A 111161-nucleotide genomic window follows, 5' to 3' on the forward strand; every position below is an offset into this window, starting at 1 on the left:
CGCCGTACCCCGCTCCCGGAGATCCACATCAACGCCCCGCTCGCCGAAACGCTGTCCGTCGTCCTGCTCGCCGCCGCCCTGGGATGGGCCGTGCTGCGCCCCGCAGGGCGGTCCGAGGCACTGGTCGCCGTCCCCGCCGCCGCACTGGTGATCGCCCTGGGGGCGGTCTCGCCGGAGCACGCGCTGGCGGAGGCCGAGCGGCTGGGGCCGGTCGTCGGCTTCCTCGCGGCGGTGCTGGTGCTGGCGCACCTGTGCGACGTCGAGGGCCTCTTCACGGCGTGCGGGGCGTGGATGGCCCGGAAGTCGGCGGGCAGCCCCCGACGCCTGCTGGTCGCGGTGTTCGTGCTGGCCTCGGTGATCACCGCCGTGCTCAGTCTGGACGCGACCGTGGTGCTGCTGACACCGGTGGTGTTCGCCACCGCCGCCCGGATGGGGGTGCGCGCCAGGCCGCACGTCTACGCCTGCGCGCACCTGTCGAACACCGCTTCGCTGCTGCTGCCGGTCTCCAACCTCACCAACCTGCTGGCGTTCGAGGTGAGCGGCCTGAGCTTCACCCGGTTCGCCGCCCTGATGGCCTTGCCCTGGGTGGTCGCGATCGGCGCCGAGTACCTGGTCTTCCGGCGTTTCTTCGCCGACGACCTGCCGGCCGCCGAGCCCGCCGCCGACGACGGCCCGGCGCCCGAGCTGCCGCTGTTCGCGCTGGTCACGGTCGCCTGCACGCTCGTCGGGTTCGTGGTGGCGTCCGCCGTCGGGGTCGAGCCGGCCTGGGCCGCGTTCGCCGGCGCCCTGGTCATGGCCGGACGTGCGCTGGTCCGGCGGCGGGTGACACCGGTCGCCGTGGTGCGGGCCGCCGCGCCGGGGTTCCTGGCGTTCGTGCTGGCGCTCGGCATCGTGGTGCGCGCGGTCGTCGACAACGGACTCGACGACGCGCTGCGGCATGTCCTGCCGGACGGCTCGGGGCTGCTCGCCCTGCTCGCCGTCGCCGCGCTGGCCGCCGTCCTGGCCAACCTGATCAACAACCTGCCCGCGGTGCTGGTCCTGGTGCCGCTCGCCGCCCCGGCCGGGACCGGGGCGGTGCTCGCCGTGCTGCTCGGGGTGAACATCGGCCCGAACCTCACCTACGCCGGATCGCTGGCCACGCTGCTGTGGCGGCGCGTGGTGCAGGCGCGTGAGGAGCGAGTCGGGCTCGGGGAGTTCACCCGGCTGGGACTGCTCACGGTGCCGGCCGCGCTGGTCCCCGCCGTCGTGGCCCTCTGGGCCTCGCTCCAGGTGGTCGGCGTCTGACCGCCCGGGTCAGTTGCGCCCGCCGCCGAACCCGGAGCCCGAGCCGTATCCCCCGTATCCGCCGCCGTACCCGGAGCCGCCGTAGCCGTACCCCGAGCCGCCGGACGAGCCCGGCTGGCCGCCCCACGAGCAGTAGTAATAGGTGTAGTACGAGCAGGACGTGGTGGCGGAGTTCGAGGAGGAACTCGTCGGGCTCGTGGTGGTCGGGGCGGCGGACGGCGTCGGCGTGGACGCCGGGGGCTTCGCGGCCTTGGGCGTCGGGGTCGCCGCCGGGGCGTCCGAGGAGGTGCTGTCGGCGCCCCAGTTGACGAACTGCATCTGCGGGTCGGGCTGCGAGGTGTCGATCACCCAGCGCTGGGCGGCGCTGTCCACCCGGTTCTTCAGGACGAGGGCGCCCGATCCGTCGGTGGCGGCGGGCGCCAGCGCGAGGTTCTGACCCGAGCGCGGGACCAGCGTGCCCTGCAGCGTGAAGTCGTACCGGACGTTCTTGGGGTCGGGCTGGGAGGCTCCCGCGCACGGGGCCAGCCGCACCGAGAAGCCCAGGTGGGAGTCGAGACACAGATCGGCGTTGGCGGCGCTGCGCACCAGCCCGTCCGGTTCGTACGACCACTGCTGGCCGGCCACGGAGGAGCAGGCGGCGAGTTCGGTCTCGGCGCCGCTGACGGCCTTGGTGCCGACGATGCCGATGCACAGCCCGGAGGCCACGTTGTGCAGCCGGCCGCGCAGGGTGCCCTGGCCGTCCTCACCGACGTCGACCCAGGACGGGTCGGAGGTGGCCGTGTCCGTCCCGGGAACCGGGGTCTTCGCCGACTCGCTGCCGGCACCGGGCGCGGTTCCGTCCCCGGAACCGATGGCGGCCCACACGCCGAGCGGCAGCACGACAAGTCCGCTCACGGTCAGCACGGCGGCGGCGAGATTGCGGCGGCGGGCGCGGCGGGCCGCCTTCTGGGCCGAACGGCTCCCTCCGGGACGGGAGTCGGCGCCGGGCACGGCTCCGGCGCGCGCGGCGGCACCCACCCGCGATCCGAGGCGGGCGATCGCCCCCGCACGCAGCCCGGCGCGGGGGTTCGGACCGGTGTCGGCTCCGGCTCCGGTGCCGGACGTCGCGGGGGTGGGGGTCCCGTCGGTGAAGGCCTCGCCCGAGTAGCTCCGGGGCTGCTCCGCGGGGGTCTCGCCGGATTCGCCGTCGCCGGCCATCCTGACCTCCACGTAGGCCGCGGCGGCCCAGCCCAGGATGCCCTCGGCCAGGGCGGCGCCGAGCAGACCCTCGAACTGCCGCAGCTGGTCGGCGGTGTGCAGACAGTGCCGGCACCGCTCCAGGTGGCCGCGCAGATCGGGGTCCAGGTCGGCACCGCCGCGGCGGCAGGTGACGTCAAGGAGCCGGTCGTAGCGGTGGCACTCGTCGTCGGTGGCGAGTTCGCGGTGCACCTGCAGGCACTCCTCGCGCAGCCGCTCGCGGGCCCGGCGCAGTTCGACCCGGGCGCCCTCCTCCTCGAGGCCCAGCAGTCCGGCCGGGACCGCCAGGGGCTCGGCCTCGACCTCGACGTGCCAGAGCAGGCAGCGGGCGGACTGCGGCAGCCGCTGGAACGCCCGGGACAGGATGCGCCGGTTGAGCGGCGGCAGCAGCCGGGCGACGGCGCGGTCGCCGTCCTCGCCCTCGGAGCGCAGCGCCGGGTGCAGCAGGTCACGGCGGCCGTCGGCGTCCCATTCACCGGCGATGCGGCGCACGGTCACCAGCAGATGGGGGCGCCACGCGGCGGTCGGCCCGTTCTGCCGCAGGCTCTCACCGAAGAGCCGGGTGAAGGCGGCCGTGGTGAGCATGCCCGCCGCGCGCTCGCCGTCGGTGCACAGCCGTGCGTAGGCGAAGGCGGCCGCCCAGTGGCGGTCCAGCAGCTCACCGACGGGATGCAGTGCGGGTGACGCCCCCGTCCACTTCTTCAGCTCGGAGCTCAGCTGTTCGTCCGTCGCGTCGAAGCGGCGCGCCGAAGGGGAATTCGACAGGCCTGCGTCATTCACGGTCTGCATTCCTTCCGGGGGCATGCGTCATAAAGTCCATACCATCGGGTATGCGATCCCGCCCACGAAGCGGGATCGACTCGCACAGGGTTCGGCACCTCGAACGTCCGCGGGGGGGTACCGCTCTTTTGAAGCGTGGGGGGTGTGAACGGGAGGTGTCTCGCGCGCACCGGGGAAATCGTTGTCCGAGCGCCGACAGGGCTCACCTTTGCACAGCCGGACCAGGCGGAACAAGAGATCTCGCGGTTTCGTGCATTGCATGCGGGCCGAATTATCTTGACGAAACGTCAACGGCGGAACCCCTGTGGGGTGGTCACTGTATCGGTGTCCCTTTTGGTGCCCCTTTTCCACGTGCCTTTCGGGACGGTAATTGCCGGGCGCATTCCGTCTCGGTACGCGCCCGGCGGTGTGCCGTGGCGGGCCCGGAAGACGCGGCTGAAGTGGAACGCGCTCGCGAAGCCCGAGGCCGACGCCACGCGTTCCACGGACAGGTCGGTGCCCTCCAGCAACCGGGCGGCGTGACTCAGTCGCGTCTCGAGCAGGTCCCGCATCGGGGAGCGGCCGACCTGCTCCGTGAAGAGATGGGCGAAGCGCGACGGCGACAACGCGACCTCCGCGGCGAGCGAGCGGACGGTGTGCGGGGCGCCGGGGTCCGCCGCCATCCGCGCCTGTGCCCGGCGCACGCGGTCGTCGAGGCCGGGCGGGGACGCGGGAGGCCGGGCCGAGGCGGCCGCCAGCAGGACGGCCTCCTCCAGCCCGCACAGGGCGAGTTCCCGGGCGGCGGAGCCACGGGCGACCACGATCCCCAGGTCACCGGCCGGCGGTTCGGCGCCGGTCCACCGGGCGTCGGCGTGCAGCCGCCGCCAGGCTCCCGCCATCCGGTCGTGCAGCGTGGCCGGCACGGGGCCGACGGCGTACAGACTGTCCGGGCCATCGCCGATGGCGTAGGGGCGGAGCCAGGGTGTCCAGGAGGGCCGGGCCTGGCAGTGCGCCCACCAGAACCGCCAGTGGCGGGCGCCGGGTTCGACGGCGTAGGCGTGCGGGACGCCCGGCGCGAGCACCACCAGGTCGCCGGCGCCGGCCCGTACCTCGCTCCCGCCCTGGCGCAGCCGGCCGCGCCCGCCCGTCGTCCAGGTGAACAGCCAACTGTCCGACCCCTGGGGCCGGTCGACGCCGTACCCGGCGTCCTCGTCGAAGTGACCGACCACCACCAGGCCGGGCGGCGGGGAGGGATCCACGGGACCGGCAGTCCTGGGCAGGTCGTCAGCACGCATGGGCATCCTCCCGGGGAGTGCGTCGGCCTAGCGTGGCGGTCGAGACCAGTGGACCGAGGAGGGCAAGTATGACCGTCACGGACACCGGCGCCGCCGGGGCACCCGTGCTGACCCCGGCGGGGCTGCGGCAGTACCGGGAGGACGGCTTCACCGTCGTACGCGGGCTGTTCGGGAACGACGAGGTCGACCGGTTGTGTGCCGAGTTCACGCGGTTGCACACGGCCGGGCGGCCGGTGCCCGGCCATTTCGAACCACGCCCCGGCGCCGCCGACCCGCTGCACGCGTACCCGAGGGTGATGCACCCGCACGAGATCAGCTCCCTCGCCCGGCAGGTGCTGCTGGACGCGCGGCTGCGGAACGTGTTGGAGCAGCTGCTCGGCGAGGAGGTGCTGGCGGCGCAGAGCATGTTCTATTTCAAGCCGCCGGGCGCCCGGGGTCAGGCGCTGCACCAGGACAACTTCTATCTGCGGGTCGAGCCGGGCACGTGTGTGGCGGCCTGGCTGGCCTGTGACGTGATCGACCGCGAGAACGGCGGGCTGGAGGTCGTGCCCGGCACCCACCGGATGGGGCTGTTCTGCCCCGAGGAGGCGGACGTGGAGGTGTCGTTCGCGCGCGAGTTCGTACCGCCGCCGCCCGGGCTCGCCGCGGTGCCGGTCGACATGGAGCCGGGTGACGTCCTGTTCTTCAACGGCAGCCTGGTGCACGGCTCGGGGCCCAACCGCAGCGGGGAACGGTTCCGGCGGTCGTTCATCGGGCACTACACCGGGCAGTCGGCGCGGCGGATCGGCCGGTACTACCGGACGGTCTCCATGAACGGTGAGCGGGTGCCGCTGGCGGTCAGCGAGGGGGCGGGGCCCTGCGGTACCGAGTTCGCGCCGCGGGGACCGCATTAGCGCTCCGCCCGCCGGGTCGCTCTTCGGCTGCCGGCGCGCGGAGGCTGGTCGCGCGGTTCCCCGCGTCCTGACGGGGCGTTCTCAGTGGCCGGCGATCGGATGGGGCCTGTAGGGCTCCTCCAGTTCGGCCAACTCCTTTTCGGTCAGGGTCAGTTCGGTGGCGGCCACCGCGTCCTCGAGGTGGTGGGGCTTCGCGGCGCCGATGATCGGGGCGGTCACCGTGGGCTGGTGGAGGAGCCAGGCGAGGGCGACCCGGGCACGGGGGACGCCCCGGTCGGCCGCGATGCGGGTGACCGCCTCGACGGTGCTGCGGTCGCCCTCCGGGTAGAGGGAGCCGCCGAAGCCGTCCGTGGAGCTGCGGCCGGTCTCGGTGCCCCAGTCACGGGTGAGGCGGCCGCGGGCCAGCGGGCTCCACGGCAGTACGCCGACGCCCTGGTCCGCGCAGAGCGGCAGCATCTCGCGCTCCTCCTCGCGGTAGAGGAGGTTGTAGTGGTTCTGCATCGACACGAACCTGGTCCAGCCGTGCCGCTCGGCCGTGTACTGCATCTTGGAGAACTGCCAGGCGTACATCGAACTCGCCCCGATGTACCGCACTTTGCCTGCCTTCACCAGGTCGTGCAGCGCCTCCATCGTCTCCTCGACCGGCGTATGCGGGTCGAAGCGGTGGATCTGGTACAGGTCGACGTGGTCGGTGCCGAGACGACGCAGACTGTGGTCGATCTCGGACAGGATCGCCTTGCGGGACATCCCGGCGCCGTTGGGTCCGGGCCGCATCCGGCCGTGCACCTTCGTCGCGAGCACGATCTCGTCGCGGCGGGCGAAGTCGCGCAGGGCCCTGCCGACGATCTCCTCGCTGGTGCCGTCGGAGTAGACGTTCGCGGTGTCGAAGAAGGTGACGCCCGCGTCCAGGGCCTGCCTGATGAGCGGGCGCGACGCCGCCTCGTCGAGGGTCCACTCGTGCGCGCCGCGGTCGGGGACTCCGTAGGTCATGCAGCCCAGACAGATCCTGGACACGTCCAGACCCGTCGCACCGAGCTTCACGTACTGCATCGCGGCCGCTCCTGACATCGGTGTGGGTTCAGAAGTGGAGCGTACGACGGTCCGGCCGGACGGGCGGGGCCGAGCGGCCCGCCCGACTCATTCGATCAGGTCCAGCGCCCGCTCCCAGTCGAACTCCTCGCCCTGGTCGCGGTCGTAGGGGTGCCCGAAGCGGACACCCATGCCGCGCAGCCGTATCAGAGCGTCCTGGTAGGCGGGGTGGCCCGCGAGGGTCTCGTTCACGCAGGGCAGGACCCCGATGGGGACGCCCAGCCCGGAGACCTCGCACAGGGTGCCCAGGGCGAGGGTGTCGGCGATGCCCGCCGCCCATTTGTTGATGGTGTTGAAGGTGGCCGGGGCGACGACGACCGCATCGGGCTCGGGGAACGGCCGCGGGTCGCCGGGGCGCCGCCAGGCGGAGCGGATCGGGCGCCCGGTCCGTGCCTCGACGGCGGCGGTGTCGAAGAAGCCGTTCATGGCGTGGGGCGTCGCGATGACGCCCACGTGCCACTCCCGTTCCTGGGCGGCGGCGATCAGCCTGCCGACGTCCGCGGCGATGCCGGCGGCGCAGACGACGACATAGAGAAAGGGCGGCTGTTCGTCCTGTTCGGTCACCCGCGCACCCTACTGAAGCGGGAAGGACCGCCCTCGTTCGGCCTCGGGGCGCGGCCCGTGGATCCGGCGGTCCGCCTCCTCGATCGGCACGTCGTTGATGCTCGCCTCCCGGCGGGTCATCAGTCCGCGCTCGTCGAACTCCCACAGTTCGTTGCCGTAGCTGCGCCGCCACTGTCCGGTGGCGTCGCGCGACTCGTACTGGAAGCGGACGGCGATGCGGTGGCCGTCGTGGGCCCAGAGGTCCTTGCGGAGCGCGTACTCGTGCTCGCGGGCCCACTTGGCGGTGAGGAACTCGACGATCGCGGCACGGCCGGTGAGGAAGGTGTCGCGGTTGCGCCAGACCGAGCCCTCGGAGTAGGCGAGGGCGACCTTGTGCGGGTCGCGGGTGTTCCAGGCGTCCTCGGCGGCCTGGACCTTCCGGGCCGCGGTCTCCCGGGTGAAGGGCGGCAGGGGTGGACGGGCGTCCGACATGGCGTCTCCTGAGCTCCGGAGCTGTGGAGAACGAACGTTCTCCGGCTTGGCTGCTAACGTAGAGAACGCACGTTCTCCCGTCAAGGAACCAGCAACCCGAGGAGCGGTGGTCGCCCGTGGACAGCGCAACGGCCCGTGAGCAGGCGCTCGACGCCGCGGAAAAACTGTTCTACGGGCGCGGCGTGCAGTCCGTCGGGATGGACGACCTCCGGGGCGCCTCGGGGGTGTCGCTCAAGCGCCTGTACCAGCTGTTCCCGGCCAAGGAGCAGTTGGTGGAGGCCTACCTGGAGCGGCGCGACGTGCGCTGGCGCGGGCTGCTCGCGGAGTCCGTCGCACGGCGGGAGGACCCCCGGGAGCGGATCCTGGCCGTGTTCGACTGGCTGGCGCAGTGGTTCGGCGAGCCGGACTTCCGCGGCTGCGCCTGGATCAACGCGTACGGCGAACTGGGCGCGACCTCGGACCGGGTGGCACGTCAAGTACGGGCCCACAAGCGGGCGTTCCGCGAATACCTCGGCGCGCTCGTGGCCGACGCGGGGCTGCCCGACGCGCTCACCGGGCCGCTGTTCCTGCTGGCGGAGGGCGCGATGGTGACCGCCGGGATCAGCGGCGGCGGCGCGGCCCCGGCGACGGAGGCACGCGAGGCGGCGCGGCTGCTGCTGGACCGAACCGGGGCCTCGGGTCCGGCCGGGGGCAGCTGACCACCAGCCTGGCCGGGCCCGACAGCCGACGGAGGAAGCGTCGGGGCAGCGGGCGCCGAAGGTCGTCTCCATGAGCGCCGCGCACCGGAGCCGCGCTCGGGCCCGGGTTCGAGATGATGCCCTTGCGCACGTGGCGGAAGGCGTCGAGCACAGCGAGGACACGTGGCCGGGGCACGAGCGTCAACGAACCGTCGGCCTCGAAGCGGGCGTCCGCCAAGGTCGCCCCGATGTCGAAGAAGAGCACGGTCATGGTGGGCCTGGGCCTCCGCGAGGTGAGCCGACCCCCGATCGACAACCCCCCGCCCCCACCCGCCCCCACCCCTTCCATCGTCCGTCTCGGGTTGCGTTCCCGCATCCCAGGAGGTACACGAATGCCGTTCAACACAGGACAGTTGAAGGGGATACGGGATACGGGATACGGGATACGGGGTGCGGGCTACAGGGCGAGGGATACGGGGTGCGGACGCGGTCGGCCGCGCGGTCGCCGCGCTCCGTGCCCCCGGGCCTCATCCGGCCGAATCGGACACCTTGATCGCGCCGACCGGGCAGGCCCGCGCGGCCTCCCGGACCATGGGGTCACCGCCGCCGTCCTCCCGGCCGGGCAGCAGGGCGCTGAAGCCGTCGTCGTCCTGGGTGAAGACGCCCGGGGCGGCCAGCGCGCACTGACCGGCGCCGATACAGACGTCCGTGGCGATGTGAATGTCCGTCACGGGGCCCCTCCCCAGGTCACGGGGAGTTCCAGCATCCCCTGGATGGTGTCGCCGGGCTTCCAGCGGACCTCGTCGGCGGGCACGGCCAACCGCAGGCCGGGAAGCCGCTCCAAGAGGGTGCCCAGGGCGATCTCCAGCTCCGCGCGGGCCAGGTTCTGGCCGAGGCACTGGTGGATGCCGAACCCGAACGCCACATGGTGGCGGGCGGAGCGGTGCCAGTCGAGGGTGTCGGGTGCCGGGTAGGCGCCCTCGTCCCGGTTGATCACGGACGTCGCGAAGACCACGCCCTCCCCCGCGCGGATCGTCGTCCCGGCCACCTCGATGTCCTCGGTGGCCTGCCGCAGCAGCCCGTCCGCGATGGACAGCAGCCGCATCAGCTCCTCGACGGCCGCCGGCAGCCGCGACGGCTCGGCGCGCAGTTCGGCCAGCCGCTCGGGGTGCCGGAGCAGGGTGTAGGTGCCCAGCGAGATCATGTTGGCGGTCGTCTCGTGGCCCGCGACCAGCAGGATCGTGGCCAGCGCGATCGCCTCCTCCCGGTCCACGGTGCCCGCGCGCACCTGCTCGTGGACCAGGGCGTCGAGGACGCCGTCGCCGGACGGCTCCGCCAGCTTCCGGTCGATCAGCGCGCCGAGGTAGGCGTCGAGCCGGTCGCGCGCCACGCGCACCTCCTCCGGCACCCGGCTGCGCAGCAGCCGTCGCGACTGCTCCTCGAAGAACTCGTGGTCGGCGTACGGTACGCCGAGCAGTTCGCAGATCACCGTGGACGGCACGGGCAGCGCGAAGGCGGTCACGAGTTCCGCGGGCGGCCCCTGCGCGAGCATCGCGTCGATGCGCTCGTCGACGATCCGCTGGATGGCCGGGCGCAGGGCGGTGGCGCGTTTGAGGGTGAAGTTCGCGACCAGCAGGCGGCGCTGGACGTGGTGCTCGGGGTCGTCGACGTTGAGCAGCGCCGTCCGGCGGTCGCGCAGCGCCTTGAAGCGCGGCGAGGTCGCCGGGTAGCCGGGGCGGGTGCGGTCGGTCGACAGGCGGGGGTCGGCGAGCAGGTCGCGGGCCGCCTCGTGCCCGGTGACCAGCCAGGCGACCCGGCCGTCGTAGAGGGTGACGCGGGCCAGCGGACGGGAGTCCCGCAGGGGGTCGTAGGCGGCGGGCGGCTGATAGGGGCAGGTGCGGTCCTGGGGGAAGGCGACAGGAGCCGGCCCGCGCCTCACATCCGTCAGGCCCGTCGCGTCCGTCACGTCCGCCGCATCCGTCAGGCCCGTCGCGTCCGTCGCGTTCTTCATGCCCGTGGTGCCTGTCGCGTTCCTCAGGCCCCTGGTGTCCGTCGTGTCCGTCATGGGTGACCTCGCAGACGAAGAGTGCGTCCTGCCGATCTTCATTAGATGCCCCGGGCACCTATAGGGCGACGCAGAGTTCAGCCAGATCGACCAATGGGACGATTCGGCCGGAACCCTTCGCTCCGAAAGCGCCACTCTTGGGGCGGCGGCGGGAAAACCGATTGCCGTCGCCCCGCCTTCACCCGCAGGATCCGGCCATGTCCACTTTCGACGCCCTCCTGCCGCTGACGTCCGCCACCGCCCTTCCGGCGCGCGGCCGACAGCAGCCCGGCCGTCCCCGGAGGCGCGATACCGCGCGACCGTGACGGCGGCGCTCGTCGCGGGCCTGGTCGCGGGCTACGGCATCGCCGTACCCGTGGGCGCGGTCGCGACCTACCTCGTCTCCCTCACCGCCCGCACCTCCCTGCGCACCGGTGTGTGCGCCGCGCTCGGCGTCGCCCTCGCGGACGGCCTCTACGCCCTGGTCGCCACGGTCGGGGGCGCCGCCGTCGCCGCCGTACTGCGGCCGGTGCTGACGCCGCTGCGCTGGGCTTCGGCGCTGGTCCTGCTGGGGCTGGCGGCACGCGGCGCGGTGACGGCCGTACGCCGGTGCCGGGCCCGGCGGCTCAGCACCCGGTCCGCGCCCCCACCGCCGAGCCCGGCCCGGGCCTGTCTGAGCCTGTTCGGCATCACCCTCCTCAACCCGACGACCGTGATCTACTTCGCCGCCCTGGTCCTCGGAACCGGCACCACCGCGTCCGTACGGCCCCTGGAACAGGGCGTGTTCGTACTGGCGGCCTTTCTCGCGTCGGCGAGCTGGCAGGTGTCGCTCGCCGGCGGCGGCGCGCTGCTGGGCCGCGTGCTGACCGGGCACCGGGGACGGCTGGTGACGGCGCTCGTGTCTAGCGGGGTGATGACGGTGCTGGCCGTGCGGATGGTGATCTAGGAGGCCCCGGGACGGATGAATCTCGCGGTCACCGGTGTTGAATCGGGTTGCGAGTCGGACGGACGTGACGCGAGCGACGCGGCGCGATGACGAAGGGGACGGATGCCATGCCTCTCGAAGGCGAGTACGAAGCCAGCCCGACGCAGTGGGTGCGCGAACAGGTGGAGCAGTACGAGCGCTCCGGCGGCACCGAGGGGACGACGCTGCGGGACACGGGACTGCCCGTCATCCTGCTGACGACCCGCGGCGCGAAGAGCGGGAAGCTCCGCAAGACGCCGCTGATGCGGGTCGAGCACGACGGCCGGTACGCCCTGGTCGCCTCACAGGGCGGGGCGCCCAAGCACCCGGTCTGGTACCACAACCTCAAGGCCGACACCCAGGTGGAGCTCCAGGACGGCCCCCTGAAGCAGGACATGACGGCCCGTGAGGTCACCGGCACGGAGAAGGCCGAATGGTGGGAACGCGCCGTCGCCGCGTATCCGCCGTACGCGGACTACCAGAAGAAGACCGACCGGGAGATCCCGGTGTTCGTCGTGGAGCCCGCCGCCGGCAGCTGAGGCGGCCTCCGCCCGGGCGCGGAAGGTGTCTCCCGGACGCCGTTCCAGCGATCCTCGAGGGCTCCTCGACGACGGCGTAGAAAAATCTGTCACGGATACGCATGACGGTGCTCCCACCGGGCACCCGACTGTCAGGCCCCGCCGCGCTCCCCCGTCGCGGCGGGGCTTTCCGCTGCCTCGCGCGCCGCGCGGTCGGTCACATCGAGGAAGATCTGGTCCGCCTCGGGCACCGTCGCCGCGATCGAGCGCTTGATGCGTACGGCGATCTCCTCGACCCGCTCGCTGTCCAGGCCCGGCATCAGGTCGACGCGGGCCGCCACCAGCGCCGCGTCGAGGCCCATCTTCATCGTGAACAGCGCTTCCACGCTGTCGATCTCGGGCTGGGCGTCGAGCAGCGCGCGGATCCGCGCCCCGGTCTCCGGGTCGGCGGCCTCGCCGATGAGCTGGTCGCGGGCCTCGCGCCCCAGTCGGTAGGCGACGTAGACGAGCAGCGCCCCGATCGCCAGCGAGGCGGAGGCCTCCCACACGACCTGCCCGGTCACCATGTGCAGGACCATGCCGATCGCGGCCAGGGTGACGCCGAGCACGGCGGTGCCGTCCTCGGCGACGACCGTGCGCAGAGCCGGGTCGCGCATACCCGCGACCCCGCCGCCCTGCTTGTGCACCTGGTGCAGGGCCCGCAGCAGTGAGACGCCCTCGGCGAGGAACGCGACGCCGAGCACGACCAGGCCCACCACATAGCCGCTGAGCTCTTCGTCGACGCCGGACCGCAGGGCCTCGATGCCCTGGAAGAAGGAGAAGCAGCCGCCCATGACGAAGATCCCCACGGCGGCCAGCAGCGACCAGAAGAAGCGTTCCTTGCCGTAGCCGAAGGGGTGCCGGGCGTCGGCCGGGCGTCGGCTGCGGCGCAGTGCGGCGAGGAGGAAGACCTCGTTCAGACTGTCGGCCACGGAGTGCGCCGCTTCCGACAGCAGCGCGGGCGAGCCCGCGAACAGACCGCCCACCGCCTTGGCGACGGCGATCACCAGGTTGGCGGCGAGGGCCACCAGGACGGTGACGCGGGTCTTGCGGTCGGCGGCCGACTCGCCGGTGCCGTCTCCCCTCCCCCGCGCCTTCTCCTCGGCCGCCCGTCCGGCGTTCGTTTCGGTGTTCCGTTCGTCGGTGCGTTCGGCGGTCTGTTCGGCGGTCTGTGCGGTCTGGCGCTCTGAAGATGTCCCTGTCACCTTCGCCGAATGCCCGGGCAGGTCGGGCTCATACCGTGCCGTCGGCGGAAATCGGGGAACGCGTTCAGCAGGACATGCACGCACAGGACAGGCACGAGAGCACGTGACGCCAGCGGGAGGAACCATGAGCGGCGGGGGCGACGGCAACAGCGCGTACGGCCACAAGGCGTTCCAGCGGTCGAAAAGTCACTTCACCGACCGGATCACCGCGGACGGCCGGGACGGCTGGCCCGTGACGGCGGGCCGTTACCGCCTGGTGGTCAGCCGTGCCTGCCCGTGGGCGAGCCGGGCGGTGATCTCCCGGCGTCTCCTCGGCCTGGAGGACGCGCTGCCGATGGCGATCGCCGACCCCATCCAGGACGACCGCAGCTGGCGTTTCACCCTCGATCCGGACGGCCGCGACCCGGTCCTCGGCATCCGCTTTCTCAGCGAGGCGTACGACCGCCGGGAGCGCGACCACGGGGACGGCGTCAGCGTGCCGGCGATCGTGGACGTGCCCAGCGGCGAGCTGGTGACGAACGACTACCAGCAGCTCACCCTGGACCTCGCCACCGAGTGGACGGCGCTGCACCGTCCGGGTGCCCCCGACCTCTACCCCGACGAGCTGCGCGACGAGATCGACACGGTCATGGCCGACGTCTACGAGGACGTCAACAACGGGGTGTACCGGGCGGGTTTCGCCAGTGAGCAGGGCGAGTACGACCAGGCGTGCGCGGGGGTGTTCCGGCGGCTGGAGCTGCTGGCGTCCCGACTGGCCCGGCAGCGCTACCTGGTGGGGGACACGATCACCGAGGCGGACATCCGGCTGTTCACCACACTGGTGCGTTTCGACGCCGTCTATCACGGCCACTTCAAGTGCAACCGCTGGAAGCTGACGGAGAATCCGGTCCTGTGGGCGTACGTCCGGGATCTGTTCCAGACGCCCGGCTTCGGCGACACGGTCGACTTCGATCACATCAAGCGGCACTACTACCGGGTGCACACCGGCATCAACCCGACCCGGATCGTCCCCCTCGGCCCGGATCTGGCCGACTGGCATGCGTCCCACCACCGCGAGGAACTCGGCGGCCGTCCGTTCGGCACCGGGACACCGCCCGGTCCGGTCCGCGTCGACGAAGAGGTTCCGGCGCGGGGACGACCCTGAGACCCCCATCCACGCAGCACCGAAAGAAGGAGTGAGACACCCGTGGTCAAGAAGAAGAAGCTCCCCCTTGCGTACAAGCCCGTCGGATTCGTGCTCGGCTGGGCGAGCGGCGCCCTGGCGGGAGCCGCGTTCCGCAAGGCGTGGAAGGCGATACGACACGAGGACAACGCTCCGGACGCCCTGGACCGGGACCGCGGCTGGGGCGAGATCCTGCTGGCCGCGGCGGTCCAGGGCGCGATCTTCGCGGCGGTCCGCAGCGCCGCGGACCGCACCGGCGCCAAGGCGATCGAACGGTCCACGGGCGTGTGGCCGGCCCAGGACAAGGGCGGCCGGGACTGAGCGGTCCGCCCGGGAGCGGCTGCGGTCGGCAGTGGATCCACGGCGTCCTTCCGGGCTCCGCGGGAACATCGCCGGCCCGACCGCGGCCCGGCCCTCTCCGGCGTCGTCCGGGTGAGGGCCGGGCCGCTCCCGTGTCCGGCTTCAGCCCTGCTTCGGTGCCGTGGAAGGCTCGAGGCGGATGGTGAAGGAATGGCCGGACGGGTCGGAATAGCCGCGCTCCTCGTGCGGGCCGGGGGCACCCTTGGTCTCCAGGGGGCGGCCTCCCAGGCCCACGACCCTGCGTTCCACCTCGTCGAGATCGTCGACGAGGAAGTCCAGGTGGGCCTGAAAGGAGTTCTCGGGGCGGGGCCAGCTCGGCGGGGTCGCGTTCACGTCGCGCCGGAAGGCCAGTCGGGTTCCGTCGGTGCCCCTGATCTCGATGCGGTTGGCGGACGCGACGATCTCCTCGGCGTCCAGCAGCTCCTTGTAGAACTCGGCGAGCTTCTCGGGCTCGGCACAGTCGAGCACCATGACGCCCGCTTTCACCAATGTCATGTCGTCGTCTCCTCCGCGAGATCCGGACCGGGGCGGGCGAGTCCCGCCCCCCGGACCTTGCGGATACCCCGGTTTCAGTCGGCCACCAGCCACGCGCCGTCCCGCATCAGCTCCCGCCCCTGGATCTCATCGGCCGTCCGCCAGGCCTGGATCCGGTCGGGGAGGACGCGGAAGTACAGGTAGGGCGCGGCCAGTTCGCGCGGGTCGAAGCCGGTCTTGCCCGCGAAGATCTCGGCGTCCTCCTCCGGCAGTTCTACCGGCGGCACGGCCGCGGCGGTGCCCTCGATCATCACGACGTCCTGGGTCGGGCCGACGGCGATCCGCGCGACGCCGGTGGCCAGCAGGTTGCGGCCGGTGGGGCTGGTGGCGGGCGTGGCGAAGAGCAGGGTCGCGCCGTCCCAGACGAAGGAGAGGGGGACCAGATAGGGGGCCGAGCCGCCCTCGGCGGCCGTGGCGACCCACGCGTCGACGTCGTGTTCCAGCCGGTGGAGGGTGTCGAGCTTGCGCTGCTTCGCGGGGCGTGCGGGTGCTGGCGTCATGGTTCCAGTCTGACCGCCGCCCGTTTCGCACCGAGTGCCCCACGCCGGGGAGCACGCTTCCCGCCGGCGACTGGACTTCCTGGACAGGTGTCCCGTTATAGTGGACACCTGTCCAAGAAACTGAGGGAGACCATGGAGATCCTGGCGAACGTGCTGGTCGTTCTGGTGGCCGCGCTGCATGTCTACATCCTGGTGATGGAGATGTTCCTGTGGCAGAAGAAGCCGGGGATGTCGTTCCACGGCCTCGATGCGGAGATGGCGCAGCGGACCGCCGCCCTGGCCGCCAACCAGGGGCTCTACAACGGTTTCCTCGCGGCGGGCCTGGTGTGGGGGCTGATCGCGGCCGACCCGACCGGCTTCCGGGCGCAGGTGTTCTTCCTGTCCTGTGTGATCGTGGCCGGCGTGTACGGCGCGGCCACGGCGAACCGCCGGATCCTGGTCGCGCAGGCCCTGCCCGGTGCGCTCGCCCTGGCCGCCGTCCTGATCGCGCAGTGACCCGCGGCGAGCCCGAGGACCCGCGCGCGGCCCGCACCCGGGCGCGGCTGCGTTCGGCCCTGCTGGAGGAATGCGCCGAGCGGCCGCTCGAGGAGGTCGGCGTCGCCGCGCTGGTACGACGGGCGGGGGTCGGCCGGGCCACCTTCTACGTGCACTATCCCGACCTGGAGGCGCTCGCGGTCGACGCCTGCGCGGACGTCGTCCGCGAGGCCGTGGAGGCGCTGCACTCCTGGCAGGGGCGGCCCGATCCGGTACGGGCGCCGGCCGCGCTGCCGGAGTTCTTCGGTTCCCTGACGCCGCACGCCGCGCTGTACCGCACCCTGCTCGCGCCGGGCGGCGGCGGGCCGCTCGGCCGCGTGCTGCACCGGGACCTGCGGGCCTACAGCCTGCGGGAACGGGAGCGGGCGGGTGCGGCCGACGCACCCCTGGTCGCCTCGGCCGTCGCCGCGACCTTCGCGGGGGTGCTGGCGGACTGGCTGCACGGCGACCTCGAGGGCACGCCCGGCGAGATCGCCGACCAGGTGTGGCAGTTGCTGGTCGCGCTGCACGCGAGTCGCTGACCGGCGGTCACGCGCACGCCACCATCTCCTTCGCCAGGGGCCAGGCCTCGACACCGTCGGAGGTGCGGACGTACGCCGTCGAGGCGTCGTCCGTCAGCCACAACCGCCAGTCGCCGTAGCGGTACCCGGTGTCGTGGGCGTCGGCCGGCATGGCGGCGTCGCCGTCGTACGGCGAGGTCAGCAGGTCCTCGTCGATCACGCCGTCGGGGTCGCGGACGTACTGCCGGTGGTTCTCGCCCCGGCCCGTCCCCAGGAAGTGCGCCGTCTGCCAGTCGCAGTGTTCGGCACCCGGGTAGCTGCTCAGGGTCGTGGTCGCGACCCGCTCGCCGTGCCGGTCGGTCCAGATCTCCTCGTCGCCGGAGTCGGTGACGCTCGCGGGCAGTTCGGCCGGATCACAGGACGCGTGGGTCTCGGGACCCCATCCCGGCCGGTCCTTCTGGTCCCGTGCGACGATGACGGCGATCTTCGTCCGGCCGTCCACGTCGTACGAGTACAGCACCCGGTCCGCCTCCTCGCGCTCCACCCGGAAGCCGGAGCGCGGCCCGGTCGGCTCGAACAGGTCGAACCAGAGCCGCAGCCCCGCCTCCGGCGTGTCTGCGCCGTCGCTCTCGTTCCAGCCGTCCGGCCCGCCGCCCCAGGAGATCTCCCCTTCGCACTCCAGCGCCCGGCCCGCGGCGCCGGACGCGCTGCGCAGGGCCTCCGGGGTGCTCTCGTCCAGCTCCTTCGTGGCGATGTGCAGCGGACCGGCGTACGGCGTCGCCGGTGGCGTTCCCTCGACGACCACGTCCGTCTCGACCCCGGTACCGCATCCCACGGCCGCCAGTACCACCAGCAGCCCCGACGCCACGAACCGTGCGCGCATACCCGCCCCCCGTTTCCGTTCCCCGGCCGCCCGTTCGCGCCCGCTCCTGTGACGCGGCAGCGATCCGGAACGTTCAGCGGGCCGTCTGGAACGTCCTGCGGTACGCCTGGGGGGAGACGCCGATGGCCGCGTGCAGGTGCTGGCGCAGTGAGGCGCCGGTGGCGAAGCCGACCCGGCCGGCGATCTGGTCGACGGAGAGGTCGCTGGCCTCCAGCAGGTGCCGGGCGTGCACCACGCGCTGCTGGATCAGCCAGCGGCCCGGGCTGATGCCCACCTCGTCGTGGAAACGGCGGGCGAAGGTGCGCGGGCTCATCCGGGCGTGCGCGGCGAGGTCGGCGAGGGCGAGGGGCTCGTCCAGGCGTCCCATGGCCCAGGCGCGGGTGGCCGCCGTGCTCGCCGGGCCGGTCTGCGGGACGGGCTGTTCGATGTACTGCGCCTGGCCGCCGTCGCGGAACGGCGGGACCACGCAACGGCGGGCCACCTTGTTGGCGAGTTCGCTGCCGTGGTCCTTGCGGACGAGGTGCAGACAGATGTCGACCCCGGAGGCGGCGCCCGCCGAGGTCAGCACCCGGCCGTCGTCCACGAAGAGGACGTCCGGGTCGAGGTCGACCTGCGGGTACATCCGGCCGAACGCCTCGGCGACCTGCCAGTGGGTGGTGGCCCGGCGGCCGTCCAGGAGACCGGCGGCGGCGAGGACGAACGCGGCGGTGCAGATGGAGACGATGCGCGCTTCGGGGCGGATCCGGGTGAGCGCCTCGGCGACCCCGTCCGGCAGTTCGGCGGTGATCCAGTCGGACGCCACCGGGGCGACGACGACCGTGTCGGCCGTGGCCAGCGCTTCCGGGCCGTGCTGCACACCGACCGTGAAGTCGGCGTTGGTCTGGACGGGGCGGCCGTCGACCGAGCAGGTCAGGATCTCGTAGTGGCCGTCGGCCGCACCGAGGATCCGGCTGGGGATGCCGAGTTCGAAGGGGTAGACGCCGTCGAGGGCGAGGACGACCACCCGGTGCTTGCGTTGCTGTGCCTGCATGGCACGATCCTATCGAAGCTTGGCAATCTTGCCATTTCCCGGTCGGGCGCGGCCCGGCAGGCTGGTTCACCATGAGCACTGTGAACACCATGCGCGTCATCGGCCAGAACGTCCTCGGCGGTCCCGAGGTCCTGAGGGAAACGGAAGTGGAGCGGCCCGCGCCGCGTCCGAACGAGGTACTGGTCCGGGTGCGCGCCGCCGGCGTCAACCCGACCGACTGGAAGCACCGCGAGACCGGCGGGTTCCTGGGCGAGCCGCCCTTCGTCCTCGGCTGGGACCTCTCCGGGACCGTCGAGGCGGTCGGCATCGGCGTGGCGACCTTCGCCCCCGGCGACGAGGTCTTCGGCATGCTGCCGTACCCCTACGGCCACGGCTCGCACGCCGAGTACGCCATCGCCCCGGTCCGCGCCCTGTGGCACAAGCCGGCCGGGATCGACCACGTCCAGGCGGCCGCGCTGCCGCTGGTCTCGCTGACCGCCTGGCAGGCCCTGGTCGAGAACGCCGGTCTGGAGGCCGGGCAGCGGGTGCTGATCCACGCGGCCGCGGGCGGCGTGGGCCATGTCGCCGTGCAGATCGCCAAGGCGCGCGGCGCGTATGTGATCGGCACGGCCAGCGCGGGCAAGCACGACTTCCTGCGGGAGCTCGGCGTCGACGAGGTGATCGACTACCGGGAGAACGACGTCACCGAGGCCGTCAAGGACGTCGACGTGGTCCTGGACACGCTGGGCGGGGACACCTCCGTGCGGTCCCTGCGCGTGCTGCGGCCGGGCGGGACCATCGTGTCGATCCTGCCGGTGGGGTCGAACGAGTTCTACGAGGAGGCGGAGCGGCTCGGCGTGCGGGCGGTGCGGATGCTCGTGGACGCCGACCGGGCCGGGATGCGGACGATCGCCGAACTGGTCGAGACGGGGAAGCTGCGCGCCACCATCGCGGGAACGTTCGCGCTGGCCGATGCCGCCGAGGCACACACGCTCGGCGACACCGGCCGGACCACCGGCAAGCTGGTCCTGACGGTCGACTGAGCCGTCAGAACAGCAGCACGGGCTTGATGGTCCTGCCCGCGGTCATGTCCCGCACCGCCTGGTCGATGTCCGCGAACGGATAGGTGCCGATCAGGCGGTCCAGCGGGAGCCGCCCCTCCTTGACCAGCTCGACCAGGGCCGGGATGAAGGACTGCGTCTCGCTGTCGCCGAGGGTGAGCCCGACGACCCGCTTGCCGCCGAGCAGCCCGTTGACGTCCAGGGCGACCTCGCTGCCGAAGGGCGGCGCGCCCACGACGACGAGGGTGCCGCGGGCGGCGAGCGCGTCGACGCCCTGGCGCAGCACGGCCGTGTTGCCCGTGGTCTCCACGATGCCGTCGGCGCCCTGCCCGCCGGTGATCTCGGCGACCGCCTCGACCGGCGTGACCGCGCTCGCGTCGACGGTGTGCGTGGCGCCCAGCTCCTTGGCCAGCTGGAGGCGTTCGGCGACCCGGTCGACCGCGATGATCGTGGTGGCCGGGGTGAGGGCGGCCGCCATGACCGCAGACAGGCCGACGGCGCCCGCGCCGAGGACGACGATCGTGCTGCCGGTCGCCGGCTTCAGCACGTTCCAGACGGCGCCGACGCCGGTCTGGACCCCGCAGCCCAGCGGGGCGATCGACGCCAGGGGTACCCCGGGGTCGACCTTGACGAGGCTGCGCTCGTCGACCAGGGCCCGCTCGGCGAAGGAGGACTGGCCGAAGAAGTGGCCGCCGAGGGGCTCGCCGTCCCGGCTGATGGTGCTGGTGCCATCGGCGCGGCGGCCGCCGATGAGGTTCAGCGGCAGCCAGGTGGCGCAGTAGGCGGGGTGGCCGCCGTGGCAGTTGCGGCAGTCGCCGCAGGAGGTGAAGGACAGCACGACATGGTCGCCGGGCGCCACCCCCGTGACGGCCGAGCCGACCGACTCCACGACGCCCGCGCCCTCGTGGCCGAGGACTCCGGGCAGCGGGAAGGGCAGTCCGCCGCTCGCCACGCCGAGGTCGGTGTGACAGAGTCCGGCCGCCACCAGACGGACGACCGCCTCGTGCGGAGCGGGGTCGTCGAGGACGACGTCGGACAGGGTGAAGGGGGCTCCGCCGGACTCGACGACGGCGGCGCGTGTGGTGATGGACATCGGTTGGACTCCCTCTGTTTCGCGGCGCGTTCAGTCGAGCGAGACGACGACGGACTTGACCTTGGTGTACGCGTTCAGCGCCTCGGGGCCGTACTCACGGCCGAAGCCGGAGTCCTTGACGCCGCCGAAGGGGACGGCCGGGTCGAGCATCGCCCAGTCGTTCACCCAGACGATGCCTGCCTGGAGGCGGTCGGCGACGCGGTGCGCGCGGGCCAGGTTGCCGGTCTGGATGCCCGAAGCCAGGCCGTACGGCGTGGAGTTGGCCAGTGCGACGGCCTCGTCCTCGTCGTCGAAGGGCTGGACGGTGAGGACCGGTCCGAAGATCTCCTCCTGGACGACTCGGGAGTCGTTCGCGAGGTCGGCGATCACGGTGGGCTTGTAGTAGTAGCCGCCGTCGAGGTCGAGCCGCTCGCCGCCGCAGACGATGCGGGCGCCCTCCTTGCGGGCCAGCTCGACGTACTCCTCGACCTTGCGCAGGTGCTTCTCCCCGGCCATCGGGCCGACGACGGTCTCCGCCTTCCGCGGGTCGCCGACCGGCACCCCGGGCACCGCCTCGGCGAGGATGTTCAGCAGGGTGCGGTAGACCGGGCGGGCCACCAGCAGCCGCGGGCCGCCCATGCAGAACTGGCCGGTGTTGAAGACGAAACCCTTGATGACCGCGCCGACGGCCTTCTCCAGGTCGGCGTCCTCGAAGACGAGGTGTGCGGCGTTGCCGCCGAGTTCCATGGTGACCGGCTTGAGGTGCTCGCCGGCGACGCTCGCGGCGTGCCGGCCGATCGCGGTGGATCCGGTGAACGCGATCTTGTCCACGCCGGGGTGCCGCAGCAGCGCCTCGCCGGTGACCGGGCCGGCCCCGGTGACGACGTTGACCACCCCGTCGGGGACGCCGGCCCGCTGGAACAGTCCCGCCATGTACAGGGCGCTGAGCGGGGTCTCGTCGGCGGGCTTGTGGACGACCGTGTTGCCGGCGGCGAGCGCCGGGGCGATCTTCGAACCGGCCAGGATCAGCGGGAAGTTGAACGGGGTGATCGCGGCGACCACACCGAGCGGGCCGCGCTTGGTGTAGGCGAGGGCGTTCATCGGGGTGTCGCGGGTCGCGCCGTCCAGCGAGAAGGCGAGGGAGGCGAAGTACTCGTAGTCGTTCGCCGCGTTCGTGACGTCGACCGCGCGCGCCAGGGTGATCGGCTTGCCGACGTCCAGGCTCTCCAGCCGGGCGATCTCGTCGGCCTCCGCGCGGATCAGCTCCGCCACCCGGAGCAGGACCCGGCCGCGCTCCCGGCCGCTCAGTCCGGACCACGTACCGGCGTCGAAGGCCGCGCGCGCGGCCCATACGGCGGCGTCGACGTCGGCGGCGCCCGCCTCCGCGACGGTGGTGACGACCGCGCCCCGGGACGGGTCGACCACCTCGGTCCGCGCTCCGTCCACGGCCTCTAGCCACTGTCCCCCGATGAACAGTCGACCGGGGTCGATCTCGAAGGTGGTCATCACCACTCCTCAGCATCGTCGCCAAGATTTCAACAAACAGGATTCCTGTTGGTCCGCAGTCTCATTACAGACAGGTTTCCTGTCAATGGTCTACGCTCGGTCCCATGGCCGGCACCCAGACAACCAAGGCAGCGTCCGCACCTCAGCCCCACCGGACACCCCCGTCCCTGCTCTACATGGTGAAGCAGGTGGAGCTGGTCGTGCGATCCCACCTGGACGAGCTGGTCAAGCCGTCGGGGATCACGGCCCTGCAGTACACGGCGCTCACCGTGCTGGAACGGCACGACGGCCTGTCCGCCGCCCAGCTGGCCCGGGACTCCTTCGTGACCGCCCAGTCCATCGCCGACCTGGTGCGCTCCCTGGAGACGCGCGGCCTCATCCGCCGCGAACGCAATCCACGCAACCGGCGCGAGCTGCTGATCCTGCTCACCGCGGAGGGGCGCGAGCTGCTCGACCGGCACGCCGGGCCGGTGCGGGAGCTGGAGGAGCGCATGGTGCGGGAGCTCACCGCCCACCAGGCGGAGCAGTTGCGCACCGCGCTCTCCAAGGCCTGGCACGCCCTGTCGTAGCACTCTGCGCGCCCCTTCACGGCACGGCGTGCGCCCCTTCGCTCACGGCGCGAAAAAACTCCGACAGAGTCGGTTGCATTTCGAAGACATATGTCAATCGAACATGCTGGAATTCACTCGATCGGGGGTAACTTGCTGGGGCGGGGAACTGCTGTCTGCTCCCCGGCCGTTGGAGGCTCCCGACCGGTGGAGCGGGTTGGAGGCGATGTCGTCGTGCTGGAGAAACCCGCAGCGGACACCCCGCATCTGCGCGTCCGCGAGGACCGGGGGTACACCGTGCTGGAGTTCCGCGGCGAGATCGACATCGTCGCGGCCACCGAGATCACCCCGCACCTCGACGACGCGACCGGTGGCCCGGCGCCCCGGATCGTGATCGACCTGAGCCGGATCGAGTTCTTCGACTGCTCCGGGCTGCGCCTGCTGTACCGGGCCCGCCGCCGCGTCCTCGACCACGGCGGGCATCTGCACCTGGTCTGCACCCACCGGCTCACCCTGCGGATCCTGCGGGCCACGGGGCTGTACCGGCTGCTGCCGCCCGCCACGACGCTGGACGCGGCGCTGGAACAGCCCGAGGCCACCTCCGGCACGTTATGACGGCGCTCGAAGCGCTCCTCCCGACCTTCCTCCCGGTCCCGCGATCCCCCGGCCGCCCGAATCCCCGTCCCCGATTCCGGTCCCGGCGCCTGTCCCGGTCCGGGTTTCTGCGTCTGTCCCGGCCCCCGTGTCGGCCCCTGTCCCGGTCCCGGGCTATTGGCCGCGTGCCGCGTCGAACAGGGCGCTGACGGACTCACCGTTGTGAATACGGCGCACGGCCTCCGCGAGGGCGGGGGCGATGGACAGGATCCGCAGCTTGTCGGTGTGCTCCTCGGCGGGCACCGGCACGGTGTTGGTGCACACGATCTCCAGCACGTCGGGCTGCTCGCTGAGCCGCTTGAGGGCACCGGCCGCGAACAGGCCGTGCGTGCACGCCACCCGTATCGACCTCGGTTCCGACTCCCTTAGCCGGTCGAGCAGTTCCAGGACCGTGCTGCCCTTGGCGATCTCGTCGTCGAGGACGATCACGTCCCGCCCGGCCACCTCGCCGATCACCGCGCTGATACTGACCCGGTCGTCGGCGTACCGCTGTTTGGCGCCGGCCGCCACCTGGGCGCCGATCATCCGGGCGAAGGCGGCTGCCTCCTTGGCGTTGCCGAGGTCGGGCGAGACCACGGTGGTGCGGGTGAGGTCGTAGCGGCGGAAGTGGGCGGCCAGCTCCCGATGGGCGTGCAGGTGGTCCACGGGCATCGAGAAGAAGCCGTGCACCTGGGGCGAGTGCAGGGTCATGGCGAGGACCCGGTGGACACCGGCCGCCGCCATCAGGTCCGCGACCAGGCGTCCGCCCAGGGAGATGCGGGGCGCGTCCTTCTTGTCGGAGCGGGCGTAGGAGTAGTGCGGCATGACGACGGTGATCCGGCCCGCCGACGCCCCGCGGGCCGCGTCGCACATCAGCAGCAGCTCGACGAGGTGCTCCTGCACGGGCCGGACCAGGGGCTGGACCAGGAAGACGTCCCGTTCCCGGCAGTTCGCCTGGAGCTGGACCTCCAGGCAGTCGTTGGCGAACCTGCTGAGTCGGGTGGGGCTCAGGGGCACGCCGAGGTGGGCACAGACCTCGGCGGCCAGCTCGGGATGGGCACTGCCGCTGAACACGGAGATGTCTCGCACGATCGGCTCCTCGCTGATCATGTCCGGCTGGGGCGGGGAGCTCTCATGCTACGGACCGGGTCCGTTTTGCCCACCCTCAGGAGTGCGCGGGAGTCCCGCCCGGTCACTCCAAGCCACTCGGAGTCCCTCCGGCCCCGAGGAAACCCGTCGTCGCCTGCCGCGGGGCCCCGGACCGCCGCACGCGGCCAACCGGGTGGAACCGCCGGAACCGCGTGCCGGTCGCGGCAGCACAGGTCGTCGGCCCGGTGGCCGGCCGGCAGGCCACCGGGCCGACGACGCCGGCCCCTCCCCCGGCATCCCGTCGGTGACCTCGCGGCACGCACCGGCACGCTCACCTGAGCGGCAGGCCGTCCGCGCCCTCACTGTCACAGGTTGCCAACAGCGCGGTCTGACAGGGGATTTGACGGGCATCCGGACAGGAGGAAGGAGGGCCGTCGCATGACGACTGACACCAAGCCCGAGAAGCCCACCACACGCCTCCCCCGTCCCCGGCGCATGCCCGGCTGGGCCAAGGTGCTCACCGCCGTCGTGGTCGTACTCGTCGTGATGTTCGCCGGGATCCGGCTGAGCCTGCTGCCGGGACTGCGCGACTTCTTCGGCACCGAGACCCACGACCACTCGGGCCCCGCCCTGCTGGAATCCATCCAGGACATGAGCCGCTACGACGCCGCCTCCGGGAACTTCCAGGTCGTCGTCGACCTGGAGAAGGACGCCAAGTACCTCCCCGACGCGATCCGCGGCACCCGCACCCTGTATGTCGGGGCGGGTACCGTGGACGCCTACGTCGACCTCGGCAAGGTCGGCGACAAGGACGTGACGGTCGATGACGACCGCACCTCGGCCACGCTCCGGCTGCCGCACGCGCTGCTCGGCACACCGGCGCTCGACCCCGACCGCTCCTACGCGGTCTCCAAGCAGCGCGGGCTGTTCGACCGCCTCGGTGACCTCTTCTCGGACAACCCGAGCGGTGAGCAGGCCGTGCAGAAGCTGGCGGTCAAGCACATCGGCGAGGCGGCGAAGGAGAGCGAGCTGACCGCGCGCGCCGAGACCAACACCACCGACATGCTCCAGGGGCTGCTGCGCTCCCTCGGCTTCACGGAGGTCAAGGTGACGTACCACGCCTGACCGGCCACCCGGGGTGCCCGTCCCGCCGTGTCGGCCGCCGACCAAGCCCGGTAGCGCCGGCGTGCCCAGCACGGCCGACGGCAGCCGGACCGGTCTCGTCGGCGTGCGCGTCGACATGGCGCGGGCGGGGCCGGGCGGCATGCGAGAGAGCCGGCCACCCCGAAGGTCGGCGCGGACCGCGGCGAGGCGGACCGCATCCCTCGGCCGTTCGGGGGTAATCGCGCTACCACGCAGGGAAGTTGAAGACTGGAGGACCGAATGGCCCGTGCAGCTCTACGTCCGCTTGCCGTGTTCCGCCCACGCGCCACCAGGACGGAGGAGCCCGCCCCGCCGAAGAACGGGGCCGGGACGTCGGGCCGAAAGCGCGGATTCCCCTTCAGGACGCGCTCGAAATCCGACCCGAAGCCGGCCCCGGGGCCCAGCTCGAAGCCCGGCGCGAAGTCGGGCTCGTCGAAGAAGGCGGCACGCGCCGAACGTCGGCCGTTGCCGCTCCCGCTCCGGCTGCTGGCGATGCTGTTCGCCTTCGCGTTCATGGTGGCGTTCGCCGTCGTGCTCGCCCGGCTCACCCTGGAGCCGTCACCCGCCTCCGCGGCACTGGTGCACTCCAACCTGCGTCCGGGCGACTCCCTGCGCGCCTACCTCGACCAGCCCGAACTCCGCGACGCGGTGAAGCAGATCGGCGGGAACATACTGCTCGGCGTGCCCTTCGGCGTTCTGGTGCCGGTGGTCGCGCCCCGGGCGCGCGGGCTGCTGCGGGTGCTGCTGCTGACCGCCACCGTCATGCTGATGGTCGAGTTCGCCCAGGGCGCGGTGGTGACCGGACGCGCCTTCGACATCGACGACGTCATCCTCAACACCACGGGCGCCCTGATCGGTTACCTGCTCGTGGGCCGCCGGATGAGCCGTGCGGTGCACGCGCGGGAACGGCACCTGCGTCGGGGCGCCCGAGAGAGCGCCTGACCGCCGTCAGCGCGGGGTCCAGGTGTACCGGTCCCCGCCCACCCATCGCACGACGTCCGGGTCGTCGAGGTCGTGAACCGTGATTCCGTACGCGGCGGCGATCTCGAGGACGTCGGTCACGTCCCTCGCCTCGCCGACCACCTCGGAGTCGATTTCCACGATGCGGAACGGCGACAGGCCCGGCTGGACCCCGAGCACCATGATCCGCGGGTGGGAGATACGGAGGCTCGCGATTTCGGTCATGCCATAGAGGATAAAACGGAACCATCCCATGCGAATCATCCGATTTCCTGGTGCGGTCGGCGCGCGGGTGAGGAACTCTGGAGCCAGGAGGTGGCGATGGATCCCGTCGAAGCCCTGGACCGGATCGCCTTCCTGCTGGAGCGGTCCCTGGCGCCGACCTATCGCGTGAAGGCCTTCCGCACGGCGGCCCGGGTCCTGTCGCGGCTACCCGCGCAGGAGGTCCGCGAGCGGGCCGGAGCCGGGACCCTGGAGACGCTGAAGGGCGTGGGCCCGAAGACCGCCCAGGTGGCACGCGAGGCGCTCGCCGGGGAGACGCCCTCCTATCTGCGCACACTGGAGGCCGAGGCGGGCAAGCCGCTCACGGACGGCGCCGGCGAACGGCTGCGGGAGCTGCTGCGCGGGGACTGCCATCTGCACTCCGACTGGTCGGACGGCGGCAGCCCGATCGACGAGATGGGCCGGGCCGCGGCCGCGCTCGGCCACGAGTGGGCCGTGCTGACCGACCACTCGCCCCGGCTGACGGTGGCCCGCGGGCTCTCGCCCGAGCGGCTGCGCAGGCAGCTGGAGGTGGTCGAGGAGCTCAACGCCACCTGGGCGCCCTTCCGGCTGCTGACCGGTATCGAATGCGACATCCTCGACGACGGGTCGCTGGACCAGGAGCCGGAGCTGCTGGAGCGGCTCGACGTGGTGGTCGTGTCCGTGCACTCCAAGCTGCGCATGGAGTCGCGCGCGATGACCCGCCGCATGGTGAACGCCGTGCGCGACCCGCACGCCGACATCCTCGGCCACTGCACCGGGCGGCTGGTGACCGGGCGGGGGCGGCCGGAGTCGGAGTTCGACGCGGACGCGGTGTTCGCCGCGTGCGCCGAGTCCGGTACGGCCGTCGAGATCAACAGCCGGCCCGAGCGGCTCGACCCGCCACGGCGGCTGCTGCGCCGGGCCGTGGAGGCGGGCGTGCTGTTCTCGGTCGACACCGACGCGCACGCGCCCGGCCAGCTGGACTGGCAGATCCTGGGCTGTGCGCGGGCCGAGGAGTGCGAGGTGCCGGAAGAACGGATCGTCACCGCCTGGCCGCTGGCGGACCTGCTGGCCTGGACTCGGGAAGGGCGGGTACCGGCGAGCGTGGCGGGTGCCTGAGGTGGTACTCGGCAAGCTCGAGAGAAAGGACCCCTGATGACGCGCGCTGCCGTGTTCGACGTCGACGGCACCCTGGTCGACACCAACCACCTGCACGTCACCACCTGGTGGGAGGCCTTCCGGCAGGCGGGCCACCGGGTCCCCATGCACGCGGTGCACCGGGCGGTCGGGCTGGGCTCCGACGATCTCGTCGCCCACCTGCTCGGCGACGACCGGGACAAGGACGAGGACGGCCGGATCAGCGCCGCCCACAAGGCTCTCTACGGGCAGTACTTCGACCGGCTGCCGGCGCTGCGGGACGCCGGTGGGCTGCTGCGCAGGCTGCACGACGACGGCTGGACGGTCGTGCTCGCCACCTCCGCGAGCGGGGCCGAGCTGTCCGCCCTGCGGCGCGCCATCGACGCCGACGACGTCATCGCCGCGACCGCGAGCGCGGACGACGTCGAGGAGGGCAAGCCCGCTCCGGAACCCGTGGAACACGCGCTGGAGCTGGTAGGGGCGCCCGCCGAAAGCGCGGTGTTCGTCGGGGACACCGTGTGGGACATGCGGGCCGGCCGCCGGGCCGGGGTGCGCTGCGTGGGCGTCCTGTGCGGCGGCATCCCCCGCGCCGACCTGCTGGAGGCGGGCGCGGAAGCGGTGTACGCCGATCCCGCCGAGCTCCTGGCGTCCCTGAAGGCCAGCCCGCTGGCCTGAGGGGACGGCGATCCACGCGGGCCCTTCGGGGCCTTCGGGGTCTTCGGAGCCTTCGGAGCCTTCGGGGGCGGTGACACACATCACCGCGCGTGGCCACGGGCCCGGGAACACGCCTAGGAGGTTCTCCGTTGAATCATTCGTGGGGTGTGGAGGGGACAGTGTCCCCGGGCCTCACCTTGTGCCCACGGGGACGATCGTTCGGCTGAAGCCCTGTGAAGCCTTTCGCCGAGAGGCGACCGCCGTCCGCGCCCACACTCAGACCGCCCCGGCCGTGATTCCCCCGTCCGGTCGGGGCTTTCCCCTGTCCGCACGGCTCGGACCCCCGCGGCTGCGCCGCTCGCACCGGAGCGCTTGACTTCGAGTGCACTTCAATCCGTAGCGTTCCGGACATGAGCGACACCGCACAGCACAAGATCGGCTCGGGCTTCGGCGCCACGAGCACCGCCGACGACGTCCTGCGGGGCATCGACCTCACCGGGAAGCTGGCCGTCGTCACCGGCGGATACTCCGGCCTGGGACTGGAGACCACGCGCGCGCTGGCCAAGGCCGGCGCCCGGGTCGTCGTGCCCGCGCGCCGCCCGGACACCGCCCGCGAGAACCTCGCCGGCCTCACCGGCGTCGAGACGGACACCCTGGACCTCGGCGAACTGGAGAGCGTGCGCGCCTTCGCCGACCGGTTCCTCGCGTCCGGCCGGAGCGTCGACCTCCTCATCGACAGCGCCGGGATCATGGCCTGCCCGGAGACCCGGGTCGGCCCCGGCTGGGAGGCCCAGTTCGCCACGAACCACCTCGGCCACTTCGCCCTCGTCAACCGGCTCTGGCCCGCGATCGAGCCCGGCGGCGCCCGGATCGTCTCGGTGTCCTCGCGCGGCCACCACTTCTCGGGGATGCGCTGGGACGACGTCCACTGGCGCGACGGCTACGACAAGTGGGAGGCGTACGGGCAGGCCAAGACCGCGAACGTGCTGTTCGCAGGCCACCTCGACCGGCTGGCCCGGGACCGGGGCGTGCGCGCGTTCTCCCTCCACCCCGGTGGCATTCTCACGCCCCTCCAGCGGCATCTGCCGAAGCAGGAGATGGTGGACCGCGGCTGGATCGACGAGGACGGCAACGTGCTCGACGTCGAGGGCTTCAAGACCCCGGAGCAGGGCGCGGCCACCCAGGTGTGGGCGGCGACCTCACCGCAGCTGGCCGGTATGGGCGGCGTCTACCTCGAGGACTGCGACATCGCCGAGCCTGCCCCGGCGGACGGCGAGCGGGTCGGCGTCAAGGACTGGGCGACGGACCCGGAGCAGGCGGCCCGGCTGTGGGAGCTGTCGGCGCGGCTGACCGGCGTGAACGCGTTCGCGTAACGGGTCACCGCGTCAGCCCCCGGCCGCGAACTTCCGCAGATCCGCGGTGAGGCGGTCCGCGTGGGTGGCGAAGAGGCCGTGACCGGCATTCTCGTACACCTCGAGGGTGGCGTGCTGGGCGAGGCGCGCGGCACGGCGGCCGGTCAGCTCGATGGGCCCGGAGGTGTCGTGGGTGCCGTGGACGACGAGCACGGGCAGGTCGAGCGCGGCCAGCTCGGGGGCCACGTCGAGTTCGGCGATCAGCTCGCCGAGGGCGACGCCGGCCCGCGCGGTGGAGCCGTGGCAGCGCCGGATCATGGACTCGACATACGCCTCGGACAGGTCGTTGCCCGGCCGGTCCAGCGCGAAGAAGGCGCGCGCGCCGTCGGCGAAGAAGGCGGAGCGGTCGCGCCGGAAGGCCTCGGTGCCCGCCCGTACGAGCTCCGGATCGATTCCCTCGGGGTGGTTCGCCGAGCGGGCCGGACCGGGCGCCATGCCGGCGACCAGCGCCACCCGGGCCACACGGTCGACGCCGTGCCGGGTCAGGCAGCGAACGATCTCCGCGGTTCCGAGGGAGTGGCCCACGAGGGTGACCCCGCTCAGGTCGAGACGGTCGAGCAGGCCCTGCACGTCGTCGGCGAGGCTGTCCAGGTCGAAGCCGCCCCACACGTCGTCGGAGCGTCCGTGGCCGCGCCGGTCGAAGCCCACGCAGCGGTGGCCCTCCTGGGCCAGCGGCAGCATCTGGTACTCCCACATCTCGGTACCGAAGTACAGGCTGTTCACGAAGACGATCACGGGCCCGTCGGCGGGCCCGTGATCGACGTAGTGCAGCCGCGCGCCGTCGACGGGGCTCGTGAAGTACGGCATGGGTCGTTCTCCTGACGTGCGGGGACGCGGTGGCCGGGTACGTCCTCCATGCTTCCGGCCGGGACCCCGGGCGTCGATTACCTCCGGGGTCATGCCCGCGTGCGCCCGACCGGGCCCGGCGATGGTCCGGTCGACGTGCCGAGCGCTCGGCGGACGGGCACCGGCGGGCGGGCCCGGTCGGTCAGTCGGTCCCGGCGGCCCGCTCGTCGCGTCGTCGTCGTTGTGGCACCACCGTGTCCTTCGGGTCGCGGGCCGAGGCGATTCCGGCGGCGAACACCCCGAAGCGGGTACAGGCGGAACCGGCGAGGAGGGCCAGACCGCAGGCGACGGCGACGCCGCGCCGGTGACCCGGAAGCGCCGCCCCCGCCCCGCCCACCGCCGTCAGTGCGCGGGCGGACCGCAGCAGCGTGCCCCCGCGCCCCTCCTGCCAGGTCTCGGCGACGAGACCGAGCCGGCGTTCCGCGGCCCGCGACACCGCCACGTCGGCGAGAGCGGCGCGCGGGGGTGTTCTCGTGGACCGGGGGCACCGCCAGGGCCCACGCCGAGGCCGGTCAGCAGCTTCTTGATGAGGTAGTTCTCCTCGTTGTCGAGGGTCGCGCCGCCGAGGCTGGCGATGCCCATGGTGCGGGCGGTGCGCTTGCCGTCCCGCTCCCACTCCCAGGTCTCCCGGCGGGTGCGGATCACCCGGTCGGCGACCATGTCCAGCGCGGTGTCGAGGTCGAGCGGCTCCCAGCCCGTGGCGTGCGCAGGCCGGTGCAGGACCTGGTGGCGGCGGTCCGAACCGGTGGTGAGCTCGAGGGTGGCCGAGCCCTCGGGACACAGCCGTCCACGGCTCACGGGGGAGGCGGGTCGCCCTCGATCTGCACGACCCGGTCGTCCTGTACGCAGATCCGCTGGCCGCAGCCGACGGCGCAGTACGGGCAGACGGACGGGACGACTCGGTCGGCGGTCTCGGTGCGGGGACGCAGCCGCTCGGTGTACGCGGACTTGGCAGCGCTTCCCCGGCCGGTGCGGTCGCTGCCGGTGAGCTGACGGTGGACGGGCCATGAGCGGATCCGGTCGGCCATACCCTTGATCGGCTCCTCAGTCGGCCGGCTCTTCGGGCACGGGCCGGTCGGACTGACCGCTGCCCGCGTGGGGCGCGCCCTGCCGGCCGGTTCCCGCCTCGTCGGTGTCGGGAACGTCCGGAGCGTTCTCCACGTCCCCTCCGGACTCACCCGACTCACCGGGCTCACCCGGCTCATCGGTTCCGCCGGATGCGGCGGTGTGCTCGGGATCGCCGACGTCCCAGCGGTCCTCTCCCCCGTCGGCCTGCTGGTCCGGCAGGTCGCGCGGGATGGGCGTGCCGTTCTCACCAGGGCTTTCGGGGCGCTGCACGGCCACGACGTTCTCCCTTCACCGTCGCGCCGCGCCGGGCGCGGACGACTTCCCCGGGCGCCGATCGCCCGGCGAGGAGGCGAGTACCTCCACGGTGATCAGCGAAACGTGGCGTGGCGGTCGGTTGTGCGTGGCGTCAGCGCGGGGCGCGTTCCTCCAGGACCGTGCGCCAGGCGGGGGCCGGGCCGGCCGGGGTGGGTTCGGGGCGTCGGCCGCCTCGGGCGAAGAAGTCGGCGAGCGGGAGGATCGCCGCGCCGACGGTGACCGCGTCGGGGCCGAGCCGCCCGAGCTCGACGGTGACCTTCTGCGCGGGGTGACGCAGCGCGTACGCGGTCGCGTGGCGGCGTACGGCGGGCAGGAAGCGGGCGCCGAGCTGGAGGCCGGCCCAGCCGCCGATGAGGATGCGCTCGGGCTGGAAGAGGTTGATCAGGTCGGAGAGGCCGGCGCCGAGGTACTCGGCCGTCTCCTCCAGCACCTCGAGCGCCACGGGATCGGGTGCCTCCGCGCTCCCGAGGGGGTAGGCGGCGCTGAGCATCGCGGTCAGCGCGCTCTCCTCGTCCGCGCCCTCGGGCGGCCGGCCGCCCTGTTCCCGCCAGCGTTCCAGCAGCGCCTCGGCGCCCGCGTACGCCTCCAGACAGCCCAGGGCGCCGCACCGGCAGCGGCGGCCCCGCACCCGTACGGTCAGATGCCCCCACTCGACGGCCCGGCCGTGCTCCACCTCGGGCGTGACGAGACAGGCGCCGACACCCGAGCCGAAGAGGACGACGACCGCGTTGTGCGCCCCGCGTCCGCCGCCGAACCACATCTCGGCCTGGCCGAGGGTCTTGGCGCCGTTGTCGATGAAGTACGGCACGCTCTCGGGGAGGAGGGAGCTCTCGCGCAGCAGCGCCTCCAGCGGGACGGCGTCCCAGCCGATCGTCTGGCCGTGCACGACGGCGCCCCGCTCCGGGGTGTGCTCGATGATGCCGGGGACGCCGATACCGACCCCGAGCAGCTGTTCCGGGCCGATGCCTGCCACGTCCAGCACCTCGGCGACGCCGTCCCGGATGTGCCCGACGATCCCGTCGACCTCGTACCGTCGCTGCTCCAACGGCCTTTCCACCCGCGCGAGTTCGGTGAGGGTGAGGTCGAACAGCTCGATCCGCACCCGGGTCTCGCCGACGTCCACGCCGATCATGTGCCCGCTGGCGGGGACGACGCGCAGCAGGATGCGCGGGCGGCCGCCGTCGGAGTCGACGCTGCCGGCCTCCTCGACCAGCCCGTCGGCGACCAGGTCGGCGACGACATTGCTCACCGAGCCGGAGCTCAGGCCGGTGGTCGGGCCGAGCTCGAAGCGGCTGAGGGGCCCGTCGAAGTAGAGCCGTTGCAGCACCGCCGTACGGTTGGCCCGCCTCAGGTCGCGTACCGTGCGCCCGTTCCGCCCCGTCATGTCGCTCCCCTTCGCCCCCTGCCCGACCTGCAACATACCCCTGCGGGCAGCCGCACGCGACATTCCTCCAACCCTTAGTTCACGATGTGAGCTAAGAGACGTCCGCGGACTCGATCTCGTCCAGTGCCGCGAGGAGCTCCGGCGCGACCGTCTCGCGCAGCCAGCGGTCGTGATCCGCGCCGTACGCCCGCGGGACCGTCTCGATGAGCATGATCAGGTAGAGGTAGGCGCGGTACAGAGCGAGCCGCAGCCGCTCGGAGCCGTCGAACACGGCGTGCCCTCCGGCCCCGCGATACCCCTCCAGGAACGGCTCGTCCTTCCGGATGTCCCCGAGCAGCGCCACCGAGACGAAGTCCGCGAGGGGATCGCCCCAGAACATGCGCTCGCCGTCGACGAGGCCCCCGATCCGGGGCGTTCCGCCGGTCCGGTCGACCAGGATGTTGCCCGGCCACAGGTCGAAGTGGACGAGGCGGGCGACGGTCACCTCGTCCAGGGCGTCGTACGCGGCCCGCGCGACGGTGGCCACCTCGTCGGCGGGACGGGGCAGCCAGGCGCCGTAGGTGCGGGCGTCGGCGAGGAGGGCGTCGAACATCCCCGTGAACGCCGTGCGCCAGTCGGGGGCGAGCGGGCCGAAGGCGCCGGAAGGGTAGCCGAAGCCCGGCCCGGTCACCCGGTGCAGCCGGGCCACCTGACTCCCCAACTCCCCGCGCAGAATGGCCTGTTCGGGGGGATCCAGTGATCCGTTCCAGGAGTCGCCCGGGCACACCGTCATCAGCAGCCACTGCCCGTCGAGAGCCACCACCCGCGGCGCCGGCACTTCGGCCAGGGCCGCCCCGCGGCAGAACTCCGCCTCCGCGGACAGCAGTCGGGTCTCGTGGCTCAGGCCCGGCGCCGTGGGCGCGACCTTCAGTACGTAGTGGCCGCCGTCCGTCAGACGGAGCTCCTCGACGGTGTTGTACGTGCCGCCGCCGAGCGGTCCCACGTGGGCCAGCCGGTCGGGCGGGATGCCCGCCGCCGCCAGGACGCTCCGGGCACGCTCCCAGGAATCCGTCACCCCGCCCGCTCCCTCCTGCCGGTCACCCGGCCGCGTAGACGTCCTCCACGTAACGGCCGTCCGCGATCAGCCCGTCGAGCCACGCCTCGGCGGCCGTGTCACCGGCGCCGGGCGTGCGGTCCCGGTACAGATTACGGAACGCCTCCCGGACTCCGGGCGCCATCCGTGAACCGTCGCCGCACACGTACACGCGGGCTCCGGCGGCCAGCAGCAGCCACACCTCGTCGGACTCGGCGGCGATGCGGTGCTGGACGAACATCGCCCGTTCTCGGGAGCCGCGCTGAAGGCGGGGCGCAGCGAGACCGCTCCGGCGGCCTCGGCGGCGCGCAGCTCGTCCGCGTGCAGGAAGTCCGCGTCGGGGGCGTCGCAGCCGAAGTAGCAGAGTGCGGAAGGGAGTTGAGCGCCCGAGGCGAGGGCTGCCCTGCGGTCGGCGACGGCACCCCGGAACGGTGCGAGACCGGTGCCGGCGGCCACCATCACCACGGGTGCCGAGTCGTCGACCCGGAAGGCCTCGCGGCAGGACCGGACACGGGCGTACACCGTGTCGCCCGCCACGAGACCGGCGAGATACCCGGAGCCCGTTCCCCGGTAGAGACCCCGGCCCGATCGCGCGGGCGCCTCCAGCACCGAGACCATCAGGTCCGCGTGTCCCGGGTCGACCGCGGGCGAGGAGGAGACGGAGTAGTGGCGGGGCCGCAGCGGGGTCAGGAGGTCGAGGAGCCGCGGCCAGTCCAGGGCGCCGCGCAGTGCCGGGTGGTCCTCGATCACCTCGACGAGGGTGCGCGGGTCGCCGTCGGGGAGGGCGGCGAGGGCGGCGCGTTCGGGCGGGCAGGGGTTGCCGGCGGCCAGCAGGGACAGCTGGGACGCGCTCGGGCGCTCTCCCAGCTCGACGTGGTGGGTGAGCAGTCGGCGGGCCGTCACGGGCCGGTCCACGGCGAGTCCGGCGCGGCTCGGGCGGGTGGCACGGATGTCCAGGACGGTGTCGAGGTCGACGCCGAGTGCCGTGGCGGCGCGTGCGACGAGAACAGAGTCGTTCACCGGGAGCACGGTGAGGTGGTCGCCCGTGCGGTAGGTGGTCCCCTCGGGCAGGGCGAGGCGGAGGAACCGCTTGCGGCGGGGGTGGCCGGGAGCGGTGAGGTCGTACGCCTCGGTGACCTGCATCGGCACCAGCCCGTGTCGCGCGGCGACGGCGTCGAGCGGGCCGCCGGTCAGGGTACGGACCTCGTAGGCGGCCGGGGACGGGTCGGCGGGCGCGGCGGCGGACTCGACGGCGTCGGGGTCGCCGTACCGCTCCAGCAGTGCGGTGCGCAGCCGGTCGGTGAACTCCCGCACGGCACCGGTCAGATCGCCGGAGGCGTCGGCGGCGGCGCGGTCGGTGAGCCGGGTGGCGCCGAGGTCGGCGAGACGTTCGTCGACGCGGGTCGGGACGTGCTGGTAGGTGGCGGCCCAGTTGCGGTCCCCGACACCGAGGACGGCGTACGTCACGCCGGAGAGGTCGCGGGTCTCCTCCAGCCGGGCGGCGAACGCGGTGGCGTCGTCGGTGGGACGGCCGTTGTAGGAGGCGGCGGTGATGACCACGGGACGGTCCGTGGGCAGGCCGTCGGCGTAGTCGTCCAAGGGCGCCACGCCGGCGGTGCAGCCGATCTCCGCGGCCTCGTCGGCGAGTCGGGCGGCGAACTCGCGGCAGGTGCCGTAGTTGCTGCCGTGCAGGAAGAGGGCGGAGGTGCCGGGCCGGACGCGAGCGGGAAGGGCGCTCGCGTCGGCCACCGGCGCGGTCTCGGTCCGGACGGCGCCCGGCAGGTCCGGGTGGACCCGGTCGGCCGGGGTGCGCGCGGAGAGGGTGAGGGTGAAGTCCCCGGGCTTGAGCGTGAGGGTCTCCTTCACCGCGAGCCGGTAGTCGGCGTGGTCGTGCGGCCGGTAGCGGTGGACGAGCATCGCCAGCAGCATGGTCGCCTCATGGAGGGCGAACTGCCGTCCGATACAGGCGCGTTCACCGGTTCCGAACGGCTTGAAGGCGTGCACGGAACGGGCCGCCCCCGCCTCGGGGGTGAAGCGGGAGGGGTCGAACAGCTCGGGGTTGTCGCCCCAGACGGGCCGCCGGTGCAGCATCGGCGCGAGGACGACCACGGACTGTCCCGCCCTCAGCGGAACGCGTCCGCCGAGCACGGTGTCCGTCAGCGCCTGCCGGCTGAACGCGGCCGCCGTGGGCCACAGCCGCAGCGCCTCGTTGAGCACCTGACGGGTGTAGGTCAACCGGCCGACCTCGTCGTACGTCGGCTCGGGGTCCGGCGTGTCGCCCCACAGGGCGTCGACCTCGCGCTGGACGAGCCGGAGCGCCGTGGGGTCCTTGACGAGGTGGTACAGCGCGAACGACATCGCGCCCGAGGTGGTCTCGTGGCCCGCGATGAGGAAGGTGATGACCTGGTTGCGGATGTTGGTGGTATCGAGCGTGCTGCCGTCGGCGGGATGCCGGGCGGTGAGCATCAGCCCGAGGAGGTCCTCGTCGCCGGCACCCCCGCCGGTGCCCGAGGTGCGGGCGGCGATGACGTCGTCGACGACCTGGGCGAGATGGTCGGCGTCGGCCTCGAAGGCCGCGTCGGCGGCGGTGTGGTCCTGGCCCGGGACGCGGGCGAGCCGGGTCATGCTCCACTCCAGGCAGCGCACCATCGACTCGACGAACGGGTGCGGCTCGTCCCGTTCGAACGACCCGAAGTCGTAACCGAATCCGGCGAGTCCGATGGTGTCGAGGGTCATCCGGGTCATGTCGTCGGGCACGTTCACGGGCTGCCCGGCGCGGGCGGCACGGTCCCAGGCGCCGATGAGCCTGCGGGCCACCTTCAGCATCGCCGGGTGGTAGGAGCGCATCGAGCCGAGCGCGAAGGCCGGCATGAGGATGTCGTGCGCCTTCGCCCAGTTGGGCTCGTCGTTGTAGGCGGTGAACAGACCGTCGGAGGCGAACTCGCGGACGTTCTCCAGAGCCGGACCGACGTGCTTGGCGAAGCGCCGCTCGTCGGCGAGGTCGGTGACCAGGTCGAGATCGGCGACGAAGAGCGTGTCCCGCCCGTGCAACCGCCGCACGAACAGCGGCCCGTGCTCCCGCATCAGTTCCATGGCCTGTTGTACGGGGGTCCGGCCGGGGCCGGTGGCGGTGATGTCGACAAGGGGGATACCGGTGGGGGCGGCGGAGCCGGCGGGGGGGCGGTGTCGGTGGGGGCGGCGGAGCCGGCGTCGGTGGTGTGCGGGCGCAGCGCGGTGGGGGGCATGGCGCGACAACTGCCTTTCGCTGAACGGACGTACCGCACTCCAGCGTGATCCACCCGGGTGCCGTGGCCGTGCCGCCGGACTACATGTTCGTGCAGCGGAAAAGGCACGTGAGGGGTTGCGGAGGTACCCTGCGACGGTTATTAGGCTGGGCCGATGACCTTCATCCCGACCGTGCTGTCCATCGCCCTGGACGAGACCTCGGACCCTGCGCTGCGCCCGCTGCCCGGGGAGGTGGCGGGGCTCCTTGACGAGGTCGGTGCGCCGCCCCGGCTGGTCGCTCATCTCCGGGCCGTCCACGATGTCGCGGGCCGGCTCGTCGACTGGGTCGCACGGCACTGCCCGGCATTGGCCGTGGACCGGGAGGCGGTGCTGTTCGGCGCGGCCACGCACGACATCGGCAAGACGCTGCACCCCGGCGAGCTGTCCGGTCCCGGCGCCCGGCACGAGGCGGCCGGACGGGAGCTGCTGCTGGCCCACGGGGTGCGCCCCGAGGCGGCGCGGTTCGCCGGGACGCACGCCTCCTGGGCGACGCCGGGCGTGGCCGTGGAGGATCTGCTGGTGAGCCTGGCCGACAAGGTGTGGAAGAACAAGCGGGTGGCCGACCTGGAGGACCTGGTGGTGGCCGAGCTGTCGCGAGCGGGCGGACGGCCCGTCTGGCAGGAGTTCCTGGACCTCGACGAGTTCCTCACCGGCCTCGGTGAGGGCGCGGACCTGCGGCTGGCCTGGCAGGCGGCGCATCCCGTCCATGGGTGAGCGGACCGGGCGGGACGCCGTGGTGTGGCGCAACCGCGCACTGCTGCTCTTCGACCGGGTGTCGGTACCGGTCGCGGTGTGCGATGTGTACGGCGCCGTCCTGCTGGCCAATCCGGCGATGGCGGCGGAGTGCGGGACGAGTCCGGGGCGGCTGCGCGGGCGGGAGGTGCTGGAGCTGTTCCGGCCGCAGGAGGCGACCCAGGTGGAGCGGATCGCCGAGGCGCTGCGGCTGCGGCACCGCTCGCGCTACCAGGTGTCGGTGTGCTGGCAGCCGCCCGGAGCCGTGGAGCGGTACGGGGAGCTGACGGCGGACCCGGTGAGCGACAGCGTCGAGGTGACGCCGGCGCTGCTGGTGATGCTGCGCGTCCTCGGCGACCGCGTGACGCGCACCGAGGCTCCCCCGGTCCGCGTCACGCCGGTCGAGGCGCGGATCCTCGCGCTGCTCGCGGGCGGCGCCACGACGGCCCGCGCCGCCCGCGAGACCGGTCTCACCCGGGACGGCGTGACCTATCACCTGCGGCGCCTGTCCACGCGCTGGGGCGCGGCCAACCGTACGGAACTGGTCGCCCGCGCCTATGCGCTGGGAGTGCTGGCGGCCGGGGCGTGGCCGCCCGCGCCGGCCGGCGAGGCGTAGGCGACGGGACAGCCGGCCGCCTACGCGTCCCCTCGGTTCGCGGGCGGGGACCAGCGCGGGTCGCGGCCGAGGAAGGCCAGCAGCGTCGCCGACGGGTCGTGGCCGTCCGGGGTCTCCCGCGCCGGGGCGAAGACCTGGTACGCGTCGCGCAGGTGGTCCACGAGATGTTCCGCCGCCGGCCCGATCCCTTCGGCCGTCCCGGTCGGCAGGGGGCTGTCCTGGCCGGTGGCCACGGCGATGTCCCAGGCGTGCACGGCCGCGTCCATCGCGGCGGCGCCGAGGGCGAGGGGCAGCGGCAGCGGGCCGAGCGGTGTCGGTACCTGCTCGGTGTCCGCGGGCAGACCGGCGTACGCCCCGGCCACCGCGTCCAGGACCTTCGCCAGCTCGGCCGCCGGGTCGCCGTCGAGCGCGTCGGCCGGGTGGAACGGATCGCTGTCGGGCCGGCCTCCGGTGAGCGCGAGGCCGTAGCCCTGCTGGTCGATGCGGGCGTGGTTGAGCACCTGGCGTACCGTCCACGCGTCGCACGGGGTCGCCGCGCCCCACTGCTCGTCGCCGACCGCCGCGACCACCTCCCGCAGGTAGGCGTGCGCCCTCGCGAGGACCTCGATGCCCGGCGTGCCCGTCGTGTCGGCCCGGTCGGATGTGACCGCTTCTTCCGCCCCGGCTGCCTTGTCCGCCATGGAGCTTCCCCCTCCGTTTCGCGTACCCGGTGTCTTCCCCGGCTGACAAGATCAATCTAGGCTCACTTGGCGGACAGTACCGGTCCTCGATGCGGCCGATCGAGGCAGCCGGTCGCCCGTCGCGTGCCGCGAGGTGGTGAAGAAACGTTCGAGGCCGCCGAGGAAGGGGAACTGGACTGTCGATGCAAGAAGAAGTACGTGAGCGAGCGGCACCGCTCGTGCGATTGGTACAGCGCCACCGGGAACCCGTCGTCGTCCAGGCAGTGCGGTCCGCCACCGCGGCGACGATCGCCTATGTCATCGCGCTGCGCCTGAGCCCCGAGGCGCTGCCCCTCACCGCGCCGCTGACCGCGCTGCTCGTCGTCCAGGTCACCCTGTACGCGACGCTCACCAACGGGATCCGCCGGGTGAACGCCGTGGTGGCCGGTGTGCTCGTGGCCATCGCCTTCAGCCTCCTGGTGGGTCTGACCTGGTGGAGCCTCGCGCTGCTGATCGTGTCCTCGCTGGCGGTGGGGCACCTGGTGCGGGTCGACGAGTACGTCCCCGAAGTGGCGATCAGCGCCATGCTGGTGCTGGGCGTGACCACCGTCGGGGACACGGCGTGGGCGCGCGTGGTGGAGACGCTGATCGGCGCCTTCGTCGGGCTCGGCTGCAATCTGCTGCTGCCGCCTCCGGTGTGGGTGGAGGAGGCGGGCGAGTCGATCGAGGGGCTGGCCCGTCGGCTGCGCCAGCTGATGCTGCGCATCGGCGAGGAGGCCTCGGGCCGTACCCCGGTGGAGCGGGCGGCCGCCCGGCTGCACGAGGCGCGCCGGCTGGACCACGACATCGTCCAGGTGGACGCGGCCCTGCGGCAGGCCGAGGACAGCCTGCGGTTCAATCCACGCGTGCGTGAGGGGCTGCTGCACCGGGTGGTGCTGCGCACCGGTCTGGACACGCTGGAGATCTGCACGGTCGTGCTGCGGGTGCTGGCCCGGACCCTCACCGATCTCGCCAAGGAGCGCGAGCCGCAGCCGCTGTTCCCGGACGGGACCGGCGAGGTCGTGGAGCGGCTGCTGTCCGAGATCGCCGACGCGGTGGTCAGCTTCGCGGTGCTGGTGACCACGAGCGTCAGCCTCAACGCGGACGCCGCCGAGGAGCGGCTCACCGCCGAGCTGCGGCAGGCCGCGGCCACCCGCGACAAGCTCGCCCAGCTGCTGCTGGAGCAGCTCCAGCACGACGCGCGCCAGTGGCAGCTGCACGGCGCGTTGCTGACCGAGGCCACCCGCATCATCGACGAGCTCGACACCGAGCACCGCTCCCGCCGCCTCCTGGAGGAACTGGACCGCAACAGCCGTGAGCAGCGTGACCGGATGCCACGGCTGAACCGGCTGCGCGAGCGCCTGGGCGTGCAGGACGAGCTGTGGCGGAACCGTACGGGGTTCGGCCGGCGTTCTTCCTGAGCCGGCCCCGGACGGGGTGGGCGTGGAGTTCCGCCCGGTGACCTGGACCCCTGGCGTCCGCCCGCCCCCGCTCCACACCAGGTGAAGGACGCACCGGGGAAGCCCGGGCCGTACCTACGGCACCGGCAGCCGGGTTCCGCGCACGTCCCTCCGCCCGGCGCACCCGGCCACCCGGCCACCCGGCCACCCGGCCACCCGGCCGATCCTCGTCCGCCGCGCCGAGGGTTCCGCTTTTGCGTTCGACGGCCCGTCCGGGTCAAGGTGGCTGTCACGGCGGAGGCGTACGACGACCTGAGGTGCGGGCATGGGCAGTGGGACGGAAGCGGCGCGCCGGGGTTCCCCCCGCCCCGGGCGAAGCCGAGAGCCCGGCGGCGGCTGGAGCAGGCGCGGCTTCGTCGGGATGCTCGGCGGCGCGGCCGCCGCGTCGGCCCTCGCCGGGTGCGGCAGCGGCACAGACGGCGACGGCGGCCCGGCGAAGAGCCAGGACTCACCGCAGGCCGCGCCGCCCGGACAGCCCTCGGCGTCGGCGTCCGCCGCCCCGGACCCCTCGCGGAGTTCCTCCGGCCCCCGCCCCCTCTACCTGGGCACCTACACCTCCGCCGAGGGCGGCGGCAAGGGCATCGGCAGCGCCTCGTACGACCCCTCCTCGGGGCGGATCACCGGCCGGGGCACGATCACCGGTGTCCAGGACCCGTCGTATCTCGCGGTGCACCCGGACGGCGCAACGCTGTACGCGGTGAACGAACGAGAGCGGGGCGCGGTGACCGCCGTGCGGCTGTCCGACGGGAAGGTGCTGGGCAGCCGGACCACGGGCGGGGCGCACACCTGTCACCTGTCGGTGCATCCGGGCGGGCGGTGGCTGCTGAGCGCCGACTACGGCTCGGGCAGCGTGGCCGTGCACCCGATCGACGCCTCGGGGGCGCTCGGTGAGCGCACCGCCAAGGTGACGCACCGGCGTCCGGCGCCCCGGTCGGGCCAACAGGGGCCGCACGCACACCAGTTCATCACGGCTCCGGACGGCGGCCATGTCCTCGCCGTCGACTTCGGCACGGACACCGTGTACAGCTACCGCCTGGACGAGCGGGCCGGGACGCTCACGGAGGTCGCGCAGGCGCGCACCCGGGCGGGCGCCGGTCCACGGCACCTCACGTTCCATCCCGGCGGCCGGTACGCCTACCTCGCCGACGAGGCGGACGACACGGTTGCGGTCTGCGCGTACGAGGCGTCGAGCGGCCGGCTGACGATCGGGAGGCCGCAGTCCACGGGCGCGAAGGCGGACACCAACTACCCGGCGCAGCTGGTGGTCACGCCGGACGGCGGGTACGCCTTCCTCGCCAACCGCGGCGACAACACGCTCGCCCGCTACGCGGTGGAGGCGGACGGGGCCCGGCTGCGGCTGCTCGGCACGGTGCCGGTGGAAGGCGACTTCCCCCGGCAGATCGCCCTCTCCCCCGACGGCGGCCTGCTGTTCGCGGCCAACCAGCGTTCCGGCACGGTCAGCGTCTTCCGGGTGGACGGCGCCGACGGTGAACTGCGGCTCGCGGGCGAGCCGTTCGCGTCACCCGTCGCCGTCTGTGCGCTGCCGCTGTAGGGCTCGGGGGCAGGCGGCGGCCGCCGCCTGGGTGAGCAGGACGTGCATGCGCTCGGTGAGCTGACCGACGTCGTCGGCGGGCGCGTGGAAGGGCAGGCGTACGTCGCCGTGGGCGCGGGCGCGCTCGATGCGCAGCGTCAGTCCGTGCCGGTCGACGGCGAGCGGCTGGACCCGGACGGCGCCGTGCAGACAGTCCCGCCGGACGAGCCGGGTGAGGCGCTCCACCGCGTCGGGGTGGGCGTCGGCGAGATGTGTGAGCAGGTGCGCCTCGGCGGTGGCGAGCGGGTCGGGCTGGGCGCCGGCGAACTCCTCGAGGTCGACGACGACCGCACCGGTGGACTCCTTCAGCACGACACGGGTGGCGTGGAAGGCGAGGTGGCCGTCCTCGGGGGTGAACCAGCCGGCCAGCCAGAGCCGGGCACGGATCCGGCCGCGTACGGGGACGGGCGCCACGTCCGCGAACTCCAGCACGGCGGACGGTTCGCCGCGGGGCGCGCAGATCGCGGCCGTGAGCAGGGCGCTGTCCTCGGGCACGTGCAGGATCACCCGACCGTCCTCGTCGACGGTGTGCGCGCCGACGAACTCCTCGCGGCCGCCGTCCGCGGTCACCGCGCAGGACCATGAGGCCGCAAGTACCGAACGGGCCCGCTCGGCAGCGGCAGGCACGGCCGCCCAGCTCTGGCTGTCACCCATCCCCAAACCTCCTTAGGTAAGCCTTGCCTAACCTATCGGAGATCCGGGTGTTCGCCAACCATGAGCGCACCATGCGAAACCCGGACATCGGCCGCCGGACCGCGGGAGCGAGGGCACGACGGCCCCTCGCCGATCACGACGGACCCGCGATGACCCCCAGCAGCGCCCGCGCGCACAACTCCCCCACCTGTTCCCGCGACAGGTCCGACCCCCGCAGCCACTCCAGGCAGACCGCCGTCGTGAACGCCAGCCAGCCGCGCACCGCCAGCCGTACGTCGGCGCGCTCCTCGAAGACCGGGCCGAACTCCGGGTCGGCGCCGAGCGCCGCCAGGATCTGCCGCTCCTGTGCCGCGAGCGCCCGCCGGTAGACCCGGCGCACGGCCTGGTCACCGGAGGCGTCGGCGCGATGGAAGGCCCGGTAGCCGTGGGCGTGGGCCGCCACGTACGCCAGGTAGGTGTCGAGGCCGGACGCCAGCTGTTCGCGCACCGGGACACCGGGAACCGCCGCCGTCATGCGCAGCATCCGCCGGCTCTCGCGTTCCACGACCGCCGCGAAGAAGTCCCGCTTGGTGGGGAAGTAGTGGTAGAGCAGCCCACGGGAGACCCCGGCGATCTCGGCGACCTGCTCGATCCACACGTCGTCGTACGGGCTCTCCGAGAACAGCCGCGCACCGACCGACAGGAGCTGCTCCCTGCGCTCCTCGGTGCTGAGTCGGCGCCGGGTGCGCTCCCCCTGGTTCGCGGCCATCCCCGCACTTTACTTGACGCCGGTTCAACAGCGGCACCAGACTGAGCCCGCTATTGAACCCACGTACAACATGCTCAACCTGCCGCTGCATCAAGGGAGATCGCGTCATGGCGGAGACGACGGGGACAACGGAGACCGCGGGTGGCCCGGCCACGACGGGGGCGGTAGGGACCACGGGGACGACAGGGCCCGCCTCGGGGGAGATCCTGCCGAAAGGGTTCCGCAGCGCGGAGCTCGGCTGGCCCGAGCTGGAGCGCATACCGCATCCGCCACGCCGGCTCCCCCTGCTCGGCGACGTGCTGGGCGCGAGCCGGCGCACGCCCCTCCAGGACTCGCTGCGGTACGCCGGGCAGCTGGGCCCGATCTTCCGCCGCAAGGCGTTCAACCGGGAGTTCGTGTTCGTCTGGGGCTCCGCGCTGGCCGCCGACATGGCCGACGAGACACGGTTCGCCAAGCATGTGGGGCTGGGCATCGCCAATCTGCGGCCCGTCGTCGGGGACGCCCTGTTCACGGCGTACAACCACGAACCGAACTGGCAGCTGGCCCACGACGTCCTGGCCCCGGGATTCAGCCGGGAGGCGATGGCGGCCTACCACCCGATGATGCTGGACGTGGCGGAGCGGCTCACCGGCCACTGGGACCGCGAGCTGGCCGCGGGCCGGGCGGTGGACGTGCCCGGTGACATGACCAAACTGACCCTGGAGACCATCGCCCGCACCGGCTTCGGGCACGACTTCGCGTCCTTCGAACGAACCCGTCCGCACCCCTTCGTGACGGCGATGGTGGGCACCCTCACCTACGCGCAGCGCCTCAACACCGTGCCCTCCCCCACCCTGCTGCGCCGGGCCACGCGCCGCAACGAGGCCGACATCGCCTATCTGAACCGTACGGTCGACGAGCTGGTGCGGGCGCGCCGCGACGGCGGCGGCGGGGACGGCGACCTGCTCGACCGGATGCTCGACACCGCCCATCCGGAGACGGGCGAACGCCTGTCGGCGCAGAACGTGCGCCGTCAGGTCGTCACGTTCCTGGTCGCCGGCCACGAGACCACCTCGGGCGCGCTCTCCTTCGCCCTGCACTATCTGAGCCTCAACCCCGAGATCGCGGCCCGCGCCCGCGCCGAGGTGGACCGGGTGTGGGGGGACGCGGCCGTACCGGGGTACGAGCAGGTCGCGAAGCTGCGCTACGTCCGCCGGGTCCTCGACGAGGCGCTGCGGCTGTGGCCGACGGCGCCCGCGTTCGCGCGCGAGGCCCGGGCGGACACCGTGCTGGGCGGGGAGCACCCGATGCGGCGGGGCGGTTGGGCACTGATCCTGACGGCCATGCTGCACCGGGACCCCGAGGCGTGGGGGCCGGACGCCGACCGGTTCGACCCGGACCGCTTCGACGCGGCGGCCGTACGCGCGCGTGCCCCGCACACCTTCAAGCCGTTCGGCACCGGGGCACGGGCCTGCATCGGACGGCAGTTCGCGCTGCACGAGGCCACGCTGGTGCTCGGGCTGCTGCTGCGCCGCTACGAGCTGCGACCCGACCCGGCGTACCGGCTGCGGGTCACGGAACGGCTGACGCTGATGCCGGACGGGCTGCGGATGCACCTGAACCGGCGCACACCGACGCCGACGCCCTCTCCGGCAGCGGCGCCGTCCGGCGGGACGGTCGGCGAGGAGCGCGCGGCGACGGCGCCCTCAGAGCCCCGCTGTCCAGTGCACGGGGCGGGTGACTGACTCCGGCAGTCTGGTGCCCGCGCTCCCCCGGGCCGCGTTCAGCTGCGGCTGGGTCAGGAAGAAGGCGCCGGTCAGGTCGGCGTCGGCGAGGCCGGTGTCGCGCAGGTCCGCGCCGATCAGATCCGCTCCACGCAGATCCGCGCCGGTGAGGTCGGCGGCGATCAGACAGGCGCCGCGCAGGTTCGCGCCCCGCAGGTTCGCACCCCGGAGACGGGCGCCCATCAGGTCGGCGCCCCGGCGCTCCTTCTTGCGCCCGGGGACACCCGCCCGGGCCAGTTCACTGGTCTTCAGCAGCAGCACGTTGACGTCCTGACGGTGCGCCGGGACGTCGAGGGCGAGCAGCTCGGCCGGGGACAGCCGGGTGAGTTCCTCGGTCTTGGCCAGGCTCCGGCGCAGCTCGCCGTGGATCGGGCGGGCGGCGGGCAGGCCGAGCGCCTCGGTGAGGTACCAGAGGAGTTCGTGGAGCTGCCGGACCACCGGGAACACCTCGGACATCAGGCGGGCGTCCTCGGGCGGGGCCGTACGCCGGTCCCGGCCGCCGAAGGTGAGCTGTGAGACCTTCTGCCCGGCGCCGAAGCAGTCGTAGACCGTACAGCCGGTGAAGCCGCTCTGCCGCAGTCGCGCGTGGATCCCACAGCGATGGTCCTCGCCGAGGTTGGGGCAGTCCTTGCCCGCGGGCTTGTCGATCGCGAAGTCCGCGGAGCGGGCGAAGGGCAGCGCCACGCAGCACAGGCCGAAACAGTTCTCGCAGTCGCCGCGCAGTCCGGTCCGGTCCACCGTCTTGTCTTGCATGCCGTCCAGCCTACTGACCTGCCCGGCTACCGGTTGAACAGTTCGAACGCCACCGCCGGGCGCCCGCCGAACCGTTCGCCCACCGACTGCGCCACCCCGGTCAGGAAGCCCCGTACATAACTTTCCGGCTCCTCGTCGGTCAGCGCCTCGATATAGGCGCGGTGTTCGAGCAGCGAGCCCACCGCCCGCTCCAGTCCCGCCGACGCGTCCACGGCGTGGGTGGGCGTCGCGGAGCCGGCCACCGCGACCCAGCGCACGCCGTTCCAGGGCTCCAGGCCCTGCTCGACGAGTTCCGGGAAGATCCAGCGGTTCCCCGCGTCCCCGGCCGCGTCGAGGGTGGCGCGGCCGACCGCGACATGGTCGGGGGTGTTCCAGGCGACCCCGCCCCAGGTGTCGCGGTGGTTGAGGGTGATCACCAGCTCGGGGCGGTGCCGGCGGATCGCGGCGGCGATGTCGCGGCGCAGGGCGGGCCCGTACTCGACGACGCCGTCCCGGTGATCCAGGAACTCGACCGTCGACACGCCCACCACGGCGGCGCTGGCCCGCTGCTCCCGCTCGCGCAGCGGACCGCACTCGGCGGGCGCGAGGGTGTCGATGCCCGCCTCGCCCCGCGTCGCCAGCACATAGGCGACCTCGCGGCCGGCGTCGGTCCAGGCGGCGACCGCCGCGGAGCACCCGTACTCGAGGTCGTCCGGGTGCGCCACCACGGCGAGGGCGCGCCGCCAGTCCTCGGGCATGGGCTGGAGCTGGGTGATCGTCGGCTCGGTCATGCCCGCAGACTAACCGGTGACGAAGGGGTCACACCTCGTCACGGGCGAGGGCGATCAACCGGTCCAGGACCCGGGGGCCGCCGGCCCGGACGCCGTCGTGTTCGAACTCGTCGGTGACCCAGGTGCGCAGACCGCGAACGGCGCGGGCGGTGCGCAGGGAGTGGGCGGTGTCGACGTACAGGTCGTCGTGGTAGATCGCCGCCGCGACCGGGACCTCGTTGGCGGCGAGGCGCGCGGGGTCGTACAGGGGCGGCCAGTCGGTGCGGGCGGCGAGGAGCTCGGCGGTCTCGCGGAGCGGGCGCAGCGCGGGGTCGGTGTCGAACATCCAGGGGTGGACCGTCTCGCCAGTGAGCAGCAGCGGTCCGTCGCCGGTGAGCGTCTTCGCCGCGTCGAACTGCGGGAACTCGGCGCGCACCCGCTCGGCGGCCCAGGCGGTGGGGCGGCCGTCCTGGCCGTAGATCGCCTCGTGGACCAGGGCGTAGAGAGGGTGTCCGGCGAAGGAGAGCTGGCCCTGCATCTCCTCCTGGAAGGCGTCGGACAGCGCCGGGCCGTGCGGGGTGGGGACGAAGGCCTCTTCGAGGAGGTGGTGCAGGCGGTGGCTGCCCTCGCCGCCGCCGAGGAGGATGCCGAGCGTCTGGAAGGCCTCGACGGTGAGGCGGTAGCCGTTCGGGAGGGTCACCTCGTGGTGGAGGAGGTGGTCGGCGATCTGGCGGGCGCGGGCGACGTCCTGCGGGTAGCGGGCGTAGTGCGCGGCGACCTTGCGCTCCATGCGCGGGTAGGCGGCGCGGTACACGTCGTCGGGGCCCGCGTCGAGAGCGGGCAGACCGCCGGTGATCAGGGCGGCGGCGAGGCCCTCGGGCGCGAGGGAGAGGTAGGCGACCGTGCAGAAGCCGCCGAAGCTCTGGCCGAGCACGGTCCAGGGGGCGCCGCCGGTGACCTCCGGGCGGATCAGCTCGCAGTCGCGGACGATGGAGTCGGCGCGGAAGTGCGCCAGGTAGTCGGCCTGTTCGGCCGGGCCGCCGCGCAGCGGTAGCGTCTGGCGGTTGGCCGGGGTGGAGTGGCCGGTGCCCCGCTGGTCGAGGAGGAGGACGCGGTACTCCTTCAGCGCCCGCCCGAGCCAGGCCGGCCTGCCGACGAACCGGTTGGCGCCGAAGCCGGGGCCGCCCTGGAGATAGAGCAGCCATGGCAGGTCCTGGTCCACCTTCTCGCTCGCGACGACCTCGCGGGCGTAGAGCCCGATCGTCTCCCCGCCCGGGTCGGCGTGGTCGAGCGGGACGGTGAAGCGACGGTCGGTGAGGACGACGCCGGGCTGGCGGTAGCTGACGGACAACGGAGGCTCCCGGGACGATCGGTGTAAGGGCCGCGTCCCAGTTCAGCACATGTCCGGGCGGTGCAGGGGCCCGGGGGATCATGAACAGCTACTGAACGGGCACTCAGCACCGCTACTGAACCGTCGCTCAGCGCGCCGAGAGGCTGGACCTGCGCACCACCAGCTCCGGCTGGAGCACCACCCGCCGGTGTTCGTGCCGGCCGGCGCCCGCTCCTCCGGCCCCTCCTTCTTCGGTTTCCTCCAGCAGCATCTCGGCGGCCAGCGCGCCCATGGTGACGGCGGGCTGCCGTACCGAGGTGAGGGGGACGGCCGCGGCGGCCGCGAACTCGATGTCGTCGTAGCCGACGATGGCCAGGTCCTCCGGGACCTTCACCCCCGCCGAGTACATCGCCTGGAGCACGCCGAGGGCGAGCAGGTCGTTGGCGCAGAACACGGCGGTCGGGCGTCGGTCGCCGAGGCCCAGCAGGCGGGCGCCCGCGTCCCGCCCGGCGGCCACGTCGAGCCGTTCGGTGGGCAGCTCACGCAGGCATTCGGGGCCGAGGCCCGCCTCGGCGAGCGCGTTCAGGGCTCCGGTACGACGGTCGCGGACCTGGGTGAAACCGGGCGGACCGCTGACATAGGCGATCGAGCGGTGCCCGGCGTCGACCAGATGCCGTACGGCGAGTGCGCCGCCCGCCACGTCGTCCACGGAGACCGAGCACTCGGTGGTGCCCTCGGACACCCGGTCGACGAGAACGAAGGGGATGCCGTGCCTGCGGAAGGAGGCGATGTTGCGGCCGGTCGCGTCGGCCGGGGTGAGCAGCACGCCCCGCACCCGCTGCTCGGCGAAGAGCGACAGGTACTCGGCCTCCTCGCCGACGCTCTCGGCGCTGTTGCAGACCATCACACCGAGCCCGGCGTCGCGGGCGGCCCGCTCGGCGCCGCGGGCGACGTCGACGAAGAAGGGGTTGCCCATGTCGAGCACCAGCAGCCCCATGATCCGGCTGCGTCCCGCGCGCAACTGCCGGGCGGACTCACTGCGCACGTAGCCGAGCCGGTCTATCGCCGACAGCACACGCGCCCGGGTCTCGGTGGCGACGGTGTCCGGGCGGTTGATGACGTTCGACACCGTGCCGACGGATACTCCGGCGGCACGGGCGACGTCCTTGATTCCCACCGGCTGGGCCATCAGGCGGGGACCTCCAGGTGAACGGGATACGGCGGGACGGCCTTCACATTACCGTCACCCCGCCGTATCCCTGTCCGAGTACGGATACGGGTCATGCGGGCAGTGCGAAGTCGACGACGTGGAGCGCCGAGGGGGTCGTCCCGCTCGACTTCTCCTGGTACATGAACGACAGCACGTTGTCGGCCTTGACGCGCAGTTCGTCGATCACGACCTCGCCGAAGGCGTTGAGGCCGCTGCCGTCGAAGAGCACGGTCCAGTCCGTGTAGCCGGAGGCCTTGGAGGCTCCGGCGATCCGGCCGAAGGGGAAGATCGCGTACGCGTTGTCGTACTTGTCCAGGACCAGCTTGGTGCGCTGGCTGGAGCCGAGGACGACGGGGATCTCCGTCTTCTGCCAGCTTCCGGAGGAGTTCTTGCGCAGATGGAAGGCGCGGCCGTTGGCCGTGCGGTCACTGACGTAGTTCGTGGTGCACTGGCCGAAGCGGCCGGGCACGTAGCTGATGATCGCGTGCGGGAGGCCGGTGGAGCCGGTGGCCTGGCTCTCCTGGTTCATCAGGGAGTGGTCCGGGTTGAGCGCGTCCACGACGAGTCCGGCGTCCGTGACGGCGACCTTGTCGGAGCCGCCCGTGGTGCCGACGACGGTGCCTGCGTTGTTCAGCCAGGTGCGGCCGCGGTCGGTGGAGTAGACATAGCCGGTGTCGTGGTTGGTGATGCCGCCGCCGGAGCACATCACGGCGCCGTTCTGCTCGCGCCAGGTGAAGAAGGAGTGCAGCCGGCCGTTGACGTCGTAGTCCATGCCGTGCAGGTACATGTTGCGGGCGGTGGAGGAGCCGTGCTCGCTGGTGTAGGTGCCGGTGGAGCTGGACCACTCGCCGAGGTTCGTCCAGGTCGAACCGTCGTACTCCGCCAGGGCGTTGCGGCCGTTGCCGGAGATGCCGACCCGGTAGCTGAGCTGGAGCTTCCCCTCGGGGGTCGCGATGAACTGCGGGTAGGTGAACTGGGTGGTGAGCGCGAGGCCGTCCAGGGTGGTCTGCACGGCGCCGAAGACGGAGGACGTCCAGGAGGTGGTCGCCGGGTTGTCCAGGAGTCCGGGAGCCGACTTCACGTAGAAGAAGCCGTCGCTGTGGGAGTCCATGTTGAGGTGCAGCCGGCCGTCGACCTTCGAGACGCCCATGGAGATGACGTTGTGCGAGTCACTGGCCTTGAGCTGGTGCGCGAGGGTGACGGTGGACCAGGTGGTGCCGCCGAGGACGCGGCGGGCGACGACCGCGTTTTTGGTGGAGGTGTACCAGGCGGCGTACTGGTAGCCCTTATAGGTCAACAGGCCGTTCTTCTGGAACGAGTTGTTGTTGACCAGGCCGTCGTAGGACACGAAGAACACGGCCGTGGCGTCGAGTTGGGTGGTGGCCTTCTTGGTGACCGAGGGGCCGGGGTCGGCGGCGCGGGCGGTGCCGGCGGCGAGGACGGGGGATGCCGCGGCGCTGAGGAGAGCGCCGGCCAGCAGGGTGCGTCGTCTCATCTCGGGGGACTCCATCGTCTGCGAGAGCGGGAAACGGAGGGAGAGGGGAACGGGGAGGGAGAGGGGAACGGCGGGGACGGGAGGGGCGGGACGGGAGGGTGTCAGGCGAGGTGGAACACTTCGGTGAGAGGCTTCATCGCCTCGTCGGGGCGGGCTCCGTCGAGCGATTCGAAGAACGGGGCCATCTCCGCCTGCCAACGGGCGTTGACGTCGGCGGCCTCCATGCCGGCCTGGGCGGCGGCGAAGTCCTCGGTCTCCAGATAGCCGACGAGCAGACCGTCGTCTCTCAGGAACAGGGAGTAGTTGTGCCAGCCGGTGGCCGAGAGAGCTTCCAGCATCTCCGGCCACACGGCGGCATGGCGTTCGCGGTACTCGGCGAGCCGGTCCTGTCGGACCTTGAGCAGGAAACAGACGCGCTGCATGAAGTACCGCTCCTCCGTGGGGGGTTGAGGTGCCCGGCGACTAGAAGTTGAACTGGTCGATGTTCTTGGCGTCGAACACGGTCGGCTTGCCGAGGCTGATCACGCCGTCCTTGCCGATGGTGTACGAGGTGCCGCCCGCCTTGAAGGTCTCCCCCTCCGCGCCGGTGATCTGGCCCGAGACCAGCGCCACCGCCGTCTGGGCGGCCAGCGCGCCCAGCTTCGAGGGGTCCCACAGCTCGAAGGCGTCGACAGTGCCGTTCTTGACGTAGGTGCGCATGTCGTTCGGGGTGCCGAGGCCGGTCAGCTTGACCTTGCCCTTGTACTTGGAGCCCGACAGGTACTGGGCGGCCGCCTTGATGCCGACGGTGGTCGGGGAGATGATCCCCTTCAGGTTCGGGTACTCCTGCAGCAGGCCCTGGGTCTGCTGGAAGGACTTCTGGGCGTCGTCGTCGCCGTACGCGACCTTGACGAGCTTGATGTCCTTGTACTTGGCGTCCTTCAGCTCGTCCTTCATGAAGTCGATCCAGGTGTTCTGGTTCGTCGCCGTCTGCGCGGCGGACAGGATCGCGATCTCGCCCTTGTAGCCGATCTGTTCGGCGAGCAGCTGCACCTCGGTACGGCCAAGGTCCTCGGCGGACGCCTGCGAGACGAAGGCGTTGCGGCACTCGGGGTTGGTGTCCGAGTCGTAGGTGACGACCTTGATCTTGTTGCTCATGGCCTGCTTGAGCGCGGTGCACAGGGCGCCCGGGTCCTGGGCGGACACGGCGATCGCGTCGACCTGCTGCTGGGTGAGGGTGTTGACGTAGGAGACCTGGCCGGAGGTGTCGGTGCCGCTGTTGGTGCCGACCTCCTTGTAGCTGGAGCCCAGCTCCTTCAGCGCCGCCTCGCCGCCCTTGTCGGAGCTGGTGAAGTAGGGGTTGTTGACCTGCTTGGGCAGGAAGCCGACGGTCAGGCCCTTCTTGGTGGCCGCGTTCGGGTCGGCCTTGCCGGCCGAGGCGGCCGCGCCGGTGCTCTCGTTCTTCACGTCCTCCTTGGTCGTGCCGCCGCAGGCGGTGGCGGCGAGCGCGAGGGAGGAGACGGCGGCCAGGGCCGCACAGGCACGACGGAGGGATGACTTGCGCATCACGGGATTCCTTTACGAGGTGTGCGAGGCGGAGTTAAGCCGTCGGAGCAGGGGCCGTGGCTCTACGGCCCGCCCGTGCGACGGAGATCTGCCGTGCGACCCGGGGGCCGAGCACGGAGACGACGAGCAGGACGCCGGTGACGACGATCTGCGACTGTGCGGAGACGTCCTGGAGGCTCATCACGTTCTGCGCGGCGCCGAGCAGGAAGACTCCCGCGATCGCGCCGCCGAGCGTGCCCTTGCCGCCGTCGAAGTCGATGCCGCCGAGCAGGACGGCCGCGATGACGGAGAGTTCGAGGCCGGTGGCGTTGTCGTAGCGGGCGCTGGCGTAGTGCAGGGCCCAGAAGATGCCGGTGAGGGAGGCCAGCAGGCCGGTCACCGTGAACAGGATCAGCTTGTGCCGCCTGACCCGGATGCCGGCGAACCGGGCGGCCTCCTCGCTGGCGCCGATCGCGAACAGCGAGCGGCCGAACGGGGTGGCGTGCAGGACGACCACGGCGATCGCGAGCAGGACGACGAAGGGCAGGAAGGCCTGTGGGAGGAAGGTGTCCCCGAGCCGGCCGGCCGCGAAGTCCAGGTACTGGGTGGGGAAGTCGGTGACCGCGTCGGAGCCGAGCACGATCTGCGCGATGCCCCGGTAGGCGGCCATGGTGCCGATGGTGACGGCGAGCGACGGGAGCCCGAGGCGGGTCACGAGCAAGCCGTTGACCAGCCCGCACACCACACCGAGCAGCAGGCAGATCGGGATGATCGCCTCGATCGTGAGGCCCTGGTTCCACAGGGCGCCCATCACCGCGCCGGACAGCCCGGCGGTGGAGGCGACGGACAGGTCGATCTCGCCGGAGACGACCAGCAGGGTCATCGGCAGCGCGATGAGCGCGATGGGCAGGGTGTTGCCGATCAGGAACGACAGGTTGAGGGCGTTGCCGAAGCCGTCCACGAGGGAGAACGAGAACAGCAGCAGGACGATCAGGAGGGCGCCGACGACCGTGTCCCAGCGGACGGCGCGGGTGAGCGACTCAGGCATGGCCGGCGTCTCCCTTCTTGACGGTGGTCTTCTCGGGGGTGGTGGTGGTCCTGGCCGCGGCCGACTTCTTCTTCAGCGCGGACGCCACCCGCAGGGCGACGACCCGGTCGACCGCGATGGCCAGCAGGAGCAGCACGCCGTTGATGGCGAGCACCCAGACCGAGCTGACGCCGAGCGCGGGCAGGACGCTGTTGATGGAGGTGAGCAGCAGTGCGCCGAGGGCCGCGCCGTAGACGCTGCCGGAGCCGCCGGTGAAGACGACGCCGCCGACCACGACCGCGCTGACGACGGTGAGTTCGTAGCCGTTGCCGGTCCCGGAGTCGACGTTGCCGAACCGGGCCAGGTACATCGCCCCGGCGAGGCCGGCGAGGCCGCCGCAGAAGGTGTACGCGGCGAGGATCCGCTTGCGGACCGGGATGCCGGCGAGCCGGGCGGCCTCCGGGTTGGAGCCGAGCGCGTACAGCTCGCGGCCGCTGCCGAAGTGCTTGAGGTAGTACGCGGTGGCGATGAGGACGGCGAGCGCGATGAGCGCCAGCCACGGCACCGCGGACAGACCGCCGGAGCCGAAGTCCACGAAGGAGTCGGGCAGGTCGGCGGCGGTGATCTGGCGGGAGCCGACCCAGATGGAGTCGATGCCGCGGATGATGTACAGCGTGCCGAGGGTGACGACGAGGGCGGGCACCTGGCCGAGGCTGACCAGCAGGCCGTTGAGGAGCCCGAAGCCGACGCCCAGCAGGATCGCCAGCACGATCGCGATCACCGGGTTGCCGCCGCCCTGCAGATACGTACCGGCGGCGAAGGCGCTGATGCCCAGGGTGGAGCCGACCGACAGATCGACGTTGCGGGTGATGACGACCAGGGACTGGCCGGTGGCGACCAGCACCAGGATGGTCGCGTTCAGCAGCAGGTCCTTGATGCCCTGCTCGGACAGGAACTCGCTGTTGCCGGCCTGGGTGACGGCGATCATCACCAGGAAGACGACCAGGATGGCGAGTTCGCGCATCTTGAAGACGCGGTCGACCAGCCGGGTGCCGCTGGACTTCGGCACCTCGGCGACGGGGGCCTCGTGGGAGGTGGTCACCGTCATGCGGCGGCCCTCCCGGTGGCTGCGGCCATCACGGATTCCTCGGTGGCTTCGGTGCGGGGGATCTCGGCGGCGAGCCGGCCCTCGTGCATCACCAGCACGCGGTCGGCCATGCCGAGGATCTCTGGCAGGTCGGAGGAGATCATCAGGACGGCGACCCCGTCGGCGGCCAACTCGCTGAGCAGCCGGTGCACTTCGGCCTTGGTGCCGACGTCGATGCCACGGGTCGGCTCGTCGACGATGAGCACCTTGGGGCCGGTGGCCAGCCACTTGGCGAGGACGACCTTCTGCTGGTTCCCGCCGGACAGTGTGTTGACGGTGTCGGCGATCCGGGCGTACTTCACCTGGAGCTTGACCGCCCAGTCGAGGGAGCGGCTGCGCTCGGCGCCGCGGTCCATCAGGCCGGCCTTCACGGTCGTGCGCAGACCGGTCAGGCCGATGTTGCGCTCGATGGACATGTCCATCACCAGGCCCTGGGCCCGCCGGTCCTCGGGGACCAGCGCGAGGCCGGCCGCCATGGCGGTGGAGGGGGCGCCGTTGGTCAGCGTGCGGCCGTCCACGGCGACCTCCCCGGCGTCCCAGCGGTCGATGCCGAAGACCGCCCGGGCGACCTCCGTACGGCCGGCGCCGACGAGTCCGGCGAGGCCGACGATCTCGCCGCGCCGGACCTCGAAGGAGACGTCGGTGAAGACACCCTCGCGGGTCAGCCGGCGGACGCTGAGGGCGACCTCGCCCGGCGTCACGTCCTGCTTGGGGTAGAGCTCGTCGAGGTCGCGGCCGACCATCCGGCGGACCAGGTCGTCCTCGGTCATGTCCGCCAGCGGCTCGCTGGCGATCCAGGCTCCGTCGCGCAGGGTGGTCACCCGCTGGCAGATCTCGAAGATCTCCTCCAGCCGGTGCGAGATGAACAGCACCGCCGCGCCCTGCTCACGCAGGGTGCGCACGACGCCGAACAGCCGGGCGACCTCGCTGCCGGTGAGTGCGGCGGTCGGCTCGTCCATGATCAGGACCCGGGCGTCGAAGGAGAGCGCCTTGGCGATCTCGACGATCTGCTGGTCCGCGATGGACAGGCCGCGCGCCGGACGGTCGGGGTCGAGCTCGACGCCGAGGCGCCGCATCAGGTCGGCGGTGGCCGCGTGGGTGGCCTTGTGGTCGATGCGGCCGAGGCCGCGCCGGGGCTGGCGGCCCATGAAGATGTTCTCGGCGATCGACAGGTCGGGGAAGAGCGTGGGCTCCTGGTAGATCACGGCGATGCCGGCGTCGCGGGCGTCGCCTGGACCGTGGAAGGTGACGGGCTCACCGTCGAGCAGCACCTGACCCGCGTCGGGTCGGTGCACTCCCGCGAGGGCCTTGATGAGCGTGGACTTGCCCGCGCCGTTCTCGCCGGCGAGGGCGTGCACCTCGCCGGGGAACAGCTCCAGGGAGACGCCCCGCAGGGCGCGAACGGCACCGAAGGACTTGGTTACGTCCTTCAACGCCAGCACCGGGGCCGGTCCCGCGTCGGACGGGTAGGTCATGGATGGCTCCTCGACGACGCCCGGGACGTGCCCTCACGGCGTCGTGAAAGGTTTCAACTGGATTGCCGGGACGTTAGGCATCCGGGCCATGTCACGTCAATGGGTACGTCTCGAAAAGTTTTCGATAGTCGAAGGTCACGCGGCGGTCACGGAGAACGAAGCAGGTTGGAGGGCTTGACACTCTCCCCGTGGGCTCATAGCTTCCCGTTCTGAATCGTTTCATCCGGGAGTTGTTCCGGACCGATGTCACAGGAGCCCGAAGTGACCGACCTCGCCGCGGTGAAGGCCGCGCTGAAGACCCAGGCCGTCGAGACGCCGTCGTGGGCGTACGGGAACTCAGGCACCCGTTTCAAGGTGTTCGCCCAGGAGGGCGTCCCGCGCACCCCGCAGGAGAAGCTGGACGACGCGGCGCAGGTGCACCGCTTCACCGGCGCCGCCCCGACCGTGGCCCTGCACATCCCGTGGGACAAGGTGGAGGACTACTCCGCACTTGCGAAACATGCCGAGGATCGCGGGGTGAAGCTGGGGGCGATCAACTCCAACACCTTCCAGGACGACGCCTACAAACTGGGCAGCATCTGCCACCCGGACGCGGCGGTGCGGCGCAAGGCTCTCGATCATCTGCTCGAGTGCGTCGACATCATGGACGCGACCGGCTCCGCCGATCTGAAGCTGTGGTTCGCCGACGGCACGAACTATCCCGGCCAGGACGATCTCCGGGCGCGGCAGGACCGGCTCGCCGAGGGCCTCTCCGCGGTGTACGAGCGGCTCGGGGACGGGCAGCGGATGCTGCTGGAGTACAAGTTCTTCGAGCCCGCCTTCTACTCCACGGACGTGCCGGACTGGGGCACGGCGTACGCGCACTGCCTGAAGCTCGGGCCGAAGGCGCAGGTCGTGGTGGACACCGGGCACCACGCGCCCGGCACCAACATCGAGTTCATCGTCGCCACGCTGCTGCGCGAGGGAAAGCTCGGCGGGTTCGACTTCAACTCGCGGTTCTACGCCGACGACGACCTCATGGTGGGTGCGGCGGACCCGTTCCAGCTGTTCCGGATCATGTACGAGGTCGTGCGCGGGGGCGGGTTCACCTCCGATGTGGCGTTCATGCTCGACCAGTGCCACAACATCGAGGCGAAGATCCCGGCGATCATCCGGTCCGTGATGAACGTGCAGGAGGCCACGGCGAAGGCGTTGCTGGTCGACCGTTCGGCGCTGGCCGCCGCGCAGGCGTCCGGTGATGTGCTGGAGGCGAACGCGGTGGTGATGGACGCGTACAACACGGACGTGCGTCCGCTGCTGCGTGAGGTGCGGGAGGAGACGGGTCTGGACCCCGATCCCATGGCCGCGTACCGGGCGTCCGGGTACGCCGAGAAGATCGTTGCCTCGCGGGTCGGTGGGGAGCAGGCGGGGTGGGGGGCGTAAGCGTCTGCCCGGATCTGTCTCCTCGCGGGGCGCGGGCCGGTCGTGGCTGGTCGCGCCCGCGCGGCGGGAGCCGCATATCGACACAGCCCCGCGCCCCTGAAGAAGCTCCACTCATCCTCTTCACGTAAGGACTGGAAGTTCATGGCACCGCACCCCGAAGCCGCCGCTCTCCTCGGTCGGTCCCACCGGCTGGGCGCCGATCCCCGTAACACCAACTACGCCGGCGGCAACACCTCCGCCAAGGGCACCGACACCGACCCTGTGACCGGCGGGGACGTCGAGCTGATGTGGGTGAAGGGGTCCGGTGGGGACCTGGGCACCCTGGCCGGGGCCGGGCTGGCCGTGCTGCGGCTGGACCGGCTGCGGGGGCTCGTCGACGTCTACCCGGGCGTCGAGCGCGAGGACGAGATGGTCGCCGCGTTCGACTACTGCCTGCACGGGAAGGGCGGAGCGGCGCCGTCGATCGACACCGCCATGCACGGGCTCGTCGACGCCGCACACGTCGATCACCTGCACCCCGACTCCGGGATCGCGCTGGCCTGTGCCGCCGACGGGGAGAAGCTGACGGCCGAGTGCTTCGGCGACACCGTCGCATGGGTGCCGTGGCGGCGGCCCGGCTTCCAGCTGGGGCTGGACATCGCCGCCATCAAGGCTGCCAACCCGCAGGCGATCGGCGTGGTCCTCGGCGGGCACGGGATCACCGCCTGGGGTGACACCTCCGAGGAGTGCGAGCGCAACTCGCTGCACATCATCCGCACCGCCGAGGCCTTCCTCGCGGAGAAGGGGAAGGCCGACCCGTTCGGGCCGGTTCTCGACGGCTACGCGGCGCTGCCCGAGGACGAGCGGCGGGAGCGGGCCGCCGCGCTCGCGCCCCACGTGCGGGCCATCGCCTCCCAGGACCGGCCCCAGGTCGGGCACTTCACCGACTCCGACGCCGTCCTCGACTTCGTGGCGCGGGCCGAGCACCCGCGGCTCGCCGCGCTCGGCACCTCCTGCCCCGACCACTTCCTGCGGACCAAGGTGCGGCCGCTGGTCCTGGACCTGCCGCCCACCGTCACGGTGGAGGAGGCGATCGCGCGGCTGAAGGAGCTGCACGCCGCGTACCGCGAGGAGTACGCCGCCTACTACGGCCGGCACGCCGACGCCGACTCCCCCGCGATGCGCGGCGCCGACCCGGCGATCGTGCTGGTCCCGGGCGTGGGCATGTTCTCCTTCGGCAAGGACAAGCAGACCGCGCGCGTGGCCGGCGAGTTCTACGTCAACGCGATCAACGTGATGCGCGGCGCTGAGGCGGTCTCCTCGTACGCGCCGATCGAGGAGTCGGAGAAGTTCCGCATCGAGTACTGGGCCCTGGAGGAGGCCAAGCTCCAGCGGATGCCCGCGCCGAAGCCGCTGGCCACCCGGGTGGCCCTGGTCACCGGTGGCGGCAGCGGGATCGGCAAGGCCATCGCCCACCGGCTGGCGGCCGAGGGCGCCTGTGTCGTCGTCGCCGATCTGAACGCCGGGAACGCGGCCGCCGTCGCCGAGGAGCTCGGCGGGCCCGACAGGGCGGTCGCCGTGACCGTCGACGTGACCTCCGAGGAGCAGATCGCGGGTGCCTTCCGGGACGCCGTGCTCGCCTTCGGCGGCGTCGACCTCGTCGTCAACAACGCCGGGATCTCCATCTCCAAGCCGCTGCTGGAGACGTCGGCCCGCGACTGGGACCTCCAGCACGACATCATGGCCCGGGGGTCGTTCCTCGTCTCGCGTGAGGCGGCGCGGGTGATGATCGCGCAGGGGCTGGGCGGCGACATCGTCTACATCGCGTCGAAGAACGCCGTCTTCGCCGGCCCGAACAACATCGCCTACTCCGCCACCAAGGCCGACCAGGCCCACCAGGTGCGCCTGCTGGCCGCCGAGCTGGGCGAGCACGGCATCCGCGTCAACGGCGTCAACCCGGACGGCGTGGTGCGCGGCTCGGGCATCTTCGCGGGCGGCTGGGGCGCGCAGCGAGCCGCGACCTACGGCATCGACGAGGAGAAGCTCGGCGAGTTCTACGCGCAGCGGACCATCCTCAAGCGTGAGGTGCTGCCGGACCATGTCGCCAACGCGGTGTTCGCGCTCACCGGCGGCGAACTCACCCACACCACCGGACTGCACGTCCCCGTCGACGCGGGTGTGGCGGCCGCGTTCCTCCGGTGACGGCCGTGCGGTCGTACGCGGCGGTCGACCTCGGCGCGTCCAGCGGGCGCGTCATGGTCGGCCGGGTGGGCCCGGACTCGCTGGAGCTGGCGGAGGCGCACCGCTTCCCCAACCGGCCGGTCCGGGTCCCCGAGGGACTGCGCTGGGATGTGCTGTCCCTCTACGCGGGGGTTCTGCAGGGGCTGCGGGCGGCCGGCCAGGTGGAGTCGGTCGGCATCGACAGCTGGGCCGTGGACTACGGCCTGCTCGACGCCGACGGGACCCTGCTCGGCAACCCGGTGCACTACCGGGACGCCCGTACCGAGGGGGTCGCCGAGAAGGTGTGGGCGACCGTGCCGGCGGCCGAACTCTACGCGGCCACCGGACTCCAGTACGCGCCCTTCAACACCCTCTACCAACTGGCGGCGGCCCACGGGACGCGTCAACTGGCCCACGCCCGACGCCTGTTGCTCATCCCCGACCTGCTGTCGTACTGGCTGACGGGCGAGCAGGGCACCGAGCTCACCAACGCCTCCACCACCCAGCTGATCGATCCAGCGACAGGCGACTGGTCGTACGACATCGCCGCCCGGCTGGGCATCGACCTGAAGCTGTTCGCGCCGCTGCGGCGGCCCGGTGACCCGGCGGGGCTGCTGCGGGCGGAGGTGCTGGAGGAGACGGGGCTGACCGGGCCGGTGCCGGTGACCTCGGTCGGCTCGCACGACACCGCCTCCGCCGTGGCCGCGGTCCCGGCGACCGGCGAGCGGTTCGCCTACATCTGCACCGGCACCTGGTCGCTGGCCGGCCTGGAGCTGACGGAGCCCGTGCTCACCGAGGAGAGCCGGGCCGCCAACTTCACCAACGAGCTCGGGCTGGACGGCACGGTCCGCTACCTGCGCAACATCATGGGACTGTGGCTCCTCCAGGAGTGCGTACGGGCCTGGGGCGACCCGGACCTGGGCGGGCTGCTGCGGGAGGCGGCCGCCGTGCCCGCGCTGCGCTCGGTCGTGGACGCCGGGGACGCCGCCTTCCTGGCGCCCGGGCGGATGCCGGAGCGGATCGCCGAGGCGTGCCGCGCGTCCGGGCAGCCGGTGCCCGCCACGCCCGCGCAGATCACGCGGTGCATCCTCGACTCGCTCGCCCTGGCCCACCGGCGGGCCGTCGACGAGGCGCAGCGGCTCGCCGACCACCCCGTGGACGTCGTGCACATCGTCGGGGGCGGCACGCGCAACGCGCTGCTGTGCCAGCTCACCGCCGACGCCTGCGGGCTGCCGGTGGTGGCCGGTCCGACGGAGGCCGCGGCCCTCGGCAACGTGCTCGTCCAGGCGCGGGCGCACGGACTGGTCGGCGACCGTGCCGACATGCGCCGGCTGCTCGCCCGTACCCAGCCCCTGACGCGCTACGAGCCGCAGGGCGACGCCGAGCGGTGGCGCGAGGCGGAGGCCCGGCTCGCCACGCGGTGAGCCGGGGCCTCCCCCGGGCTCCTGCACCGGGCTACTCTGCACTCATCCGATGACCTACCCGCAAGGAGCCGCGATGCGTGTCGCACTGTTCCTGACCTGTGTCAACGACACGCTCTATCCCGAGACCGGCCGCGCCGTGGTGAAACTCCTGACCAGGCTGGGCGTCGAGGTCGACTTCCCGATGGCCCAGACCTGCTGCGGCCAGGCCCACTACAACACCGGCTACCGCCATGAGGCCGAGCCGCTTGCCCGGCATTTCTCCGATGTCTTCGGGGAGTACGAGGCGATCGTGACGCCCTCCGGGTCGTGCGGGGCGATGGTGCGGGAGCTGTATCCGCGGATGGGCGAGCGGGCCCGGGCCGAGGGGCGCGGGGACACCCTCGCCGCCACCTTGGCGCCGGTGGTCCCGAAGACGTACGAGCTCACCGAGTTCCTGGTGGACGTGCTCGGGGTGACGGACGTGGGCGCGTACTACCCGCACACGGTGACCTATCACCCGACGTGTCACGGGCTGCGGGGGCTGGGCCTCGGGGAGCGGCCCCGGCGGCTGCTCCAGGCGGTCGAGGGGCTGGAGCTGGTGGAGCTGCCGGGGGCCGACGAGTGCTGCGGCTTTGGCGGGACCTTCGCGCTCAAGAACGCCGACGTCTCGGCGGCGATGGGCGCCGACAAGGTGCGCAACGCCGAGTCGACGGGCGCCGAGGTGCTGTGCGCGGCGGACAACTCCTGCCTGATGCACATCGGCGGGACCATGGCCCGGCTGGAGACCGGCATGCGGCCCGTGCACATCGCGGAGATCCTGGCGAGCACGGAGGAGGAGCCGGCGGCATGAGCGGAACGTTCGTAGGAATGCCGGCCTTTCCGAAGGCGGCGCACGAGGCGGTCGGCAACCAGACCCTGCGCGCGAATCTGCGGCACGCCACCCACACCATCCGGGCCAAGCGGGCGAACGCCGTGGCCGAGGTGTCCGACTGGGCGGAGCTGCGGGAGGCGGGCAAGCGGATCAAGGACCACACGCTGCGTCATCTCGACCGGTATCTGGTGCAGTTGGAGGAGTCGGTGACGGCGGCGGGCGGCATCGTCCACTGGGCCGCCGACGCGGACGAGGCCAACCGGATCGTGGCCGACCTGGTCAAGGAGACCGGCGAGTCGGAGGTCGTCAAGGTCAAGTCCATGGCCACGCAGGAGATCGGGCTCAACGAGGCGCTGGAGGCGGAGGGCATCCGCGCCTACGAGACCGACCTCGCCGAACTCATCGTGCAGTTGGGCAAGGACCGGCCGTCGCACATCCTGGTCCCCGCGATCCATCGCAACCGGGGCGAGATCCGGGACATCTTCGCCCGCGAGATGAGCGAGTGGGGCCGCCCCGCCCCCGAGGGGCTGACCGACACCCCCGCCGAACTCGCCGACGCGGCCCGCCTGCACCTGCGCGAGAAGTTCCTGCGCGCCAAGGTCGGCGTCTCCGGCGCCAACTTCATGGTCGCCGAGACCGGCACCCTGGTGGTCGTCGAGTCCGAGGGCAACGGGCGGATGTGCCTCACCCTCCCCGAGACGCTGATCTCCGTCGTCGGCATCGAGAAGATCGTGCCGACCTGGCGGGACCTGGAGGTCTTCCTCCAGACGCTGCCCCGTTCCTCGACGGCCGAGCGCATGAACCCGTACACGTCGACCTGGACGGGCACGACGGACGGCGACGGCCCCGGCACCTTCCATCTGGTGCTGCTGGACAACGGCCGCACCGACACCCTCGCCGACGAGGTCGGCCGGCAGGCCCTGCGCTGCATCCGCTGCTCGGCCTGTCTGAACGTGTGCCCCGTGTACGAGCGGGCCGGCGGTCATGCCTACGGCTCGGTCTACCCGGGCCCGATCGGCGCGATCCTCAGCCCCCAGCTCCGCGGCACCGGGAGCGAGATCGACGCCTCGCTGCCGTACGCCTCGTCGCTGTGCGGTGCCTGCTACGAGGTGTGCCCGGTGGCCATCGACATCCCGGAGGTGCTGGTGCACCTGCGGGAACGGGTCGTCCAGGGCGGTCCGGTCACGCGCGAGGGCAACAAGGTGGTGCTCAAGCCGGCCAAGGGCCATGGCGCCGAGCGGGCCGCGATGCGGGCGGCGCGCTGGGCGTTCGGCCGGCCCGGCGCGCTGCGCGCCGGGCAGCGGCTGGCGTCCCGGACCCGCCGGCTGCATCCTCGTACGCTGCCCGGCCCCGGCAAGGCGTGGAGCGCCACGCGGGATCTTCCGCCGGTGCCCGCGGAGCCGTTCCGCGACTGGTGGCAGCGTACGAGCGGCGGGACCACCGAGGGGACGGCGAAGTGAGCAGCAGGGAGCGGATTCTGGGCCGGGTGCGGCGTGCGCTGGCCGATGTGCCGCAGGACGACCCTTCGTACGGGGAAGCCGTCGCGCGCGACTATCTGCGCGAGCACGGCGCCCGGAGCACCGAGCAGACGGTCGACCTGCTGGCGGAGAACCTGGCGGACTACCGGGCCGTCGTGCACCGGTGCGGCGCGGACGAACTTCCGTCCGTGCTGGCCCGGTTGCTGGCGGAGCGGAAGGCGGCGACCGTGCTCGTGCCGCCCGGCCTCGACGAGGCGTGGCTGGCGGAGGCGGACACCGCCCGGGTGGCGGACCGGGTGGAGAGCGGCGCGCACGAACTCGACCGGGTGGACAGCGTGGTCACGGCGTGCGCGGTGGCGGTCGCCGAGACCGGGACGATCGTGCTGGACGGCGGTCCCGACCAGGGGCGGCGCCGGATCACCCTGGTCCCGGACCACCACATCTGCGTGGTGCGGGTCCCCGAGCAGGTGGTGTCGTCCGTGCCGCAGGCTCTCGAACGACTCGATCCGGCCCGCCCGTTGACGTGGATCTCCGGTCCTTCGGCGACCAGTGACATCGAGCTGGACCGGGTGGAGGGGGTGCACGGCCCGCGCCTCCTGGAGGTGATCCTGGTCGGCTGAGCACCCCCCTCCCTCCAGTGTCCGGCCCGGAGATCGCGAGGATCCCCGGGCCGGTTCACGCTCTCCGGTCGTACCCCTCCCGGGCCTGCGCCACCTTGGGCAGGTTTCCGGTGGCCCAGTCCGCGAGGTGGGCGAAGAGCGGTGCCAGGCTGAGGCCGAGTTCGCTGATCTCGTACTCGACGCGCGGCGGCACCTCCGGGTGGTAGGTGCGCACCACCAGGCCGTCGCGCTCCAGCTGGCGCAGGCGCTGGGTCAGCACCTTGGGGGTGATGTTCGCGATCGCGCGTTCCAGCTCGCCGAACCGCTGACGGCCCTGCGCGTGCAGCGTCCACAGGATCGGTGTGGTCCAGCGGCTGAAGACGATGTCCACCACGGGGGCGATGGGGCAGGCGAGTTCGGGATCGGTCGGGTCACCGGTCATGCGTACCCCTCGGGGAAGTCACTTTCCTCTGGGTACCTACTATACCGGCGGTGTTAGCGTCGCTCCGCAACGTCAACAACCCATTCCGAACAAGGAGTTACCCATGATCGTGGTGACGGGGGCGACCGGGAACGTCGGCCGTGAACTGGTCCGTTCGCTGGCGGCTGCGGGCGAGCGGGTGACCGCCACGTCCCGGAACATCTCGGACGCCGAAGTCCCGGACGGCGTACGGGCGGTGCGGTCGGACCTCATCGACGCGGAGAGCCTGCGGCCGGTGCTCGACGGGGCCGAGGCACTGTTCCTCCAGAACGGTGGCGCCGGCATCCATCTGCTCAGCCCGCGCGACCTCCTGGACGTGGCCAAGTCCGCCGGGATCGGCCGGGTGGTGCTGCTGTCGTCCCAGGGAGTGGCGACCCGGCCGGAGTCGGAGTCGCACGGCGCCCTGGCGGGCGCGATCGAGGACGCCGTCCGGGAGTCGGGCCTTCAGTGGACGATCCTGCGGCCGGGCGGCTTCCATTCCAACGCCTACGCCTGGGCGGAGCCGGTCCGCACCCACCGCACCGTCGCCGCCCCGTTCGGCGATGTCGCTCTGCCCACCGTCGACCCGGCCGACATCGCGGAGGTCGCCGCGGTGGCCCTGCGGCAGGAGGGACACCACGGCCGGGTCCACGAGTTGACCGGTCCCGCCCTCACCACGCCCCGCCAGCGGGCGGAGGCCATCGGCCGGGCGATCGGGGAGCCGGTCCGGTTCGTCGAGCAGACGCGGGCGCAGGCGCGCGAGCAGCTGCTGGCGTTCATGCCGGAGCCGGTCGTCGAGACCACGCTGTCCATCCTCGGCGAGCCGACGCCCGCGGAGCGGCTCGTCAGCCCGGACGTGGAACGGGTCCTGGGCCGCGCGCCGCGCACCTTCGAGGACTGGGCACGGCGCAACGCGGCCGCGTTCCGGTGACCTCAGCAATAGGTCATCGGGCAGCCGTGCCGTAGCGAGAACTGGGCGGCGCGCAGATAGAGCGCCGTGTAGAACGCCGTGGCCAGGTCGTCGGCCCAGGAACCCGGCCGGCCGGCGGCGGCCTTCTCCGCCTCGCCCTCCAGGAACCAGAAGGTCAGTTCGAGGTTGCCGAGCGGCGCCGGGACCAGGTCCAGCGGCAGACCGAGGGCCCCGGCGAGCCGCTCGGCGAGCGCGAGGACGTACGGCGCTCCGACGACCAGAGTCTCGTCCGTGTACGCGGAGCCGACGGGCAGTACGACGGCCTCGTCCAGGGCGAACGGGACCAGCACCGACCAGTCGAGGAAGGCGTGCCGCTCCTCGGGGGTCAGCCGCATCCGGCACAGCGCGTCGAAGCCGTCCATCGGCGGGCTCAGCTTCTCCTCGAACCGGCCCGGGGCCCCGCCGCCCTTCGGTTCGTACGGTGGCCGGCCACGCCGCGCCAGTTCGGTGTTCAGCGCGATGGCCACGTCCGCGTGGCCCTCCTCCCCCGCCGTCGACCAGTCGTCCGCACGCACATCCACGAGATACACACCCATGGGCGCAACGTACCGTCCGCCACCGACAACGCCCCGATCCCTGATGACAACCGGGGTGAACAAGCGCTTAGATAGGTGATCGACACTCGCCAGGACCGCGACCGATCCACCCGGAGGCCCCGTTGTTCACGTCCGTCGACGATGTCTCCGCCCGGCTCGCCGAGAGCGGCTATCTGGCCTCCCCCGCCGTCGCCACGACCGTCTTCCTCGCCGACCGGCTCGGCAAGCCACTGCTCGTGGAGGGCCCGGCCGGCGTCGGCAAGACGGAACTCGCCAAGGCCGTGGCCCAGGTGGCGGGGGCCCGGCTGGTCCGGCTCCAGTGCTACGAGGGCGTCGACGAGTCGCGGGCGCTGTACGAGTGGAACCACGCCAAGCAGTTGCTGCGCATCAGCGCGGGCCGGGACGAGACCTGGGACGAGGCCCGCACGGACATCTTCAGCGAGGAGTTCCTCCTCCCCCGGCCTCTGCTGACCGCCATCCGCGGCGACGAGCCGACCGTCCTGCTGATCGACGAGACCGACAAGGCCGACGTCGAGGTGGAGGGACTGCTCCTCGAAGTGCTCAGCGACTTCCAGGTCACCGTCCCGGAACTCGGCACGATCACCGCCACCCGCCGCCCGTTCGTGGTGCTCACCTCCAACGCGAGCCGTGAGCTGTCGGAGGCGCTGCGCCGCCGCTGTCTGTTCCTGCACATCGACTTCCCCGAGGAGGAGCTGGAGCGGCGGATCGTCCGGCTGAAGGTGCCGGGTATCGAAGCGGCGCTGGCCGAGTCGGTGGTCCGGGTGATCGGCGCGCTGCGCGCGATGGACCTGCGCAAGGCACCCTCCGTGGCCGAGACCATCGACTGGGCGCGCACCCTGCTCGCGCTCGGCGCCACCACGCTCGACGAGAACGTCGTACGCGACAGCCTGGGCGTGATCCTCAAGCACCAGGACGACATCCTCAAGGCCGGCGCGAAGCTCGACCTGGACGCCGTGTGAGCGCCGAGGCCGCAGACCGCCTGGTCGGCCTCGTCGCCGCGCTGCGCGCGCACGGCCTGCGCGTCGGCACCGGCGAGACGGTGGACGCGGCCGAGGCCGCGGCGGCGCTGGGCTTCGCGGACCGCGCACTGCTGCGCGAGGGACTGGCCGCGACACTGCTGCACTCGACGGACCAGCGGCGGGTCTTCGACACCGTCTTCGACCTGTACTTCCCGCACGGCGTCGGCGCGCCCGAGGGCGAGCCCGGCGACCGTGACGACCTGCGTGACCGGCTGGCCGCCGCACTCGCCGCCGGTGACGAGGCGATGCTGGCCCGGTTGGCGATCGAGGCGGTGGACGGGCTCGGCGGGTACGGGAGTTCACCCGGCACGGACGGCTGGTCGTCGTACCAGACGCTGGAACGCCTGCGTCCGCAGACGCTGCTGGCTCGGGTGCGCGACGACATCCGGGCCCGGGGCGGTGACGTCGGGTTCACCGACCGGCTCCTCGAGGACGAGATCCGGCGCCGCATCGAGGCCTTCCGCGCGCTGGTGGCCGGGGAGGCACGGCGCCGGGTGGCGGAGCGGCGCGGGCGCGACGACATCGCCAGGCGAGCGGTGGCGCCGACCGCCGACCGGGTCGACTTCCTGTACGCCGGGAAGGACCGGCTGGCCGAACTGCGGAGGACCGTGCAGCCGTTGGCCCGCAAGCTGGCGACCCGCATGGCAGCGCGGCGCCGCCGGGCCGCCCGGGGCAGCATCGACCTGCGACGGACCCTGCGCGGCTCGCTCTCGACGGGCGGGGTGCCGATGCGGCCCGTGCTGCGCCGCCGGCGTCCGGCCCGCCCCGAACTGGTGCTGCTGTGCGATGTGTCGGGATCGGTGTCCGGCTTCTCCGACTTCACGATGCTGCTGGTCCAGGCACTGCACGACCAGTTCGGCAAGGTACGCGTGTTCGCCTTCGTCAACCGGATCGACGAGGTGACCGGCCTCCTCGAACACGGCGCGGCCGACCCCGAGGGCCTCGGTGCCCGCATCCGGGCCGAGGCCACCTTGACCGGCTACCACGGCAGCAGCGACTACGGCGTGGCCCTGGGCGAGTTCACCGAGCGGTACGGTGCGGCGGTCGGCCCGCGCACCACGGTGTTCGTGCTCGGCGACGCGCGCACGAACATGAGCGACCCGAACCTGCCGGCGGTCCGGCAGATCGCCGAACAGGCCCGTCACGCCCACTGGTTGAACCCGGAGCCCCGCTCCCTGTGGGGCACGGGCGACTCGGCCGCCCCCGAGTACGCCGGGTCGATCGCGATGCACGAGTGCCGCAACGCCCACCAACTCGGCGCCCTGGTCGGCCGGTTGCTCCCGGTCTAGCCGTATCCGGCCCCGTCCTACTGGGCCTTCGCGTAGTCCTTGGCCATCGCTCCGGCGAAGTCGTACACCACGCACTGTTCGTCGCCCACGACCCACGCGTCATGGCCGGGCGACACCACGAAGACGTCACCCGGGCCGAGTTCGCCCTCGCCGCCCTCGTCCATGGTGATGTGCATACGGCCCTGGACCACGTAACCGTTGTGGTGGATCTGGCAGGTGTCGGTGCCCGCGAGCGACGCGAGCGACTCGGACCAGCGCCATCCCGGTTCGAAGGTCGCCACGGCGAAGTCGAGCCCCGTCATATGGACGGCCTCGAGGTGACCCCGGGGAAAATCGCGCCGCTCGTCCGGCTTCTCGAGCGCCTTCACTTCCATCATGACGGTCCTCCTTCCGGCCGCGCCTCACCGCGGCCGGGGCCGGTCTCCCCGGCGGTCCTGGGCGTCGCCGGTCGGGGGCCGAGCCCCACCCCTCCATCCTCCGCCCGTCGCGCGGGGGCCGCCAATCGGTGGTAGCGGCCCTCAGACGCCGCCGCACAGCTCGGCGAAGCGGCCGGTGTCGATGTTGCCGCCGGAGACGATCACGCCGACGCGCCGGGGCAGGGCGCCGGCCCGCCCCGCGAGGAGGGCGGCGAGCGGAGTGGCGCCGCTCGGCTCCACGACGATCTTCAGGCGTTCGAAGGCGAACCGCATGGCCGCGCGGATCTCGTCGTCGGAGACCAGGGCGATCTCGTCCACGAGCCGCCGGTTCACCGAGAAGGTCAACTCCCCCGGTGTGTGCAGGGCCTGGCCGTCGGCGATGGTGCGCGGCACCGGGATCTCGACCCGTCGGCCCGCCTCCAGCGACCGCTTGGTGTCGTCCCCGGCCTCCGGTTCCACACCGACGATCCGGGTGCCCGGCCGCAGCCCCTTGACCGCGGTCGCGCTGCCGGCGATCAGCCCGCCGCCCCCGACCGGCACCAGCAGGGCGTCCAGCTCGCCCGCCTCCTCGAGGAGTTCCAGCGCGGCGGTGCCCTGGCCCGCCATGACGTGCGGGTGCTCGTAGGGCGGGATCAGCGCCAGACCCCGGTCGGTGGCCAGCGCCTCGGCGATGGCCACCCGGTCGCCGCTGTAGCGGTCGTAGGTCACGATCTCGGCGCCGTAGCCCTCGGTCGCGGCCCGCTTGGAGCGGGGCGCGTCCTCGGGCATGACGATCACCGCGGTGGTGCCGAGCTCCCGCGCGGCCAGCGCGACGGCCTGGGCGTGGTTGCCGGAGGAGTACGCGGCGATGCCCCGGGCGAGCTGCTCGGGGGCCAGCCGGGAGGCGGCGTTGTAGGCGCCGCGGAACTTGAACGCGCCGACGCGCTGGAAGTTCTCGCACTTCAGCAGGACCTCGGCGCCGACCAGCGCGTCCAGGGTGCGGGAGCGGAGCACGGGCGTACGGTGTGCGACGCCCTTGAGCCGGGCGGCCGCCTCGCGCACGTCGTCGAGGGTGATCGTCGGGGGTGTGCTCGTCACGGGTGTGCTCCCTCGGGGTTGTCGTCGGTGCCTGCGGTGCTGCCGTTGCCATAGGTGCGGCCGCTGCTGTCGGTGCCGTCGGCTCCGGTCTCGTCCGTGGCTCTGGCCTGGGCGAGGTAGCTGTAGGCGGAGGCGCGGGAGATGCCGAGGCGGGCGGCCACCTGCTCGATCGCGCGGCGCACGGCGAACACGCCGCGTTCGTCCAGGCTGCGGAACAGCGTCAGGCGCCGCGACCGGTCGAGGCCGGCCCAGGTCTGCCCCTGGCGCCGCAGACGGTCGTCGAGGAGGGCGTCGACCACGGAGTCGATGTCGTCGCCGAACGTGGTCACGGGCGCGTCCGCCCGGCCGCCCGCCGCTCCCGCGAGCGCCGCCAACAGGCCCTGCACCCGGTCCACCTCGGTGACGTCCACGTTGACGCACAGCGCGCCGAACACCGCGCCCGTGGAGTCGCGCAGCACCATCGTGGACGACTTCACCAGCCGTCCGGCGCCGGTGCGGGTGACGTAGTTCAGCTCGTCGACGGCGTCGTCGCCGCGGGCGAGGACCCGCATGCCGATCTCGCTCATCGCCCCGCCGACCGTCCGCCCCGTCACCGATCCGGCGACGGCGACGACGGACCGCTCCGGCCGCCGGTAGTCGTGCAGCACCACCTCGCACACCGGCCCGAACGTGGCCGCGATCCCGTCGACGACGGGGGTGAGCGCACGCAGGATCACGTCCTGCTCGGTCTCCCGGGGTTCCATGAGAGAAATTAGACCACACGTCCAGGCTCTGGACCAGCAGTCCAGAATGACCGTGCGTGACGACACCTTCAGGGGAACCGTCGATCAAGGGGGTGGTTCGCCAATTACCGTGTCCCTAGGATGTGTTGTCGACCGCGCCAGCCCGTGGCGCGGCGGCGTTCTGGGGGAAGAGATGCAGCCTGGCAAGCAGCTGTCCACGTCGATCGATGCGGCCGTCCCCACAGCCGCACGCATGTACGACCACTACCTGGGCGGCAAGGACAACTACGCGGCCGACCGCGCGGCCTGCGAGGAACTCGACAAGGTCGTCCCGAGCACCCGCGCCCTCGCGCTGAACAACCGGCGCTTCCTCCAACGGGTCGTGAAGACCCTCACGCAGGAATTCGGGATCCGACAGTTCCTGGACCACGGCTCCGGCCTGCCCACCCAGGACAACGTGCACCAGGTCGCCCAGCGCGTCGACCCGACCGCGCACGTCGTCTACGTGGACAACGACCCCATGGTGCTCGTGCACGGCCGGGCCCTGCTGGAGCAGGACGAGCGGACCACCGTCATCCACGCCGACCTGCGGGAGACCGAGGCGATCTTCACGCACGAGGACACCCGGCGACTGATCGACTTCTCGCAGCCGGTGGCCGTGCTCTTCAACTCGGTCTTCCACTGCATCCCCGACAGCGACACCGACGGTCCGCAGGCGGTGGTCCGCCGGGTGACCGAACGCCTCGCACCCGGCAGCTTCCTGGTGATGTGCCAGCTGGTCAGCGAGGACCCGAAGGTCAGGGCGTTCGTCACCGACTTCATGGACCAGGCCACCCAGGGCCACTGGGGCCGGGTGCGTCAGGAGAAGGACGTCGCCGCGTTCTTCGAGGGCACGGACATCCTCGACCCGGGACTGGTGGAGGTCTCCACCTGGCGGCCCGACACCGAGGTCGCGCCCCGCCAACTCACCGAGGAATGGATCGAGTTCGGCGGAGTGGGCCGACTGGGCTGAATCGCCTCACCTCACGGAGCGGCGGCATACCGCCGCTCCGCCGTCTCCTTCAGCAGCGCCATCGAGGCACGCGGATCGAGGGCCTCGTCCGCCAGCCGGTCCAGCGCGACCCGGTACTCCTCCGTCTCGTCCCGGTCCTCCAGGAAGGTCGCGCTCCTGATCTGCTCCAGATAGACGACGTCGGGAAGATCGACGCCGCCGAAACGCAGGTAGGTGACCGGTATGGCCGGCGCGGACGCATGCGTCACGTCCAACGGCACGACCTGCACCGTGACATGGGGCAGTCCGGCCAGCTCCACGAGATGGGCGAGCTGCTCACGCATCACGTCCTGACCGCCCAGCACCCGCAGCAGCACCGACTCGTCGAGGACCGCCCACACCCGCGGGGCGTCCGGTCTCCGCAGCAGTTCGGTGCGCCGCGTCCGCAGCTCCACCCGGCGCTCGACCTCCCGGGACGTCGCCGAGGGCAGCCCGCGTTCGACGACGGCACGTGCGTACGCGGGAGTCTGCAACAGGCCCGGCACGTACTGGATCTCGAAGGTACGGATCGCGGTGGCCGCCTCCTGGAGGCCGACCAGCCGGTCGAACCACTCGGGCATGAGCCGCTTGTCGTAGCGCTGCCACCATCCGGGCTCGCCCGCCTGCCGCAGCAACCGGATCAGTACGGAGGCCTCGTGGTCGTCGGTCTCGTACAGCGACAGCTTCGCCGGGCTGAACCCGACGGCCCGCGCGGCCTGGTCCTGGGAGAGCCCGGCGTCCTCGCGGATACCCGCCAACTGGACGCCGACCAGCATTTTCAGCAAGGTCGGGGCGGGCTCGGCCCGGTTCAGATACGGTTCGAGGCGGGACACTCGAGGCGACTCGACAGACATCCTGACTCCCCGTGGACCGGCAGACGACAGACCGCAGTATCGCACCCGAAGGCCTCCGACCGCACGCGGCAGGGGAATTGAGCCTCCAACAACCCCCTCGAACCAAGTACCGGACCACTCGAACCACGCGCCGGCCCAGAGGCCGACCCAGGTGCCGGACCAGGTATCAGACCAGGTGGTCGAACTCCCCGTCCTTCGCCCCGGCCACGAACGCGGCCACCTCGGCCGGTGTGTACACCAGCGCCGGACCGTCGGGATCACGGGAGTTGCGCAGCGCGACACCTCCCCCGGCCAGGGCCGCGACCTCCACGCAGTTGCCCTCGGCGTTGCTGTGACTGCTCTTGATCCAGCGGGCGCCCAGCGAACTCGCCCGCACTCCGTTCGACACTGACGACACTGCATTCTCCTCGCTTCGTACGCGCAATTTCTCGTGAAATTGCACGAGGACCTCGTCAGCGTGGATAATAGCCATGCCGTCAACCGCACTTCCAACCCGACGTCCTGACGCCGCCTCAGGGAGATGCCCCGTGTCATCACCTGCGCAAATCCGGAGCCACGAGCCCGTCCCCGTCCGCGACTCCCCCAGAACCGCCGCCCTGTACCTCACGGGCAGCCGGGAGGGATTCGCCCAGGCACGGGAGTTCACCCAGCGCACCCTCGACTGCTGGTCCCTGGAGCGCCGCACCGACGACGCGATCACCGTCGTCACGGAACTGGCCGCCAACGCCGTCCTGCACGGGCTCGCGCATGCCTCGACGGACGATTTCCACGTGCGGCTCCGGCTCACCCTGCGCCGCGCGCACCTGGTGTGCGCGGTCACCGATCCGAGCGACAGCCTGCCCGTCCATGCGCGCACCGCGGACGCCCTCCTGGAACACGGCCGCGGACTGCACATCATCGAGGCCCTCTCCGAACACTGGGGCTGGACCCGGCGCCCTCCCGTGGGCAAGACCGTCTGGGCGATGCTGGCGACCCACTCCCGTCCCGACCCCGACCCGATACAAGACACCTGACATGACTGCGACGAAGAGACCCGCACCGCTCAAGGACCTGGGACACGTGCCATGGCCCGAGATCAAGGACTCCACCGGCTCCGCGGCAGGCATCCCCTTCCTGCTCACCACACTCGCCCGCGGCGACGCCGACAGCGCCGACACGGCCCTCGGCCAACTCCGCCGCCGGATCTGCCAGTTCGGCTTCGTCGTCGACGAGGCGACGGCGGCCACGGTGCCCTTCCTCTGGGAACTCGTCCGGCTCCCCCAGGTCACCTGCCGCGCGGAGATCCTGCGCCTGCTGAAGAGCATCGCCGACGCCCGGCAGTGGGAGACCACCGCAGCCGCCTATCCCAAGCTGCTGCACCACCCCGACAACTACGTGGGATGGGAACGCGCGGCCCGGCACGCCGTCCACGCCCAGCGCGACGTCCTGCGTCAACTGCTCGCCGAACGGGACACCGACCTCGTGCGGGCCACCTCGGAACTCGCCGCGACCCTGGCCGACTGAACCCGGCGCCGGGTGCGACGCCCCGGCCTGCGCCGCCCGTTCCGCACCCCGTCGCACCCGACCGCTAGGTTGACCGTATGAGCAACCTTGACCGCGCGCCCGTACCGAGTCTGTGCGGCGGCCGTGGATTCGTCGTAGCCGAACCCGTCCGCGAACTGCTGAGCCCCCGGCAGGTGAAGCTCGGCGGGTCGACCGAGGTGCGCCGACTGCTGCCCAACCTCGGCCGGCGCATGATCGGCGCCTGGGCGTTCGTCGACCACTACGGCCCCGACGACATCGCCGACGAGCCCGGCATGCAGGTCCCGCCGCACCCGCACATGGGGCTGCAGACCGTCAGCTGGCTGCACGAGGGCGAGGTGCTGCACCGCGACTCGACCGGCAGCCTCCAGACCATCCGGCCCAGGGAACTCGGGTTGATGACCTCGGGGCGGGCGATCAGCCACTCCGAGGAGAGCCCGCGGTCGCACGCCCGCTATCTGCACGGCGCCCAGCTGTGGGTCGCGCTGCCGGACGCCCACCGGCACACCGACCCCCGCTTCGAGCACCACGCCGACCTGCCCAGGATCACCGCCCCCGGCCTCAGCGCCACCGTGCTCCTCGGCACTCTCGACGGCGCCGCCTCCCCCGGCACCACGTACACCCCTCTCGTCGGCGCCGACCTGGCACTGGCCCGGGGCGCCGACGTCCGGCTGCCGCTGGACCCCGACTTCGAGTACGGCGTGCTGTCGATGTCCGGCGAGGCGCACGTGGACGGGGTGCCCGTGCTGCCGGGCTCGATGCTCTACCTCGGCTGCGGCCGCACCGAACTGCCCCTGCGGGCCGAGTCCGACGCGGGCCTGATGCTCCTCGGCGGCGAGCCGTTCGAGGAGGAGCTCGTCATGTGGTGGAACTTCGTCGGCCGGTCCCAGGAGGAGATCACCCAGGCCCGTGAGGACTGGGCCACGGGTACCCGCTTCGGCGAGGTGAAGGGCTACGACGGAGCACCGCTGCCCGCCCCGACCCTGCCGGCGACACCGCTGAAGCCACGCGGAAGAGTGCGCTGACCTGGGGAGACCCAAGGGCGGATGATCCGCAGCAGGCGCCGTCCCTCGTCATCATCGATCTCGCGGCCACCCTGCGCGCGCCACGGATTGTTGGGCGGTCGCCACTGACCGCCCACACCTCGACCAGGCCAGTAGCCGCGAGTGTGCCGATGATGACGAGGAAGATCCCGATGATGAGGGGTCCCCATCGAACGTGGGACTTCCCCGCTGCCGCGTTCATCCTGCCGAACACGTTGTCCTGGCTCACGGCAGTGGCACACAGGCCAGTGCCCGTCGCAGGCGAGCCCGCCAGGGGCCGGGCCGATTCTGTGGCGGAGCAGGACGGCGCGCGGCACGCCGCGACCGACGATGATGCGGGCGTCGGCGCTTCTCAGCCGGACCGGTGGCGGCCCGACCGCCCGGCCGGTACGAGGCCGGGCGGCATGCGGGGGGGGATGCGAGCAGTGGAACTGCTCAGGTCAGGGTGGGGTAATCGGTGTAGCCGCGCTGGTCGCCGCCGAAGAAGGTGGCGCGGTCGGGGGTGTTGAATGGCCCGCCCGCGGTGAGGCGGGCCGGAAGGTCCGGGTTGGCGAGGAAGAGGGCGCCATAGGCGATCAGGTCGGCGGTGCCGTCCTCGATGAGGGCCAGCGCGTCGGGGCCAGTGGGCTCCATGCCGGTGAACGGGTTGAGGATGAACGTGCCCGACCAGGTCTTGCGCAGCCGCACCACGAGGTCGCGGATGTCGTGGGCCTCCATCTGGTGCAGGTAGGCCAGATTCAGGGGCGCGAGTGCCTCGACGAGGGCGGTGTAGGTGGCCTCGACGTCCACGCGGTCGCTCTCGTCGATGTCGTTGTAGGGGTTGCCGGGCGAGAGGCGGAAGCCGACCTTCTCGGGGCCGATGGCCTCGGCGACGGCCTTCGTTGTCTCGACGGCGAATCGGATCCGCGCGTCGGGGCTGCCGCCCCAGGCGTCGGTGCGCTGGTTGGAGTTCGGGGCCAGGAACTGGTGGATCAGGTAGCCGTTGGCGCCGTGCAGCTCCACCCCGTCGAAACCTGCCTCGATGGCGTTACGGGCCGCGGCGGCGAAGTCGGCGATCGTCTCGGCGATCTCCGGCTCGGTCAGCTCGCGCGGGGTGACGAAGTCCTGCGGCCCGTCCTGGGTGTACACCTGGCCGGCGGCCCTGACCGCGGAGGGGCCGACCGGGGTAAGTCCCATCAGGCTCGGGTGGCCGACCCGGCCGGTGTGCATGAGCTGTAAAAAAATCACGCCGTCCTCGGCGTGCACCGCGTCGGTGACCTTGTGCCAGGCCGCGACCTGCTCCGCGGAGTGGATGCCGGGAGTGTCGGGGTAGCCCTGACCGATCACCGAGGGCTGCGTGCCCTCGGTGATGATCAGCCCGGCGCTCGCCCGCTGCGCGTAGTAGGTCGCCATCAGGTCCGTCGGGCTCTGCCCGGGACCGTAGGCGCGGCTGCGCGTCATCGGCGCCATCACGATGCGGTTGGCCAGGCGGGTACCGGCCAGATCGTAGGGGGAGAAGGGTTTGCCCATGGTCGTGGTTCCTTGTCTTCGAACGGCCTGCGCGGGGCGATGAGGCTCACGCCCTGCATTTACCTGCTCGAACAAGTAAACCAGCAGATGCATTCCCTATCACCCGCAGTGGCACGAAGAACTGCTCATTTCACTTGCCGGATGGCCCGCAGATCAGGGTGAGGTGCACGTTAGACTGGTGTTACATGTTCGAGCAGCACATGGAGGAGAGCAGCACCACATGACCCGCCCAGACTCTGAGTCCGTCAGCCCGGACGACGCCGCAGAGGCAGCACGCATGGCCATGCCGCCGTCGGTCCAGGCCGGCCCGATGAGTCACGCGATCTTCCGTGTGGCGCGGCTGCACCGCATGCTCGCCGGACAGCTCCTGCGCCGGGTCGGACTCCACCCCGGCCAGGAGCTCGTGATGATGCAGCTGTGGGACCTCGGCCCCCAGCGCCAGACCGATCTCGTCCGGCTCCTCGGCTCCGACGCCGCCACCATGACCCGCACCGTCAAACGGCTCGAACACGCTGGCTTCGTCCGCCGCCGCCCCAGCCCCACCGACAAACGGGCGACCATCATCGAGCCCACCGAAGCCAGCCTCGCCCTGCGCCACCAAGTCGACGAGCTCTGGGCGGAACTGGAGCGATGCACCACCGGTGAACTCACCCCTGACCGCAAGGCCAACGCCGTGCAGATCCTGGAAGACATCGAAGCCAACCTGGCCCTGGCCGCGACCCGTCACGCGCGACAGGACGCCCGCAAAGAGGACCCCCGAGGGCGAGCCGGCCACCCGTAAGTACCCCGGCCTCTCACACAAATGCCACCGAACTGGACGGTCGAGCTCGGTCCCACGGACGAGTGGTGACCGGCGTCGCGGCCGTGTGCCGCAGCGGCCGCTCAGAGGTGGCCGTCCAGCAACTTCCGTACCTCGGCGGTGGTCATGGGCCCCGTGCCGTGCGCCACCACCTCTCCCTCCTTCAGCAGGACGCAGGACGGGGCTCCGGTGATCCCGTATCGCTCGGTTGCGGCCGGACAACGCGTGATGTCGGCGCGGACGGCCGTCAGGCGGCCCGTGTAGTCGTCGGCGATGCCACCCACGACGAGGTCCATCACCCGGCAGGGCTCGATCGCCTTGGGCCAGGTCCCGGTGAAGTACGCGAGGACCGGAACTCCGCTCATCCCGAGGACGAAATCGAACTCCGCGTCCTCACGGGGTCGGTGAACCCGCTGCCTCGTCATGGAAGCTCCTGACTTCACGTTCCGTCATTCCATCCCCATCATCTCTCGCGCGGTGTGCCAGGCCGGCCCGGTCGGTCGTCCGGTTGACCTGTCGGAAGGGAGGCACGGGGCCGTCGCAGAACCAAGGTGGTCCCCGGCGCGAGCGGCCCGGCCTTCTCACAGACAGCGCCCCCGACGGGCTTCCCGAGGCCTGGTCTGGTCGCTTCAGCTGACCCGAAGACCGACCGCCAGCGTCAGTTCAAGGACCCGGTGCGGCGATGCGAGATCCGGAAACAGCTCCCGCAGCTGCGACATCCGGTACCGGACCGTCTGGGGATGGACGAACAACGCCGCCGCCACCTCGTCCCGCCTGCCCTGGTGCAGCAGCCACGCCCGCAACGTCTCCTCCAGCCGCCGTGCGGTCGCGACGGGCAAGGTCCGCAACGGTGCGAGGGCTCGGGCACGCAGGTCCGCGAACGCGTCCACGTCGGCGCTCAGCACCAGCTCGGGCAGGTGGTCCTCGGTGTCGCGGATATCGGAGGAGAGGGAGCGCGCGCGTACGGCTCGTGCGTACGAGGCGGACGCACGAGTCCAGGGCCGGGCCGGTCCGACCACGGCGGTGCGGTCGGTCAGCTGCCGCAAGAGATGTGATCGGTCGGCATCGGGGACGAACAGCACACCGGTGGCGTCCGGCAGATCGTCGAGGACGAGGGTGCCCGGGTCGAGCACGCGGTAGGCAGGCCGGGCCTGGGCGGCGGGCAGCAGGACCGCGGTCAGCGAAACCGGAGGCTGCCACCCGGCCCGTTGCACAGAGGCCAGCAGCACGTCCGGGCTCGCGCCGGCGAGGAGGTCGCGGGCCAGGTGTTCCAGGTGGCGCTCGTGGGCCCGGCCCCGGGCGGCCAGTTCGTCGGCATGGCCCGCGGCGCTCGCGGCGGAGAGCTCGTCGATGTAGGCGAAGGTCAGCTCGGCGAACTTGGCGACCTCGGCGGCGGGCAGACCTGCGGGTACGGCACCCGCTGCCAGGCATCGCCAGGCCACGCGGGCGCCGACGCGGTAGGCGCTGAGCAGGGCGTCCATCGAACGGCCGTCGCGGACCTCGCCGCGGCCCAGCTCGTAGGCCGCGTCACCGGCGTCGCCGCCTGTGGCGTTCCCGCTCGCGAGGTCCAGGTAGTGCCCCAGGGCGGTGCGGACAGCTCTGCGGATGGTGCCGCCCATGCTGCCCGAAAGGGCGTTGGCGTAGGGAGGGACCTCGTCGATGATCGCCTGGACGACCTCGTCGGCGGTGGTCCTCAGCGCGGCCCGAAGTGCGGTGACCGTCGTCTCATTCAGGGCCAGTTCGCTGGCCCTCCGGATTGCATGGCTCACTTTTTGTTCCCTACGAACAATTCAGCCGACCAGATTTACGTCTTGCGGTCAGGACTTTACGCCTTGAGGCACAGCAAGCTGGAGTCATGACGAGTGCAGCCCTCCGCAGCAGGGCGTGGAAACTGCTGGAGATGGTCACGACGCCGCTGCTGCCGTCGGACTACCTCGACCTGGTCAGCCCGCTGCGTGCGGGCGCTGACCTGCGTGGGCGCATCGAGGCCGTGCACCCCGAGACGGATGACGCCGCGACGATCGTGATCAGGCCGGGACGGGGCTGGCGCGGCCACACGGCCGGTCAGTACGTGCGGATCGGGGTCGACGTCGACGGGGTGCGCCTGTGGCGTGCCTACTCGGTCACCTCGCCGACAAACCGCCGGGACGGCCGCGTCACGATCACCGTGAAGGCGATCCCGGACGGCAAGGTCAGCAACCACCTGGTCCGCAGGGCGAAACCGGGCACCCTGATCCAGCTCGACCAGCCGACCGGTGACTTCGTGCTGCCACAGGCCAAGCCCGCCAAGGTGCTCTACCTGACGGCCGGCAGCGGCATCACGCCCGTGATGGGCATGCTGCGCGACACCGAGTTCGACGACGTCGTCATGGTCCACTGCGCGCCACAGCCGCAAGACGTGATCTTCCGCAACGAACTGCACGACCTGGCCGCGGACAAGAAGCTGCGGCTCACCGAGGTGCACACCGACACGGACGGCATGCTCGACATCGCCCGTCTCGACGAACTCGTGCCCGACTGGGCCGAGCGCGAGACCTGGGCTTGCGGGCCCGCGGGCCTGCTCGACGCCGCCGAAAAGCACTGGGCCGAGCACGGCGTCCAAGAGCGCCTGCACACCGAACGCTTCCGCCCCAGCATCGTCGTCGCCGGCGACGGCGGCGAGGTCACGTTCAGCACCACCGGCAAGACCGTCGATGCGGACGGCGCCACGCCGTTGCTGGACATCGGCGAGGAGGCCGGCGTACTCATGCCGTCCGGGTGCCGCATGGGCATCTGCTTCGGCTGCGTCACGCCGCTCAAGGCGGGCGCCGTCCGCGACCTGCGCACCGGCGAGATCACCGAGGCCGAGCCGGGCGTCCTCATCCAGACCTGCGTGTCCGCCGCGGCGGGCCCCTGCGACATCGAACGGTAGGAGCACCTTGACCGCCATCGACCCCACCGCCCACCTGACCGCGGAGCAGATCGAGGAGCTTGGCCGCGAGCTGGACGCGATCCGCGACGAGGTGATCGCCGGCCGTGGCGAGAAAGACGCCGCCTACATCCGTAAGGTCATCTCGGCGCAGCGCAAGCTCGAGCTGGCCAGCAGGGGCGTGCTGCTGTTCTCGTTCTTCCCGCCCGCGTGGCTGATCGGCACCGCCGGGCTGTCCGTGGCGAAGATCATGGACAACATGGAGATCGGCCACAACATCCTGCACGGCCAGTGGGACTGGATGCGGGACCCGAAGATCCACTCCACCACCTGGGACTGGGATCACGTCTCGCCGGCCGAGCAGTGGAAGCACTCGCACAACGAGCTGCACCACACGTACACCAACGTGATCGGCAAGGACAACGACCTCGGCTACGGCATCATGCGCGTCGACGAGGACCAGAGGTGGCACCCGTTCCACCTCGGCCAGCCGCTGTGGAACTTCCTCAACGCCTGCTTCTTCGAGTACGGCATCGCAGCGTACGACCTGGAGCTCGGCAAGAACCTGAACAAGCGCCGCCGCAAGAGCCCGGAGTTCCGCGCGCGGGCCAGGGCCGTGGGTCGCAAGATCCGCAAGCAGGTGCTCAAGGACTACGTGATCCACCCGCTGCTGTCGGGCCCGTCGTTCCTCACCACGCTCGCCGCCACGTTCACCGCGAACCTGGTCCGCAACCTCTGGACCCACTCGGTGATCATGTGCGGGCACTTCCCCGAGGGCGTGCAGGTCTTCGAGCGCCGGTCGATCAAGGGCGAGACGCGCGGCCAGTGGTACCTGCGCCAGATGATGGGCTCGGCGAACATCAGCGGCAGCAAGGCCATGCACTTCATGACCGGCAACCTGTCGCACCAGATCGAGCACCACCTGTTCCCGGACCTGCCGAGCAACCGGTACGCCGAGGTCGCGGTGAAGGTACGCGCGCTGTTCGAGAAGTACGAGCTGGAGTACGTCACCGGGCCGCTGCCCAAGCAGGTGTTCTCCGCGTGGCACAAGGTCTTCCGGCTCTCGCTGCCGAACAAGAAGCCCAAGGTCAAGACGCCGGACCGCGAGCAAGAGCTCGTCGCGGCCTGATCCCGGTACTGGTTCAGATCCTTCGGCCGTACCGACGGCACCGCCGGGTCCGGTGAGATCCGTTGCGGACGGAGGGCGGCCGCGACGGCAGACCGTACGACACGGGATCCGGGCAGCCCGGTGTACGGCCGCGCTGCCCGGTATCGAGCAGGCCGACTCGATCACCCTGGCCTCGAGGCCGAGCGCCACACCACCGCGTAGCGATCTCCGGCTCGCGGTCTCCGACTCCCGAGGCCGGACTCTGTCGGACGATCGTGCAGCGCTGGTGACGCCGGGGCTGAGGACATCGCCGTTGGCTCCGGGCGGTGGCGTCATGCCGGGTTGATGAGGCGGCTGTCGTAAGCGAAGATCACGGCTTGTATCCGGTCGCGGAGTTCGAGCTTTTGCAGGATTCGCCCCAGGTGGGACTTCACGGTCGCCTCCGCGAGGTGCAGGGTGGCCGCGATCTCGGGGTTGGACAGGCCGCGGCCCACCTGGACGAGCACCTCGCGCTCACGGGCGCTGAGCCGGCTCAGCCGCTCCTCGCGGTCGGCGCTGCTGTCGTCGGGGATGTGCGGGCGGAAGTTCTCCAGCAGGCGGCGGGTGATCCGCGGGGAGACCACCGCGTCGCCCGCGGCCACGCTGCGTATCGCGGCGAGCAGTTCCTCGGGTCTGGTGTTTTTCAGCAGGAAGCCCGAGGCTCCGGCACCGAGTCCGGCGAAGGCGTATTCGTCGAGGTCGAAGGTGGTGAGGATCAGCACTCTGCTCTGCGGGGAGATCCGGATGACCTGCCGGGTCGCCTCGATCCCGTCGGTCCCGGGCATCCGGACGTCCATGAGCACGACGTCGGGTCGCAGGTCCCGGGCGAGGCGTATGGCCTCAGCGCCGTCCGCGGCTTCACCGACGGGTGCCATGTCGGGCTGGGCCTCCAGGACCGTGCTGAAGGCCATACGGAGCAGTGCTTCGTCGTCGGCGATCAGGATGCGGATCGTCATGCGGATGTCGCTCCGCTGCTGCCGAGGTCGAGGCGGGTATGGACTCTCCAGCCGCCGCCCGGGACCGGTCCGGCCTGCAACGTCCCCCCATAGGCGGCCGAGCGCTCGCGCATCCCGGGGATGCCGTGGCCGGACGGTGTGGCGCCGGGCAGTGGCGGGCAGGGGTTGTTGTCGGTGACGTCCACGGTGACGGTCTCGGTCGAGCACCGCACCCGGACCTTCGCGTGTGTGCCGGTGGGTGTGTGCTTGAGGGTGTTGGTCAAGGCTTCCTGTACCAGGCGGTAGGCGGTCAGTTGTGCGGTGGCGGGTATGTGGGTGTGGCCGCCCTCAACCTCGACGCGGGTCGGCAGCCCGGCGGCGCACATCTGGTCGGCGAGGGTCTCCAGTTGCGCGATGCCGGGCAACGGGTGGCGCTCCGCGTCCGGTTCGTCGGTCCGCAGGATGCCCAACGAGCGCCGCATGTCCGTCAGGGCCTGCCGGCCGGTCTCGGAGATCTGGAGCATCGCGGTGGTGGCCTTGTCGGGCGACCGGTGCTGCGCGTAGACGGCGGCGTCGGTGAGAGCGACCATGACGGACAGGTTGTGGGTGACGATGTCGTGCATCTCCCGGGTGATACGTGTCCTCTCCTCGGCGACGGCCAACCGCGCCTGCTGGTCCTGTTGTTGCTCCAGGCGTGCGGCCCGTTCCTCCAGGGCCGCGAGGTAGGCGCGCGTGGTCCGCACGTTCACACCCAGGACGGCGGCGGAGACGACCATCGCGGTCACCGCGACGAAGGGGGCCAGGAATGCGCCTTCCGTCGCCCAGCGCAGGCAGGCCAGCAGGGCCCCGCCCTCCACGATGGCGGCGACGACGAGCGTGCCGCGCCGGCCCGAGTTCGCGGCCGCCGTGTACAGAGCCACCAACAAGGCGATGTCCGCCGGCAGTTGGACGTTCATCAGCCACTGGACGAAGGCCGCGGCTGCCACGGCACCGAACACCGGCAGCGGGGCCCGGCGCCGCCACACCAGGGGCAGCGCAAGAGCGGCGGTGAGGGCCACGGCCACCGGGAGCTCCTGCGGCGCGCGCGTGGTCATGACGTTGAGCAGCAGCAGCGCCGACAAGAGCGAGTCCCACACCACGGGCGGCGGCCGGCAGCCCCGGCGCCGGGCGGCCCTCACCGGTCGTGCCGCTCGTGCGGAGGCCAGGTCGGCGTACCTCGTCAGCCGTACGGCCTTCCACGCCCGCCGCACCCGGTCCGCGTAGCGCACCGGGTGGGCGTTGCCGGGCTCTGCGGCCGCCTCGGTCATCACACGTCCCTGTCGATTCAGCATCATCGTGGCCCCTGCCGGGTCACCACCGCGTACAGCCGGAGCCGGGTCGGGTACAAGGAGCGCACACCCCGCGCTCCCCGCCACGTACCGCGGCCCTGTCACGGTAGGCCGCGGTCCAGCGGAACGCATGAGTCCACCGTCTGATGACACCGTGCCGGGATACGACCGCAGGAGGAGTCCCGCTACCCCCGTGGTCGCAGGGCGGCCGCTGACCTGGCGTGCTCGATTGCGACTCCGGTCGCAGAGGGGACGTGCCTCGGATTGCCACTCCGGTTGCACACGATGGCGACCCGGGATCGATGTGGCAGTGCGTACCGCGCGCCGAGGATGGCCGGGTGAACGAGATCATCACGGGACTGCACATGTCCCCTTTGGAAATCCTTGCCTTGCTGGGTGCCGCCGCGCTGGTGGTGGCGCGATGGCTTCCCCCTGCTGTCCGCCCACGCGTCACGATCGCGGCGGGGGCGGTGCTCGTGCCGTCCGCGATCGTGCTGAGTGCGGTGGGGATCCGCTGGCAGATGCTGCCGGTACTGGCGGCCGCTGCCATGGCGTTGCCGTTCGCCCTCTCGCCCCTGCTGCGACGCCGTACCGGCCGGCCGGCGCGGCGGGCCCGATGGTGGCCGGCGTTGGCGGGGTCGGTGGCCTGCGTCGCCCTGATCGCCTCGGGTCCGGTGGCCGCCTGGGCCTTTCCCGTACCCGTGTTCCCCGAACCGTCAGGCCGCTTCGCGGTCGGCACCCGCGTGATGCAGTGGACCGACCCGAACCGCCCCGAGGCCGCCACCGCCGACCCGCGCGACCGGCGCACGGTCGTGGTCCAGCTCTGGTACCCCGCACGGAAGAGCCCCGCAGGCGCGCAGCGGGCCCAGTACCTCGGCCGCACGGAGCAGGAGGCGCGCACTGTCTCCGACGCCCTCGCGCGCTATGCCGGTCTCCCCGGTTTCCTGGTCGACGGCGTCCCGCGCGCCCGCACCCATGCGGTCTTCAACGCACCGGTGGCCCGCAACGGCGGACGGTTCCCGGTCGTGCTGTTCTCTCCCGGGCTGGGCGGAGTACGCACCCAGAACACCGCCTGGGCGGAGGAACTGGCCAGCCACGGCTACGTGGTCGCCGCCCTCGACCACCCGTACGACTCCGCCGCCGTCGTCCTCGCCGACGGCCGAACGATCAACACCAAGATCACCTCCACCGGCGACGACGAAGAAGATGACAAGCGGGCCGCCGAAACAACGGGAATTCGGGCAGTGGACCTCAGCTTCGCCCTCACTCAGCTGGGCCGTCTGGACCGAGGTGGGATCGACGGCCCGCTCACCGGACGCCTGGACACCGGCCGGGCCGCGGTGACCGGCCACTCCCTGGGCGGCGGCGCCGCCCTGCAGGCAGCCCGCCAGGACCGCCGGTTCGACGCCGTCATCAATATGGACGGCTACCCCCGCGACCCCCACCTGCGCCCCTACCACCAGCCGGCGCTCGCGCTCACCCAGGCCATCACCCCGGAAACCGACCCGCGTTACCTACCCCGCCTCACCGAGGTCCTCGAGCTCAGCACCGCGACGAGCTACCGGCTCACCATCCCCGGCGCCGCACATCTCACCTTCATGGACGGCCCCCTGTACCTGCCGCCGGTGCCCTCGATCGTCGGCTCCCTGGGCCGTACCGAGAGCCCGCACGTCGTCGCCGCGACCACTCTCGCCTTCCTGGATGCCACCCTGCGGCACAAACCCGGTGACCCGGCCGCCGCTCTGTCGGCCTACGGCGACCTCAGCGCCTACCGCCCGGACAACAACCGCTGATCAGCTGTGCCTCCAGACGTCGCCTGGGGGCAGGCGGCCTTCCTGGAACGCGGCCGCTCGATCACCACCTGGCCACCCCAGACGCACGCTCGTTCGGCAGGCCCTCGCTCGGAGGGCGAGACGCCTGGTCAGGCAGAGGCGAAGGCTTCCTCGGGGGCGTCGTCGAGGACGAATCCGTTGTCGAGCCGGACGCGGACCGTGACGCGGAGCATCCGTCGCTGGTGGGCGGCCCACTGCTCTTCCAAGGCCGCCACCTGCTCCTCCAGTTGCCTTCTGCTCTCCGGCGGCATCTGGTGGCCGAAGTCGTCGAGGAGCGACTTGAGGCGCAGGTACTCACGGACCTCGTGGCTCTGCTGCCGGTGATGTTCGTCCACACGCTCGACCGTGCCCTCGATACCTGCTGCCAGGGCCACAGAGGCGGCGAAGGCACCCGTCTCCTGCGGGGGCTCCTCGGCTGGGGTCACCGACCCGGCCAACCGGAGGTCCGCCGCCAGCCGCACCCGTTGGCCCACGCTCAGCATCATCGATCCTTCGTCTTCCTCGTCGGTGCGATCCGGTAGACGTGGCGGCGCCAGGCGTACCGGAGAGGAGAGGATCATCCCACCCTCGCCTCTGGTCCGACACGATCGAAGCTCCTCGTCGACCAACGCCTGCACACCGCGCGACGGGCAATCAGGAGCCGAGACAGTCTGCTGAACCTGGCGAGAGCGGCTTGGGGAACGGCGAAGGAGGCTGGACGGTGCAGGTACAGGTACAGGTACAGGTGCCCGTGCGGCTGGGCCGTGCGACAGCAGGTACGGGCCTGGTTCAACTCGACGGCCACGCCGGCGTCTACGGCGGGTAGGTGCCTCTGAGATCTCCTCGAGGCAATTACTTGGCTAGCCACACAACTGGTGCTACTTTTATGTGGCTAGCCACGGAAAGTGGTCGGCGTAGCATCCCACCTGAGGAGAGCACCGTGATGAAGGCCATCGTTTTCGACGCGTTCGGCGGCACCGAGGTTCTGCACGAGGCGGAGATCGACATTCCTCAGCCCGGCTCCGGCCAGGTCCGTGTGCGTGTACGGGCTGTCGGCGTCAACCCGGTGGACGGCAAGATCCGCTCCGGTGTCATGGAGGCCATCTTCCCCACCACGCTGCCCGCCGTCCCCGGCGGGGAGATCGCCGGTGTCGTCGACGCCGTCGGGGAGGGCGTCGACCACCTGAAGGTGGGGGACGAGGTCCTGGGCTGGTCCGACACCGGCTCCTACGCCCAGTACGCCCTGGCACCCGCGGCCGTCCTCGCGCCCAAGCCGGCCGGCCTGGACTGGACACACGCCGCCGCTCTGCCTGTGGCGAGCGACGGTGCCGAACGCGTGCTGGACCTGCTCGGCGTCACCTCGGGTGAGACGCTGCTGATCCACGGAGCGTCCGGCGCGCTCGGCACCATCGCCGTCCAGCTCGCCGTCGCACGCGGCGCCCGCGTCATCGGCACGGCCGGAGCCGCCAACCAGGAGTACGTCACCTCGCTCGGCGCGACCGCGCTGGTCTACGGCGACAACCTGGTCCACCGGGTCCGCGAGCTCGCCCCCGAAGGCGTGGACGCCGTCTTCGATGCCGCGGGCAAGGGCGCACTGGAGGACTCCATCACCCTGCGCGGCGGCACCGCCCGGATCGTCACCACCGCCGACTTCCGCGCCCGCGAACTCGGCGTCGTCTTCGCGGAGGGCCCGCAGCGCCGCTCCGCCGCGCGGCTGGCCGAACTGGCCCGGCAGGCCGCCGAAGGCACACTGGTGACCACGATCAGCGCCACCTACCCGCTGGCAGAAGCCGCCAAAGCGCAGCAGGCCGGCGATGCCGGCCACAACCGCGGCAAGATCGTCCTCACCGTCGCCTAACCGGTCACCGACAACTCTTCAGGTCAGGGAGCAAGAAATGTCCGACACCACCGCATCGGAGCTGCCGGACGCGGCACGCGACGGGCGCTTGAGCTATGCCATCTTCCAGCTCGCCCGCGCCCACCGCGGCCACGCCGCCGCCATGCTGCGTGCCCTGAACCTGCACCCGGGACAGGAACTGCTGCTGATGCAGCTCTTCGACCGCGACGGCCAGACGCAGGGAGAACTGCTGGAGCGCGTCGGCCTCGACCACTCCACCGTCTCCAAGTCACTGCGCCGCATGCAGGAGGCCGGACTGCTCACCCGGGAGCCCGCTCCCCACGACCGGCGGGTCATGGTGGTCAGCCTCACCGATGCCGGCCGTGCCCTGCGGGAGCCCATCGCCGACATGTGGCGCACCCTGGAGCAGATCTCCGTGCGCGATCTGACCCCAGACCAGGTCGACATGTTCACCACGTGTGCGCGCACCATCGAGAAGTCCGTCAGGGACCACAGCCGACAGGCACCTGCCGGGTAATCAGGAGCCGTCCCCGGTCCTCGTCGTACGACGGGCTCGCGCACTGTCCGCGGGGGCAGGATCCGCGGCATCGCGCGAGTCCCTCATCGAGGCCATCCTGCCCCGCCTGTTCCGCCTCGCTCAGGAAACCGGCTCGGGAACCTCGCCAGGCCTGACCGGCACGATCTCGGCACGGGTGCAGGCCGAGTCCGATCGCGTAAGTGCCGATGCTGTCTTCGGGACCGTTCCGGAAGCGTTTGATCACGCGCTGGACGGGCCAGATGATCGAGCCGTCGGGCAGGCGGAGAGCGATGTTCACCTCGCTCTGCGGGGCTTCGTCGTCGGCTTCCCAGGTTCCGACGTCGTGCATGGCCTTCAGGAGTTCGTCGGGGGTCGTTCCCCCTCGACTGTCGGGAAATCCGGGCTCGAAGGCTTTCTGCTCTGGTTCGCCTCAGCCCTCGCATGGGCGTACGCCGACGGGGACCACGGCCGGCACGCACTCCAGCGCGCGTACAACGTCACCTTCGGATGGGGCGACGGGGCCTGAGCACCAAGGCCAAACCAGTAGGGGGAATTTGGCGAGTCTGCGGATAGCGGATGAGGGTGCAGGCGGCGATGTTGGTCGCACCCGCTCAGGCGGCCGAAGTGTTCCTTGTCGCCTCGCGTGCCACGGTGAGGGCTCGCTGCCTGAGGTTGCCGCCGAACAACTGAATCGTGGTGGCGGCCAGGATGTCATCCCTGCCGATGGTCCGCCCGTCCCCCCTGCGGGCGGGCTGGACCCGGTGGGAATCCTTGCGGAACGGGGGTGGGGCCGGTTCGCCCGACATCACCAGGGTGACCGTACCGAAACGTTTGACCCCGCCCTCGCGGACGACCATGGCCGCGTCCCGGGCGAGGTCCGTCAGGAACACGCTCGCGATTCCGTCCAGGTCGCGGACCATCGCCGGGACGGCCGTCGCCCCTTGGCTCCGCAGCAGCATCTTGACCCCGGCCTCGAACCTGTGGGCGCCGACCACAGCACTCGGTCTGCGCGACCTACTGCGCTTACGAGAAGGCACGATGACACCCTCGGCGTCGTACAGGACACCGGTCAGCCCTTTAAACGTCGGGCTGTGCTCGTACCACTTGTCCCCCACCTCGAGCTCGACGTTCCGGTCGATCGCCGCGACAAGGTCCTCGGGAATCAGCTTCTTCCGGGCCTCCGCCGCCGCCGCTCTCCTCGCGCCGTCGATGATCTCCGTCAGCACGGTCCGCGTCACCGACGCGGCGGCCCACGCGGCCGACCGAGAGACGTGCATCGGGGTCACGTCCCTGAACACCGCTTTGACGAGAGAAGGCTTGAACGGCGAGACATCCATGCCCGAGGCGGTCTCGGGACCGCTGCGCTCAGGACGTGCGGGCTGTGCGGTCATCGGAAGAAACGCTCCCTGCTGTCAGAGTTATCAGAGGCCAGTACAAGTTTGGCCGAACGCACCTGGAAGTCTGTCCCGTGATCATGCGGCTTCGCGGGGAACTTCCGCCCTCGGAACGGGGTATCCGATCTGTGCCAGATCGTCAGCGAGGTCAACGAGCTCGACGTCCGGATTCAACGCCGACACCACACTCTGAGTGAGAGGCCGCAGCGCATAGACGTGGCGGATGGCCTCGATGTCCGTAGTGACCTCGAAGTACTCCTCCGCGAACTGCCGATAGGCCTCCGGACTGCCATCCAGCAAGACATCGAACAGCCACTCCGCGCTGCCACCGTCCTCCACGCCCACAGGCAGAGCCTCGATGACTCCGGCCCTCCATTCGGCGTCTGCCTGTCCACGCCAGAAGCACACGGTCACCCGCGGTATTCATCGGGACCGCTGAGACGGTTCGACGTGCAGGACCGTGACGCAGCGCGCGACCTGCTCTGGCGTTTTCACCTCACGCTTTCAGCAACACGTCACCCCGCCTGCTCGCCCAAGCGGAAGCGGAGCATCGTCACGGCGCCCGAATGGGGCGGTCACGGGGACCGGGGTGCGCTCAGCCTGAGGAGGACGGCCGTGTCGGGGCGCGGCAGGTCGACGGTGAGTTTGCCTGTGGCCGCGTCCCAGTCTGTGGTGGCGTCGGCGGTCGCGGGATAGAGGACCGCCGGGTGGAGGTGGGCGCCGCGCAGGTGGGGCAGGGTGAGGGTGCGGCTCGTCGGGCCGGCGCCGGGCTCCCTCCGCCACACCGTGAGGTAGGTGGAGTGCTGTCCCCGCAGACCGTGGGCGAGCCAGGCGTCCTCCCAGGTCGGCAGTCCGAGCGGCCAGAAGGGGCGCGCTTCCCGGATGTCCGGGCGGATCTCCTTGTACACGTCGATCGCCGAGCGGACGAGGTCGAACCGGTCGTCGTCCATGCGGTCGAGGAAGCCGGAGAGGTGGACACGGCCCAGCAGGGCTCCGGTGAGGGTGAAGGTGATCTCGTCGAGGGTGTGGTCGGGCTGGGGGTAGGCCCATACGGCGGCCTGCTCGGGTGTGGCGGCGGTGGCGGCCGCGGCGGCGATGGGCGGGTAGCGCCGGGGGTCCTGCTGGTCGCTGGTGGACTGGATCTGGGCCACGGACAGTTGGGCGTAGTCCATGCGCAGGCCGCCGGAGCCGCAGTTCTCCAGGACGAGGCCGGGGTGCCGGTCGAGGAGGGAGGCCATCCAGTCGAGGTGGGCGCGGTGGTGCCCGAGCAGTCCGGCGCCCGGGCTCTCGGGGCCGCTCTCCGTGCCCGGGCCGATGTTGATGTTGTAGTCCAGCTTGAGGTAGCCGACGCCCCACTCGCCGACCAGCCGGTCCACGACCGAGTCGAGGTGGGCGCGCGCCGCGGGGTGGCGCAGGTCCAGGTGGTGCCGTCCGTGTTCGGTGAGCCGCAGGCCGCCCCGCCGGAAGAACGCCTCGGGCGGCAGGGTACGGGCCAGGGGGCTGCGTACGCCGACGACTTCGGGTTCGAGCCAGAGTCCCGGGGTCATACCGCGCCGTCGGATGGCGTCCAGGACCTCCTCGATGCCGCCGGGAAAGCGGCGGGGCGCGGCCTCCCACGCGCCGACCGCGTCCCACCAGCCCTGGGCGTCGTCGTCGTACCAGCCCGCGTCGATGACGAAGACCTCGGCGCCGGCCGTGCCCGCCGCCTCGATGAGCGGCAGCAGCCGCTCGGTGGTCGGGTCGCCCATGAGGGTGTTCATGTAGTCGTTGTAGATCACCGGGAGCGTGCGGTGGTCGGGGTGGTCGCGGCGCAGGCCGCGGCGGTAGTCGGTGAGTTCGCCGAAGGCGGCGTCCAGACCGCCCGCCTCGGTCCGCACGAGGACGGCGGGAACGGTGTGGAACTCCTGCCCGGGGGCGAGGGTGTGGTGCCACTGGTGGTGGGCGTCGTCGGGGCCGAGCAGGGCGACGTAGGCCGCGCCCTCGCGTTCGCCCGTCTCGAAGCGCCACCCCGCGCTGGACTCGATCTGCCAGAGCCAGGCGCGCCCCTCCCGGTCGGTGAGCGCGCCGATCGGAAGGTGGCGGCCGGTGGACCAGCTGCCCTGCGAGTAGCGCTCGAAGCAGCCGCGCCCCTCGTGCCCGTGGGCGGCCCTGCTCAGCGGGACGACCCGGTCGCGGAAGGCGGCCTGCCGCCAGCGGCATTCGGCGAGCCAGTCGTTGTCCGCCCAGTGCAGGGTGAGGTCGTCGAGGCCGCCGTCGGCGCCGGTGATGCCGCCGAGCGTCAGGGTGGTCACGCTCTCCAGCCGGAGCGGTGCGGCGCCCTCGTTGACGAGGCGCACCGCCGCCCGCAGGAATCCGGCGCCCGGACGCGCCTCCAGGGTTACCTCGGCGGCCAGGCCGGTCGCCGGGTCCGCCAGGCGGATCGTCGTACGTTCGCGGGTTCCGTCCTGGATTGTCTCGTGGTCGCGGTAGGTCAGGCGGTCGCCGATGACGGTCTCGATGAAGCGTTCCCCCGACCACAGGCGTCCGTGGCCGGTGGCGGTGACCTCGACGAGGGGGACCAGGCCTGCCCAGTCCTGGTCGGGCGTCCCCAGCCGGACCGAGCCGGTGGCGTCCATGACGGCGTGCAGTCCGAGTTCCGGGTGCGACCAGAGACGGGATCGGTCGACTGTTCCGACGGCGGCGGTCAACGCAATGCCCCCTTCCCAAGCTGGTTCGTTCGTCCTGCGGTCGCTCTCATGGGTACTGAGCGGGGAGTTCACGCTCCCCGGGAGAGGAGGTTCCGGGCCGACCGATCTGTTCGAAGGGGTGGATCCCGGGTTACGGCCTCCCGACGCCAGCATGGTGACCGCTCACGATCTTCGCACGTCTGTGACCGGTCACACAAGCTCCGGTAGCCACGCCGACCCCCTCGCCCGTACGTCGTCCCGTATGCCGTTCCGCCCGTTGCCCGGACCGCCGCTACACCCGCGAACACGGTCCCGACGCCTACTACGGCAACACCCCCTCCGGTCCCTCCCGCTGACCGGCGGCTCACCGCCGTCACTCGGTGGTGACACGGGCGGCGGACTGGACCGTCCGGGAGGCGGCTTCGTCACGAGATGGCCCGGAGCCCTCCGTGGGGCCGTCGGCGGAGTTGCCCGACGGCCTGAGCCGTCTCGTCGTCCGCGGGCAGGAAGACGACGAGTTGCTGGGCGTCCGAGGAGAGTTCGAGTGTCTCGCGGCGCAGCCGGAGTTCGGATCCGGAGGGGTGGTTGAGCCGGAGGATGCCACGGCGTGGCACCACATGGCGGTTGCGGCGGCGGGTGAAGTCGGGTCCGGCGAGGGTCGCGAGTTGTGCGGTGAGCCACTCCGAGTTCTCGGCGGACGGTCCGAGCCACAGGTCGAACGCCTGCTCGTCGGCGATGTCGTCCCAGTCGGCGAAGAACGTACGGGCGCGGGCGTCGGTGAAGACGTAGCGGGTGAGATTCGGAGCGTCGGCGTCGAGCAGTCCGGCTTCGCCGGTCACCGACTCGTATGCGTCGGTGTGGGCGAGGATGTCGCCCAGCCGGTTGGTGACCACGGCGATGCCCGGTTCGAGGAGGCGGAGCGTTTCGAGCACCGCCGGTCGCACCTGCCGGGGCGGTGGTGCGGGCTGGGGGTGCGCGGAGCATTCGCCGCCGGTGATCTTGGCCAGATAGCGCAGGTGGTCGCGCTCCGAGGCGTCGAGGCTGAGCGCGTCGGCGAGCGCGTGGATCACCGCCATCGAGGGGCGGCGGTCACGGCCCTGCTCGATGCGGGTCAGGTATTCGACGCTGATGCCGGCTCGTGCGGCGAGATCCAGGCGCCGCAGGCCCGGTGACCGGCGGCGGCCGCGATCGGGAAGCCCCAACGACTGCGGCTGGATGCTGTCGCGCTTGGCCCGGACGAAATCTCCCAACGGCGTGCCCATGCGACGAGGATAGGCCGCCGCCCGCTGCCCGCGCAGGGCTCAGCGTGGCCCTGTGGGGGCCAGCCTGAGCACGGTCTGGTTGCGGCCGCGATGCGGCCCGATCGTGGTGGGCATGGACAACGACAAGTACAAGCTGGTGATCATCGTCGGGAGCGTCCGGGAGGGACGGTTCGGCCCGGTGGTGACCTCGTGGGTCGCCGAACAGGCGCGCCTGCACGCCGGATTCGACGTGGACGTCGTCGATCTGGCCGAGATCGACATCCCGCTCACCCTGCCCGCGGCTTCACCGAAGTTCGCCGGCGACGACTACCCGCGTCCGGCCGGGATGACGAGGCTGACGTCGGCGCTGGAGAGCGCCGACGCGTTCCTCGTGGTCACGCCGGAGTACAACCACAGCTACCCCGCCTCGTTGAAGGCGGCCATCGACTGGCACTTCACCCAGTGGACGGCCAAGCCCGTCGCCTTCGTCAGCTACGGCGGCGCGGCAGGCGGCCGGCACGCGGTGCTGCACCTGGAGAACGTGCTGACCGAGCTGCACGCGGTGACCATCCGCGACGGCCTGGCCTTCCCGAACTACTACACCGCGTGGCAGGACGGCCGTCCGCTCGACCCCCAGGTCCCCGGGTACGCCAAGACCCTGTTCGACCAACTGGCCTGGTGGGCAGGCGCGTTGCGCACAGCGCGCGAGACCACCCCGTACCCGGCATGACGACGGGCGATGTCATGACGGGCGGGTCCACCGGAGGTTGACCCCGTCGTCGGCGCCGGGTCTACGCCGAGAAGCCGCTGGACGCCAGAAGTTGACGGAGGTGCTGGCTCGCTGCCGGACGCCGTCGGCACCCTCGTCCTCCTAGCCTCGGTATCACCGGGACGACGTTTCGACGGACCGGAGTCGAGAGCGGCCGGCGCGGCCGGCCACGGGGGAACACCATGAATGCTGCTGTCCGCAAGATCCGCAAGACGCCCGGGAGTCCCAAGGGCTGGAAGTCCTGTGCCCTCGGGGCCGCGGCGATCGGCGCGCTGCTCGCGTCCACCGCGTGCGAGCCGGATGAGGCCGACGGCGCGGGCTCCACCGCCTCGGACCGGCCGAGCGCGACCAGCACGGCGAAGCCGGGTGCGACAGGTTCGGCCACGCCCGGCGCGACGGGTTCGGCCACACCGAGCGGTGGTCCGGGGGCCACCGGTGGCGACAGCACGGGGGGCGCCACCGGTGGCGGGAGCGGCGGCGGCAGCGGTGCCGTCCCCGCCTGCGCCGCGACCGACCTCTCGTTCGGCACCACGCTCGAGGACGGGAAGGGCGAGGTCCCCAAGCATCTCCTCATCACCGTCACCAACGCCGGCGACAAGAAGTGCGGCCTCTTCCACTACCCGCATCTCTTTCTCGGTGAGTACGCCGAGGCCCGCTATCCGATCGACGTGTACGAGGACAGCGACCCGAAGGCGGGTCCCGTCACGCTCGCCCCGGGTGACGAGGCGTACGCGGCGCTGCTCGCCTCGGGTGTCCCCATGGACCAGTACGAGACGAACACGATCACCCTCCTGCTCCACGGCCGCGAGCTCGGCAGCGACGGGAGCAAGCCGATCGGCGTCGACCTGCCCCGCACGGTGGCGTTCGACGACGGGGCCCGCGTCACCTACTGGACGACCGCTTCCGGCTTCGCCCTGGACTTCATCATGTCCTCCTGACCGACCTCGACCGGGACCGGATCCCGGTCACCGGCCTACGCCCGCCCTGCCGAAGACGTCCTCCGGCAGGGCGGGTGGTCATCTGCAACTCCCGTAGGAGGCGGATCGGTTGAGAACCGTCGTCTACCATGTCCGGATGTCCGCGACGGAGGCCTTCCGGCCGCGCCCGGCCAACGTCGCCCTCGCCGTCGGTTTCGCCCTCGCGGGCTGCCTGGCCGGCGCCTTCTACCATCCGGCGCCCTGGCGGCCGTTCGACCTGTGGGCGTATCTGCTCACCTTGCTGATCGCCCTGGCACTCGCACTGCGGGAGAACCGGCCGTTCGGGGTGCTCGTGGTCACGGCGGCGGGCTTCGCCGGGTATCTGCTGCTCGGTTACCAGCCCTCGCTCAACTTCTGGGTTCCGGCGGTCGCGTTCATCTCCGTCGCCGCCCGGGAAGGACGCGGCCGCATCGGGTGCGGTACCGCGCTGCTCGCGGCGGTCATCGCCCTCAGCGGGGTGTGCGGCCGGCTGCCGTGGCCCGTCGTGGCCGTGCAGGCCCTGATCGTGCCGGCCGTCGCCTGCACCGTGGGGCTCACTCAACGCCGTCTCACCGAACGCAACGCCGAGTTGCGGCGACTGACCGCCCTGCTCGATCAGCAGCAGCGGCGGGAGGCCCGCCGGGCCGTCCTCGACGAGCGCTTCCGCATCGCGCGCGAGCTGCACGACACGATCTCGCAGCACATGACGATCGTCACCCTCCAGGCCGGGCTCGCCGAGTACGTGTTCTTCACCGATCCGCCCTCCGCCCGCAAGGCGCTCGGTACCGCCGCCGCGGCCGGACGGGAGTCGCTGGAGGAGCTCCGCCGCCTGCTGGTCGTCCTGCGCACCCATGATCTCGGCGACGCCCGCGGCCCGGAGGATCCGGCCGACCCGGTCCCCGACGACCTGCTGGCCGGCGTCGACCGCATTCCCGCGCTCGCCGAGCGGCTGGAGGCGGCCGGCCTGCACGTCGAGGTCCGGTTCGCGGGAGAGCGCCGGCCCCTGCACCCGGGAGTCGAACTGTGCGCCTACCGCGTCGTCCAGGAGGCCCTCACCAACGTCGTGAAGCACTCCGGGTCGGCCACCGCCGAAGTGACCGTCCGATACCTGCACGACGAACTGCAGGTCACGGTTCTCGACCAGGGCGGCCCACTTTCGGCCACATCCACCGCCGGGTCCGGACACGGCTTGATCGGGATGCGGGAACGGGCCAAGATTTGGCACGGTTCGCTGACAGCCGGTACGCGTCCGGAGGGTGGATTCCAGGTACGACTCGGTCTTCCCCTGGGACAGACCGCGACGGCGGCCGATCCGTGACGTGAGCATCTCCGAGGAGCGCTGTGGCCCGCATCCTGGTTGTGGACGATCAGCATCTCATCCGCTCCGGCATCGTCACGCTTCTGCGCACGGTGGAAGGGCTCGGCACGGTCGTGGAGGCATCGGACGGCGTGGAGGCCGTCGCCGCGGCGCGTGAGCACCACCCGGATCTGATCCTGATGGACATCAAGATGCCCCGGCTCAGCGGGCTCGCGGCCGCGGAGCGCATTCTCGCCCTCGGTCTCGACCCGGCTCCGCGCATCGTCGTCCTCACCACCTTCGACGACGACGAGTTCGTCTACGCGGCCCTGCGCGCCGGATGCAGCGGCTTCCTGCTGAAGGACATGCCGCCGCAACAGCTTCTCAGCGCCGTCACGGCGACCCTGTCCGCCGACCTCCTGGTGGCTCCGGCCCACGTCCGGCGGCTCATCGAGCGACACGTCCACCCCCAGCGGTCCGGGATCGGGACCGGATCGACGAGCATGCTCACGGGCCGCGAGGTCGAGGTGCTCGGGTATGTCGCCAAGGGGCTCGGCAACGAGGAGATCGCCGGACACATGTGTGTCAGCGAGTCCACCGTCAAGACGCACCTGCACCGCGTGATGACCAAGCTGCACCTTCACAGCCGCGCCCAGGCGGTGGTGTTCGCCTACGAGACGGGCATCGCGCAGGTCGGCGGGGAGCGTCGGTGAGCCGTCGGGTGAGCTGTCCGGTGACGGAACGGGCGGACCGCCCCCTCCGGTGACCGCACGGGCGGGCACGAGGGGCTGCCGGGTGGTCTCGGCGGGCGTCGGTTGAGCCCAAGTCGGCTTCCTGGTCGGGGTGTTGTGGCAGTATCGGCTGGCATGTCGCCATTGGCCGTGTGGTCGCCCGTGCCCGCTCGTCGTCCGTCCGTCGTGCTGCTCGTCCTGCTCGTGCTGCTCACGGCGGTCGGCGCCGGTGTGCGTGAGGCCGGTGCGGCAGCCGGGCCGGAGGCGTCCGGGGCCGCGGCGACGCCCGATCGCGCGCGCTACGACGTGACCCTGCGCTCCGACGCCGACGGCGGCCACTGGACCGGACGGCAGCGGGTGTCGTTCCGCAACGCCTCCGACCGGCCTCTGCGTGAGGTGTACCTGCGGCTGTGGGGCAACGGCGAGGACGCGTGCGGCATACCCGGCGCGCCCTCCCCCGTCGTCGTGTCGAGCGTGGCGGGAGGCACCCCGGGGCGTCCTGCCGTGGGGTGCACGGCCCTGCGCATCGCCCTGCCGAAGCCGCTCGCGCGCGGCGCGCGGACGGCCGTCGCCTTCGATGTCTCCCTCACGGTGCCCGACCGCAATGCGCGCTTCGGCCGCGAGGGCGCCTACCGCTTCCTCGGCAACGCGTTGCCGGTGCTCGCCGTCCACGACACACAGGGGTGGCACCTCGATCCGTATGTGGCGCTCGGTGAGAGCTTCTACGCCCTGGCGAGCGACTTCCGCGTCCGTCTCGACCACCCGTCGGCCCTGAAGGTGCCCACGACCGGTCATACCCGAACCCTCCCCGGCGGCCCGGGACGTACGGTCACCCTCGGTGTCGCGGACCGGGTGCGGGACTTCGCGTGGACCGCGGGCCCGTTCCGCACCGCGACGCAGACCACGCCCGGGGGCGTGCGCGTGAAGTCGTACTGGACGCCCGGCACCCCCGCCGAGGGCGTACGCCTCAACCGCGCGGACGCCGTGGCCGCGATCGACCGGTTCGGCCAGGAGTTCGGCCGCTATCCGTACGGCGAGATCGACCTCGTGATGACCCCCGGGTTCGGCGGCGGCATGGAGTACCCCGGCCTCGTCCTCCTCGGTACCACCGAGGAAGGCGGCGCCGTCGTCCACGAACTGGCGCACCAGTGGTGGTACGGCATCGTCGGCAACGACGAGTACACCTCACCGTGGCTGGACGAGAGCTTCGCCCAGTACGCCAACGCCCGTTTCTACGGCTGGGAGACCGGCGACTGCTGGTCCGACGTCTACTGGCCCGACGACAGCGCCGCACTGACCGCAACGATGGCCTACTGGTCGCAGCACCGCGGCGAGTACCACCTCGTCTACACGGCCGGGCCCTGCGCCCTGGCCGACCTGGAACGCACCCTCGGCGCCGACGCCATGGCCCGCCTCCTCGAGCGGTACGCCCGGGACCACTGGTACGGCGTCTCCACCACCGCCGACTTCAAGAAGGCCGCCCAGTCCATGACGGACCAGGACCTCGGCCCCTTCTGGGAGACCCACCGCATCCGGTGACCGTCCGACGACCGGCGAGCGGAGGGGACCTACCGCTGTGTGAGACCTACCGCCGTGTCAGGTGCGGGTGGCGCCGTTGCGGGGTGTGTCGGCGAGGGCGATGCGGGCGGTGATGCGTTTGCCGACCGGCTCCTGCTCGATGAAGAGGTCCTCCGTCACGGCCTTGACGATCTCCAGGCCGTGCTGGCCGATCCGGCCGGGATCGCTCGCCCGCGCTGCGGGAACAGTCGGGTCGCTGTCCCACACGACGACTTCCACCGCGTGGGCCGTGAGGCGCAGCTCCATCAGAACGGGGCCGGGGGCGTACTTGCGGGCGTTGGTGACCAGCTCGCTCACCACCAGCTGGGTGAGGTCGCGCGCGCGGGCGGGATCGGGCAGGCGGTGCTGGTCATGGGCCCGGTCGAGGAAGCCGACGGCATGGTGGCGGGCCTCGGCGATGCTGCCGCCGTCCGCGCCCAGGGAGTATCCGGCGCGCATCAGGTGGCCGTCCAGCCCGGTACGGCCGTCGCCTCCGGCGTGGGATTCCACGTGTCCTCGCCCTCACTCCCCCGGTCACGTGCGCCGGTACCCGCGATCGCGCCATGCATGCCTCGGGCCGCCCCTCGGCACAGCCGCCCGGGTGAATGCCGCCGCGGTGGTGGGGCAGAATCTTCCGCGCACGCCCTCACCCGGGGGCCAGCCTAAACGCAGTCGAGGAGACGGTGACCGACATCGGGAAAGCGGACCGGCCGAAGAGCCTGTCCGTCGAACATCGCGTGGTCGACGGCGTCCGTGTCGTGACCATGCAGGGCGAGATCGACCACGACGTCAAGGAAGTCCTGGGCGAAGCCCTGCTCTCCGCGGACGGAGCGGTGCCGCCTCCACGGATCGTGGCGGACCTCAGCGGCGTGACCTTCATGGACTCCAGCGGCATCAACGTCTTCCTCGCCGCCCACCGGCGGACAAGCGGCGCGCAGGGCTGGTTGCGCATCGCCGCCGCGCGGGAGCCCGTCCTGCAGGTCCTGCGACTGGTCGGCGTCGACGCCCTCCTCTCCTGTCACCCCACCATCGAGCAGGCCCTGAACCCCTGAGGCCGACGTGCTCCGATCTTGACCTCAAGTGCGGTTGAGGGCCGAGGCTCCTGCTATGACCACGCAGACGGATCACACCGAGATCAGCATGCTCGTCAGCCGGTTCTTCCGAGCCCTGGACGAGCGGAGGTTCGAAGGCGACTGGGCCCGCCACTACGTCACCGACGACGTCCGGACGGTGACCCCGGTCGGCGCGGCCGACGGCGTCGAGGCGATGGCACACGCCAGGGAGGCACTCGAGAGGTACGCCCGCACCCACCACATCGCCTCCGACCTCCTGGTCGTCGTCGAACCGGCCTCGGGCAGGGCCACGGCGTCCTGGAACGCGTTGATGACGCACATGCACCACGACGCCACACTCGAACAGCGCGGTGAGGACGCCGACCCTCTCTTCACGGTGGGCGGCTACTGGGAGGCCGAACTGCGGCGCGAACGCGAGGGCTGGCGCATCAGCCGTATGTCCGTCCGCGCGATGTGGACCACAGGTCAGCCGCCCGAGCTCGCCCCGGAGATCCGGCCGGCACCGGTTGCGTGACGCACCGCTGCGACCAGGCTGCCGGGTGCAGCTGGTTCGCCCCCTCCGCCAGGCGGGATGCGTCGCAGGAGGGAACCCGGTGGAAATCCGGGACTGCCCCGCAGTGGTGAGCGGGAACGACCGCCGTCATACGCACTGGGCCCACGAACAGGCGCCCTCGGCACCGACGCGATCACCGCCGAACTGGCCGCGAACCCGGCCGACCTGGCCGCCCGGGCGCACTCCCCCATCACCCACGACCCGGCCGTCCGCGCCCGCGCCGCCGCCGTCAGAGCCAGGCCAGGCCAGGCGGGCCTGGACGTTCTCGTGCACGGCGAGCCCGAACGCAACGACATGGTGCAGTACTTCGCCGAGCAGCTCACCGGCTGTCCGGCCACGGAGCACGGCTGGGCGCAGTCCTACGGCACCCGTTACGTCCGCCCGACGATCCTGGCCGGCGACATCTCCCGCCCCGAACCGATGACCGTGCGCGGGACGACGTACGCCCAGTCCCTCACCGACCGCCCGGTCCAGGGCATGCTCACCGGCCCACCATGCCGGCCTGGCCCTTCGTCCGCGACGACCAGCCCCTGGGCGCCACCGCCCGCCAGGTCCCCCTCGCCCTGCGCGACGAGGTCGGCGACCTGGAACCGGCCAAGGAGGGTGGGTGGTGACGTGGGTGAAGGGGGCACGGGCTGTTCGGAGCCTCGCAGGGTAGGCGGGGTGGAAGCGGTTTTGCGGAAGGTCGTCGCCCGGAGGGACCGGTCGGCGCACGCAGAACGGAGGAAGCGATGTCCGAGTCCCGCCGGTCCTCGGCCGCCCGTGTCGTCGTGGGGGTGAGCGGCTCGCTGGGGAGTCTCACCGCCCTGGTCCGGGCCGCCGACGAGGCGCGGCGCCGGGGAGCCGAGCTCTGGCCGGTGCTGGCCTGGGAGCCGCCGGGCGGGGAACTCGCCGCCCGCAGGTCGACGGCCGCGGCCGTCCTGGTCGAGGACTGGGAGCGGCTGGCGCGTGAGCGGCTGCTCGGTGCCCTGCGTGAGGTCTTCGGCGGTGACGGCCACGGGCTGCGGACACGGCCCCTCATCGCACGCGGCACCCCGGGTCCGGCGCTGGTCGCGACCGCCGACCGGGAGGACGACCTCCTCGTGATCGGCGCCGGACGGCGTGGTCTGCTGCACCGCGCGCTGTGGCCGTCCATCAGCCGTTACTGCCTGGCCCACGCCGGCTGCCCGGTCCTGGCGGTGCCGCCGTCACCTCTCCAGGCCACCCTCGCGGCTGCGCAGCGCCGGAACGCGTGGCGGCTGCGACTGGACACCGGGCATGTGGCGAGGGAGTTCGAAACCGTGCCGCCCGACGCCTGAGACGATCGAGTCGGTGGGGCCCCGTGCGGGCCGCCGTTACCGCGCGTTGTCGGCGAGGGCGGCCACGGGCACGGCTGGCCGGGCCTGCTTCGGCCGGGTGGCCGTGGACCTCAGCGTCTCGAAGGCGGCCGCCGTCGGGCCGGCCGGTTCGGCCTGGTAGACCACCAGTTGCTGGTGCGGGGCCCCGTTGACGGTGAAAGCCGCCAATTCGATGTGCAGGTCCCCGACCGCGGGGTGTTTGAGCCGCTTGCATTCCTGGGACTTGCTCTTGATCTCGTGCAGCCGCCAGATCGCGGCGAACTCGTCGCTCTGTGCGGACAGTTCCGCCACGACTTCGGCGATACGGGCCGATGCGGGGTCGTGGCCGTAGGCGGCCCTGATCTCGGCGGCACAGGAGTGGGCGGCCCGCTCCCGTTCCTGGTAGAAATCGCGACCTGCCGGGTCGACGAAGACCATGCGGGCGAGGTTGTCGAACCGGTCGAACCCGCTGTGCAGCGCCGTGGCGAGGGAGTTGGCCGCCATGATGTCGAGGGCCGGACCGACGACGAACGCCGGAGTGTGATCCCATCCCTCCATCAGCCGCAGCAACTGCCCGCTGACGTCCGTCTCGTCGCCCCGGACGCGCGGGCGTTGCGAGGCGGTGAGGCAGAGACGGTTGAGATGGTCGGTGGCTTCCGCGTCCAGCTTCAGCGCCTGCGCCACGGCGTCGAGGACCTGCGGGGACGGGCTGTTCTCGCGCCCCTGTTCCAGCCTGATGTAGTAGTCGGAGCTGACGCCGGCGAGCAGCGCGACTTCCTCTCTGCGCAGTCCCGGCACCCTGCGTCGCCCGTATGCGGGAAGACCGACGTCGTGTGGCTTCAAGGCTTCCCGGCGGGCTCTGAGGAAATCACCCAAGGGCGTCCCATTGGTCATGCGGCAAGACTAGACGGCTGCGTCGATTTCTCCGCGCGTGCAGAGAACGCCTCGGTCCGGCCGCAGCGGGACTGTCCGGCGCGGGCCGCCGAAGGGTGCCCGGCCCGCGGCGTGACGAGGTCGCGGCGCTCACGGCCTTCCTCGCCGGGGGACCACCCGGACATGCGCGGCCCTTCACCGGTTCGTAGCCGCCGGGCGCCCTCGAATACGTCAGCAGGAGCGTCCCGAGCAGGGGAAACGGCCAGAGTGGACCGGCGCGGGCCCCGGCGGCCGCACCGTCTAAGCTCCGAGCCATGCGCGTATTGGTCTTGGAGGACGATCCCGAGCCGGGGACGCTCGTCGCCGCTCAGCTGCGTGGCGCGGGGTTCGCGGTGGACCTCGCGCGGACGGTGGCCGTCGTGGATCCCGAGAGGGGCGCATGAACGCTCTGCGCAGGCCCCGGCTGTTGGTCGGCAGCGCCGCGGGATTGGGCGCCCTGGTCCTCGCCGCGACCCTGCACGGCCTGCCCTTCGGTGGCGACACCGGGCCTGCCTCGACCGAGGTGGCCATCCGGGTGGACCAGGTCGGCTATGTACGAGGCGAGGCGAAGCAGGCTTACGTCATGGGGCCCTCGGACGTCCTCGCCGGAGCGCGCTTCGAGGTCGTCGACGCCGAGAACGACGTCGTCGCGACGGGGCGGCTCGGCGCCTCCACCGGCCGCTGGAACGCCACGTACCCGTCGGTGCGCACCGTCGACCTCTCCACGCTCGACACCCCCGGCACCTACCGCATCGTCCTGACCGGCACCGCGGCCGGCCGCTCGCCCGCGTTCCGGATCGCCGGTGCCCGCGAACTGATGACCCCGCTCGTCCGGGACAACGTCCGCTTCCTGCAGGCACAGCGCGACGGAGCCGACGTGCTTCCCGGCGCTCTGCGGCACGGCCCTTCGCATCTGACCGACCAGGACGCGGCCGTCTACGCCGATCCGGACTACGACGAGGAGGGCGACGAGCTGCTCGACGAGCGGCTGAGCCCGACCGGTGACCGGGCCGACGTCTCGGGCGGCTGGTTCGACGCGGGGGACTTCCTCAAGTTCACCGGCACCACCTCCTACTCGGTCGCCGAACTCCTGCTGGCCCAGCGTGACTTGCCGGGGATGGCGGAACTGTCCGCCGAGGCCTCGCACGGGCTGGCCTGGCTGGACAGGATGTGGAACGAGGACAGCGGGACGCTCTACGCACAGGTCGGCATCGGCGTGGGCAACGACGCCGTACTGACGGACCACGACGTGTGGCGGCTGCCGGAGGCCGACGACCGACTCGAAGTGTCACCCCGTGACCCCGACTACACGATCAAGTACCGGCCGGTCTTCCGCGCGGCCGCACCGGGCGAGGCGATCAGCCCCAATCTGGCGGGGCGGGTGGCCGCGGTCTTCGCCCTCGCCGCACAGCGCGCCGCCGCCACGGAGCCGGAGGAGGCCCAGGACTGGCTGGACAAGGCGGCCGCCGTCTACGACCTGGCCGACACCGACCACGACCCCGACGAGCAGCTCGTCACCGCGTTCCCGGGCGCCTTCTATCCCGAGGACTCATGGCAGGACGACATGGAGTTCGGCGGCGCGGAACTGGCCCTGGCCGCACGGAAACTCGGGGACGACCGGGAGGGCGACTGGGCCGACGCCGCGGCCGGGTGGGCCGGGGACTATCTGGCCTCCGACGTCAAGGGCACTCTCAACGTCGCGGACGTCAGCGCCCTGGCCCACGTCGACCTGGCCACGGTCCTGGACGGCACCCGGACGAACGGCATCGGGGCCGAGGAGCTGTACACGGACCTGCGCCGCCAGCTGGACGACGGTGTCGCCCGTGCCGGGCACGACCCCTTCGGAGCCGGCGCCGTCTACGACGACTTCGACGCCGTACCGCACACCTTCGGCCTGGTGGCCACCGCCCGCCTCTACGCCAAGGCCACCGGGGACACGCGCTACGCGGCCTTCGCCGGCCGGCAGCGAGGCTGGGCCCTCGGCGCCAACGCCTGGGGAACCAGCTTCATGATCGGTGCGGGTGAGGTCTACCCGCACTGTCCGGAGCACCAGCTCGCCAACCTCCGCGGTAGCCGGGACGGAAAGGGCGCCGTCCTGCGGGGCGCCGTGGTCAACGGCCCCAACGCCGCGGCGCGGCTGAAGGAGTTGAACGGCTTCCCGACCATGAAGAAGTGCACGGCCGCCCCGCCGACCGGAGCCTGGACCGACTTCGACGGCAAGGGCGCACGGTACGTCGACGACGTGGGCGCCTGGCAGACGGTGGAGCCCGCGCTGGACTTCACCACGACGGCGCTGCTGGCCTTCGCCCTGACCGCACAGGGCGACAGCGGACGACCGAGCCTCTGAGACTCCTCAAGTCGCTTGGCACGCACGGAGCATGAACGTCACGCTGCTGCTCATGACAGGAATCGCGGGACTGAGCAAGAAGAACAACTTCGTACTGGCCATCCGGGACGCGGACCTGGTCGCGGCGGCCCTGCGTCAGGCACTGGCCGAGGCATCGCCGGAGGACCGACCGGGCCTGGAACGCGCCGCCGCACTCGTCGAGTCCACCGCCGCCGCCACCGAGACCCAGCTGCGCGCCCGCTGGGTCCGCTCCCGGCTGGCCGCCGTCGGCTTCACGGGCGACATCGCCTCGGTCACGGCGGTGAGGGTGCTGCGCCGGGCGGAACCGAAGCTGAGCCTGCTGGCGGCGGTGCAACTGCAGAAGGAGGCGGTGGCCCATCCGGAGTGATCCGGGGTGATCCGACGTGACCCGGAGTGATCCGGCACGCGGCGATGGACCACCGTCGCGGTGGTGATGGCGGGGCCTGCTCAGACAGCCGAGGTGTTCAGCACGTACTCGCGCGAGGCGTGCACCTCGTCGCGCAGGGCGGCCAGGTCGACGTCGAGGACGTGTCCGTCCCACTTGCGGGGCTCGCCGTTGACGAGGACGGCGCTGATGTTGCGGGCGTCGGAGCCCAGCACGATCGTGCCGATCGGGTCGTTGAGCGGCATGTTGTTGAGGTCCTCGGCCTGGATGACCAGCAGGTCGGCCTTCTTGCCCGGGGTGAGGGAGCCGGTGCCGGCGGCCAGGCCGTTGGTGCGGGCGCCCTGGAGGGTGGCGAAGTCGAGGACGTCGTGGGTGGTGATGCGGGAGGGCTGCCGGTCGGTGCCGTAGACGGCGTTGACGGCGCGCATCCGCTGGATGGCGTGCAGGGCCCGCATCTGCGTGAACATGTCGCCGGCGAGGGCGACCTCGACGTCGATGCTCAGTCCGGGGCGGATGCCGACGGACAGGGCTTCGTCGACGGCGGGGATGGCGGTCTCGAGGCCGATCTGCGCGTCGGAGGTCGGGGCGAGGGCCACGGTGGTGCCGGTCTCCCCCATCGCCTTCCATGCCTCAAAGGTCAGTCCGGTGGAGTGGATGAGGGTGACGTCGGGGCCGAGGAGGCCGCCCTCGGCCCACCGCAGGACCGCCTCGGAGGAGGACGTGCCGAAGACGGCGTCCACGCTCACCCCGATACCCAGATCCGCCGCGACACGGGCCAGTTGGGGTCCGTAGGCGAGCGCGGGTCCGGCGATCTCGTCGGTGGCCAGGGTCGCCAGGCGCAACGTGAGCAACTGGTCGTCGCTGCTGAAGTACCGGTTCTTGATACGGGCCAGATCGCCGGGCCACTGCCGGTCCCACTCCCCGAAGTGCGGGCCCATGGAGGCGTGCACACCGCGGATACCGGTGTCGATGAGCGCCTCGACGGCGGCGTCGGAGTGCTCGCGGGTGCGGGAGTTGTGGGAGAAGTCGAGCATGGTCGTGATGCCGCCGTCGATCGCGGTCAGGGCCGCCAGCCGGGTGCCGATGTACATGTCCTCGGGCCGGTAGACCGTGGCGTAGCCGGCCAGGGTGGCCATGACATAGCCGCCGAGATCGTCGACGTCCGGCATGATCCGGCGCAACTGGGCCTCCCAGGCGTGCCGGTGGGTGTCGACGAAGCCGGGGGTGAGGAGCGTGCCGGTGGCGTCGACGACCACGGCATCGCCCGCGGCGAGTTCGCGTCCGACGGCGGTGATCGTGTCGCCCTCGACGAGCAGGTCGCCGCCGTCGACGACACCGAGGTCGGGGTCCATGGTGACGATGGTCGCGCCCGTGAACAGGATGCGCCGCCGGTCGGTGGGCCTGCGCCGGAGCTCTTCGAGCACGGCGGCGCCGGTGGTGTCGTGGACGTTCATGAGTGGTCTGCTTTCCGTACGGCGGAGCCGGCCTGGAGGACGGGCCGTCCGCTGGAGAAGGGTGGCAGGGCGGTCGCCGGCGGTGCCCCAGGCTGCTCGGACAGCCGCTTCGGACCGTCGGCCGAGCTTCGTGACGTGGCCCGCGTGAATGGATTTCGACGCCCCGGAATGCTCCGCGGGCCCGGCGGCGAGGTCGTGCCGGGCGGTCACGCCGCGCGGCCGCCCGACCACCAGGTTCGTGGCGCGCGGGAGCCGGAACCAGGCCGCCTTGTCCCCAGGTGCCGGGCACCCAGGGTCCGTCGCGTGCGACGGAGTCGCGGACGACGGAGGCATGGGGAGGTCCCGGACGGCTCGCGAACGACTCCCGGGCGGCGCCTGCGCCGTCGCCGCGCCTCAAGGCAGGCCCCCGTCGCTCGCGATGCTGGGTGTGCGGCACCCAGGAAGCTCTCACCTGGGGAGACGGCGGCCTGGTCGGCGCCGGCCGCCGGGGCGATCGTGGAGCCATGACCAGCAACGACACGCCCCGCGACCCGCACCCGTACGTCGGGATGTGGGTGACCGCGGACGGCTTCATCCGCCAGGAACTGCTGCCGAACGGCCGCTACGACGAGGCCCGCGGCAACCGCCGCAGCGCCTACACGGGCAGCTACACCGTCACCGGCAGCCACCTCGACTACGCCGACGACACCGGTTTCACCGCCACCGGCGACGTCCGCGACGGCGTTCTCTTCCACGAGCACCTGGTCCTCTACCGCGAGGGCGAAGAACGCACCCGCCGGTGAGCAGTGCACGAACGCGTTCCACACCCGGCCGCATCAGTTCCCGGGTGCCGATGGGTGTCAGGTCACCTTTCTCGCGACGAGTCGGACGGGGATCTCGGCGTACGTGTTGAGCAGCGTGTTCTCCGCGATCACCGGATCGCCGGTGAGTTCGATGCGCTCGACGGACTCGAGAAGCGCGTGGATCAGGGTGTTCATTTCGAGGCGGGCCGCGCCCTGTCCGACACAGCTGTGCGCTCCGTATCCGAATCCGAGGTGGTCCAGCGGATTGCGGCGGAGGTCGAACTCGTCCGCGCGCTCCCACTTGCGTTCGTCACGGTTCGCCGAGGCGAAAAGGGCCCACACCCGCGCGCCCTGCGGGATCGTCACCCCGCCGAGTTCCGTGTCGCGTGCGGCGACGCGGGTGAGGCCCCGCAGGGGACTCTCGAATCTGAGCAGCTCGTTGATCGTCGAAGCCACGAGCGCGGGCTCGTCGCGCAGCGCGGCCCACTGGTCAGGACGCTCGGCGAAGACGACGAGCAGATGGCCGATCGCCGCGGCCGTGGTCTCCAGCGACGGTCCGATGAAGTCCACGAGGAGGAGCGGGCACTTCTCCTGGGGAATGACGCCCTGATCGGCCGCTTCGAGCATGGCGGCACCGGGGCTTCCCGGGGCGAGTTCCCTGTCGGCCGCGAGTTCGTGGGCGAACTCGAACAGGCGCCGCGTCATCTCCAGGTTGTACGGGGTGCGTTCGGTGACCGGGCCGAGCAGGTCGTTGCCCACCTGCCCCCACTCGTAGAGGTGCTCCCGGTTGCGTTCGGGCAGTCCGAGGAAGTCGGGGATGACGGCCATCGGCATGACCTGGGCCAGCTCGGCGACGCCGTCGATCTCGCCCTTGGCGACGACTTCGTCGACGAGGTCCCGCGCCTTGCGGGCGACCTCCTCACCGCGTCCGCGCAGCGCGCGGGGACGCAGTCCGGCCCCGACGACGGAGCGCAGCACGTCGTGCTCCGGCGGGTCGCTGACGAGGGTGACGCCCCGCATCATCTGGTTCACGACGGGGTTGAATCCCACGCCCTCGCCGGAGATGAAGGCGCCGTGATCGGCCAGCGCGGCCTTCACCTCGTCGTAGCGGGTGACCGCGTACACGTCCGGTTCGCGCAGCCGGACGACGGCGCCCAGCTCGCGCAGGTGCCGGTACTGCTCGTAGCGGGTGCGCTGATCCGATGTCGCGAACATGTCGATCTCGGCCATGGGTACGACGGCCACGGGTTCCTCCCCTGAGCTGCTGGCGACGATGGTCGACGTACCCGGTCCAGCTGCCGGAACCTGCCCGGCCTTGCCGGTCGGGGCGGCCCGAGGACGCGGCGCCGGTGGGTGCCTGAGTCCACGTCGACCGGCGTGTCCCGACTCTCGGTCCGAGAGGGACACGGCGCGCACCTTCGTTTCTTCGTTCGAGCCGGACACATCCCCCTGAGCCTGCTTCGGCGCCCGTCGCAGCAAACCCTGTTCCCGGCTCTCGTGTCGCTCCCGCCTCGGCAGCACCACCGGTACCACCGGGCCGGGCGGGCGACGGCCCTGTGCCAACCGCATCCGAGCGGATTAAGTAGCCATGTACATAGTATCCATGTACTCTATTTTTTCATGAGTGAGCGCAAGGGTCCCGAAGGGGCGACGCCCGGGTTTCTGGTGTGGCGGCTGTCGACGAAGTGGCGCGTGGCCGTGGACCGGGCGGTGGCCCCGCTCGGCCTGACCCACGCCCAGTACTCGCTGGTCGCCTCGCTGTACGGGATGCAGCGCGTCGGCGAACGACCCAGTCAGCGCCGGCTCGCCGACCACACCGGCCTCGAGGCGCTCTATGTCTCCAAGCTGGCGCGTGCCCTGGAGTCCGCCGGTCTCGTCGAGCGCACCCGGGATCCCCGCGACCCGCGCGCCGTACAGCTCGCTCTGACCGAGCGGGGCCAGGACGTGACACAGCGGGCCGTCAAGGTGGTCCAGGGGCTGCTGGAACAGCTGCTGGAACCGCTCGGCGGCCTGAACAGCCCGCGGACACGCGCGTTCACCGGCGAACTGGCCCTTCTGCTCGACGTACCGCTCGACCTCACCGACGAGAGAACGCAGGAGTGACGATGACCGACACCGCACCGCCCGTCGGCGGCCGCACCATAGGACTGGCCCACTACGCGGGCCGCGCCGTCCTGGAGCGCGTCCTGGCACGGCATGGCGCCACCTTCCAGCAGCAGATCACCCTGCGGGCGGCCGTCGCCGCCGACGGGCCACTGGAGCGCGGCGCGCTCGTCGAGCAGGTGACCGACGCGCTCAAGACCGAAGCGGCGGACGTACACGCCACCGTCGACGGGCTGCTCGCCGTGGGACTGCTGACGGCCGACGGCCCCCTGGTCCGGCCCACGGACGCCGGGCGTGAGCTGTTCGCCGCCGTCGGCGCCGAGACGGGCGAGATCTCGGCCCGGATCTATGCCGGGATCCCGCCGGAGGACCTGGCGACCACCGGCCGCGTCCTGGCCCGCGTCACCGAGCGGGCCGAGGCGGAGCTGGCGGAGCTGACGCGCGCGGCCCGGTAGCGCACCCGCGAGCACACCCGCTCCGGGTAGTGGAATATTCAAGTACCACGCCCGGTTGTCGGCCTCGAAGGAGGCACGAGTGGACACCACATACGAGACGACCGACAACAACGCCTACTACGCTCACGGAACGCCGGCGGAGCGGTGGGAGCGGGCGCGGCTGTTCTTCGCCGCGAAGGAGTACGCCGCCGCCGCGCGGGTGCTGGTCGGGCTGGTCGAGGAGGTGCCGGAGCAGACCGGACCGCGGCTGCTGCTGGCCCGCTCCTACTACCACTCGGCCCAACTGCTTCGCGCCGAGACCGAGTTGCGGCTGATCGTCGAGCGTGACCCGGTGGAGCAGTACGCCCGGCTGATGCTGGGCCGGACCCTGGAGCGACAGGGGCGGCATGCCGAGGCGGGACCGCACCTGCGGCTCGCGTCGGCGCTGGCCGGGGACTTCCCCGAGGCCTGAGCCCGCGACAGCGAGCGGCCCGGCGGTGACTTCCAC

At 71.8% G+C, this 111161-nt stretch carries 111 protein-coding genes, 4 pseudogenes and 1 riboswitch (1 of these 116 cut by a window edge); of the genes and pseudogenes, 57 read left to right on the plus strand and 58 right to left on the minus strand.

The genetic code is table 11. From position 1 onward, the window contains the following. Positions 1–1284 carry the 3' portion of an arsenic transporter gene (locus tag ACFVYS_RS04930; protein ID WP_389499102.1) on the plus strand. The gene continues 12 nt to the left of window position 1, outside the view, so only the last 1284 of its 1296 coding nucleotides appear in the window; the start codon falls outside the window, past its left edge; its stop codon occupies positions 1282–1284. Positions 1285–1293: 9 nt separating this feature from the next. Here the strand turns inward: ACFVYS_RS04930 and ACFVYS_RS04935 are convergent, their stop codons facing one another. Both ACFVYS_RS04935 and ACFVYS_RS04940 read right to left on the minus strand, forming a co-directional pair. After that, positions 1294–3309: an RICIN domain-containing protein gene (locus tag ACFVYS_RS04935; protein ID WP_389499103.1), complete on the minus strand. Its 2016-nt coding sequence runs from the start codon at positions 3307–3309 to the stop codon at positions 1294–1296. A gap of 278 nt (positions 3310–3587) precedes the next feature. Next, positions 3588–4574 (minus strand): helix-turn-helix domain-containing protein, encoded by a 987-nt coding sequence (locus tag ACFVYS_RS04940; RefSeq protein WP_389498897.1) that lies wholly within the window; start codon positions 4572–4574, stop codon positions 3588–3590. Positions 4575–4642: 68 nt separating this feature from the next. On the opposite strand from ACFVYS_RS04940, the gene ACFVYS_RS04945 reads away from it, so the two are divergent. Continuing rightward, a complete protein-coding gene (locus tag ACFVYS_RS04945; protein WP_389498899.1) occupies positions 4643–5467 on the plus strand; it encodes a phytanoyl-CoA dioxygenase family protein in 825 nt (274 codons plus the stop codon). Between the two features lie 81 nt (positions 5468–5548). Here ACFVYS_RS04945 and ACFVYS_RS04950 read toward each other — a convergent pair whose 3' ends face one another. The 3 genes from ACFVYS_RS04950 to ACFVYS_RS04960 form a co-directional block, all read right to left on the minus strand. Next, positions 5549–6517 carry an aldo/keto reductase gene (locus ACFVYS_RS04950; RefSeq protein ID WP_389498901.1) on the minus strand — a complete coding sequence of 323 codons (969 nt, stop codon included), beginning with the start codon at positions 6515–6517 and terminating at the stop codon, positions 5549–5551. Positions 6518–6604: 87 nt separating this feature from the next. After that, a complete protein-coding gene (locus ACFVYS_RS04955) occupies positions 6605–7120 on the minus strand; it encodes a flavoprotein (RefSeq protein WP_389498903.1) in 516 nt (171 codons plus the stop codon). 9 nt (positions 7121–7129) lie between these two features. Beyond that, positions 7130–7591 (minus strand): nuclear transport factor 2 family protein, encoded by a 462-nt coding sequence (locus tag ACFVYS_RS04960; protein ID WP_389498905.1) that lies wholly within the window; start codon positions 7589–7591, stop codon positions 7130–7132. Positions 7592–7707: 116 nt separating this feature from the next. Here ACFVYS_RS04960 and ACFVYS_RS04965 point away from each other — a divergent pair, with 116 nt between their 5' ends. Beyond that, entirely contained in the window at positions 7708–8289 is a 582-nt protein-coding gene (locus ACFVYS_RS04965) for a TetR/AcrR family transcriptional regulator (RefSeq protein ID WP_389498907.1), read from the plus strand. A 506-nt stretch (positions 8290–8795) separates the two neighbouring features. Here ACFVYS_RS04965 and ACFVYS_RS04970 read toward each other — a convergent pair. Beyond that, positions 8796–8999: a ferredoxin gene (locus ACFVYS_RS04970; protein WP_389498909.1), complete on the minus strand. Its 204-nt coding sequence runs from the start codon at positions 8997–8999 to the stop codon at positions 8796–8798. Then, positions 8996–10279, minus strand: coding sequence for a cytochrome P450 (locus ACFVYS_RS04975; RefSeq protein WP_389499105.1), 1284 nt, complete (start codon positions 10277–10279; stop codon positions 8996–8998). The genes ACFVYS_RS04970 and ACFVYS_RS04975 overlap by 4 nt, the downstream gene beginning before the upstream one ends. Before the next feature lie 355 nt (positions 10280–10634). Between ACFVYS_RS04975 and ACFVYS_RS04980 the strand changes: the two genes are divergently transcribed. Then, positions 10635–11258 (plus strand): LysE/ArgO family amino acid transporter, encoded by a 624-nt coding sequence (locus tag ACFVYS_RS04980; protein WP_389498911.1) that lies wholly within the window; start codon positions 10635–10637, stop codon positions 11256–11258. 107 nt (positions 11259–11365) lie between these two features. Further along, positions 11366–11815, plus strand: a complete 450-nt coding sequence (locus ACFVYS_RS04985) for a nitroreductase family deazaflavin-dependent oxidoreductase (protein ID WP_389498913.1) — start codon at positions 11366–11368, stop codon at positions 11813–11815. A 131-nt stretch (positions 11816–11946) separates the two neighbouring features. On the opposite strand, the gene ACFVYS_RS04990 is transcribed toward ACFVYS_RS04985, so the two are convergent. Then, the gene (locus tag ACFVYS_RS04990) at positions 11947–12864 is read right to left on the minus strand and encodes a cation diffusion facilitator family transporter (RefSeq protein ID WP_389499107.1); all 918 of its coding nucleotides are present in this window, start codon (positions 12862–12864) and stop codon (positions 11947–11949) included. 298 nt (positions 12865–13162) lie between these two features. Between ACFVYS_RS04990 and ACFVYS_RS04995 the strand changes: the two genes are divergently transcribed. Further along, positions 13163–14182, plus strand: a complete 1020-nt coding sequence (locus ACFVYS_RS04995; RefSeq protein ID WP_389498915.1) for a glutathione S-transferase family protein — start codon at positions 13163–13165, stop codon at positions 14180–14182. A gap of 42 nt (positions 14183–14224) precedes the next feature. Beyond that, the gene (locus ACFVYS_RS05000) at positions 14225–14521 is read left to right on the plus strand and encodes a DUF4235 domain-containing protein (protein ID WP_389498917.1); all 297 of its coding nucleotides are present in this window, start codon (positions 14225–14227) and stop codon (positions 14519–14521) included. A 141-nt stretch (positions 14522–14662) separates the two neighbouring features. Here the strand turns inward: ACFVYS_RS05000 and ACFVYS_RS05005 are convergent, their stop codons facing one another. Together ACFVYS_RS05005 and ACFVYS_RS05010 are read right to left on the minus strand one after the other, a co-directional pair. Further along, positions 14663–15055, minus strand: a complete 393-nt coding sequence (locus ACFVYS_RS05005) for a VOC family protein (RefSeq protein ID WP_389498919.1) — start codon at positions 15053–15055, stop codon at positions 14663–14665. Between the two features lie 74 nt (positions 15056–15129). Further along, the gene (locus tag ACFVYS_RS05010; protein WP_389498921.1) at positions 15130–15594 is read right to left on the minus strand and encodes a pyridoxamine 5'-phosphate oxidase family protein; all 465 of its coding nucleotides are present in this window, start codon (positions 15592–15594) and stop codon (positions 15130–15132) included. A gap of 132 nt (positions 15595–15726) precedes the next feature. On the opposite strand from ACFVYS_RS05010, the gene ACFVYS_RS05015 reads away from it, so the two are divergent. Both ACFVYS_RS05015 and ACFVYS_RS05020 read left to right on the plus strand, forming a co-directional pair. Continuing rightward, on the plus strand, positions 15727–16089 hold the full coding sequence (locus ACFVYS_RS05015) for a DUF1304 domain-containing protein (protein WP_389499109.1): 363 nt from the start codon (positions 15727–15729) through the stop codon (positions 16087–16089). Then, complete coding sequence (locus tag ACFVYS_RS05020; RefSeq protein ID WP_389498923.1) at positions 16086–16649, plus strand: TetR/AcrR family transcriptional regulator; 564 nt, start codon at positions 16086–16088, stop codon at positions 16647–16649. Before ACFVYS_RS05015 ends, ACFVYS_RS05020 begins: the two co-directional genes overlap by 4 nt. 7 nt (positions 16650–16656) lie before the next feature. Here the strand turns inward: ACFVYS_RS05020 and ACFVYS_RS05025 are convergent, their stop codons facing one another. Continuing rightward, the gene (locus ACFVYS_RS05025) at positions 16657–17511 is read right to left on the minus strand and encodes a hypothetical protein (protein ID WP_389498925.1); all 855 of its coding nucleotides are present in this window, start codon (positions 17509–17511) and stop codon (positions 16657–16659) included. Positions 17512–17584: 73 nt separating this feature from the next. After that, the gene (locus ACFVYS_RS05030) at positions 17585–18541 is read right to left on the minus strand and encodes a GlxA family transcriptional regulator (protein ID WP_389498927.1); all 957 of its coding nucleotides are present in this window, start codon (positions 18539–18541) and stop codon (positions 17585–17587) included. A gap of 71 nt (positions 18542–18612) precedes the next feature. Between ACFVYS_RS05030 and ACFVYS_RS05035 the strand changes: the two genes are divergently transcribed. Further along, complete coding sequence (locus ACFVYS_RS05035) at positions 18613–19563, plus strand: NADP-dependent oxidoreductase (protein ID WP_389498929.1); 951 nt, start codon at positions 18613–18615, stop codon at positions 19561–19563. A gap of 4 nt (positions 19564–19567) precedes the next feature. On the opposite strand, the gene ACFVYS_RS05040 is transcribed toward ACFVYS_RS05035, so the two are convergent. Both ACFVYS_RS05040 and ACFVYS_RS05045 read right to left on the minus strand, forming a co-directional pair. Then, positions 19568–20674, minus strand: a complete 1107-nt coding sequence (locus tag ACFVYS_RS05040) for an NAD(P)-dependent alcohol dehydrogenase (RefSeq protein ID WP_389498931.1) — start codon at positions 20672–20674, stop codon at positions 19568–19570. 30 nt (positions 20675–20704) lie between these two features. Then, entirely contained in the window at positions 20705–22159 is a 1455-nt protein-coding gene (locus tag ACFVYS_RS05045) for an aldehyde dehydrogenase family protein (RefSeq protein WP_389498933.1), read from the minus strand. Between the two features lie 104 nt (positions 22160–22263). On the opposite strand from ACFVYS_RS05045, the gene ACFVYS_RS05050 reads away from it, so the two are divergent. Both ACFVYS_RS05050 and ACFVYS_RS05055 read left to right on the plus strand, forming a co-directional pair. Then, positions 22264–22728 (plus strand): MarR family winged helix-turn-helix transcriptional regulator, encoded by a 465-nt coding sequence (locus ACFVYS_RS05050; protein WP_389498935.1) that lies wholly within the window; start codon positions 22264–22266, stop codon positions 22726–22728. 186 nt (positions 22729–22914) lie between these two features. Continuing rightward, positions 22915–23322, plus strand: a complete 408-nt coding sequence (locus tag ACFVYS_RS05055; RefSeq protein WP_082412745.1) for an anti-sigma factor antagonist — start codon at positions 22915–22917, stop codon at positions 23320–23322. Positions 23323–23475: 153 nt separating this feature from the next. Here the strand turns inward: ACFVYS_RS05055 and ACFVYS_RS05060 are convergent, their stop codons facing one another. Continuing rightward, positions 23476–24429, minus strand: coding sequence for a ribose-phosphate diphosphokinase (locus ACFVYS_RS05060; RefSeq protein ID WP_389498937.1), 954 nt, complete (start codon positions 24427–24429; stop codon positions 23476–23478). Positions 24430–24867: 438 nt separating this feature from the next. Here ACFVYS_RS05060 and ACFVYS_RS05065 point away from each other — a divergent pair, with 438 nt between their 5' ends. Then, complete coding sequence (locus ACFVYS_RS05065) at positions 24868–25554, plus strand: DUF4230 domain-containing protein (protein ID WP_389498939.1); 687 nt, start codon at positions 24868–24870, stop codon at positions 25552–25554. A gap of 258 nt (positions 25555–25812) precedes the next feature. Then, the gene (locus ACFVYS_RS05070; protein WP_389498941.1) at positions 25813–26514 is read left to right on the plus strand and encodes a VanZ family protein; all 702 of its coding nucleotides are present in this window, start codon (positions 25813–25815) and stop codon (positions 26512–26514) included. A gap of 6 nt (positions 26515–26520) precedes the next feature. Here ACFVYS_RS05070 and ACFVYS_RS05075 read toward each other — a convergent pair whose 3' ends face one another. Then, on the minus strand, positions 26521–26757 hold the full coding sequence (locus ACFVYS_RS05075) for a hypothetical protein (protein WP_362519539.1): 237 nt from the start codon (positions 26755–26757) through the stop codon (positions 26521–26523). Positions 26758–26853: 96 nt separating this feature from the next. Between ACFVYS_RS05075 and ACFVYS_RS05080 the strand changes: the two genes are divergently transcribed. The 3 genes from ACFVYS_RS05080 (at position 26854) to ACFVYS_RS05090 (ending at position 29939) form a co-directional block, all read left to right on the plus strand. Beyond that, on the plus strand, positions 26854–27894 hold the full coding sequence (locus tag ACFVYS_RS05080; RefSeq protein WP_389498943.1) for a PHP domain-containing protein: 1041 nt from the start codon (positions 26854–26856) through the stop codon (positions 27892–27894). 36 nt (positions 27895–27930) lie between these two features. Beyond that, entirely contained in the window at positions 27931–28587 is a 657-nt protein-coding gene (locus ACFVYS_RS05085) for an HAD family hydrolase (RefSeq protein ID WP_389498945.1), read from the plus strand. Between the two features lie 389 nt (positions 28588–28976). Beyond that, positions 28977–29939, plus strand: a complete 963-nt coding sequence (locus ACFVYS_RS05090; protein ID WP_389498947.1) for an SDR family NAD(P)-dependent oxidoreductase — start codon at positions 28977–28979, stop codon at positions 29937–29939. A gap of 12 nt (positions 29940–29951) precedes the next feature. On the opposite strand, the gene ACFVYS_RS05095 is transcribed toward ACFVYS_RS05090, so the two are convergent. From ACFVYS_RS05095 to ACFVYS_RS05125, 7 genes and pseudogenes are all read right to left on the minus strand, one after another. Then, entirely contained in the window at positions 29952–30785 is an 834-nt protein-coding gene (locus ACFVYS_RS05095; RefSeq protein ID WP_389498948.1) for an alpha/beta fold hydrolase, read from the minus strand. Between the two features lie 181 nt (positions 30786–30966). Beyond that, complete coding sequence (locus ACFVYS_RS05100; RefSeq protein ID WP_389498950.1) at positions 30967–31161, minus strand: hypothetical protein; 195 nt, start codon at positions 31159–31161, stop codon at positions 30967–30969. Positions 31162–31322: 161 nt separating this feature from the next. Beyond that, positions 31323–31852: pseudogene (locus tag ACFVYS_RS05105) on the minus strand (formate dehydrogenase); the annotation flags it as partial. 16 nt (positions 31853–31868) lie between these two features. Further along, positions 31869–32168, minus strand: coding sequence for a hypothetical protein (locus ACFVYS_RS05110; protein WP_389498951.1), 300 nt, complete (start codon positions 32166–32168; stop codon positions 31869–31871). A gap of 130 nt (positions 32169–32298) precedes the next feature. Then, entirely contained in the window at positions 32299–33591 is a 1293-nt protein-coding gene (locus tag ACFVYS_RS05115; RefSeq protein ID WP_389498953.1) for an ROK family protein, read from the minus strand. A gap of 91 nt (positions 33592–33682) precedes the next feature. After that, positions 33683–34645, minus strand: a complete 963-nt coding sequence (locus ACFVYS_RS05120; protein ID WP_389498955.1) for a phosphotransferase family protein — start codon at positions 34643–34645, stop codon at positions 33683–33685. Positions 34646–34667: 22 nt separating this feature from the next. Further along, positions 34668–37813 (minus strand): annotated as a pseudogene (locus ACFVYS_RS05125) (cytochrome P450). A 249-nt stretch (positions 37814–38062) separates the two neighbouring features. Between ACFVYS_RS05125 and ACFVYS_RS05130 the strand changes: the two are divergent. Continuing rightward, positions 38063–38662, plus strand: coding sequence for an HD domain-containing protein (locus tag ACFVYS_RS05130; RefSeq protein ID WP_389498956.1), 600 nt, complete (start codon positions 38063–38065; stop codon positions 38660–38662). Continuing rightward, entirely contained in the window at positions 38655–39296 is a 642-nt protein-coding gene (locus ACFVYS_RS05135) for a PAS domain-containing protein (RefSeq protein WP_389498958.1), read from the plus strand. The genes ACFVYS_RS05130 and ACFVYS_RS05135 overlap by 8 nt, the downstream gene beginning before the upstream one ends. A 20-nt stretch (positions 39297–39316) precedes the next feature. On the opposite strand, the gene ACFVYS_RS05140 is transcribed toward ACFVYS_RS05135, so the two are convergent. Continuing rightward, entirely contained in the window at positions 39317–39976 is a 660-nt protein-coding gene (locus tag ACFVYS_RS05140; protein ID WP_389498960.1) for a TIGR03086 family metal-binding protein, read from the minus strand. 182 nt (positions 39977–40158) lie between these two features. Here ACFVYS_RS05140 and ACFVYS_RS05145 point away from each other — a divergent pair, with 182 nt between their 5' ends. Continuing rightward, positions 40159–41415 (plus strand): FUSC family protein, encoded by a 1257-nt coding sequence (locus tag ACFVYS_RS05145; protein ID WP_389498962.1) that lies wholly within the window; start codon positions 40159–40161, stop codon positions 41413–41415. A 304-nt stretch (positions 41416–41719) separates the two neighbouring features. Next, positions 41720–43006, plus strand: coding sequence for a lactonase family protein (locus ACFVYS_RS05150; RefSeq protein ID WP_389498964.1), 1287 nt, complete (start codon positions 41720–41722; stop codon positions 43004–43006). Here the strand turns inward: ACFVYS_RS05150 and ACFVYS_RS05155 are convergent. After that, the gene (locus ACFVYS_RS05155) at positions 42974–43699 is read right to left on the minus strand and encodes a DUF2470 domain-containing protein (protein WP_389498966.1); all 726 of its coding nucleotides are present in this window, start codon (positions 43697–43699) and stop codon (positions 42974–42976) included. The two genes, ACFVYS_RS05150 and ACFVYS_RS05155, sit on opposite strands and share 33 nt — an antisense overlap. Positions 43700–43832: 133 nt before the next feature. Then, positions 43833–44447 (minus strand): TetR/AcrR family transcriptional regulator, encoded by a 615-nt coding sequence (locus ACFVYS_RS05160; protein ID WP_389498968.1) that lies wholly within the window; start codon positions 44445–44447, stop codon positions 43833–43835. 107 nt (positions 44448–44554) lie between these two features. On the opposite strand from ACFVYS_RS05160, the gene ACFVYS_RS05165 reads away from it, so the two are divergent. After that, positions 44555–46171 carry a cytochrome P450 gene (locus tag ACFVYS_RS05165; RefSeq protein WP_389498970.1) on the plus strand — a complete coding sequence of 539 codons (1617 nt, stop codon included), beginning with the start codon at positions 44555–44557 and terminating at the stop codon, positions 46169–46171. Here ACFVYS_RS05165 and ACFVYS_RS05170 read toward each other — a convergent pair. The 10 genes from ACFVYS_RS05170 to ACFVYS_RS05215 form a co-directional block, all read right to left on the minus strand. After that, on the minus strand, positions 46133–46963 hold the full coding sequence (locus tag ACFVYS_RS05170) for a pentapeptide repeat-containing protein (RefSeq protein WP_389498972.1): 831 nt from the start codon (positions 46961–46963) through the stop codon (positions 46133–46135). The genes ACFVYS_RS05165 and ACFVYS_RS05170 overlap by 39 nt on opposite strands. 26 nt (positions 46964–46989) lie before the next feature. Beyond that, positions 46990–47733 carry a PIG-L deacetylase family protein gene (locus ACFVYS_RS05175; protein WP_389498974.1) on the minus strand — a complete coding sequence of 248 codons (744 nt, stop codon included), beginning with the start codon at positions 47731–47733 and terminating at the stop codon, positions 46990–46992. 28 nt (positions 47734–47761) lie between these two features. After that, complete coding sequence (locus ACFVYS_RS05180) at positions 47762–49063, minus strand: alpha/beta fold hydrolase (RefSeq protein ID WP_389498976.1); 1302 nt, start codon at positions 49061–49063, stop codon at positions 47762–47764. 127 nt (positions 49064–49190) lie between these two features. After that, positions 49191–50231, minus strand: a complete 1041-nt coding sequence (locus tag ACFVYS_RS05185; protein WP_389498977.1) for a LacI family DNA-binding transcriptional regulator — start codon at positions 50229–50231, stop codon at positions 49191–49193. 91 nt (positions 50232–50322) lie between these two features. Continuing rightward, positions 50323–51747, minus strand: coding sequence for a BNR repeat-containing protein (locus ACFVYS_RS05190; protein WP_389498979.1), 1425 nt, complete (start codon positions 51745–51747; stop codon positions 50323–50325). Positions 51748–51848: 101 nt separating this feature from the next. Beyond that, on the minus strand, positions 51849–52169 hold the full coding sequence (locus ACFVYS_RS05195) for an L-rhamnose mutarotase (protein ID WP_020127639.1): 321 nt from the start codon (positions 52167–52169) through the stop codon (positions 51849–51851). A gap of 40 nt (positions 52170–52209) precedes the next feature. Beyond that, the gene (gene rhaS, locus ACFVYS_RS05200; RefSeq protein ID WP_389498981.1) at positions 52210–53292 is read right to left on the minus strand and encodes a rhamnose ABC transporter substrate-binding protein; all 1083 of its coding nucleotides are present in this window, start codon (positions 53290–53292) and stop codon (positions 52210–52212) included. A 34-nt stretch (positions 53293–53326) separates the two neighbouring features. Then, positions 53327–54319, minus strand: a complete 993-nt coding sequence (locus ACFVYS_RS05205) for an ABC transporter permease (RefSeq protein WP_389498983.1) — start codon at positions 54317–54319, stop codon at positions 53327–53329. Then, entirely contained in the window at positions 54312–55406 is a 1095-nt protein-coding gene (locus ACFVYS_RS05210; RefSeq protein WP_389498985.1) for an ABC transporter permease, read from the minus strand. Before ACFVYS_RS05210 ends, ACFVYS_RS05205 begins: the two co-directional genes overlap by 8 nt. Further along, positions 55403–56920 (minus strand): sugar ABC transporter ATP-binding protein, encoded by a 1518-nt coding sequence (locus ACFVYS_RS05215; RefSeq protein WP_389498987.1) that lies wholly within the window; start codon positions 56918–56920, stop codon positions 55403–55405. Before ACFVYS_RS05215 ends, ACFVYS_RS05210 begins: the two co-directional genes overlap by 4 nt. A gap of 261 nt (positions 56921–57181) precedes the next feature. Between ACFVYS_RS05215 and rhaI the strand changes: the two genes are divergently transcribed. The 6 genes from rhaI to ACFVYS_RS05245 all read left to right on the plus strand — a co-directional run bounded on the left by rhaI (position 57182) and on the right by ACFVYS_RS05245 (position 64913). After that, positions 57182–58342 (plus strand): L-rhamnose isomerase, encoded by a 1161-nt coding sequence (rhaI, locus tag ACFVYS_RS05220; RefSeq protein WP_389498989.1) that lies wholly within the window; start codon positions 57182–57184, stop codon positions 58340–58342. A 141-nt stretch (positions 58343–58483) separates the two neighbouring features. Continuing rightward, positions 58484–60523, plus strand: a complete 2040-nt coding sequence (locus ACFVYS_RS05225) for a bifunctional aldolase/short-chain dehydrogenase (RefSeq protein WP_389498991.1) — start codon at positions 58484–58486, stop codon at positions 60521–60523. A 5-nt stretch (positions 60524–60528) separates the two neighbouring features. Then, positions 60529–61965: a rhamnulokinase family protein gene (locus ACFVYS_RS05230; RefSeq protein WP_389499111.1), complete on the plus strand. Its 1437-nt coding sequence runs from the start codon at positions 60529–60531 to the stop codon at positions 61963–61965. Between the two features lie 73 nt (positions 61966–62038). Continuing rightward, entirely contained in the window at positions 62039–62794 is a 756-nt protein-coding gene (locus tag ACFVYS_RS05235) for a (Fe-S)-binding protein (RefSeq protein ID WP_389498993.1), read from the plus strand. Then, entirely contained in the window at positions 62791–64275 is a 1485-nt protein-coding gene (locus ACFVYS_RS05240) for a LutB/LldF family L-lactate oxidation iron-sulfur protein (RefSeq protein WP_389498995.1), read from the plus strand. Before ACFVYS_RS05235 ends, ACFVYS_RS05240 begins: the two co-directional genes overlap by 4 nt. After that, entirely contained in the window at positions 64272–64913 is a 642-nt protein-coding gene (locus ACFVYS_RS05245) for a lactate utilization protein C (protein ID WP_389498997.1), read from the plus strand. Before ACFVYS_RS05240 ends, ACFVYS_RS05245 begins: the two co-directional genes overlap by 4 nt. A 55-nt stretch (positions 64914–64968) precedes the next feature. Here the strand turns inward: ACFVYS_RS05245 and ACFVYS_RS05250 are convergent, their stop codons facing one another. Beyond that, the gene (locus ACFVYS_RS05250) at positions 64969–65334 is read right to left on the minus strand and encodes a winged helix-turn-helix transcriptional regulator (RefSeq protein ID WP_389498999.1); all 366 of its coding nucleotides are present in this window, start codon (positions 65332–65334) and stop codon (positions 64969–64971) included. Positions 65335–65437: 103 nt separating this feature from the next. Between ACFVYS_RS05250 and ACFVYS_RS05255 the strand changes: the two genes are divergently transcribed. Next, positions 65438–66283: an NAD(P)H-binding protein gene (locus tag ACFVYS_RS05255; RefSeq protein ID WP_389499001.1), complete on the plus strand. Its 846-nt coding sequence runs from the start codon at positions 65438–65440 to the stop codon at positions 66281–66283. Positions 66284–66285: 2 nt separating this feature from the next. Here the strand turns inward: ACFVYS_RS05255 and ACFVYS_RS05260 are convergent, their stop codons facing one another. Continuing rightward, positions 66286–66858, minus strand: a complete 573-nt coding sequence (locus tag ACFVYS_RS05260; protein ID WP_389499003.1) for a hypothetical protein — start codon at positions 66856–66858, stop codon at positions 66286–66288. A gap of 122 nt (positions 66859–66980) precedes the next feature. Between ACFVYS_RS05260 and ACFVYS_RS05265 the strand changes: the two genes are divergently transcribed. Beyond that, a complete protein-coding gene (locus tag ACFVYS_RS05265) occupies positions 66981–67838 on the plus strand; it encodes an AAA family ATPase (protein ID WP_389499005.1) in 858 nt (285 codons plus the stop codon). Next, positions 67835–69187, plus strand: a complete 1353-nt coding sequence (locus tag ACFVYS_RS05270) for a VWA domain-containing protein (protein WP_389499007.1) — start codon at positions 67835–67837, stop codon at positions 69185–69187. The genes ACFVYS_RS05265 and ACFVYS_RS05270 overlap by 4 nt, the downstream gene beginning before the upstream one ends. 17 nt (positions 69188–69204) lie before the next feature. Here the strand turns inward: ACFVYS_RS05270 and ACFVYS_RS05275 are convergent, their stop codons facing one another. The 3 genes from ACFVYS_RS05275 to ACFVYS_RS05285 all read right to left on the minus strand — a co-directional run bounded on the left by ACFVYS_RS05275 (position 69205) and on the right by ACFVYS_RS05285 (position 71423). Then, positions 69205–69564, minus strand: a complete 360-nt coding sequence (locus ACFVYS_RS05275; RefSeq protein ID WP_054241124.1) for a cupin domain-containing protein — start codon at positions 69562–69564, stop codon at positions 69205–69207. A gap of 141 nt (positions 69565–69705) precedes the next feature. After that, positions 69706–70680 carry a pyridoxal-phosphate dependent enzyme gene (locus ACFVYS_RS05280; RefSeq protein WP_389499009.1) on the minus strand — a complete coding sequence of 325 codons (975 nt, stop codon included), beginning with the start codon at positions 70678–70680 and terminating at the stop codon, positions 69706–69708. Next, positions 70677–71423 carry a transcriptional regulator gene (locus ACFVYS_RS05285; protein WP_389499011.1) on the minus strand — a complete coding sequence of 249 codons (747 nt, stop codon included), beginning with the start codon at positions 71421–71423 and terminating at the stop codon, positions 70677–70679. The genes ACFVYS_RS05280 and ACFVYS_RS05285 overlap by 4 nt, the downstream gene beginning before the upstream one ends. A 172-nt stretch (positions 71424–71595) precedes the next feature. Here ACFVYS_RS05285 and ACFVYS_RS05290 point away from each other — a divergent pair, with 172 nt between their 5' ends. Continuing rightward, a complete protein-coding gene (locus tag ACFVYS_RS05290) occupies positions 71596–72414 on the plus strand; it encodes an SAM-dependent methyltransferase (RefSeq protein WP_389499013.1) in 819 nt (272 codons plus the stop codon). Positions 72415–72425: 11 nt separating this feature from the next. On the opposite strand, the gene ACFVYS_RS05295 is transcribed toward ACFVYS_RS05290, so the two are convergent. Then, a complete protein-coding gene (locus ACFVYS_RS05295; protein WP_389499015.1) occupies positions 72426–73286 on the minus strand; it encodes a Scr1 family TA system antitoxin-like transcriptional regulator in 861 nt (286 codons plus the stop codon). Between the two features lie 166 nt (positions 73287–73452). After that, complete coding sequence (locus ACFVYS_RS05300; RefSeq protein WP_389499017.1) at positions 73453–73683, minus strand: DUF397 domain-containing protein; 231 nt, start codon at positions 73681–73683, stop codon at positions 73453–73455. Between the two features lie 130 nt (positions 73684–73813). Here ACFVYS_RS05300 and ACFVYS_RS05305 point away from each other — a divergent pair, with 130 nt between their 5' ends. The 3 genes from ACFVYS_RS05305 to ACFVYS_RS05315 all read left to right on the plus strand — a co-directional run bounded on the left by ACFVYS_RS05305 (position 73814) and on the right by ACFVYS_RS05315 (position 75832). Further along, on the plus strand, positions 73814–74299 hold the full coding sequence (locus ACFVYS_RS05305) for an ATP-binding protein (RefSeq protein ID WP_389499018.1): 486 nt from the start codon (positions 73814–73816) through the stop codon (positions 74297–74299). Between the two features lies 1 nt (position 74300). Continuing rightward, complete coding sequence (locus ACFVYS_RS05310) at positions 74301–74789, plus strand: hypothetical protein (protein ID WP_389499020.1); 489 nt, start codon at positions 74301–74303, stop codon at positions 74787–74789. Positions 74790–74866: 77 nt separating this feature from the next. Continuing rightward, on the plus strand, positions 74867–75832 hold the full coding sequence (locus tag ACFVYS_RS05315) for a pirin family protein (protein WP_389499021.1): 966 nt from the start codon (positions 74867–74869) through the stop codon (positions 75830–75832). A 453-nt stretch (positions 75833–76285) separates the two neighbouring features. Here the strand turns inward: ACFVYS_RS05315 and ACFVYS_RS05320 are convergent, their stop codons facing one another. Beyond that, complete coding sequence (locus ACFVYS_RS05320; RefSeq protein WP_389499023.1) at positions 76286–77359, minus strand: alkene reductase; 1074 nt, start codon at positions 77357–77359, stop codon at positions 76286–76288. Positions 77360–77642: 283 nt separating this feature from the next. Between ACFVYS_RS05320 and ACFVYS_RS05325 the strand changes: the two genes are divergently transcribed. Then, on the plus strand, positions 77643–78140 hold the full coding sequence (locus tag ACFVYS_RS05325) for a MarR family winged helix-turn-helix transcriptional regulator (protein ID WP_389499113.1): 498 nt from the start codon (positions 77643–77645) through the stop codon (positions 78138–78140). Between the two features lie 101 nt (positions 78141–78241). Here ACFVYS_RS05325 and ACFVYS_RS05330 read toward each other — a convergent pair whose 3' ends face one another. Both ACFVYS_RS05330 and ACFVYS_RS05335 read right to left on the minus strand, forming a co-directional pair. Then, positions 78242–78583 carry a thioredoxin family protein gene (locus tag ACFVYS_RS05330; protein WP_389499025.1) on the minus strand — a complete coding sequence of 114 codons (342 nt, stop codon included), beginning with the start codon at positions 78581–78583 and terminating at the stop codon, positions 78242–78244. A 204-nt stretch (positions 78584–78787) separates the two neighbouring features. Next, positions 78788–79927: a PucR family transcriptional regulator gene (locus tag ACFVYS_RS05335; RefSeq protein WP_389499027.1), complete on the minus strand. Its 1140-nt coding sequence runs from the start codon at positions 79925–79927 to the stop codon at positions 78788–78790. 86 nt (positions 79928–80013) lie between these two features. On the opposite strand from ACFVYS_RS05335, the gene ACFVYS_RS05340 reads away from it, so the two are divergent. Then, positions 80014–81069, plus strand: a complete 1056-nt coding sequence (locus ACFVYS_RS05340) for a ferredoxin reductase (protein WP_389499029.1) — start codon at positions 80014–80016, stop codon at positions 81067–81069. 7 nt (positions 81070–81076) lie between these two features. After that, positions 81077–82195, plus strand: a complete 1119-nt coding sequence (locus ACFVYS_RS05345) for a fatty acid desaturase family protein (RefSeq protein ID WP_389499030.1) — start codon at positions 81077–81079, stop codon at positions 82193–82195. 311 nt (positions 82196–82506) lie between these two features. Here the strand turns inward: ACFVYS_RS05345 and ACFVYS_RS05350 are convergent, their stop codons facing one another. Then, positions 82507–83169, minus strand: a complete 663-nt coding sequence (locus ACFVYS_RS05350; protein WP_389499032.1) for a response regulator — start codon at positions 83167–83169, stop codon at positions 82507–82509. Next, positions 83166–84455 (minus strand): sensor histidine kinase, encoded by a 1290-nt coding sequence (locus ACFVYS_RS05355; protein WP_389499033.1) that lies wholly within the window; start codon positions 84453–84455, stop codon positions 83166–83168. Before ACFVYS_RS05355 ends, ACFVYS_RS05350 begins: the two co-directional genes overlap by 4 nt. A gap of 323 nt (positions 84456–84778) precedes the next feature. On the opposite strand from ACFVYS_RS05355, the gene ACFVYS_RS05360 reads away from it, so the two are divergent. Beyond that, on the plus strand, positions 84779–86269 hold the full coding sequence (locus tag ACFVYS_RS05360) for an alpha/beta hydrolase family protein (protein WP_389499035.1): 1491 nt from the start codon (positions 84779–84781) through the stop codon (positions 86267–86269). Between the two features lie 128 nt (positions 86270–86397). Here the strand turns inward: ACFVYS_RS05360 and ACFVYS_RS05365 are convergent, their stop codons facing one another. Next, positions 86398–86793, minus strand: coding sequence for a hypothetical protein (locus ACFVYS_RS05365; protein WP_389499037.1), 396 nt, complete (start codon positions 86791–86793; stop codon positions 86398–86400). A 437-nt stretch (positions 86794–87230) separates the two neighbouring features. On the opposite strand from ACFVYS_RS05365, the gene ACFVYS_RS05370 reads away from it, so the two are divergent. Both ACFVYS_RS05370 and ACFVYS_RS05375 read left to right on the plus strand, forming a co-directional pair. Further along, on the plus strand, positions 87231–88145 hold the full coding sequence (locus ACFVYS_RS05370) for an NADP-dependent oxidoreductase (RefSeq protein WP_389499039.1): 915 nt from the start codon (positions 87231–87233) through the stop codon (positions 88143–88145). Positions 88146–88182: 37 nt separating this feature from the next. After that, the gene (locus ACFVYS_RS05375) at positions 88183–88662 is read left to right on the plus strand and encodes a MarR family winged helix-turn-helix transcriptional regulator (protein ID WP_389499041.1); all 480 of its coding nucleotides are present in this window, start codon (positions 88183–88185) and stop codon (positions 88660–88662) included. Here the strand turns inward: ACFVYS_RS05375 and ACFVYS_RS05380 are convergent. The 5 genes and pseudogenes from ACFVYS_RS05380 to ACFVYS_RS05400 form a co-directional block, all read right to left on the minus strand. Next, positions 88628–89023 (minus strand): annotated as a pseudogene (locus tag ACFVYS_RS05380) (hypothetical protein); the annotation flags it as partial. The gene ACFVYS_RS05375 and the pseudogene ACFVYS_RS05380 overlap by 35 nt on opposite strands. 250 nt (positions 89024–89273) lie before the next feature. Further along, positions 89274–90053, minus strand: coding sequence for a hypothetical protein (locus ACFVYS_RS05385; RefSeq protein ID WP_389499043.1), 780 nt, complete (start codon positions 90051–90053; stop codon positions 89274–89276). Positions 90054–90134: 81 nt separating this feature from the next. Next, positions 90135–90470, minus strand: coding sequence for a hypothetical protein (locus tag ACFVYS_RS05390; protein WP_389499045.1), 336 nt, complete (start codon positions 90468–90470; stop codon positions 90135–90137). A gap of 161 nt (positions 90471–90631) precedes the next feature. Further along, complete coding sequence (locus ACFVYS_RS05395) at positions 90632–92743, minus strand: alpha-galactosidase (protein WP_389499047.1); 2112 nt, start codon at positions 92741–92743, stop codon at positions 90632–90634. 404 nt (positions 92744–93147) lie between these two features. After that, positions 93148–93984 (minus strand): helix-turn-helix domain-containing protein, encoded by an 837-nt coding sequence (locus tag ACFVYS_RS05400; RefSeq protein ID WP_389499049.1) that lies wholly within the window; start codon positions 93982–93984, stop codon positions 93148–93150. 112 nt (positions 93985–94096) lie between these two features. Between ACFVYS_RS05400 and ACFVYS_RS05405 the strand changes: the two genes are divergently transcribed. The 5 genes from ACFVYS_RS05405 to ACFVYS_RS05425 all read left to right on the plus strand — a co-directional run bounded on the left by ACFVYS_RS05405 (position 94097) and on the right by ACFVYS_RS05425 (position 99255). Beyond that, positions 94097–94693, plus strand: coding sequence for an NADPH-dependent FMN reductase (locus tag ACFVYS_RS05405; protein ID WP_389499051.1), 597 nt, complete (start codon positions 94097–94099; stop codon positions 94691–94693). 221 nt (positions 94694–94914) lie between these two features. Beyond that, complete coding sequence (locus ACFVYS_RS05410; protein ID WP_389499053.1) at positions 94915–95670, plus strand: DUF4232 domain-containing protein; 756 nt, start codon at positions 94915–94917, stop codon at positions 95668–95670. 136 nt (positions 95671–95806) lie between these two features. Beyond that, positions 95807–97006: a sensor histidine kinase gene (locus tag ACFVYS_RS05415; RefSeq protein ID WP_389499055.1), complete on the plus strand. Its 1200-nt coding sequence runs from the start codon at positions 95807–95809 to the stop codon at positions 97004–97006. 23 nt (positions 97007–97029) lie between these two features. Continuing rightward, positions 97030–97698 (plus strand): response regulator, encoded by a 669-nt coding sequence (locus tag ACFVYS_RS05420; RefSeq protein ID WP_389499057.1) that lies wholly within the window; start codon positions 97030–97032, stop codon positions 97696–97698. Positions 97699–97851: 153 nt separating this feature from the next. Further along, positions 97852–99255, plus strand: coding sequence for a M1 family metallopeptidase (locus tag ACFVYS_RS05425; protein ID WP_389499059.1), 1404 nt, complete (start codon positions 97852–97854; stop codon positions 99253–99255). Positions 99256–99312: 57 nt separating this feature from the next. Here the strand turns inward: ACFVYS_RS05425 and ACFVYS_RS05430 are convergent, their stop codons facing one another. Next, entirely contained in the window at positions 99313–99783 is a 471-nt protein-coding gene (locus ACFVYS_RS05430) for an ATP-binding protein (protein ID WP_389499061.1), read from the minus strand. Positions 99784–99956: 173 nt separating this feature from the next. Between ACFVYS_RS05430 and ACFVYS_RS05435 the strand changes: the two genes are divergently transcribed. The 4 genes and pseudogenes from ACFVYS_RS05435 to ACFVYS_RS05450 all read left to right on the plus strand — a co-directional run bounded on the left by ACFVYS_RS05435 (position 99957) and on the right by ACFVYS_RS05450 (position 102197). After that, a complete protein-coding gene (locus ACFVYS_RS05435; protein ID WP_389499063.1) occupies positions 99957–100325 on the plus strand; it encodes an STAS domain-containing protein in 369 nt (122 codons plus the stop codon). Between the two features lie 55 nt (positions 100326–100380). Further along, complete coding sequence (locus ACFVYS_RS05440) at positions 100381–100860, plus strand: nuclear transport factor 2 family protein (RefSeq protein ID WP_389499065.1); 480 nt, start codon at positions 100381–100383, stop codon at positions 100858–100860. 69 nt (positions 100861–100929) lie between these two features. Continuing rightward, positions 100930–101066: riboswitch (cobalamin riboswitch) on the plus strand. Positions 101067–101154: 88 nt separating this feature from the next. Then, positions 101155–101331, plus strand: a pseudogene (locus tag ACFVYS_RS05445) (hypothetical protein); the annotation flags it as partial. Positions 101332–101630: 299 nt separating this feature from the next. Continuing rightward, on the plus strand, positions 101631–102197 hold the full coding sequence (locus ACFVYS_RS05450; protein WP_389499066.1) for a universal stress protein: 567 nt from the start codon (positions 101631–101633) through the stop codon (positions 102195–102197). Between the two features lie 36 nt (positions 102198–102233). Here ACFVYS_RS05450 and ACFVYS_RS05455 read toward each other — a convergent pair whose 3' ends face one another. Next, a complete protein-coding gene (locus tag ACFVYS_RS05455) occupies positions 102234–103109 on the minus strand; it encodes a helix-turn-helix transcriptional regulator (protein ID WP_389499068.1) in 876 nt (291 codons plus the stop codon). A gap of 293 nt (positions 103110–103402) precedes the next feature. Here ACFVYS_RS05455 and ACFVYS_RS05460 point away from each other — a divergent pair, with 293 nt between their 5' ends. The 3 genes from ACFVYS_RS05460 to ACFVYS_RS05470 are packed head-to-tail and all read left to right on the plus strand — an operon-like array spanning position 103403 to position 105862. Then, positions 103403–103531, plus strand: a complete 129-nt coding sequence (locus tag ACFVYS_RS05460) for a hypothetical protein (RefSeq protein ID WP_389499070.1) — start codon at positions 103403–103405, stop codon at positions 103529–103531. Further along, on the plus strand, positions 103528–105474 hold the full coding sequence (locus ACFVYS_RS05465) for a glycoside hydrolase family 9 protein (RefSeq protein WP_389499072.1): 1947 nt from the start codon (positions 103528–103530) through the stop codon (positions 105472–105474). The genes ACFVYS_RS05460 and ACFVYS_RS05465 overlap by 4 nt, the downstream gene beginning before the upstream one ends. Before the next feature lie 52 nt (positions 105475–105526). Continuing rightward, a complete protein-coding gene (locus tag ACFVYS_RS05470; RefSeq protein WP_389499115.1) occupies positions 105527–105862 on the plus strand; it encodes a hypothetical protein in 336 nt (111 codons plus the stop codon). 80 nt (positions 105863–105942) lie between these two features. On the opposite strand, the gene ACFVYS_RS05475 is transcribed toward ACFVYS_RS05470, so the two are convergent. Further along, complete coding sequence (locus ACFVYS_RS05475) at positions 105943–107334, minus strand: amidohydrolase family protein (protein ID WP_389499074.1); 1392 nt, start codon at positions 107332–107334, stop codon at positions 105943–105945. Between the two features lie 503 nt (positions 107335–107837). On the opposite strand from ACFVYS_RS05475, the gene ACFVYS_RS05480 reads away from it, so the two are divergent. After that, positions 107838–108116, plus strand: a complete 279-nt coding sequence (locus ACFVYS_RS05480; RefSeq protein WP_389499076.1) for an Atu4866 domain-containing protein — start codon at positions 107838–107840, stop codon at positions 108114–108116. Positions 108117–108173: 57 nt separating this feature from the next. On the opposite strand, the gene ACFVYS_RS05485 is transcribed toward ACFVYS_RS05480, so the two are convergent. Further along, positions 108174–109361 carry a cytochrome P450 gene (locus ACFVYS_RS05485; protein WP_389499078.1) on the minus strand — a complete coding sequence of 396 codons (1188 nt, stop codon included), beginning with the start codon at positions 109359–109361 and terminating at the stop codon, positions 108174–108176. A gap of 375 nt (positions 109362–109736) precedes the next feature. Here ACFVYS_RS05485 and ACFVYS_RS05490 point away from each other — a divergent pair, with 375 nt between their 5' ends. From ACFVYS_RS05490 to ACFVYS_RS05500, 3 genes are all read left to right on the plus strand, one after another. Beyond that, the gene (locus ACFVYS_RS05490) at positions 109737–110219 is read left to right on the plus strand and encodes a MarR family winged helix-turn-helix transcriptional regulator (protein WP_389499080.1); all 483 of its coding nucleotides are present in this window, start codon (positions 109737–109739) and stop codon (positions 110217–110219) included. Positions 110220–110221: 2 nt separating this feature from the next. Continuing rightward, entirely contained in the window at positions 110222–110674 is a 453-nt protein-coding gene (locus ACFVYS_RS05495) for a MarR family transcriptional regulator (protein WP_389499082.1), read from the plus strand. A 79-nt stretch (positions 110675–110753) separates the two neighbouring features. Beyond that, positions 110754–111125: a tetratricopeptide repeat protein gene (locus ACFVYS_RS05500; protein WP_389499084.1), complete on the plus strand. Its 372-nt coding sequence runs from the start codon at positions 110754–110756 to the stop codon at positions 111123–111125. Positions 111126–111161 lie beyond the last annotated feature (36 nt).

Source organism: Streptomyces sp. NPDC058295 (genome assembly GCF_042880655.1).
Taxonomy (GTDB): Bacteria; Actinomycetota; Actinomycetes; order Streptomycetales; family Streptomycetaceae; genus Streptomyces; species Streptomyces coriariae.

Bases quoted from the DNA above. Each gene is read 5' to 3' on its own strand.
- ACFVYS_RS04935 (WP_389499103.1), bottom strand. From the start codon at position 3,309: ATGCAGACCGTGAATGACGCAGGCCTGTCGAATTCCCCTTCGGCGCGC.
- ACFVYS_RS04940 (WP_389498897.1), bottom strand. From the start codon at position 4,574: ATGCGTGCTGACGACCTGCCCAGGACTGCCGGTCCCGTGGATCCCTCC.
- ACFVYS_RS04945 (WP_389498899.1), top strand. From the start codon at position 4,643: ATGACCGTCACGGACACCGGCGCCGCCGGGGCACCCGTGCTGACCCCG.
- ACFVYS_RS04950 (WP_389498901.1), bottom strand. From the start codon at position 6,517: ATGCAGTACGTGAAGCTCGGTGCGACGGGTCTGGACGTGTCCAGGATC.
- ACFVYS_RS04960 (WP_389498905.1), bottom strand. From the start codon at position 7,591: ATGTCGGACGCCCGTCCACCCCTGCCGCCCTTCACCCGGGAGACCGCG.
- ACFVYS_RS04975 (WP_389499105.1), bottom strand. From the start codon at position 10,279: ATGAAGAACGCGACGGACGCGACGGGCCTGACGGATGCGGCGGACGTG.
- ACFVYS_RS04985 (WP_389498913.1), top strand. From the start codon at position 11,366: ATGCCTCTCGAAGGCGAGTACGAAGCCAGCCCGACGCAGTGGGTGCGC.
- ACFVYS_RS04995 (WP_389498915.1), top strand. From the start codon at position 13,163: ATGAGCGGCGGGGGCGACGGCAACAGCGCGTACGGCCACAAGGCGTTC.
- ACFVYS_RS05005 (WP_389498919.1), bottom strand. From the start codon at position 15,055: ATGACATTGGTGAAAGCGGGCGTCATGGTGCTCGACTGTGCCGAGCCC.
- ACFVYS_RS05010 (WP_389498921.1), bottom strand. From the start codon at position 15,594: ATGACGCCAGCACCCGCACGCCCCGCGAAGCAGCGCAAGCTCGACACC.
- ACFVYS_RS05015 (WP_389499109.1), top strand. From the start codon at position 15,727: ATGGAGATCCTGGCGAACGTGCTGGTCGTTCTGGTGGCCGCGCTGCAT.
- ACFVYS_RS05025 (WP_389498925.1), bottom strand. From the start codon at position 17,511: ATGCGCGCACGGTTCGTGGCGTCGGGGCTGCTGGTGGTACTGGCGGCC.
- ACFVYS_RS05030 (WP_389498927.1), bottom strand. From the start codon at position 18,541: ATGCAGGCACAGCAACGCAAGCACCGGGTGGTCGTCCTCGCCCTCGAC.
- ACFVYS_RS05035 (WP_389498929.1), top strand. From the start codon at position 18,613: ATGAGCACTGTGAACACCATGCGCGTCATCGGCCAGAACGTCCTCGGC.
- ACFVYS_RS05040 (WP_389498931.1), bottom strand. From the start codon at position 20,674: ATGTCCATCACCACACGCGCCGCCGTCGTCGAGTCCGGCGGAGCCCCC.
- ACFVYS_RS05045 (WP_389498933.1), bottom strand. From the start codon at position 22,159: ATGACCACCTTCGAGATCGACCCCGGTCGACTGTTCATCGGGGGACAG.
- ACFVYS_RS05050 (WP_389498935.1), top strand. From the start codon at position 22,264: ATGGCCGGCACCCAGACAACCAAGGCAGCGTCCGCACCTCAGCCCCAC.
- ACFVYS_RS05065 (WP_389498939.1), top strand. From the start codon at position 24,868: ATGACGACTGACACCAAGCCCGAGAAGCCCACCACACGCCTCCCCCGT.
- ACFVYS_RS05070 (WP_389498941.1), top strand. From the start codon at position 25,813: ATGGCCCGTGCAGCTCTACGTCCGCTTGCCGTGTTCCGCCCACGCGCC.
- ACFVYS_RS05075 (WP_362519539.1), bottom strand. From the start codon at position 26,757: ATGACCGAAATCGCGAGCCTCCGTATCTCCCACCCGCGGATCATGGTG.
- ACFVYS_RS05080 (WP_389498943.1), top strand. From the start codon at position 26,854: ATGGATCCCGTCGAAGCCCTGGACCGGATCGCCTTCCTGCTGGAGCGG.
- ACFVYS_RS05085 (WP_389498945.1), top strand. From the start codon at position 27,931: ATGACGCGCGCTGCCGTGTTCGACGTCGACGGCACCCTGGTCGACACC.
- ACFVYS_RS05090 (WP_389498947.1), top strand. From the start codon at position 28,977: ATGAGCGACACCGCACAGCACAAGATCGGCTCGGGCTTCGGCGCCACG.
- ACFVYS_RS05095 (WP_389498948.1), bottom strand. From the start codon at position 30,785: ATGCCGTACTTCACGAGCCCCGTCGACGGCGCGCGGCTGCACTACGTC.
- ACFVYS_RS05115 (WP_389498953.1), bottom strand. From the start codon at position 33,591: ATGACGGGGCGGAACGGGCGCACGGTACGCGACCTGAGGCGGGCCAAC.
- ACFVYS_RS05130 (WP_389498956.1), top strand. From the start codon at position 38,063: ATGACCTTCATCCCGACCGTGCTGTCCATCGCCCTGGACGAGACCTCG.
- ACFVYS_RS05135 (WP_389498958.1), top strand. From the start codon at position 38,655: ATGGGTGAGCGGACCGGGCGGGACGCCGTGGTGTGGCGCAACCGCGCA.
- ACFVYS_RS05140 (WP_389498960.1), bottom strand. From the start codon at position 39,976: ATGGCGGACAAGGCAGCCGGGGCGGAAGAAGCGGTCACATCCGACCGG.
- ACFVYS_RS05145 (WP_389498962.1), top strand. From the start codon at position 40,159: ATGCAAGAAGAAGTACGTGAGCGAGCGGCACCGCTCGTGCGATTGGTA.
- ACFVYS_RS05150 (WP_389498964.1), top strand. From the start codon at position 41,720: ATGGGCAGTGGGACGGAAGCGGCGCGCCGGGGTTCCCCCCGCCCCGGG.
- ACFVYS_RS05155 (WP_389498966.1), bottom strand. From the start codon at position 43,699: ATGGGTGACAGCCAGAGCTGGGCGGCCGTGCCTGCCGCTGCCGAGCGG.
- ACFVYS_RS05160 (WP_389498968.1), bottom strand. From the start codon at position 44,447: ATGGCCGCGAACCAGGGGGAGCGCACCCGGCGCCGACTCAGCACCGAG.
- ACFVYS_RS05165 (WP_389498970.1), top strand. From the start codon at position 44,555: ATGGCGGAGACGACGGGGACAACGGAGACCGCGGGTGGCCCGGCCACG.
- ACFVYS_RS05170 (WP_389498972.1), bottom strand. From the start codon at position 46,963: ATGCAAGACAAGACGGTGGACCGGACCGGACTGCGCGGCGACTGCGAG.
- ACFVYS_RS05175 (WP_389498974.1), bottom strand. From the start codon at position 47,733: ATGACCGAGCCGACGATCACCCAGCTCCAGCCCATGCCCGAGGACTGG.
- ACFVYS_RS05185 (WP_389498977.1), bottom strand. From the start codon at position 50,231: ATGGCCCAGCCGGTGGGAATCAAGGACGTCGCCCGTGCCGCCGGAGTA.
- ACFVYS_RS05190 (WP_389498979.1), bottom strand. From the start codon at position 51,747: ATGAGACGACGCACCCTGCTGGCCGGCGCTCTCCTCAGCGCCGCGGCA.
- ACFVYS_RS05195 (WP_020127639.1), bottom strand. From the start codon at position 52,169: ATGCAGCGCGTCTGTTTCCTGCTCAAGGTCCGACAGGACCGGCTCGCC.
- rhaS (WP_389498981.1), bottom strand. From the start codon at position 53,292: ATGCGCAAGTCATCCCTCCGTCGTGCCTGTGCGGCCCTGGCCGCCGTC.
- ACFVYS_RS05205 (WP_389498983.1), bottom strand. From the start codon at position 54,319: ATGCCTGAGTCGCTCACCCGCGCCGTCCGCTGGGACACGGTCGTCGGC.
- ACFVYS_RS05210 (WP_389498985.1), bottom strand. From the start codon at position 55,406: ATGACGGTGACCACCTCCCACGAGGCCCCCGTCGCCGAGGTGCCGAAG.
- ACFVYS_RS05215 (WP_389498987.1), bottom strand. From the start codon at position 56,920: ATGACCTACCCGTCCGACGCGGGACCGGCCCCGGTGCTGGCGTTGAAG.
- ACFVYS_RS05225 (WP_389498991.1), top strand. From the start codon at position 58,484: ATGGCACCGCACCCCGAAGCCGCCGCTCTCCTCGGTCGGTCCCACCGG.
- ACFVYS_RS05235 (WP_389498993.1), top strand. From the start codon at position 62,039: ATGCGTGTCGCACTGTTCCTGACCTGTGTCAACGACACGCTCTATCCC.
- ACFVYS_RS05240 (WP_389498995.1), top strand. From the start codon at position 62,791: ATGAGCGGAACGTTCGTAGGAATGCCGGCCTTTCCGAAGGCGGCGCAC.
- ACFVYS_RS05250 (WP_389498999.1), bottom strand. From the start codon at position 65,334: ATGACCGGTGACCCGACCGATCCCGAACTCGCCTGCCCCATCGCCCCC.
- ACFVYS_RS05255 (WP_389499001.1), top strand. From the start codon at position 65,438: ATGATCGTGGTGACGGGGGCGACCGGGAACGTCGGCCGTGAACTGGTC.
- ACFVYS_RS05260 (WP_389499003.1), bottom strand. From the start codon at position 66,858: ATGGGTGTGTATCTCGTGGATGTGCGTGCGGACGACTGGTCGACGGCG.
- ACFVYS_RS05275 (WP_054241124.1), bottom strand. From the start codon at position 69,564: ATGATGGAAGTGAAGGCGCTCGAGAAGCCGGACGAGCGGCGCGATTTT.
- ACFVYS_RS05285 (WP_389499011.1), bottom strand. From the start codon at position 71,423: ATGGAACCCCGGGAGACCGAGCAGGACGTGATCCTGCGTGCGCTCACC.
- ACFVYS_RS05290 (WP_389499013.1), top strand. From the start codon at position 71,596: ATGCAGCCTGGCAAGCAGCTGTCCACGTCGATCGATGCGGCCGTCCCC.
- ACFVYS_RS05295 (WP_389499015.1), bottom strand. From the start codon at position 73,286: ATGTCTGTCGAGTCGCCTCGAGTGTCCCGCCTCGAACCGTATCTGAAC.
- ACFVYS_RS05310 (WP_389499020.1), top strand. From the start codon at position 74,301: ATGACTGCGACGAAGAGACCCGCACCGCTCAAGGACCTGGGACACGTG.
- ACFVYS_RS05315 (WP_389499021.1), top strand. From the start codon at position 74,867: ATGAGCAACCTTGACCGCGCGCCCGTACCGAGTCTGTGCGGCGGCCGT.
- ACFVYS_RS05320 (WP_389499023.1), bottom strand. From the start codon at position 77,359: ATGGGCAAACCCTTCTCCCCCTACGATCTGGCCGGTACCCGCCTGGCC.
- ACFVYS_RS05325 (WP_389499113.1), top strand. From the start codon at position 77,643: ATGCCGCCGTCGGTCCAGGCCGGCCCGATGAGTCACGCGATCTTCCGT.
- ACFVYS_RS05330 (WP_389499025.1), bottom strand. From the start codon at position 78,583: ATGACGAGGCAGCGGGTTCACCGACCCCGTGAGGACGCGGAGTTCGAT.
- ACFVYS_RS05340 (WP_389499029.1), top strand. From the start codon at position 80,014: ATGACGAGTGCAGCCCTCCGCAGCAGGGCGTGGAAACTGCTGGAGATG.
- ACFVYS_RS05350 (WP_389499032.1), bottom strand. From the start codon at position 83,169: ATGACGATCCGCATCCTGATCGCCGACGACGAAGCACTGCTCCGTATG.
- ACFVYS_RS05355 (WP_389499033.1), bottom strand. From the start codon at position 84,455: ATGACCGAGGCGGCCGCAGAGCCCGGCAACGCCCACCCGGTGCGCTAC.
- ACFVYS_RS05360 (WP_389499035.1), top strand. From the start codon at position 84,779: ATGTGGCAGTGCGTACCGCGCGCCGAGGATGGCCGGGTGAACGAGATC.
- ACFVYS_RS05365 (WP_389499037.1), bottom strand. From the start codon at position 86,793: ATGATGCTGAGCGTGGGCCAACGGGTGCGGCTGGCGGCGGACCTCCGG.
- ACFVYS_RS05370 (WP_389499039.1), top strand. From the start codon at position 87,231: ATGAAGGCCATCGTTTTCGACGCGTTCGGCGGCACCGAGGTTCTGCAC.
- ACFVYS_RS05375 (WP_389499041.1), top strand. From the start codon at position 88,183: ATGTCCGACACCACCGCATCGGAGCTGCCGGACGCGGCACGCGACGGG.
- ACFVYS_RS05385 (WP_389499043.1), bottom strand. From the start codon at position 90,053: ATGACCGCACAGCCCGCACGTCCTGAGCGCAGCGGTCCCGAGACCGCC.
- ACFVYS_RS05400 (WP_389499049.1), bottom strand. From the start codon at position 93,984: ATGGGCACGCCGTTGGGAGATTTCGTCCGGGCCAAGCGCGACAGCATC.
- ACFVYS_RS05405 (WP_389499051.1), top strand. From the start codon at position 94,097: ATGGACAACGACAAGTACAAGCTGGTGATCATCGTCGGGAGCGTCCGG.
- ACFVYS_RS05410 (WP_389499053.1), top strand. From the start codon at position 94,915: ATGAATGCTGCTGTCCGCAAGATCCGCAAGACGCCCGGGAGTCCCAAG.
- ACFVYS_RS05415 (WP_389499055.1), top strand. From the start codon at position 95,807: ATGTCCGCGACGGAGGCCTTCCGGCCGCGCCCGGCCAACGTCGCCCTC.
- ACFVYS_RS05425 (WP_389499059.1), top strand. From the start codon at position 97,852: ATGTCGCCATTGGCCGTGTGGTCGCCCGTGCCCGCTCGTCGTCCGTCC.
- ACFVYS_RS05440 (WP_389499065.1), top strand. From the start codon at position 100,381: ATGACCACGCAGACGGATCACACCGAGATCAGCATGCTCGTCAGCCGG.
- ACFVYS_RS05450 (WP_389499066.1), top strand. From the start codon at position 101,631: ATGTCCGAGTCCCGCCGGTCCTCGGCCGCCCGTGTCGTCGTGGGGGTG.
- ACFVYS_RS05455 (WP_389499068.1), bottom strand. From the start codon at position 103,109: ATGACCAATGGGACGCCCTTGGGTGATTTCCTCAGAGCCCGCCGGGAA.
- ACFVYS_RS05460 (WP_389499070.1), top strand. From the start codon at position 103,403: ATGCGCGTATTGGTCTTGGAGGACGATCCCGAGCCGGGGACGCTCGTC.
- ACFVYS_RS05465 (WP_389499072.1), top strand. From the start codon at position 103,528: ATGAACGCTCTGCGCAGGCCCCGGCTGTTGGTCGGCAGCGCCGCGGGA.
- ACFVYS_RS05470 (WP_389499115.1), top strand. From the start codon at position 105,527: ATGACAGGAATCGCGGGACTGAGCAAGAAGAACAACTTCGTACTGGCC.
- ACFVYS_RS05475 (WP_389499074.1), bottom strand. From the start codon at position 107,334: ATGAACGTCCACGACACCACCGGCGCCGCCGTGCTCGAAGAGCTCCGG.
- ACFVYS_RS05480 (WP_389499076.1), top strand. From the start codon at position 107,838: ATGACCAGCAACGACACGCCCCGCGACCCGCACCCGTACGTCGGGATG.
- ACFVYS_RS05490 (WP_389499080.1), top strand. From the start codon at position 109,737: ATGAGTGAGCGCAAGGGTCCCGAAGGGGCGACGCCCGGGTTTCTGGTG.
- ACFVYS_RS05495 (WP_389499082.1), top strand. From the start codon at position 110,222: ATGACCGACACCGCACCGCCCGTCGGCGGCCGCACCATAGGACTGGCC.